General features: G+C 60.0%; 97 protein-coding genes, 4 tRNA genes, 3 rRNA genes and 1 other annotated feature (2 of these 105 running past the window's edge). Of the genes, 54 read left to right on the top strand and 50 right to left on the bottom strand.

The window, feature by feature from the left end:
- The 3 genes in view from rimM to rplS are tightly spaced (at most 52 nt apart) and all read left to right on the top strand, a layout consistent with a single transcriptional unit that may run on beyond the window.
- Positions 1–282 carry the 3' portion of a ribosome maturation factor RimM gene (gene rimM / locus JL05_RS04975; RefSeq protein ID WP_004932489.1) on the top strand. It extends 267 nt beyond the left edge of the window, so 282 of the gene's 549 nt are visible here — the last part of the coding sequence; its start codon lies off the left edge, out of view; its stop codon occupies positions 280–282.
- Between the two features lie 52 nt (positions 283–334).
- Positions 335–1102 carry a tRNA (guanosine(37)-N1)-methyltransferase TrmD gene (gene trmD, locus JL05_RS04980; RefSeq protein WP_033631826.1) on the top strand — a complete coding sequence of 256 codons (768 nt, stop codon included), beginning with the start codon at positions 335–337 and terminating at the stop codon, positions 1100–1102.
- 48 nt (positions 1103–1150) lie between these two features.
- Positions 1151–1507, top strand: coding sequence for a 50S ribosomal protein L19 (gene rplS / locus JL05_RS04985; protein WP_004932484.1), 357 nt, complete (start codon positions 1151–1153; stop codon positions 1505–1507).
- A 144-nt stretch (positions 1508–1651) separates the two neighbouring features.
- Here the strand turns inward: rplS and JL05_RS04990 are convergent, their stop codons facing one another.
- The 4 genes from JL05_RS04990 to JL05_RS05005 form a co-directional block, all read right to left on the bottom strand.
- Entirely contained in the window at positions 1652–1879 is a 228-nt protein-coding gene (locus JL05_RS04990) for an ogr/Delta-like zinc finger family protein (protein WP_016929021.1), read from the bottom strand.
- A gap of 65 nt (positions 1880–1944) precedes the next feature.
- Positions 1945–2457, bottom strand: coding sequence for a lysozyme (locus tag JL05_RS04995; RefSeq protein WP_033631827.1), 513 nt, complete (start codon positions 2455–2457; stop codon positions 1945–1947).
- On the bottom strand, positions 2441–2662 hold the full coding sequence (locus tag JL05_RS05000) for an HP1 family phage holin (RefSeq protein WP_004932472.1): 222 nt from the start codon (positions 2660–2662) through the stop codon (positions 2441–2443). The genes JL05_RS04995 and JL05_RS05000 overlap by 17 nt, the downstream gene beginning before the upstream one ends.
- Before the next feature lie 245 nt (positions 2663–2907).
- Positions 2908–3672, bottom strand: a complete 765-nt coding sequence (locus JL05_RS05005; protein ID WP_004932469.1) for a DUF481 domain-containing protein — start codon at positions 3670–3672, stop codon at positions 2908–2910.
- 495 nt (positions 3673–4167) lie between these two features.
- On the opposite strand from JL05_RS05005, the gene JL05_RS05010 reads away from it, so the two are divergent.
- Together JL05_RS05010 and tyrA are read left to right on the top strand one after the other, a co-directional pair.
- Positions 4168–5244 (top strand): 3-deoxy-7-phosphoheptulonate synthase, encoded by a 1077-nt coding sequence (locus JL05_RS05010; RefSeq protein WP_004932466.1) that lies wholly within the window; start codon positions 4168–4170, stop codon positions 5242–5244.
- 3 nt (positions 5245–5247) lie between these two features.
- Positions 5248–6369 carry a bifunctional chorismate mutase/prephenate dehydrogenase gene (gene tyrA, locus JL05_RS05015; protein ID WP_004932463.1) on the top strand — a complete coding sequence of 374 codons (1122 nt, stop codon included), beginning with the start codon at positions 5248–5250 and terminating at the stop codon, positions 6367–6369.
- A gap of 54 nt (positions 6370–6423) precedes the next feature.
- Here the strand turns inward: tyrA and pheA are convergent, their stop codons facing one another.
- The 4 genes from pheA to bamD form a co-directional block, all read right to left on the bottom strand.
- The gene (gene pheA / locus JL05_RS05020; RefSeq protein WP_033631828.1) at positions 6424–7581 is read right to left on the bottom strand and encodes a bifunctional chorismate mutase/prephenate dehydratase; all 1158 of its coding nucleotides are present in this window, start codon (positions 7579–7581) and stop codon (positions 6424–6426) included.
- A 42-nt stretch (positions 7582–7623) separates the two neighbouring features.
- Positions 7624–7750 (bottom strand) — a sequence feature (Phe leader region).
- Positions 7702–7749 (bottom strand): hypothetical protein, encoded by a 48-nt coding sequence (locus JL05_RS25300; protein WP_101428074.1) that lies wholly within the window; start codon positions 7747–7749, stop codon positions 7702–7704. Its footprint overlaps the feature before it by 48 nt.
- A 122-nt stretch (positions 7751–7872) precedes the next feature.
- Entirely contained in the window at positions 7873–8214 is a 342-nt protein-coding gene (gene raiA / locus JL05_RS05025) for a ribosome-associated translation inhibitor RaiA (protein ID WP_004932457.1), read from the bottom strand.
- Positions 8215–8526: 312 nt separating this feature from the next.
- Positions 8527–9258, bottom strand: coding sequence for an outer membrane protein assembly factor BamD (gene bamD / locus JL05_RS05030; RefSeq protein WP_004932456.1), 732 nt, complete (start codon positions 9256–9258; stop codon positions 8527–8529).
- Between the two features lie 131 nt (positions 9259–9389).
- On the opposite strand from bamD, the gene rluD reads away from it, so the two are divergent.
- The 10 genes from rluD (at position 9390) to JL05_RS05080 (ending at position 19759) form a co-directional block, all read left to right on the top strand.
- Positions 9390–10367 carry a 23S rRNA pseudouridine(1911/1915/1917) synthase RluD gene (rluD, locus tag JL05_RS05035; protein WP_004932452.1) on the top strand — a complete coding sequence of 326 codons (978 nt, stop codon included), beginning with the start codon at positions 9390–9392 and terminating at the stop codon, positions 10365–10367.
- A complete protein-coding gene (gene yfiH, locus JL05_RS05040; protein ID WP_033631829.1) occupies positions 10367–11098 on the top strand; it encodes a purine nucleoside phosphorylase YfiH in 732 nt (243 codons plus the stop codon). Before rluD ends, yfiH begins: the two co-directional genes overlap by 1 nt.
- A gap of 130 nt (positions 11099–11228) precedes the next feature.
- Entirely contained in the window at positions 11229–13802 is a 2574-nt protein-coding gene (gene clpB, locus JL05_RS05045) for an ATP-dependent chaperone ClpB (RefSeq protein WP_033631830.1), read from the top strand.
- Positions 13803–14325: 523 nt separating this feature from the next.
- Positions 14326–15867: ribosomal RNA gene (locus tag JL05_RS05050) — 16S ribosomal RNA — on the top strand.
- 74 nt (positions 15868–15941) lie between these two features.
- Positions 15942–16018, top strand: a tRNA-Ile gene (locus tag JL05_RS05055).
- Between the two features lie 39 nt (positions 16019–16057).
- A tRNA-Ala gene (locus tag JL05_RS05060) sits at positions 16058–16133 on the top strand.
- A gap of 207 nt (positions 16134–16340) precedes the next feature.
- A 23S ribosomal RNA gene (locus JL05_RS05065) occupies positions 16341–19246 on the top strand.
- 99 nt (positions 19247–19345) lie between these two features.
- Positions 19346–19461: ribosomal RNA gene (gene rrf / locus JL05_RS05070) — 5S ribosomal RNA — on the top strand.
- The 16S, 23S and 5S rRNA genes sit together here with 4 tRNA genes alongside, the layout of an rRNA operon.
- 94 nt (positions 19462–19555) lie before the next feature.
- A tRNA-Asp gene (locus tag JL05_RS05075) sits at positions 19556–19632 on the top strand.
- Positions 19633–19683: 51 nt separating this feature from the next.
- A tRNA-Trp gene (locus JL05_RS05080) sits at positions 19684–19759 on the top strand.
- Positions 19760–20028: 269 nt separating this feature from the next.
- Here the strand turns inward: JL05_RS05080 and hdfR are convergent.
- Positions 20029–20856, bottom strand: a complete 828-nt coding sequence (gene hdfR / locus JL05_RS05085; protein WP_033631831.1) for an HTH-type transcriptional regulator HdfR — start codon at positions 20854–20856, stop codon at positions 20029–20031.
- Positions 20857–20975: 119 nt separating this feature from the next.
- On the opposite strand from hdfR, the gene JL05_RS05090 reads away from it, so the two are divergent.
- Positions 20976–21314: a MaoP family protein gene (locus JL05_RS05090; RefSeq protein WP_033631832.1), complete on the top strand. Its 339-nt coding sequence runs from the start codon at positions 20976–20978 to the stop codon at positions 21312–21314.
- 27 nt (positions 21315–21341) lie between these two features.
- On the opposite strand, the gene JL05_RS05095 is transcribed toward JL05_RS05090, so the two are convergent.
- The gene (locus tag JL05_RS05095) at positions 21342–22865 is read right to left on the bottom strand and encodes a YifB family Mg chelatase-like AAA ATPase (protein ID WP_033631833.1); all 1524 of its coding nucleotides are present in this window, start codon (positions 22863–22865) and stop codon (positions 21342–21344) included.
- A 341-nt stretch (positions 22866–23206) separates the two neighbouring features.
- On the opposite strand from JL05_RS05095, the gene JL05_RS05100 reads away from it, so the two are divergent.
- The 10 genes from JL05_RS05100 (at position 23207) to JL05_RS05140 (ending at position 33581) form a co-directional block, all read left to right on the top strand.
- Entirely contained in the window at positions 23207–24439 is a 1233-nt protein-coding gene (locus JL05_RS05100; RefSeq protein WP_033631834.1) for an MFS transporter, read from the top strand.
- Positions 24440–24572: 133 nt separating this feature from the next.
- The gene (gene ilvL / locus JL05_RS24660; protein ID WP_013814970.1) at positions 24573–24671 is read left to right on the top strand and encodes an ilv operon leader peptide; all 99 of its coding nucleotides are present in this window, start codon (positions 24573–24575) and stop codon (positions 24669–24671) included.
- A 142-nt stretch (positions 24672–24813) separates the two neighbouring features.
- Positions 24814–26460: an acetolactate synthase 2 catalytic subunit gene (ilvG, locus tag JL05_RS05105; RefSeq protein ID WP_033631835.1), complete on the top strand. Its 1647-nt coding sequence runs from the start codon at positions 24814–24816 to the stop codon at positions 26458–26460.
- Positions 26457–26714 (top strand): acetolactate synthase 2 small subunit, encoded by a 258-nt coding sequence (ilvM, locus tag JL05_RS05110; RefSeq protein WP_004929955.1) that lies wholly within the window; start codon positions 26457–26459, stop codon positions 26712–26714. The genes ilvG and ilvM overlap by 4 nt, the downstream gene beginning before the upstream one ends.
- 23 nt (positions 26715–26737) lie before the next feature.
- Positions 26738–27664 carry a branched-chain amino acid transaminase gene (locus tag JL05_RS05115; protein WP_004929958.1) on the top strand — a complete coding sequence of 309 codons (927 nt, stop codon included), beginning with the start codon at positions 26738–26740 and terminating at the stop codon, positions 27662–27664.
- Between the two features lie 107 nt (positions 27665–27771).
- Positions 27772–29622 (top strand): dihydroxy-acid dehydratase, encoded by a 1851-nt coding sequence (gene ilvD, locus JL05_RS05120; RefSeq protein ID WP_033631836.1) that lies wholly within the window; start codon positions 27772–27774, stop codon positions 29620–29622.
- A 5-nt stretch (positions 29623–29627) separates the two neighbouring features.
- Positions 29628–31172 (top strand): threonine ammonia-lyase, biosynthetic, encoded by a 1545-nt coding sequence (gene ilvA / locus JL05_RS05125; RefSeq protein ID WP_015379394.1) that lies wholly within the window; start codon positions 29628–29630, stop codon positions 31170–31172.
- 112 nt (positions 31173–31284) lie between these two features.
- Positions 31285–32268: an Ssp4 family T6SS effector gene (ssp4, locus tag JL05_RS05130; protein ID WP_033631837.1), complete on the top strand. Its 984-nt coding sequence runs from the start codon at positions 31285–31287 to the stop codon at positions 32266–32268.
- An 11-nt stretch (positions 32269–32279) separates the two neighbouring features.
- Positions 32280–32858 carry an immunity protein Sip4 gene (ssi4, locus tag JL05_RS05135; RefSeq protein ID WP_033631838.1) on the top strand — a complete coding sequence of 193 codons (579 nt, stop codon included), beginning with the start codon at positions 32280–32282 and terminating at the stop codon, positions 32856–32858.
- 21 nt (positions 32859–32879) lie between these two features.
- Complete coding sequence (locus tag JL05_RS05140) at positions 32880–33581, top strand: DUF2461 domain-containing protein (RefSeq protein ID WP_033631839.1); 702 nt, start codon at positions 32880–32882, stop codon at positions 33579–33581.
- Between the two features lie 8 nt (positions 33582–33589).
- Here the strand turns inward: JL05_RS05140 and ilvY are convergent, their stop codons facing one another.
- Positions 33590–34480 carry an HTH-type transcriptional activator IlvY gene (ilvY, locus tag JL05_RS05145; protein ID WP_004929971.1) on the bottom strand — a complete coding sequence of 297 codons (891 nt, stop codon included), beginning with the start codon at positions 34478–34480 and terminating at the stop codon, positions 33590–33592.
- A gap of 168 nt (positions 34481–34648) precedes the next feature.
- Between ilvY and ilvC the strand changes: the two genes are divergently transcribed.
- Complete coding sequence (ilvC, locus tag JL05_RS05150; RefSeq protein ID WP_004929973.1) at positions 34649–36124, top strand: ketol-acid reductoisomerase; 1476 nt, start codon at positions 34649–34651, stop codon at positions 36122–36124.
- A 46-nt stretch (positions 36125–36170) separates the two neighbouring features.
- Here the strand turns inward: ilvC and JL05_RS05155 are convergent, their stop codons facing one another.
- Both JL05_RS05155 and kdgK read right to left on the bottom strand, forming a co-directional pair.
- Positions 36171–36872 (bottom strand): LuxR family transcriptional regulator, encoded by a 702-nt coding sequence (locus JL05_RS05155; protein ID WP_033631840.1) that lies wholly within the window; start codon positions 36870–36872, stop codon positions 36171–36173.
- A 243-nt stretch (positions 36873–37115) separates the two neighbouring features.
- Positions 37116–38048, bottom strand: a complete 933-nt coding sequence (gene kdgK / locus JL05_RS05160) for a 2-dehydro-3-deoxygluconokinase (protein ID WP_033631841.1) — start codon at positions 38046–38048, stop codon at positions 37116–37118.
- 238 nt (positions 38049–38286) lie between these two features.
- Between kdgK and pdeH the strand changes: the two genes are divergently transcribed.
- Together pdeH and JL05_RS05170 are read left to right on the top strand one after the other, a co-directional pair.
- Positions 38287–39078 carry a cyclic-guanylate-specific phosphodiesterase gene (gene pdeH, locus JL05_RS05165; protein WP_021505226.1) on the top strand — a complete coding sequence of 264 codons (792 nt, stop codon included), beginning with the start codon at positions 38287–38289 and terminating at the stop codon, positions 39076–39078.
- 91 nt (positions 39079–39169) lie between these two features.
- Positions 39170–41209 (top strand): AsmA family protein, encoded by a 2040-nt coding sequence (locus JL05_RS05170; RefSeq protein WP_033631843.1) that lies wholly within the window; start codon positions 39170–39172, stop codon positions 41207–41209.
- On the opposite strand, the gene JL05_RS05175 is transcribed toward JL05_RS05170, so the two are convergent.
- From JL05_RS05175 to yhjD, 3 genes are all read right to left on the bottom strand, one after another.
- Positions 41210–41977 carry a CDP-diacylglycerol diphosphatase gene (locus JL05_RS05175; RefSeq protein WP_015379387.1) on the bottom strand — a complete coding sequence of 256 codons (768 nt, stop codon included), beginning with the start codon at positions 41975–41977 and terminating at the stop codon, positions 41210–41212. It lies immediately after the preceding gene.
- Positions 41978–42078: 101 nt separating this feature from the next.
- Positions 42079–43401 (bottom strand): MFS transporter, encoded by a 1323-nt coding sequence (locus tag JL05_RS05180; RefSeq protein WP_004929985.1) that lies wholly within the window; start codon positions 43399–43401, stop codon positions 42079–42081.
- A gap of 327 nt (positions 43402–43728) precedes the next feature.
- Complete coding sequence (yhjD, locus tag JL05_RS05185) at positions 43729–44748, bottom strand: inner membrane protein YhjD (RefSeq protein ID WP_033631844.1); 1020 nt, start codon at positions 44746–44748, stop codon at positions 43729–43731.
- Positions 44749–45089: 341 nt separating this feature from the next.
- Here yhjD and JL05_RS05190 point away from each other — a divergent pair, with 341 nt between their 5' ends.
- Positions 45090–45956, top strand: coding sequence for a crotonase/enoyl-CoA hydratase family protein (locus JL05_RS05190; protein ID WP_004929989.1), 867 nt, complete (start codon positions 45090–45092; stop codon positions 45954–45956).
- 16 nt (positions 45957–45972) lie between these two features.
- Here JL05_RS05190 and pdeR read toward each other — a convergent pair whose 3' ends face one another.
- Positions 45973–47967 carry a cyclic di-GMP phosphodiesterase gene (gene pdeR, locus JL05_RS05195; RefSeq protein ID WP_004929992.1) on the bottom strand — a complete coding sequence of 665 codons (1995 nt, stop codon included), beginning with the start codon at positions 47965–47967 and terminating at the stop codon, positions 45973–45975.
- Between the two features lie 532 nt (positions 47968–48499).
- Here pdeR and spy point away from each other — a divergent pair.
- Both spy and tnpA read left to right on the top strand, forming a co-directional pair.
- The gene (gene spy, locus JL05_RS05200; protein WP_028128096.1) at positions 48500–48991 is read left to right on the top strand and encodes an ATP-independent periplasmic protein-refolding chaperone Spy; all 492 of its coding nucleotides are present in this window, start codon (positions 48500–48502) and stop codon (positions 48989–48991) included.
- Between the two features lie 174 nt (positions 48992–49165).
- The gene (gene tnpA, locus JL05_RS05205) at positions 49166–49603 is read left to right on the top strand and encodes an IS200/IS605 family transposase (RefSeq protein ID WP_033633558.1); all 438 of its coding nucleotides are present in this window, start codon (positions 49166–49168) and stop codon (positions 49601–49603) included.
- 103 nt (positions 49604–49706) lie between these two features.
- On the opposite strand, the gene JL05_RS05210 is transcribed toward tnpA, so the two are convergent.
- On the bottom strand, positions 49707–50924 hold the full coding sequence (locus tag JL05_RS05210; RefSeq protein WP_033631845.1) for a Tm-1-like ATP-binding domain-containing protein: 1218 nt from the start codon (positions 50922–50924) through the stop codon (positions 49707–49709).
- Between the two features lie 249 nt (positions 50925–51173).
- Between JL05_RS05210 and JL05_RS05215 the strand changes: the two genes are divergently transcribed.
- The 4 genes from JL05_RS05215 (at position 51174) to JL05_RS05230 (ending at position 59857) form a co-directional block, all read left to right on the top strand.
- Complete coding sequence (locus tag JL05_RS05215; RefSeq protein ID WP_048326479.1) at positions 51174–51827, top strand: TetR/AcrR family transcriptional regulator; 654 nt, start codon at positions 51174–51176, stop codon at positions 51825–51827.
- A 477-nt stretch (positions 51828–52304) separates the two neighbouring features.
- Positions 52305–55328, top strand: a complete 3024-nt coding sequence (locus JL05_RS05220; RefSeq protein ID WP_033631847.1) for an autotransporter serine protease — start codon at positions 52305–52307, stop codon at positions 55326–55328.
- A 196-nt stretch (positions 55329–55524) separates the two neighbouring features.
- The gene (locus JL05_RS05225; protein WP_425326477.1) at positions 55525–58551 is read left to right on the top strand and encodes an autotransporter outer membrane beta-barrel domain-containing protein; all 3027 of its coding nucleotides are present in this window, start codon (positions 55525–55527) and stop codon (positions 58549–58551) included.
- A 454-nt stretch (positions 58552–59005) separates the two neighbouring features.
- Positions 59006–59857 (top strand): helix-turn-helix domain-containing protein, encoded by an 852-nt coding sequence (locus tag JL05_RS05230; RefSeq protein ID WP_004931021.1) that lies wholly within the window; start codon positions 59006–59008, stop codon positions 59855–59857.
- Here JL05_RS05230 and JL05_RS05235 read toward each other — a convergent pair.
- The 3 genes from JL05_RS05235 to JL05_RS05245 form a co-directional block, all read right to left on the bottom strand.
- Positions 59847–61631, bottom strand: a complete 1785-nt coding sequence (locus JL05_RS05235; protein ID WP_033631848.1) for an ATP-binding response regulator — start codon at positions 61629–61631, stop codon at positions 59847–59849. The genes JL05_RS05230 and JL05_RS05235 overlap by 11 nt on opposite strands.
- Positions 61628–62122, bottom strand: coding sequence for a putative pterin-binding protein (locus JL05_RS05240; RefSeq protein ID WP_033631849.1), 495 nt, complete (start codon positions 62120–62122; stop codon positions 61628–61630). Before JL05_RS05240 ends, JL05_RS05235 begins: the two co-directional genes overlap by 4 nt.
- Before the next feature lie 162 nt (positions 62123–62284).
- Positions 62285–63634: an aminotransferase-like domain-containing protein gene (locus JL05_RS05245; RefSeq protein WP_033631850.1), complete on the bottom strand. Its 1350-nt coding sequence runs from the start codon at positions 63632–63634 to the stop codon at positions 62285–62287.
- A gap of 139 nt (positions 63635–63773) precedes the next feature.
- Between JL05_RS05245 and JL05_RS05250 the strand changes: the two genes are divergently transcribed.
- From JL05_RS05250 to JL05_RS25820, 4 genes are all read left to right on the top strand, one after another.
- Complete coding sequence (locus JL05_RS05250) at positions 63774–64403, top strand: LysE family translocator (protein WP_033631851.1); 630 nt, start codon at positions 63774–63776, stop codon at positions 64401–64403.
- Positions 64404–64454: 51 nt separating this feature from the next.
- Positions 64455–65288, top strand: a complete 834-nt coding sequence (locus JL05_RS05255) for a PhzF family phenazine biosynthesis protein (RefSeq protein WP_374930571.1) — start codon at positions 64455–64457, stop codon at positions 65286–65288.
- 67 nt (positions 65289–65355) lie between these two features.
- Positions 65356–65727, top strand: coding sequence for a DinB family protein (locus tag JL05_RS05260; protein WP_274518996.1), 372 nt, complete (start codon positions 65356–65358; stop codon positions 65725–65727).
- A complete protein-coding gene (locus tag JL05_RS25820) occupies positions 65724–65873 on the top strand; it encodes a DinB family protein (RefSeq protein WP_274518997.1) in 150 nt (49 codons plus the stop codon). Before JL05_RS05260 ends, JL05_RS25820 begins: the two co-directional genes overlap by 4 nt.
- 77 nt (positions 65874–65950) lie before the next feature.
- On the opposite strand, the gene gorA is transcribed toward JL05_RS25820, so the two are convergent.
- Together gorA and JL05_RS05270 are read right to left on the bottom strand one after the other, a co-directional pair.
- On the bottom strand, positions 65951–67303 hold the full coding sequence (gene gorA, locus JL05_RS05265; protein WP_021505213.1) for a glutathione-disulfide reductase: 1353 nt from the start codon (positions 67301–67303) through the stop codon (positions 65951–65953).
- Between the two features lie 130 nt (positions 67304–67433).
- Positions 67434–68276, bottom strand: coding sequence for a 23S rRNA (adenine(2030)-N(6))-methyltransferase RlmJ (locus JL05_RS05270; RefSeq protein ID WP_004931012.1), 843 nt, complete (start codon positions 68274–68276; stop codon positions 67434–67436).
- Positions 68277–68411: 135 nt separating this feature from the next.
- Between JL05_RS05270 and JL05_RS05275 the strand changes: the two genes are divergently transcribed.
- From JL05_RS05275 to rsmJ, 4 genes are all read left to right on the top strand, one after another.
- Positions 68412–68816 (top strand): ASCH domain-containing protein, encoded by a 405-nt coding sequence (locus JL05_RS05275; protein ID WP_033631853.1) that lies wholly within the window; start codon positions 68412–68414, stop codon positions 68814–68816.
- A 16-nt stretch (positions 68817–68832) separates the two neighbouring features.
- Positions 68833–69294, top strand: coding sequence for an HIT family protein (locus tag JL05_RS05280; RefSeq protein ID WP_033631854.1), 462 nt, complete (start codon positions 68833–68835; stop codon positions 69292–69294).
- 117 nt (positions 69295–69411) lie between these two features.
- On the top strand, positions 69412–71454 hold the full coding sequence (gene prlC / locus JL05_RS05285) for an oligopeptidase A (protein ID WP_033631855.1): 2043 nt from the start codon (positions 69412–69414) through the stop codon (positions 71452–71454).
- Positions 71455–71462: 8 nt separating this feature from the next.
- Positions 71463–72209, top strand: coding sequence for a 16S rRNA (guanine(1516)-N(2))-methyltransferase RsmJ (rsmJ, locus tag JL05_RS05290; protein WP_004931005.1), 747 nt, complete (start codon positions 71463–71465; stop codon positions 72207–72209).
- Positions 72210–72237: 28 nt separating this feature from the next.
- Here rsmJ and JL05_RS05295 read toward each other — a convergent pair whose 3' ends face one another.
- The 10 genes from JL05_RS05295 to JL05_RS05340 all read right to left on the bottom strand — a co-directional run bounded on the left by JL05_RS05295 (position 72238) and on the right by JL05_RS05340 (position 83377).
- Complete coding sequence (locus JL05_RS05295) at positions 72238–72837, bottom strand: KpsF/GutQ family sugar-phosphate isomerase (protein WP_033631856.1); 600 nt, start codon at positions 72835–72837, stop codon at positions 72238–72240.
- A complete protein-coding gene (locus JL05_RS05300) occupies positions 72837–74474 on the bottom strand; it encodes an FGGY-family carbohydrate kinase (protein ID WP_004931001.1) in 1638 nt (545 codons plus the stop codon). Before JL05_RS05300 ends, JL05_RS05295 begins: the two co-directional genes overlap by 1 nt.
- A 13-nt stretch (positions 74475–74487) precedes the next feature.
- The gene (locus tag JL05_RS05305; RefSeq protein WP_033631857.1) at positions 74488–75441 is read right to left on the bottom strand and encodes an ABC transporter permease; all 954 of its coding nucleotides are present in this window, start codon (positions 75439–75441) and stop codon (positions 74488–74490) included.
- 1 nt (position 75442) lies between these two features.
- The gene (locus tag JL05_RS05310) at positions 75443–76432 is read right to left on the bottom strand and encodes an ABC transporter permease (protein ID WP_004930997.1); all 990 of its coding nucleotides are present in this window, start codon (positions 76430–76432) and stop codon (positions 75443–75445) included.
- On the bottom strand, positions 76425–77924 hold the full coding sequence (locus JL05_RS05315) for a sugar ABC transporter ATP-binding protein (RefSeq protein WP_033631858.1): 1500 nt from the start codon (positions 77922–77924) through the stop codon (positions 76425–76427). The genes JL05_RS05310 and JL05_RS05315 overlap by 8 nt, the downstream gene beginning before the upstream one ends.
- Positions 77925–78028: 104 nt before the next feature.
- Positions 78029–79015, bottom strand: coding sequence for an autoinducer 2 ABC transporter substrate-binding protein (locus tag JL05_RS05320; RefSeq protein ID WP_028128102.1), 987 nt, complete (start codon positions 79013–79015; stop codon positions 78029–78031).
- A gap of 329 nt (positions 79016–79344) precedes the next feature.
- Positions 79345–80688, bottom strand: coding sequence for an NADP-specific glutamate dehydrogenase (gene gdhA, locus JL05_RS05325; RefSeq protein WP_016930438.1), 1344 nt, complete (start codon positions 80686–80688; stop codon positions 79345–79347).
- A 199-nt stretch (positions 80689–80887) separates the two neighbouring features.
- Positions 80888–81325, bottom strand: a complete 438-nt coding sequence (gene uspA, locus JL05_RS05330; RefSeq protein ID WP_004930988.1) for a universal stress protein UspA — start codon at positions 81323–81325, stop codon at positions 80888–80890.
- 267 nt (positions 81326–81592) lie between these two features.
- Positions 81593–82501 (bottom strand): LysR family transcriptional regulator, encoded by a 909-nt coding sequence (locus JL05_RS05335; RefSeq protein WP_033631859.1) that lies wholly within the window; start codon positions 82499–82501, stop codon positions 81593–81595.
- A gap of 102 nt (positions 82502–82603) precedes the next feature.
- The gene (locus JL05_RS05340; RefSeq protein ID WP_033631860.1) at positions 82604–83377 is read right to left on the bottom strand and encodes an SDR family oxidoreductase; all 774 of its coding nucleotides are present in this window, start codon (positions 83375–83377) and stop codon (positions 82604–82606) included.
- A gap of 432 nt (positions 83378–83809) precedes the next feature.
- Between JL05_RS05340 and uspB the strand changes: the two genes are divergently transcribed.
- The gene (gene uspB / locus JL05_RS05345) at positions 83810–84145 is read left to right on the top strand and encodes a universal stress protein UspB (RefSeq protein ID WP_004930978.1); all 336 of its coding nucleotides are present in this window, start codon (positions 83810–83812) and stop codon (positions 84143–84145) included.
- A gap of 73 nt (positions 84146–84218) precedes the next feature.
- On the opposite strand, the gene pitA is transcribed toward uspB, so the two are convergent.
- Positions 84219–85721 carry an inorganic phosphate transporter PitA gene (gene pitA, locus JL05_RS05350; RefSeq protein ID WP_015379362.1) on the bottom strand — a complete coding sequence of 501 codons (1503 nt, stop codon included), beginning with the start codon at positions 85719–85721 and terminating at the stop codon, positions 84219–84221.
- 300 nt (positions 85722–86021) lie between these two features.
- Here pitA and JL05_RS05355 point away from each other — a divergent pair, with 300 nt between their 5' ends.
- Complete coding sequence (locus JL05_RS05355; RefSeq protein WP_033631861.1) at positions 86022–87221, top strand: BaiN/RdsA family NAD(P)/FAD-dependent oxidoreductase; 1200 nt, start codon at positions 86022–86024, stop codon at positions 87219–87221.
- A gap of 28 nt (positions 87222–87249) precedes the next feature.
- Here JL05_RS05355 and add read toward each other — a convergent pair whose 3' ends face one another.
- Positions 87250–88242 carry an adenosine deaminase gene (gene add, locus JL05_RS05360; protein ID WP_033631862.1) on the bottom strand — a complete coding sequence of 331 codons (993 nt, stop codon included), beginning with the start codon at positions 88240–88242 and terminating at the stop codon, positions 87250–87252.
- A gap of 9 nt (positions 88243–88251) precedes the next feature.
- Entirely contained in the window at positions 88252–89193 is a 942-nt protein-coding gene (locus JL05_RS05365; RefSeq protein ID WP_033631863.1) for a nucleoside hydrolase, read from the bottom strand.
- A gap of 160 nt (positions 89194–89353) precedes the next feature.
- Between JL05_RS05365 and JL05_RS05370 the strand changes: the two genes are divergently transcribed.
- Complete coding sequence (locus tag JL05_RS05370) at positions 89354–90037, top strand: Crp/Fnr family transcriptional regulator (RefSeq protein WP_021505201.1); 684 nt, start codon at positions 89354–89356, stop codon at positions 90035–90037.
- On the opposite strand, the gene JL05_RS05375 is transcribed toward JL05_RS05370, so the two are convergent.
- The 4 genes from JL05_RS05375 to JL05_RS05390 form a co-directional block, all read right to left on the bottom strand.
- Positions 90034–90453: a VOC family protein gene (locus tag JL05_RS05375; RefSeq protein WP_004930960.1), complete on the bottom strand. Its 420-nt coding sequence runs from the start codon at positions 90451–90453 to the stop codon at positions 90034–90036. The genes JL05_RS05370 and JL05_RS05375 overlap by 4 nt on opposite strands.
- A gap of 126 nt (positions 90454–90579) precedes the next feature.
- Complete coding sequence (locus JL05_RS05380; protein WP_033631864.1) at positions 90580–90996, bottom strand: SRPBCC family protein; 417 nt, start codon at positions 90994–90996, stop codon at positions 90580–90582.
- A 36-nt stretch (positions 90997–91032) separates the two neighbouring features.
- Positions 91033–91830: an SDR family NAD(P)-dependent oxidoreductase gene (locus tag JL05_RS05385; RefSeq protein WP_033633560.1), complete on the bottom strand. Its 798-nt coding sequence runs from the start codon at positions 91828–91830 to the stop codon at positions 91033–91035.
- A 55-nt stretch (positions 91831–91885) separates the two neighbouring features.
- Positions 91886–92896, bottom strand: coding sequence for an aldo/keto reductase (locus JL05_RS05390; protein WP_033631865.1), 1011 nt, complete (start codon positions 92894–92896; stop codon positions 91886–91888).
- A 142-nt stretch (positions 92897–93038) separates the two neighbouring features.
- Here JL05_RS05390 and JL05_RS05395 point away from each other — a divergent pair, with 142 nt between their 5' ends.
- Positions 93039–93938, top strand: coding sequence for a LysR substrate-binding domain-containing protein (locus JL05_RS05395; RefSeq protein ID WP_004930950.1), 900 nt, complete (start codon positions 93039–93041; stop codon positions 93936–93938).
- 33 nt (positions 93939–93971) lie between these two features.
- On the opposite strand, the gene JL05_RS05400 is transcribed toward JL05_RS05395, so the two are convergent.
- The 3 genes from JL05_RS05400 to JL05_RS05410 are packed head-to-tail and all read right to left on the bottom strand — an operon-like array spanning position 93972 to position 100344.
- Complete coding sequence (locus tag JL05_RS05400; protein ID WP_033631866.1) at positions 93972–96161, bottom strand: virulence factor SrfC family protein; 2190 nt, start codon at positions 96159–96161, stop codon at positions 93972–93974.
- On the bottom strand, positions 96158–99103 hold the full coding sequence (locus JL05_RS05405) for a virulence factor SrfB (protein ID WP_033633561.1): 2946 nt from the start codon (positions 99101–99103) through the stop codon (positions 96158–96160). The genes JL05_RS05400 and JL05_RS05405 overlap by 4 nt, the downstream gene beginning before the upstream one ends.
- Entirely contained in the window at positions 99103–100344 is a 1242-nt protein-coding gene (locus JL05_RS05410) for an SrfA family protein (protein ID WP_033631868.1), read from the bottom strand. The genes JL05_RS05405 and JL05_RS05410 overlap by 1 nt, the downstream gene beginning before the upstream one ends.
- A 294-nt stretch (positions 100345–100638) precedes the next feature.
- On the opposite strand from JL05_RS05410, the gene JL05_RS05415 reads away from it, so the two are divergent.
- Positions 100639–101556, top strand: coding sequence for a DMT family transporter (locus JL05_RS05415; protein ID WP_033631869.1), 918 nt, complete (start codon positions 100639–100641; stop codon positions 101554–101556).
- Here the strand turns inward: JL05_RS05415 and pdxR are convergent.
- Positions 101553–103046: a MocR-like pyridoxine biosynthesis transcription factor PdxR gene (pdxR, locus tag JL05_RS05420; RefSeq protein ID WP_033631870.1), complete on the bottom strand. Its 1494-nt coding sequence runs from the start codon at positions 103044–103046 to the stop codon at positions 101553–101555. The genes JL05_RS05415 and pdxR overlap by 4 nt on opposite strands.
- Positions 103047–104108: 1062 nt before the next feature.
- Between pdxR and JL05_RS05425 the strand changes: the two genes are divergently transcribed.
- The 5 genes from JL05_RS05425 (at position 104109) to JL05_RS05445 (ending at position 109687) form a co-directional block, all read left to right on the top strand.
- Positions 104109–104495, top strand: coding sequence for a winged helix-turn-helix domain-containing protein (locus JL05_RS05425; RefSeq protein ID WP_050501227.1), 387 nt, complete (start codon positions 104109–104111; stop codon positions 104493–104495).
- Positions 104496–104613: 118 nt separating this feature from the next.
- Positions 104614–105159, top strand: coding sequence for a fimbrial protein (locus JL05_RS05430; RefSeq protein WP_033631871.1), 546 nt, complete (start codon positions 104614–104616; stop codon positions 105157–105159).
- A gap of 54 nt (positions 105160–105213) precedes the next feature.
- Positions 105214–105918: a fimbrial biogenesis chaperone gene (locus JL05_RS05435; RefSeq protein WP_033631872.1), complete on the top strand. Its 705-nt coding sequence runs from the start codon at positions 105214–105216 to the stop codon at positions 105916–105918.
- A 57-nt stretch (positions 105919–105975) separates the two neighbouring features.
- Positions 105976–108522 carry a fimbria/pilus outer membrane usher protein gene (locus JL05_RS05440; protein ID WP_033631873.1) on the top strand — a complete coding sequence of 849 codons (2547 nt, stop codon included), beginning with the start codon at positions 105976–105978 and terminating at the stop codon, positions 108520–108522.
- Positions 108523–108595: 73 nt separating this feature from the next.
- Positions 108596–109687, top strand: coding sequence for a fimbrial protein (locus JL05_RS05445; RefSeq protein WP_134954135.1), 1092 nt, complete (start codon positions 108596–108598; stop codon positions 109685–109687).
- A gap of 13 nt (positions 109688–109700) precedes the next feature.
- On the opposite strand, the gene JL05_RS05450 is transcribed toward JL05_RS05445, so the two are convergent.
- The 6 genes from JL05_RS05450 to JL05_RS05475 form a co-directional block, all read right to left on the bottom strand.
- Positions 109701–110324 (bottom strand): LuxR C-terminal-related transcriptional regulator, encoded by a 624-nt coding sequence (locus JL05_RS05450; RefSeq protein WP_033631875.1) that lies wholly within the window; start codon positions 110322–110324, stop codon positions 109701–109703.
- Between the two features lie 109 nt (positions 110325–110433).
- A complete protein-coding gene (locus tag JL05_RS05455) occupies positions 110434–110973 on the bottom strand; it encodes a fimbrial protein (protein WP_033631876.1) in 540 nt (179 codons plus the stop codon).
- An 18-nt stretch (positions 110974–110991) separates the two neighbouring features.
- Entirely contained in the window at positions 110992–111996 is a 1005-nt protein-coding gene (locus tag JL05_RS05460) for a fimbrial protein (protein WP_033631878.1), read from the bottom strand.
- Between the two features lie 14 nt (positions 111997–112010).
- Positions 112011–112622, bottom strand: a complete 612-nt coding sequence (locus JL05_RS05465) for a fimbrial protein (RefSeq protein WP_033631879.1) — start codon at positions 112620–112622, stop codon at positions 112011–112013.
- Between the two features lie 11 nt (positions 112623–112633).
- Complete coding sequence (locus tag JL05_RS05470; protein ID WP_021505171.1) at positions 112634–113380, bottom strand: fimbrial biogenesis chaperone; 747 nt, start codon at positions 113378–113380, stop codon at positions 112634–112636.
- 24 nt (positions 113381–113404) lie between these two features.
- On the bottom strand, positions 113405–115343 hold the 3' portion of the coding sequence (locus JL05_RS05475; protein ID WP_050501228.1) for a fimbria/pilus outer membrane usher protein. The gene runs 548 nt beyond the window's last position; only the last 1939 of its 2487 coding nucleotides appear in the window; the start codon falls outside the window, past its right edge — the gene reads right to left on this strand; its stop codon occupies positions 113405–113407.

The raw sequence follows: 115343 nt of genomic DNA on the forward strand, positions 1-115343 counted from the left end.
GAGATTATGGTGGATTCCGATCAACTTCCTCCGTTGGAGGGTGATGATTACTACTGGAAAGACCTGATGGGCTGCCAGGTAGTCACCTCCGCTGGCTACGAGCTGGGTAAAGTCATCGATATGATGGAAACCGGCTCGAACGATGTGATGGTTGTGAAAGCGAACCTGAAAGATGCGTTCGGCATGAAGGAGCGGTTGATTCCGTTTCTTCATGGGCAGGTTATCAAGAAAGTCGATCTCACTGCTCGCGTGATTGAGGCAGATTGGGATCCTGGTTTTTGACCCCCGGATCAAACGGTCGAAGCAAGTGGAATAACGGTAAGGGGATTGGCTTGTGTTCATCGGTATTGTAAGCCTGTTTCCTGAGATGTTCCGCGCTATCACCGATTACGGGGTGACTGGCCGGGCAGTAAAAAATGGCCTGCTGAGCGTGCAGTGTTGGAGTCCTCGCGACTTCACCTACGACCGGCATCGCACCGTGGACGATCGCCCTTACGGCGGCGGCCCGGGAATGCTGATGATGGTGAAACCTTTACGGGAAGCCATTCATGCGGCGAAAGCAGCGGCAGGCGAGGGAGCAAAGGTGATTTATCTGTCACCTCAGGGGCGCAAGCTGGATCAAACCGGCGTGTGCGAACTGGCGGCCAATCAGAAGATGATTCTGGTGTGCGGCCGTTACGAAGGGATAGACGAGCGCGTAATCCAAACCGAAATTGACGAAGAATGGTCAATCGGCGATTACGTTCTCAGCGGCGGGGAACTGCCGGCGATGACCCTGATTGATTCAGTCGCCCGTTTCATACCGGGTGTGCTGGGCCATCAGGCCTCAGCGGAGGAAGACTCCTTCGCCGACGGATTGCTGGACTGCCCGCACTATACCCGCCCCGAGGTGTTGGAAGGGATGGAGGTACCGCCGGTTCTGCTGTCGGGCAACCATGCCGAGATACGTCGCTGGCGCTTAAAGCAGTCGCTGGGCCGAACCTGGCTTAGAAGACCTGAACTTCTAGAAAGCCTAGCTCTGACTGACGAGCAAGCGGTGTTGCTGGCTGAGTTCCAACGGGAACATCAGGCCAGGCAACAGGACTATGAAGGAAACGTCTGACATCAGACGGGACCGATATATCAGTTTACCTAGGGTAAGAGACATATTATGAGCAACATTATTAAGCAACTTGAACAAGAGCAGATGAAACAAGACGTACCTGCATTCCGTCCGGGTGATTCCGTGGAAGTGAAGGTATGGGTCGTTGAAGGTAGCAAAAAACGTCTGCAGGCATTCGAGGGCGTGGTTATCGCTATCCGTAACCGCGGTCTGCACTCTGCATTCACTGTTCGTAAGATTTCCAACGGCGAAGGTGTTGAGCGCGTATTCCAGACTCACTCCCCAGTAATCGACAGCATTACTGTTAAACGTCGTGGTGCCGTTCGTAAAGCTAAACTGTACTACCTGCGTGAGCGTACTGGTAAGGCTGCTCGTATCAAAGAGCGTCTGAACCGCGTTGGCTAACGCTGCATCCAAAAGTTAATAGTTATCAGGGGTTGGCATTATGCCAACCCCTTTTTTTATCTGAAAAATCTATCACGTTGCATTTGCGAGGCCTTAGCTGCCTGGCCGCGACATTAAAAAGCCTCCATCAGCAGGCTTTTGGCATTACAGCGCGGCGGCGCTTTGTTTATGTTGATTCTCCGGCGGGTGCGGCTGCGCCGGGACAATATCATCGCCAGGTTTGACGATCACCCGTGCAACGGACTCGTGCGTGGCGAACGTGCAGCTGCAATTGATGTTGCGGCATTGATGGTAACGCTCTTTGGTCGACTCGCTCAGATAGCGGCTGGAGCGAGTGTGGGCCACGTGACCGCATAGTGGACAGTGCATCATAAGAACCCCCTTGAACAAATTAAGTAAATTGGTGTGGCATCATCCTTTGGCGAGCGAACTCGTCATCATGAGGCAATGCCCTGCAAACACAGTGCGCGTTCCATGGCGCGTCGCTGTTCCAGCCCTTTGTTTTTCTTTCCGTTTACGTAAACCCAGCGTGGCAGCTGATCGCAGGCCTGCCGCCACTGGCGCTGTTGCAGCAGCGCGACCAGCGTAGAGTGGCAGGCTGCGCTGACGCCCACATTGAAGGCGAAGGCGATCGCCGCATCATAGGTTTGTTGCGAGAGCGTATCCGGCAGGCAGGCGGCCATGCCGCGCTCGGTGCGGCGAACATCGTCGACCAAACCCATCGCGGCTTTGTGTTCATCGATCGCTTTACCAGGGATGACGCCAGCGGTGTGCCCAATGCCCTGAGTCCACACCCCGGCGCTGCACTGGTAAGGCGACAGGCGGCAACCTTCGAGATCGGCGATCAGCCTGAGGCCAGCTTCTGAGGTTTGCAGCTCGCCAAATGACGGCAACAGCACGGCGATGGCCAAAACGGCGGCGACGCTGCAGCGCTTAACGGTTGCACTCATCGTAAATTTTCCTCCGCGATGTCGCATTGCGCTCAATGGCCTTCAAGATCTGCAGGCTTTTACGTCGGTAGTACCAGTTCACCAGAAACGTGCCGATGCCTACCGCCGCACCGACTAAAAAGGCAATGTCCTGCGGAGACAGCTTGCCGAGCCAGGCGAGAAACAGCGCCATGGCGTAGGTGATGAATGAGGTTATTTTCTCCATAGCCTTATGCTCGCTTCGTTTACAGAATCTCGGGAGCCGGAGGCATCAATGCGAGACAGCTTGCTATCGATATCCATCATGCTCCTGGCCTGTATGATAATTACTGTATATACATACAGTATTAAGCTATTTGCTAAAATCGTCAATGGGTGAGGTGAATATTTTTAGCAGATTGTGCAAAAGAGGGAGGGGGGCGGCATAAAAAAAGCCCATCGATGATGGGCTTCGAGAAATAATGGGGGAGATTACAGGCCGTAGACCAGCGTGACCGAGGTGGTGGTATCTGTGTTCTTCGGCGCTGAGGCCGGCGGTTTGCTGTTGTAGGTCACGGTGTAAGCCACGCGCAATGAGAAGCGATCGTTGATCGCCACGTTCAACGCGCTTTCCGAGTTCAGCGTGGTTTCTTCGTTCGCCAGCGCGGAAACGCCCTGAATGAACTTGGTGTTGTCGGTCAACTGATAGGAATAGTTGGCCGCACCATAGGCCAGCCCCTTGGTCGAGCGGCCGCCGCCATGGTATTCATCATGGCGCACGCCGGGACCGAATTCCACCCGCAGGTCACTGAGCGGCCCGTTAAGGAGTTGACGGCCGTAGCCGCCGGTCAGCGTGGAGCGTGAGTCGTAACCGTTGAAACGGTCACTCAGCCAGCTGGCCTGACCGAACAGGTAGTTGCGATCTGTCAGGTTATAGCGCGTACGGCCACCGGCCTGGTATTTTTCGGATGAGCGCACGTTGGAGGAGGTGGTGTTGTTGGCCGCCCCCCACAGGCTGTACGCCGCGTCGCTGTTGAACCAGGTCATGTTGGTGTTGGCCAACAGGGTGGAGCTCTGCGAGTTGCCTGACTGGGCGTTGTAGCCCGCCTGCACGTTGCCTTCGAACGGTTTCTTGGCGGTGGCCGGATCGTCCATCGCGGTGAAAAGCGTATTGTCGGCAAGGGCTGAAACACTGGTGAAAGTCGTTAAGCAGCAAATATACAGCGGAAAAGCGCGACGAGCGCGAGAAGAGAGCATCTTGGATCCAGTTGTTAAGGGGAGTTATTGTTGATGACGGTCACATTATATCGGTTCATTTCGGCGACAAAAATAGCCGCCATTAGCTTAAGTTTTTAATTTTTATCCCTCATTTATTCGCTTTTCTTCTACTTAAAATCATCGCTTTTGGCGGCATTTCGTGCTGATCCTGCTTTGCACAGGCGTCGGTGCCGAGATCGGCGGCGTATTTTCGCTGCAAAACCAAGTGTACATATTTATTTACGAGTGCTCATTTTTCTTAGACCGAGTGGCTAATGTGGGGTGACGGGCTTTGTGATTCATTAATTCCATGTATTTATTGTATTTTAACTGGTTTTTACAAGCCTTTTTCAACGGTGATTTAATCAGGGTGATTATGGTAATTTTTTATTTACGGAAAATGGATTGAAAACTTTACATATCGTGATAGGGTAGAGCCCTGAAACGCTCAATGTTCCATTTCAACGCATAACGCCAAACGACAGGAATAGCATCATGCAAAAAGACGCGCTCAATAACGTACACATCAGTGCAGAACAGGTTCTCATCACGCCGGAGGAGCTGAAGAACCAGTTCCCGCTCAGCGCCGACGACGAAAATGAGATCGCCACTGCGCGCAACACTATCGCCAACATTTTGCAGGGGCGCGATCATCGCCTGTTGGTGGTGTGCGGGCCTTGTTCGATCCACGATCCGGACGCGGCGCTGGACTATGCCCGTCGTTTGAAAACCCTGGCGGCTGACTTGAGCGATCAGCTGTATATCGTTATGCGCGTCTACTTTGAAAAACCCAGAACCACTGTCGGCTGGAAAGGTTTGATCAACGATCCATACATGGACGGTTCGTTTGACGTTGAAGCAGGCTTGCATATCGCGCGTCGCCTGTTGCTGGATCTGGTGGGCATGGGCTTGCCGTTGGCTACCGAAGCGTTGGATCCGAACAGCCCGCAGTACCTGGGGGATTTGTTCAGCTGGTCGGCGATCGGTGCGCGCACCACCGAATCGCAGACCCACCGCGAAATGGCCTCCGGCCTGTCGATGCCGGTCGGGTTCAAAAACGGCACCGACGGCAGTTTGGGTACCGCCATCAACGCCATGCGCGCCGCTGCTATGCCGCACCGCTTCGTCGGCATCAACCAGGCAGGCCAGGTTTGCCTGCTGCAGACGCAGGGCAACCCGGATGGGCACGTGATCCTGCGCGGCGGCAAAACTCCGAACTACAGCGCTGAGCACGTTGCGGCCTGTGAAAAACAGATGCTTGAGGCGGGACTCCACCCGTCCTTGATGATAGATTGCAGCCATGGCAACTCGAATAAAGACTATCGCCGTCAGCCGGCGGTGGCCGAGTCCGTGGTGGAGCAGATCAAGGCGGGTAACCGCTCAATCACCGGCATTATGCTGGAGAGCCATCTGCATGAGGGCAATCAGTCTTCCGAACAGCCGCGTGCAGACATGCGTTACGGTGTGTCCGTCACCGACGCCTGCATCAACTGGGAGAGCACGGAAACCCTGTTGCGCCATATGCATCAGGAACTCGGCGCTGCGCTGGCGGCCCGTACGGGAGAAAAGTAAGTTATGGTGGCAGAACTGACCGCGCTGCGCGATCAAATCGATGAGGTGGATAAAGCGCTGCTGGGTCTGCTGGCGAAACGCCTGCATCTGGTAGCGGAAGTGGGCGAAGTCAAAAGCCGTCATGGCCTGCCGGTTTACGTACCGGAGCGCGAAGCCGCGATGCTGGCCTCGCGTCGCCAGGAGGCGGAAAACCTCGGGGTGCCGCCGGATTTGATCGAGGACGTTTTGCGCCGCGTGATGCGCGAATCCTACGTCAGCGAGAACGATAAAGGCTTTAAAACTTTGTGTCCGCAGCTGCGGCCGATCGTCATCATCGGCGGTAACGGCCAGATGGGAAGGCTGTTCAACCGCTTGCTGACGCTGTCGGGTTATCAGGTCAGGGTACTGGATCAGGAAGATTGGCCGCAGGCGGAACAGCTGCTGGCAGACGCCGGCATGGTGATCGTCAGCGTGCCGATCCACGTGACCGAGCAGGTGATAAGCCGCCTGCCGACGCTGCCTGCCGACTGTATTCTGGTGGATTTGGCGTCGGTGAAGAACCGCCCGCTGCATGCGATGTTGGCGGCGCACAGCGGCCCAGTGGTCGGGCTGCACCCGATGTTCGGCCCGGACGTGGGCAGCGTGGCGAAGCAGGTGGTGGTTTACTGCGACGGCCGCCAGCCGGAGGCTTACCAGTGGCTGCTTGAACAGCTGCAGGTGTGGGGCGCTCGGCTGCATCGCATCAGCGCGGTCGAACACGATCAGAACATGGCGTTTATTCAGGCGCTGCGGCACTTCGCCACCTTCGCCTACGGGTTGCATCTGGCGGAAGAGAACGTGCAACTGGAGCAGTTGCTGGCGCTCTCCTCGCCGATCTACCGGCTGGAGCTGGCGATGGTTGGCCGCCTGTTTGCGCAGGATCCGCAGCTGTACGCCGATATCATCATGTCGTCGGAGGAAAACGTGGCGCTGATTAAACGTTACTACCAGCGCTTCGGCGAGGCAATAACGCTGTTGGAGCATGGCGACAAACAGGCGTTTATCGACAGTTTCCGCAAGGTGGAGCACTGGTTCGGCGATTACGCCCAACGCTTCCTGGTGGAGAGCCGCACGCTGTTGCGGCAGGCTAACGACAGCCGGCAGTAAAACGCGGGCGGTAAACGTAAAAGGTTCGGCTTGGCCGAACCTTTTTTTATGGTTTCAGGATGGGTTGACCGGCACCACGGTATCGCTCGGGTAGCAGCCCAGTACCTTCAGCGAGCGGGTGATTGGCGCCAGATCGCGCAGCGCTTTTTGCATCGCGTCGGCGCGCAGGTTGGCCTGCACATCGATATAAAACATCTCTTCCCACGGATTGCCGTTGATCGGGCGTGATTCCAGTTTGGTCATGATGATGCCGTTGTCGCGCAGAACCAGCAGCGCTTCGACCAACGCACCGGATTGTTGGCCGGTCGCCATGATCAGCGTGGTTTTGGCCGGCACCTGTTCAGATACGTCGATCGCTTTGCGCGCCAGGACGATGAAGCGAGTGATGTTCTGCTGCTGGTTGGCGAGGTTGTGTTCCAGCACCTGCAGCCCGTACAACGCGCCGCCAGCCTCACTGCCCAGCGCTGCCACCTTCGGCGAATTCAGCTTGGCGACTTTCTCCATCGCCGCGGCGGTGCTTTCGGTGTACTCGATTTTCCAGTGCGGGAAGCGGTTTAGGAACTGGCTGCACTGTTGGAACGGCTGCGGGTGGCTGTAGACGGTTTCAATCTGGCTAAGATCGCTGTCGCCGGCCACCAGAACGCAATGATCGATCGGGTTGGTTAGTTCGCCGACGATCGACAGGCTGGTGTGTTGCAGCAGATCGTACACCTCGTTAATCGAACCGGAACTGGTATTCTCGATCGGCAAAATTGCGTAGTCCGCCTGGCCGGTTTCCACCTGGGCGAAGATATCCTGAAACTTCTGGCAGCCGCATTCGATCAGCCGATCGAAATGGCGGGCGGCGTATTGGCGTGCCGCCAGATGTGAGTAGGAGCCTTTCGGGCCGAGAAAGGCGATGCGTGCAGAGTGTTGGCTGACGGGGTTGAGCTGGTGCTGCAGCAGTGCCTGCTGGGTCAGGACGGAATCTTCGATAATCAGTTGAAACAGGCGGGTGACGTAGAAGCCGTCCAGATCGTAAGGTTTGGCGGCGGCGATCAGCGCATCCAGCAGATCGCGTTCGCGCTCTTTGTCGCGGATCGGACGATGAGAGTGCAGCTTGGTCTTGCCGACTTCGATCGCCAGCTCACGGCGTTCCGCCAGCAGGGCCAACAGTTTCAAGTCCAGTGCGCTGATGCGCTCGCGCAGCACCAATAACGGGTTGTCAGTCATAATCAGCTTCCGCCTTCAGTTCTTATTCGTTGTAAAACAGCCATAAAAAAAGCCCCCTGTCTCCAGGAGGCCTTGTTGTTCGTCTTCGCATTCTTTCTCACACGACGAAACGCCTCCCAGTCAGGGGAAGGTAAAAAAGAATGCGAAGAAAAACGGTGTGCGTGGCATGGTCTACCTAAGGTTGATGTGAACAGGTTTTAAAGTAACCGCTGGCCTTTAGCCCGTCAACAAAAATACCCGACAAAAAACGCGCCCTCGGGCGCGTTTGATGCGGCAATCGCTGTCGGACGGTTATTCCTGCTCTTGCGTGACTTCCGGCACGATGTCTTTCACGCTGGCGTTGCAGCGGCGCGCTTCGCCTTTGTGCTGCACCTTGTTCAGCTGGCGCTCCAGCTTGGCGATAAGCTCATTAACGGCGGTATACATGTCATCATGTTTGGCACTGGCGACCAGCGGGCCGTTAGGCGTGGTAATGGTAGCATCGGCGACAAACCCTTGCGGTTCTTTGGATAAGACGATATGCGGGTTAATCAGCTGGGTCTGCCATTTTTCCAGTTTGGTGAGACGGTCTTCGACGTGATTGCGGATTGCGGGAGTGATATCCATTTGTTTGCTGGTAATGTTCAATGTCATATAACTTACCTCTCTGTCTTTCCGTCTTGGTGAATCCAGCATACCCCGCTTTTTGTTTAAATGCGTGATGTAAATCACGATTTTTTGTCACTTTTTGCAAAGTTAGTTCAATCTGTGATTCAGCATTTGAATTGGCTATCTAATGCTTGAGAGTTGCCGCCGGATGGCGCATTATCGATGAGTTGACCGGTGAGGAGTACTAGCTAACACCGTGTTTTTACTTGTGTATTTTTCCAGTAAAAACCAGGTCGACGCCAATGAAAACGGCAGCCTTGGCTGCCGTTTGGTTTTTCTGCCTGTGCCGAAGCACGCTTATTGCGGGTTGGCGGCGATCACTTTGGCCACTTTGTCAGCCTGGCCGTTCAGCTGCAGCTGCTTGTAGGCATTTTCCATCAGCGGCAACACGTCGTGCGTCGCTTTGGTATCCGGGAATTCACGCAACATCTGCTCGGCGCGATTAACGACCGCGACGTAAGCACCGCGTTTAGTGTAGTATTCCGCCACCGAAAGCTCATACTTGGCCAAACGGTCTTTCAGATACACCAAACGCTTGTTGGCGTCGGTCGCGTATTGGCTGTTCGGGTATTGCTGAATCAACTGGCTGAAGTCGCGGAACGCAGCGCGAGCGTGCTGAGGATCGCGGTCCGAACGGTCAACCCCGAAGAAGCCCTGCAGCGCGCTGTCATCGAGCGCCATGTCGGTCAGGCCGCGCATGTACATCACGTAATCGATGTTCGGGTGCGTCGGGTTCAGACGCATGAAGCGATCGATGGATGCCTGAGCCATCGGCAAGTCGGCGGCCTTATAGTAGGCGTAAATCAAATCCAGCTGGACCTGCTGGGAATACGGCCCGAAAGGATAGCGGTTATCTAACGCTTCGAGTTGCGTAATCGCGCCCTTGAAGTTACCGTCCTGCAGTTTTTGCTGCGCGGTAGCATAGATTTCCGAAGGTGGGTTGTCGGGAACCGCATCCTTGGATGTGGAGCAACCTGCCAGCGCCAGGCTCAACGTGGCTGCCGCCACCAGATATTTCATACGCGTCATGACGTTTTGATTATCCTCAGGGTGTTATTCCGGGAGACTGTCCGTTAAGCTCCCGACAAAGACCAGGTACAATAGCACATTATATTAAACGGCATCGCCGTGAAAACCCAACGTTAACGAAGAAGCTGCATATGGCACAACAAGTACAACTCACCGCAACGGTGGCCGAATCTCAACTCGGACAACGTTTAGATCAGGCTTTGGCCGAATTGTTCCCTGATTATTCACGATCTCGCATAAAAGAGTGGATCCTGGGCGATCGGGTGAAGGTCAATGGCAAAACGTCAAACAAACCGAAAGAGAAGGTGCTGGGCGGAGAGACCGTCGCCATCGATGCACAGATTGAAGAAGAGGCGCGTTGGGAGCCACAGGACATCGCGCTGGATATCGTCTATGAAGACAGCGACATCCTGGTGATCAACAAACCGCGCGATTTGGTGGTGCACCCTGGCGCCGGTAACCCGGACGGCACGGTGCTCAATGCGCTGCTGCATCACTACCCGGAAATTGCCGACGTGCCGCGCGCCGGCATCGTGCACCGTCTGGACAAAGACACCACCGGCCTGATGGTGGTGGCGAAAACCGTGCCGGCGCAAACCCGGCTGGTGGAAGCGCTGCAGGCGCGTGAGATCACCCGTGAATATGAAGCGGTGGCGATCGGCACCATGACCGCCGGCGGCACGGTAGAAGAGCCTATCGCGCGACATTCCACCAAGCGTACCCATATGGCGGTGCACCCGATGGGTAAACCGGCGGTAACGCACTACCGCATCATGGAACACTTCCGCGCACACACCCGCCTGCGCCTGCGCCTGGAAACCGGCCGTACTCACCAGATCCGCGTGCACATGGCTTACATCAGCCATCCGCTGGTGGGCGATCCGCTGTACGGCGGCCGTCCGCGTCCGCCGAAAGGCGCTTCGGAAGCCTTCATCAACACGCTGCGCGGCTTTGACCGCCAGGCGCTGCACGCCACCATGCTGCGTTTGTATCATCCGATCAGCGGCATCCAGATGGAGTGGCATGCGCCGCTGCCGCAGGACATGGTCGATCTGATCAACGCGCTGAAGGCGGACACCGAAGAATTCAAAGATCAGATGGACTGGTAATGAGCTCGCTCATTCTGCCTGACTGGCCGTTGCCTACCGGCGTTAAGGCCTGCAGCACCACGCGTGGCGGCGGCGTTAGCCTGCCGCCTTATGACTCGCTGAACCTCGGCACCCACGTCGGTGATGAGGCGCAAGCGGTGACACGCAATCGGGAACGTTTGGTTACCGCCGCCGGTTTGCCGCAGATGCCGGTGTGGCTCGAGCAGGTGCACGGCACTCGCGTGGTGACGTTGACAGGGAAAGCGCCCGCCGATCTGCGGGCGGATGCGGTGTACAGCAACGTGCCGGGGCAGGTGTGCGCCGTGATGACGGCGGATTGTCTGCCGGTGCTATTCTGCTCGCAGCACGGTGACGAAGTGGCTGCCGCCCACGCCGGCTGGCGCGGATTGTGCCACGGCGTGCTGGAGCAAACCGTGGCGGCGTTCAGCGCTGCACCGTGCCAAATTAGTGCCTGGTTGGGGCCGGCGATCGGCCCACAGCAGTTTGAGGTCGGGCCGGAGGTGCGCGCCGCTTTCATGGCGGAAGACGCCGAAGCCGCAGCGGCGTTTACCCCGCACGGCGATAAGTTTTTGGCTAATATCTATTTGCTGGCTCGCCAACGCTTGTTGCGTGCGGGCGTGCAGGCCATCTATGGCGGCGACCGCTGTACGGTTAACGAAACGAGTCATTTTTTCTCCTATCGGCGCGATGGAATAACCGGACGTATGGCAAGTTTAATCTGGCTGATATAACCTATTGAATTAGGACGATCCAACGACGCATGGCGTTGTACCGAAAATTTAGCGTCGAGATAACCTTGAAAATTTGAGGGATGACCTCATTTAATCTCCAGTAGCAATTTCGACCCATCTTGGAGGTGTTATGCGTCTGGATCGTCTTACCAACAAATTCCAGCTTGCCCTCGCCGATGCCCAGTCACTAGCCCTTGGGCACGACAACCAGTTTATTGAACCGCTACATCTGATGAGCGCCCTGCTCAATCAGGAAGGGGGCACGGTTCGTCCACTATTAACTTCCGCAGGTATCGATGCCGGGCGCGTGCGCACCGAAATCGAACAGGCGCTGTCCCGTTTACCGCAGGTAGAAGGCACCGGTGGCGACGTTCAACCGTCCCACGAGCTGGTGCGCGTCCTGAACCTGTGCGACAAGCTGGCGCAGAAGCGCGCGGACAAATTCATTTCTTCCGAGCTGTTTGTGCTTGCGGTGCTGGAAGACCGCGGCTCGTTGACCGACTTGTTGAAAGCGGCCGGCGCAACGGCCGACAAAATCAGCAAAGCCATTGAACAAATGAGAGGCGGTGACAGCGTGGAAGACCAAGGCGCCGAAGACCAACGGCAAGCATTGAAGAAATACACCATCGATCTGACCGAACGTGCCGAGCAGGGCAAACTTGACCCGGTGATTGGCCGTGACGAAGAGATCCGCCGCACCATTCAGGTGCTGCAACGCCGCACCAAAAACAACCCGGTACTTATCGGCGAACCCGGCGTGGGTAAAACCGCCATCGTCGAAGGCCTGGCGCAGCGCATCATCAACGGCGAAGTGCCGGAAGGGTTGAAGCACAAGCGCGTATTGTCCCTCGATATGGGCGCGTTGATCGCCGGCGCCAAATATCGCGGCGAGTTTGAAGAGCGTCTGAAAGGCGTGCTCAACGATCTGGCCAAGCAGGAAGGCAGCGTGATCCTGTTTATCGACGAACTGCACACCATGGTCGGCGCCGGTAAGGCGGATGGCGCAATGGATGCGGGCAACATGCTGAAGCCGGCGCTGGCGCGCGGCGAGCTGCACTGCGTCGGTGCCACCACGCTGGATGAGTATCGTCAATATATAGAGAAGGATGCGGCCCTCGAACGTCGTTTCCAGAAAGTGTATGTGGCGGAGCCGAGCGTGGAAGACACTATCGCTATTCTGCGCGGCCTGAAAGAGCGTTACGAACTGCACCACCACGTGCAGATCACCGATCCGGCCATCGTGGCGGCGGCAACGCTTTCGCACCGTTATATCGCCGATCGTCAATTGCCGGACAAGGCTATTGACCTGATCGACGAAGCGGCGTCCAGCATTCGCATGCAGATGGACTCCAAGCCTGAATCGCTCGACAGGCTTGAGCGCCGCATCATTCAGTTGAAGCTGGAACAGCAGGCGCTGAATAAAGAGTCGGACGACGCCAGTAAGAAACGCTTGGAAATGCTCAGCGATGAGCTGGGGCAGAAAGAACGCGAATATTCGGAGCTGGAAGAAGAGTGGAAAGCGGAAAAAGCGTCACTCTCCGGTACTCAGAACATCAAGGCGGAACTCGAGCAGGCCAAAATCACCCTGGAGCAGGCGCGTCGCGTCGGCGATTTGGGGCGGATGTCGGAACTGCAGTACGGCAAGATCCCTGAGCTGGAGAAACAGCTCGCCGCTGCCACGCAGGCCGAAGGCAAGAGCATGAAGCTGCTGCGCAACCGGGTAACCGATGCGGAGATTGCCGAAGTGCTGGCGCGCGCGACCGGGATCCCGGTGGCCAGGATGCTGGAAGGCGAGCGCGACAAGCTGCTGCGCCTGGAGCAAGAGCTGCATTCGCGGGTGATCGGCCAGGACGAAGCGGTCAGCGCGGTCTCTAATGCTATCCGCCGCAGCCGCGCCGGGTTGTCCGATCCTAACCGGCCGATCGGTTCGTTCCTGTTCCTTGGCCCGACCGGGGTGGGGAAAACCGAGCTCTGCAAGGCGCTGGCTTCGTTCCTGTTCGACAGCGACGACGCTATGGTACGTATCGACATGTCCGAGTTTATGGAGAAACACTCCGTTTCGCGTCTGGTCGGCGCGCCTCCGGGCTATGTCGGTTATGAAGAGGGCGGCTACCTGACGGAAGCCGTGCGCCGCCGGCCTTATTCGGTGATCCTGCTGGATGAAGTCGAGAAAGCGCACCCGGACGTGTTCAACATCCTGCTGCAGGTGTTGGATGACGGCCGCCTGACCGATGGCCAGGGCCGTACCGTCGATTTCCGCAATACCGTGGTGATTATGACGTCCAACCTGGGTTCGGATCTGATCCAGGAGCATTTCGGTCAGATGAACTACGCGCAGATGAAAGAGTCGGTGATGGAGATGGTGAGTCACCACTTCCGTCCGGAATTCATCAACCGTATCGATGAAGTGGTGGTGTTCCATCCGCTGGGCGAGAAACACATTGCTGCGATCGCCAAGATTCAGCTGTCGCGTCTGTACAAGCGTTTGGAAGAGCGCGGTTACGAAGTGACCATGACCGAACCGGCCCTGGCACTGTTGAGCAAAACCGGTTACGACCCTGTGTATGGTGCGCGTCCGTTGAAACGTGCTATTCAGCAGGAGATCGAGAACCCGTTGGCGCAGCAAATCCTGTCCGGCAAGCTGATCCCCGGCAAGCTGGTGACGCTGGATGTGGAAAACAACCATATCGTTGCACGCCAATAACGGCAATTAAGCCTATTAAAGATGAAAGGGAGCGGGTGACCGCTCCCTTTTCTTTATCTTCTTCTTTATCTTCGTTTGTCCCTATTTACAGAGGTTGCCGCTATTACTGTGCTAAAACCGGTGTTTTTCGACTAATAAACATCCTAAAAAGGCGTTTTTGGTGATTATTTGAGCGCTTGAAAAGTTTTTTGCAATTAGGGGTTGCGGCTCGCCGAGAACTCCCTATAATGCGCCTCCACTGACCGGGAACAACGACTGACAAGCCGCCGGGTCAGCGAGAAGAAAGCGAAATAAACGCTTGACTCTCCGGGCGAAAAGCGTAGTATACGCAGCCCGCGCCGATGAGTTTCTCGGCGCTGCTCTTTAACAATTTATCAGACAATCTGTGTGGGCACTCCACAAGACGATATCCAGCATCTTCGGATGCAAAAAAATATCAAGTCTTGAAGAGTGACTAACTGAAGTAAAATTCATGCAGTAAATCTTTGAGCATCGCTTCTCGAGTGGAAGCAAATCAAGCTTTTAATTGAAGAGTTTGATCATGGCTCAGATTGAACGCTGGCGGCAGGCTTAACACATGCAAGTCGAGCGGTAGCACAGGGGAGCTTGCTCCCCGGGTGACGAGCGGCGGACGGGTGAGTAATGTCTGGGAAACTGCCTGATGGAGGGGGATAACTACTGGAAACGGTAGCTAATACCGCATAACGTCGCAAGACCAAAGAGGGGGACCTTCGGGCCTCTTGCCATCAGATGTGCCCAGATGGGATTAGCTAGTAGGTGGGGTAATGGCTCACCTAGGCGACGATCCCTAGCTGGTCTGAGAGGATGACCAGCCACACTGGAACTGAGACACGGTCCAGACTCCTACGGGAGGCAGCAGTGGGGAATATTGCACAATGGGCGCAAGCCTGATGCAGCCATGCCGCGTGTGTGAAGAAGGCCTTCGGGTTGTAAAGCACTTTCAGCGAGGAGGAAGGTGGTGAGCTTAATACGCTCATCAATTGACGTTACTCGCAGAAGAAGCACCGGCTAACTCCGTGCCAGCAGCCGCGGTAATACGGAGGGTGCAAGCGTTAATCGGAATTACTGGGCGTAAAGCGCACGCAGGCGGTTTGTTAAGTCAGATGTGAAATCCCCGGGCTCAACCTGGGAACTGCATTTGAAACTGGCAAGCTAGAGTCTCGTAGAGGGGGGTAGAATTCCAGGTGTAGCGGTGAAATGCGTAGAGATCTGGAGGAATACCGGTGGCGAAGGCGGCCCCCTGGACGAAGACTGACGCTCAGGTGCGAAAGCGTGGGGAGCAAACAGGATTAGATACCCTGGTAGTCCACGCTGTAAACGATGTCGATTTGGAGGTTGTGCCCTTGAGGCGTGGCTTCCGGAGCTAACGCGTTAAATCGACCGCCTGGGGAGTACGGCCGCAAGGTTAAAACTCAAATGAATTGACGGGGGCCCGCACAAGCGGTGGAGCATGTGGTTTAATTCGATGCAACGCGAAGAACCTTACCTACTCTTGACATCCAGAGAACTTTCCAGAGATGGATTGGTGCCTTCGGGAACTCTGAGACAGGTGCTGCATGGCTGTCGTCAGCTCGTGTTGTGAAATGTTGGGTTAAGTCCCGCAACGAGCGCAACCCTTATCCTTTGTTGCCAGCGGTTCGGCCGGGAACTCAAAGGAGACTGCCAGTGATAAACTGGAGGAAGGTGGGGATGACGTCAAGTCATCATGGCCCTTACGAGTAGGGCTACACACGTGCTACAATGGCGTATACAAAGAGAAGCGACCTCGCGAGAGCAAGCGGACCTCATAAAGTACGTCGTAGTCCGGATTGGAGTCTGCAACTCGACTCCATGAAGTCGGAATCGCTAGTAATCGTAGATCAGAATGCTACGGTGAATACGTTCCCGGGCCTTGTACACACCGCCCGTCACACCATGGGAGTGGGTTGCAAAAGAAGTAGGTAGCTTAACCTTCGGGAGGGCGCTTACCACTTTGTGATTCATGACTGGGGTGAAGTCGTAACAAGGTAACCGTAGGGGAACCTGCGGTTGGATCACCTCCTTACCTAAAGATATTAGTTCGCGTGGCGTGCTCACACAGATTGTCTGATAGAAAGTAACGAGCAGAAATACCTTTATAGGCTTGTAGCTCAGGTGGTTAGAGCGCACCCCTGATAAGGGTGAGGTCGGTGGTTCAAGTCCACTCAGGCCTACCACTTCTCATGAAGTGGAAAAGGTACTGCGCGTGACTGTATGGGGCTATAGCTCAGCTGGGAGAGCGCCTGCCTTGCACGCAGGAGGTCAGCGGTTCGATCCCGCTTAGCTCCACCATATAGTCCGGTATTTCAATACTTCAGAGTATATTGGCGACAGTATGCTGCGAAGTATTTTGCTCTTTAACAATCTGGAACAAGCTGAAAATTGAAACATGACGGCTGAAATTTATCCCTCCGTAGAAGTGCCGGGATAAAGAGTAACCTGTCATAGAGTCTCTCAAATGTTTGCAGCGCGAACGATGGAAACATCTTCGGGTTGTGAGGTTAAGTGACTAAGCGTACACGGTGGATGCCTAGGCAGTCAGAGGCGATGAAGGGCGTGCTAATCTGCGAAAAGCGTCGGTAAGGTGATATGAACCGTTATAACCGGCGATACCCGAATGGGGAAACCCAGTGTGTTTCGACACATTATCATGTCATGAATACATAGTGGCATGAGGCGAACCGGGGGAACTGAAACATCTAAGTACCCCGAGGAAAAGAAATCAACCGAGATTCCCCCAGTAGCGGCGAGCGAACGGGGAGGAGCCCAGAACCTGAATCGGCTTGTGTGTTAGTGGAAGCGTCTGGAAAGTCGCGCAGCAAAGGGTGATAGCCCCGTACACTAAAATGCACAGGTCGTGAGTTCGATGAGTAGGGCGGGACACGTGACATCCTGTCTGAATATGGGGGGACCATCCTCCAAGGCTAAATACTCCTGACTGACCGATAGTGAACCAGTACCGTGAGGGAAAGGCGAAAAGAACCCCGGCGAGGGGAGTGAAATAGAACCTGAAACCGTGTACGTACAAGCAGTGGGAGCACCTTCGTGGTGTGACTGCGTACCTTTTGTATAATGGGTCAGCGACTTATATTTTGTAGCAAGGTTAACCGTATAGGGGAGCCGTAGGGAAACCGAGTCTTAACTGGGCGACTAGTTGCAAGGTATAGACCCGAAACCCGGTGATCTAGCCATGGGCAGGTTGAAGGTTGGGTAACACTAACTGGAGGACCGAACCGACTAATGTTGAAAAATTAGCGGATGACTTGTGGCTGGGGGTGAAAGGCCAATCAAACCGGGAGATAGCTGGTTCTCCCCGAAAGCTATTTAGGTAGCGCCTCGTGAACTCATCTTCGGGGGTAGAGCACTGTTTCGGCTAGGGGGCCATCCCGGCTTACCAAACCGATGCAAACTCCGAATACCGAAGAATGTTATCACGGGAGACACACGGCGGGTGCTAACGTCCGTCGTGAAGAGGGAAACAACCCAGACCGCCAGCTAAGGTCCCAAAGTCATGGTTAAGTGGGAAACGATGTGGGAAGGCATAGACAGCCAGGATGTTGGCTTAGAAGCAGCCATCATTTAAAGAAAGCGTAATAGCTCACTGGTCGAGTCGGCCTGCGCGGAAGATGTAACGGGCTAAACCATGCACCGAAGCTGCGGCAGCGACGCTTAGCGTTGTTGGGTAGGGGAGCGTTCTGTAAGCCGTTGAAGGTGGCCTGTGAGGGTTGCTGGAGGTATCAGAAGTGCGAATGCTGACATAAGTAACGATAAAGCGGGTGAAAAGCCCGCTCGCCGGAAGACCAAGGGTTCCTGTCCAACGTTAATCGGGGCAGGGTGAGTCGACCCCTAAGGCGAGGCTGAAAAGCGTAGTCGATGGGAAACAGGTTAATATTCCTGTACTTGGTGTTACTGCGAAGGGGGGACGGAGAAGGCTAGGCTAGCCGGGCGACGGTTGTCCCGGTTTAAGCGTGTAGGGGGTGTGACCTGGTAAATCCGGTTGCATGTTAACCCTGAGGCGTGATGACGATGCACTACGGTGCAGAAGTAGTTGATGCCCTGCTTCCAGGAAAATCCTCTAAGCTCCAGGTAACATTAAATCGTACCCCAAACCGACACAGGTGGTCAGGTAGAGAATACCAAGGCGCTTGAGAGAACTCGGGTGAAGGAACTAGGCAAAATGGTGCCGTAACTTCGGGAGAAGGCACGCTGGCATGTAGGTGAAGTCCCTTGCGGATGGAGCTGAAGCCAGTCGAAGATACCAGCTGGCTGCAACTGTTTAATAAAAACACAGCACTGTGCAAACACGAAAGTGGACGTATACGGTGTGACGCCTGCCCGGTGCTGGAAGGTTAATTGATGGGGTCAGCCGCAAGGCGAAGCTCTTGATCGAAGCCCCAGTAAACGGCGGCCGTAACTATAACGGTCCTAAGGTAGCGAAATTCCTTGTCGGGTAAGTTCCGACCTGCACGAATGGCGTAATGATGGCCAGGCTGTCTCCACCCGAGACTCAGTGAAATTGAACTCGCTGTGAAGATGCAGTGTACCCGCGGCAAGACGGAAAGACCCCGTGAACCTTTACTATAGCTTGACACTGAACATTGAGCCTTGATGTGTAGGATAGGTGGGAGGCTTTGAAGCGTGGACGCCAGTCTGCGTGGAGCCATCCTTGAAATACCACCCTTTAATGTTTGATGTTCTAACTCGGCCCCATAATCTGGGGTGAGGACAGTGTCTGGTGGGTAGTTTGACTGGGGCGGTCTCCTCCCAAAGAGTAACGGAGGAGCACGAAGGTTAGCTAATCACGGTCGGACATCGTGAGGTTAGTGCAAAGGCATAAGCTAGCTTGACTGCGAGAGTGACGGCTCGAGCAGGTACGAAAGTAGGTCTTAGTGATCCGGTGGTTCTGAATGGAAGGGCCATCGCTCAACGGATAAAAGGTACTCCGGGGATAACAGGCTGATACCGCCCAAGAGTTCATATCGACGGCGGTGTTTGGCACCTCGATGTCGGCTCATCACATCCTGGGGCTGAAGTAGGTCCCAAGGGTATGGCTGTTCGCCATTTAAAGTGGTACGCGAGCTGGGTTTAGAACGTCGTGAGACAGTTCGGTCCCTATCTGCCGTGGGCGTTGGAAGATTGAGAGGGGTTGCTCCTAGTACGAGAGGACCGGAGTGAACGCACCACTGGTGTTCGGGTTGTCATGCCAATGGCATTGCCCGGTAGCTAAGTGCGGAAAAGATAAGCGCTGAAAGCATCTAAGCGCGAAACTTGCCTCAAGATGAGTCTTCCCTGGGCCTTTAAGGCCCCTGAAGGAACGTTTAAGACTAAGACGTTGATAGGCTGGGTGTGTAAGTGCAGCGATGCATTGAGCTAACCAGTACTAATGATCCGTGAGGCTTAACCTTACAACACCGAAGGTGTTTTTAGAGAGATTTTCAGCGAAGTTCCGAGATTGGTTCTGATGGCGACACGAGAGTGAAGCGGTTGGAATGAAACAGAATTTGCCTGGCGGCAATAGCGCGGTGGTCCCACCTGACCCCATGCCGAACTCAGAAGTGAAACGCCGTAGCGCCGATGGTAGTGTGGGGTCTCCCCATGCGAGAGTAGGACACTGCCAGGCATCAAATAAACGTTATCAGTGTGACGACTGGTAATGCGCAAGTCGCAGAGCGCGATATTGCCGGTATCGAAAGATACAACGTAAAAGAATCGGTGGAGCGGTAGTTCAGTTGGTTAGAATACCTGCCTGTCACGCAGGGGGTCGCGGGTTCGAGCCCCGTCCGTTCCGCCACTTATTTAATTATGCCTGCTTTATTAGCAGGCATAATGTTAAGCGAGATTTAGGGGCGTAGCTCAGTTGGTAGAGCACCGGTCTCCAAAACCGGGTGTCGCGAGTTCGAGTCTCTCCGCCCCTGCCATATTAAGAACCCTTTGCGAAAGCAAAGGGTTTTTTTTTACCTATTATCCCTTTCCTTAGCGCGTTATCGTTTTGGAAAAGAGCGCATCGGCTGCTCTATGCTGATGTTTATCTGATCCGAGTTGCTCCATAACCTTTCGATCTTTACCTCCGCAGAGCTCCTGATTCTCCTGCCATTTTGCATTTTCTTCTCTCAGAAGGCGATGGGCGGCTTTTGGCATGATAGACAGCCAAGACCACGGTGGCGGCGTTTAAGGCCGCCATAGCGCTTTAGGCTGCGGTATTTAAAGGTATTTTAAGTAATTGCCGAATCAAAGGTTGTTGATCGCTATTTTGCAACCAGACGGCATACAGTGGGCGGATAATCGGCGGGATCTCGGTGGCGGCCACCAGCTGTGGGTACTCTTTTTCCCAATGGCTGGGCAGGAAAGCGCATCCGCCCGTGGTTTCCAACAGCTGACGCGTCAGGTGAGCGGAGGTGGTGGTAAGCACCGGTACGTTATCACCTTCCAACATGCGGTTTTCCTGTTGGTGGAAGTCGGCTCCCCATTCCAGCTTGATGTAGGGCATTGGGGTCTGTTTGTCACGATAAGCGGATGAGAACAGGCGTAATGAGAAATTGCTCAGCTGCTGGCTGGCCAATTCATCCATCTTCGGCGGTTCAGTGGTGATCAGTAAATCGAGCTGCCTTTCATGCAGTTGTTTTACCAAAGAGTGCCTTAATGCCACCCTGGCTTCTAGCTGCAGCGCCTCGCGTTGTTGATAGAGTGCTTGCAACCAGGGAGTCAGATAGGCCTCCCACAACGAAGCGGTAGCGCCGATCGATAACTCGGTGTGTTGCAGCGAACGCACGACTTCCTTCTTCGCCAACTGCCAGGTGTTCATCAGGCTCTCGGCATAGGGCAGAAGCCGCTCGCCGGCAGGCGTCAGGCGGATGTTATTGCGATGACGGGTAAATAAATTTGCGCCCAACTGGTTTTCTAGCTGACGGATGCGGAAACTGACCGCGGACTGCGTTAAGTACAAGGATTCTGCGGCTCTGCCAAAGTGACGCGTTCTACTGACCTCCAAAAAGGTTTTCAGTAATTCGGTATCCACACCTATCTCCAAAAAAATTTGTCGTTAAGATTTAAATGTTTTGTTTTACACGCTGTCAAGCCTATCTAATACTCCGCGCCATAAACAGCACGGCCATAAGAGAATTAGGAGCGTGTCAGATGGCGGATAGCTTCACCACGACCAATCGTTTTTTTGATAATAAACATTACCCTCGCGGGTTCTCCCGTCACGGCGATTTCACCATTAAAGAGGCGCAATTGCTAGAGCGCTTCGGCTACGCGTTTAACGAGCTGGACTCGGGCAAACGCCAGCCGGTCACTGAAGAAGAACAGCTGTTCGTCGCAGTGTGCCGCGGTGAGCGCGAAGCGGCTACCGAGCAGGAAAAAGTATGGGCTAAATATCTGGCGCGCACACGTCGCCCGAAGAAATTCCATACTCTGTCCGGCGGTAAACCGCAGGCTGACGCAGTAGAAGATTACAGCGACAGCGAAGACTAAAGACGATGGGGCCTGCGGGCCCCATTTTCATTCCAGACTGCGATGCAGTTGTAACAGCAGACGGTCCATACTGCGATAGCCCAGTGCTTCGCTGAGGTGGTGCCTGTCGAGTTCAGCATCTCCCGCCAAATCCGCCAGCGTGCGCGCCACTTTCAAGATGCGCTGCCAGGCGCGAACCGATAACCCCAGCGTGTTTAATGTTGCTTCCAAAAACTCGGCGTCAGCCGCCTGCAAAACGCAATCTCGTTCCACTTCGCGGTTGCTCAACAGCGCGTTGACTTTACCTGCGCGTTCGAGCTGCCGGGTGCGTGCCTGCTGCACCCTTTTCCGTACTTGTTCGCTGCTTTCTCCATGGGTTTTCCGATGACTGAGCGTACCCGGCGGCAACAACGGTACTTCGATAGACAGATCGAAACGGTCGAGAAAAGGCCCTGACAGCCGGGCCAGATAGCGCAACACCTGCTGCGGTGAGGCGCGATTGTGCAATCCCTGATAATGCCCTGTCGGGCTGGGGTTCATTGCCGCGATCAGTTGCACCCTGGCGGGGAAACAGACCTTGGCGTTGGCACGTGAAATCACGATCTCGCCGGATTCCAACGGCTCACGCAGCGCATCCAGTACCTTACGCTCGAATTCCGGCAGTTCATCCAGAAACAGCACGCCGTTATGCGCCATCGAGATCTCGCCCGGTCGCGGCAGTGAGCCGCCGCCGACCAATGCCGCCATCGAGGCGCTGTGGTGCGGTGCGCGGAACGGCCTCTGACGCCATGGTAGAGCGGCGGGAATGTGATGCTGCAAGCTGGCGACTGCCAGGCTTTCCAACGCCTCAGCCTCCGTCAGCGGCGGCAGCAAGCCCGTGAGACGGCTGGCCAGCATGGTTTTACCGGTGCCCGGTGGTCCAATCAACAGCAGGTTATGCCCGCCGGCGGCGGCGATCTCTAATGCCCGCTTGGCCTGTTCCTGGCCGATGATGTCGCGCAGGTCGGCGTTTTCGCACGCGTTGTCCGCGTCGGGGGGCGTGGCCGCCACCGGCAGTTCGCCTTGGCCGAGCAGAAAAGCGCAGACTTCCAGCAGGTGTTGGGCGGTATGGGAGTGCGACTGCGCGATCAGGCCGACTTCGGCGGCGTTGTCCGTCGACAGGATCAATTGTCGCCTGGCGTCAGCCGCCGCCAGCGCCGCCGGGATGGCACCTCTGACCGCGCGCAGTGCGCCAGACAGCGCGAGCTCGCCAAGAAACTCGTAGCGTGCCAACGGTGCGAGGGGCAATTGCTCGGAGGCGGCGAGGATCGCCAGCGCTATCGGCAGATCGTAACGCCCGCCTTCTTTCGGCAGATCGGCGGGCGCCAAATTGACAGTGATGCGCCGGGCGGGAAAGGTGAAACCGCTGTTGATCAGGGCGCTGCGCACCCGATCGCGCGCCTCTTTTACCGTGGTTTCCGGCAGGCCGACCAGCGTCAGGCCGGGCAGGCCATTGCTGATATGCACCTCCACCGTCACGGAAGGGGCCTGAACGCCGATGATGGCGCGGCTATAGATTAACGCCAGTGACATATCGCTCTCCTTGCTGAGGACGACATGATGCGTGATTCATTCTGGCATTGCGCGGCGTTATTAGTGGTTTTTCTAGGGGTTTCGCAGCGTAATTGCTCATTTTCATCGAAGTAAATGAGATTGTGCGAGCCGCCTCGCATCCTGCGGCAATACCCATTAACAATTCGCTGAAGGCTGCAACACATTAGCGGCCCATACACATTGCAATCATAGGGTTAACGGGTGTATTTAACAATTGATTAAAAGAAAAATCACTTCTTTAACAAGCCCCGACCGCCGCCGCATTCTGCCCGGCAGCCGCTAAACCTCCTGACTTCGTACTCTACGGTAGGGATAACACTATGTTTGGTTGGACCCCGCTGCAACGCAACGCGGCAATCGCCAGCTTTTCAAGCTGGACGCTCGACGCTTTCGATTTTTTCGTGCTGGTATTCTTACTCAGCGACATCGCGCAGTCCTTTCACGTCGGTCTGGAACAAGTCACGTTGGCGATTCTGCTCACGCTGGCGGTGCGCCCGATTGGCGCGCTGATCTTCGGGCGTGCGGCGGAAAAATATGGCCGCAAGCCGATCCTGATGTTGAATATCGTCTTTTTCTCGGTGTTTGAGCTGCTCTCTGCCGCCGCGCCCTCGCTGACGGTCTTCTTGCTGTTGCGGGTGTTGTACGGTGTTGCGATGGGCGGCATTTGGGGCGTGGCGTCATCGTTGGCGATGGAAACCATACCGGACCGCTCACGCGGCCTGATGTCGGGTATTTTCCAGGCCGGCTATCCGTTTGGTTATCTGCTGGCGGCGGTGGTGTACGGCCTGCTGTTCGAAACGGTCGGCTGGCGCGGTATGTTCGTCATCGGCGCGGCGCCGATCCTGCTGCTGCCGTTTATTTATTATTGCGTGCAGGAGTCGCCGGTATGGCTGGCGGCGCGTGAACGCAAAGAGAGCACCGCCTTGCTGCCGGTGTTGAAGAGCCACTGGAAGCTGTGCTGCTATCTGGTGCTGCTGATGGCGGCGTTCAATTTCTTCTCCCACGGTACGCAGGATCTGTATCCGGTGTTTCTGAAAGTTCAGCACGGTTTCGACCCTAAAACCGTCAGTATCATCGCCATTAGCTACAATATCGCGTCAATTATCGGTGGTGTTTTCTTCGGTTCGTTGTCAGAAAAGTTCGGCCGAAAAAAAGCGATCATCATTGCCGCGCTGTTGGCGCTGCCGGTGATCCCGCTGTGGGCGTTTTCCAGCGGTTCGCTGATGTTGGGGATCGGCGCTTTCCTGATGCAGTTCATGGTTCAGGGCGCCTGGGGCGTGGTGCCGACCTATCTGACCGAGTTGGTGCCGGCCAACACCCGCGCGGTGCTGCCGGGGTTCGTGTACCAGCTGGGTAACCTGATCGCCTCGGTCAACGCCACGCTGCAAGCCACCATCGCCGAGCATCATGGGCATAATTACGGTCTGGCGATGGCGATCGTCGCCGGTACGGTGGCGGTGGCGATCGCCCTGTTGGTGTTCTTCGGCAAGGATACGCGCGGCCAGGCGATCACCGACGCGGTAGAAAATCCGGGTATGCGCGCCAACGTGTGAAAGAGGGGCGATTCGCGTGAGGTATGACCAGATTGCGCCGAATAATAACGCAAAAAAAGTGTTGTCATGTCGCGCGCGGCTGTGGTACCTCTGTAAGCATTAGTTCTGAATGAGCACAGTGAACAAACCCATTATGAAAGCCTTTGCCCAAGTGATTAGCCTAGTCGTGATTAGCGTGGTGGTGATTATTATCCCACCGTGCGGGGCTGCACTTGGACGAAGAAAGGCTTAGCAAACAAGCCGGAATCGCAAGAGAACCCCCGCACCGTCAGGTCCGGGGGTTTTTTATTGGCAAGAGAAAAGTGGAGCAAGGGGCAGAGCATGAAAAGCAGAACAAAATCCTGCAGTTGTCGAAGAAAGGCGGGGAAATAACTATGAATGGCGCTCAGTGGGTAGTTCAAGCGTTGCGTGCGCAGGGTGTGGATACCGTATTCGGCTATCCGGGCGGGGCAATCATGCCGGTGTACGATGCGTTGTATGACGGCGGCGTGGAACACCTGCTGTGCCGCCATGAACAGGGTGCCGCCATGGCCGCCATCGGCTACGCCCGCGCCACCGGCAAAGTCGGCGTTTGCATCGCCACTTCCGGCCCCGGCGCCACCAACCTGATCACCGGCCTGGCTGATGCGCTGCTCGATTCCGTTCCTGTTGTCGCCATCACCGGCCAGGTGGGTTCTGCGCTGATCGGCACCGATGCCTTTCAGGAGATCGATGTTCTCGGCCTGTCTCTGGCCTGCACCAAGCACAGCTTCCTGGTGGAGTCGCTGGACGCCTTGCCGGGCATCATGGCGGAAGCGTTCGCCATCGCCGCAGGCGGCCGCCCCGGCCCGGTGCTGATCGATATCCCGAAAGACATCCAGCTGGCGCAGGGGGACTTGCACCCGCATCTGATGCCGGTTGACGAAGCGCCGGCGTTCCCGGCGGCGGCGTTGGCCGAGGCGGCCGCGCTGCTGGCGCAGGCGCACAAACCGATGCTGTACGTCGGCGGCGGCGTGGGCATGGCGCAGGCGGTGCCGGCGCTGCGTGAATTTATCGCGGTGACCCGCATGCCGAACGTCGCCACCCTGAAGGGGCTGGGCGCGCCGGACGCGCAAGACCCGCTGTATCTCGGCATGTTGGGCATGCATGGCGCCAAGGCCGCCAACCTGGCGGTGCAGGAGTGCGATCTGCTGATCGCCGTCGGCGCGCGTTTCGATGATCGCGTGACCGGCAAACTGAACGCCTTCGCGCCGTACGCCAAAGTGATCCACATGGATATCGACCCGGCGGAAATGAGCAAGCTGCGCCAGGCGCATGTGGCCCTGCAGGGCGATCTGAAAGCATTGCTGCCGGCGTTGCAGCGCCCGCTGGACATCGCCGCCTGGCAGCAGCAGGTGACGGCGCTGAAAGCCGAGCACGCCTGCCGCTACGATCACCCCGGCCAGCCGATCTACGCGCCGCTGTTCTTGCGCCAGCTGTCTGACCGCAAGCCGGCCAACAGCGTAGTGACCACCGACGTCGGTCAGCACCAGATGTGGAGCGCGCAGCACATGACGTTCGAGCGTCCGGAGAATTTCATCACCTCCAGCGGCCTCGGCACCATGGGATTCGGCGTGCCGGCCGCGGTAGGCGCTCAGATTGCCCGCCCGCAAGATACGGTGATCTGCGTCTCGGGCGATGGCTCCTTCATGATGAACGTGCAGGAACTGGGCACCATCAAGCGCAAGCAGCTGCCGCTTAAGATCGTGCTGCTGGACAACCAGCGCCTCGGGATGGTGCGTCAATGGCAGCAGCTGTTCTTCGACGGCCGCTACAGCGAAACCAACCTGTCCGATAACCCCGACTTCCTGATGTTGGCCGCCGCCTTCGGCATTCCCGGCCAGCGCATCAGCCGCAAGGATCAGGTGGAGGGCGCCCTCGAGGCGCTGTTCAACACCGAAGGCCCTTATCTGCTGCAGGTCTCTATCGACGAACTCGAAAACGTCTGGCCGCTGGTGCCGCCGGGCGCCGGCAACGAAACCATGTTGGAGGAAATATCATGATGCAGCATCAACTCTCGATCCAGGCGCGTTTTCGCCCCGAAATGTTAGAGCGCGTATTGCGGGTCGTGCGTCATCGCGGCTTTCAGGTTTGTGCTATGAATATGGTTTCCCCGGCCAACGCCGACAGCATCAATATCGAATTGACCGTTGCCAGCCCGCGCCCGGTTGCCTTGTTGTCATCTCAATTAAGTAAACTGATGGACGTCTCCTGCGTCGAGATCCAGCAGCCAACATCACAACAAATACGCGCCTGAGGCGCCGAGAAGGATAAATAACAATGACTAAGAAAGCCGATTACATTTGGTTCAATGGTGAGATGGTTCCTTGGGCCGAGGCCAAAGTGCACGTGATGTCGCACGCGTTGCATTACGGCACGTCGGTATTTGAAGGGGTGCGCTGCTACGACTCGCACTTGGGGCCGGTGGTGTTTCGCCATCGCGAGCATATGCAGCGCCTGCATGACTCGGCGAAAATCTACCGCATGCCGGTTTCGCAAAGCGTCGACGAACTGATGGAAGCCTGTCGCGCCACGCTGCGCAAGAACAATCTGGTCAGCGCCTACATTCGCCCGCTGGTGTTCGTCGGCGATGTCGGCATGGGCGTCAACCCGCCGGCCGGTTATAAAACGGACGTGATTATCGCGGCGTTTCCTTGGGGCGCTTACCTGGGTGAAGAGGCGCTGGAGCAAGGCATCGATGCGATGGTCTCCTCCTGGCACCGCGCCGCGCCGAACACCATCCCGACCGCGGCCAAAGCCGGCGGCAACTATCTTTCCTCTCTGCTGGTGGGCAGCGAAGCGCGCCGCCACGGCTATCAGGAAGGCATCGCGCTTGACGTGCACGGCTACATTTCCGAAGGGGCGGGCGAGAACCTGTTCCAGGTGAAAGACGGCGTGATTTACACCCCGCCGTTCACCTCGTCGGCGCTGCCGGGCATCACCCGCGACGCGATCATCAAGCTGGCGAAAGACATGGGCTTCGAAGTGCGTGAGCAGGTGCTGTCGCGCGAATCGCTGTACCTGGCCGATGAGGTGTTCATGTCCGGCACCGCGGCGGAGATCACGCCGGTGCGAAGCGTGGACGGCATTCAGGTCGGTATCGGTAAACGTGGCCCGGTGACCAAACAGATCCAACAGGCGTTCTTCGGCCTGTTCACCGGCAAGACCGAAGACAAGTACGGTTGGCTGGATCCGGTAAACCCGTAACGACAAGGCTCGCCGCGCAGCGTGGCGGACGACAAGACAGACAAGATAAGAAATATCCAGGCGGTTCGTTCGCCGCCTGCCATAAATACATTTGGAGTGAAAAGAGCATGCCTAAGTACCGTTCCGCCACCACCACCCACGGCCGCAATATGGCGGGTGCCCGCGCATTGTGGCGCGCGACCGGGATGACCGACGCCGATTTCGGCAAGCCGATCATCGCCGTGGTCAACTCCTTTACCCAGTTCGTGCCTGGTCATGTGCATCTGCGCGATCTGGGCAAATTGGTCGCCGAACAGATCGAAGCCTCCGGCGGCGTGGCCAAAGAGTTCAACACCATCGCGGTGGATGACGGCATCGCCATGGGCCACGGCGGCATGCTCTATTCCCTGCCGTCGCGCGAGCTGATCGCCGACTCGGTCGAATACATGGTGAACGCCCACTGCGCCGATGCGATGGTGTGCATCTCCAACTGCGACAAGATCACCCCGGGCATGCTGATGGCGGCGTTGCGCCTGAACATTCCGGTGATCTTCGTCTCCGGCGGTCCGATGGAAGCCGGCAAGACCAAACTCTCCAACCAGATCATCAAGCTGGATCTGGTGGACGCGATGATCCAGGGCGCGAACCCGAACGTCAGCGACGCCGACAGCGAGCAGATCGAACGTTCCGCCTGCCCGACCTGCGGCTCTTGCTCCGGCATGTTCACCGCCAACTCGATGAACTGCCTGACCGAAGCGCTGGGCCTGTCGCAGCCGGGCAACGGTTCGCTGCTGGCCACCCACGCCGATCGCAAAGAGCTGTTCCTCAACGCCGGCAAGCGCATCGTCGAGCTGACCAAACGCTATTACGAGCAGGACGACGAGAGCGCGCTGCCGCGCAATATCGCCAACAAGGCGGCATTTGAAAACGCCATGACGCTGGACATCGCCATGGGCGGCTCGACCAATACCGTGCTGCACCTGCTGGCTTCGGCGCAGGAAGGCGAGGTGGACTTCACCATGGAGGACATCGATCGCCTGTCGCGCAAAGTGCCGCACCTGTGCAAGGTGGCGCCGAGCACGCAGAAATATCACATGGAAGACGTGCACCGCGCCGGTGGGGTGATCGGCATCCTCGGCGAGCTGGATCGCGCCGGCTTGCTGAACCGCGAGGTGAACAACGTGCTGGGGCTGACCCTGCCGCAGACGCTGGAAGCCTACGACGTGATGCTGACCCGCGACGAAAGCGTCAAGAAAATGTACTCCGCCGGACCGGCCGGTATCCGCACCACGCAGGCATTCTCTCAGGACTGCCGTTGGGATTCGCTGGACACCGACCGCAAGGAAGGCTGCATCCGCACCCGCGAGCACGCCTACAGTCAGGACGGCGGATTGGCGGTGCTGTACGGCAACCTGGCGGAAAACGGCTGCATCGTCAAAACCGCCGGCGTGGATAAAGAAATCCTCACCTTCCGCGGCCCGGCCAAAGTCTATGAAAGCCAGGATGAGGCGGTAGACGCCATCCTCGGCGGCAAAGTGGTGGCGGGCGACGTGGTCGTTATCCGTTACGAAGGGCCGAAAGGCGGCCCGGGCATGCAGGAAATGCTTTATCCAACCACTTACCTGAAATCGATGGGGCTGGGCAAGGCGTGTGCGCTGATCACCGACGGGCGTTTCTCCGGCGGCACCTCCGGGTTGTCCATTGGCCACGCCTCGCCGGAGGCGGCCAGCGGCGGCCTGATCGCCCTGGTGCAGGACGGCGACATGATCGCAATCGACATTCCTCATCGCGGCATCCAGCTGGATGTCAGCGAGCAGGAGCTGGCGGCGCGGCATGAGGCGGAACTGGCGCGTGGCGACGCGGCCTGGACGCCGAAAAATCGTGAGCGTCAGGTGTCCTTCGCGCTGCGCGCCTACGCCTCGTTGGCCACCAGCGCCGATAAAGGCGCGGTGCGCGACAAGAGCAAACTGGGGGGATAAGCAGCATGGCGGTCTCTCAACCCCTACCCAGCGCCCCCTGCGGCGCGGAATATCTGCGAGCGGTACTGCGCTCGCCGGTTTACGAGGTGGCGCAAGTCACCCCGTTGCAGGCCATGAGCAAAATCTCTTCGCGCCTCGGCAACACCATTTTGGTGAAGCGCGAAGATCGCCAACCGGTGCACAGCTTCAAGCTGCGCGGGGCCTATGCGATGATCGCCGGGCTGGACGAAGAGCAGAAGGCGCGCGGCGTCGTGACGGCTTCGGCCGGCAACCACGCGCAGGGCGTCGCCTTCTCCGGTAAACGGCTGGGGATCAAAACGCTGATCGTGATGCCGGTGTCCACTGCGGACATCAAGGTGGATGCGGTGCGCGGTTTCGGCGGCGAAGTGTTGCTGCACGGCGCCAATTTCGACGAGGCCAAGGCGAAGGCGATTGAACTTTCCCAACAGCAGGGCATGACCTTCGTGCCGCCGTTCGATCACCCGACGGTGATCGCCGGGCAGGGCACGCTGGCGATGGAGCTGCTGCAGCAAGACGCGCATCTGGATCGGGTTTTCGTGCCGGTCGGCGGCGGCGGCCTGGCCGCCGGGGTGGCGGTGCTGATCAAACAGCTGATGCCGCAGATCAAAGTGATCGGCGTCGAGGCGGAAGACTCCGCCTGTCTGCGCGCTGCGCTGGATGCCGGCCATCCGGTGGATCTGGCGCGCGTCGGGCTGTTCGCCGAAGGCGTGGCGGTGAAACGCATCGGCGACGAAACGTTCCGCCTGTGCCGTGAGTATCTGGACGACGTGATCACCGTGGACAGCGACGCCATCTGCGCGGCGGTCAAAGATCTGTTCGAGGACGTGCGTGCCATCGCCGAACCTTCCGGCGCGCTGGCGCTGGCGGGGCTGAAAAAGTACGTCCAGCAGCACAACATTCAGGGCGAGCGTCTGGCGCACGTGCTGTCCGGCGCCAACCTCAACTTCCACGGGCTGCGTTACGTTTCCGAGCGCTGCGAACTGGGCGAACAGCGCGAAGCGCTGCTGGCGGTGACCATTCCGGAACAGCAGGGCAGCTTCCTCAAGTTCTGCCAGCTGCTGGGCGGGCGCTCGGTGACCGAATTCAACTACCGCTACGCCGATGCCGACAACGCCTGCATTTTCGTCGGCGTGCGGCTGACGCGCGGCCACGCCGAACGGCGGGAGATCATCGACGAACTCAACGCCGACGGTTACCAGGTGGTGGATCTGTCGGACGACGAGATGGCTAAACTGCACGTGCGCTACATGGTGGGCGGGCGTCCGTCGAAGCCGCTGCGCGAGAGGCTGTACAGCTTTGAGTTTCCGGAGTCGCCGGGCGCGCTGCTGAAGTTCCTGCAAACGCTGGGCACACACTGGAACATCTCGCTGTTCCACTATCGCAGTCACGGCACCGACTTCGGCCGGGTGCTGGCGGCCTTCGAACTGGCGCAAAGCGAGCCGGAATTCGAGCGGCACCTGCAGGCGCTGGGCTACGATTGCCACGACGAAACCGACAACCCGGCGTTCCGCTTCTTTTTGCAGGGGTGAGCCGGATTGATAAGCAACCGTGACGCGTTAGTCAGTTTATAGGTTGCATGGTTGTGATTTTGTCGTGCATTTTTATACTGCCAAGACTTCTGACGTATAGGGATGCACGACAATGAAAACCGCTTTTTCTACGCCGTTCGGTTCTCCCGAAGACGATTTGACCAACGCCGAATTTGCCCGCTTGTTGGGCAATGCCGGGGTACAAGAGTTCTATCGCGATATTAATCTGCAAGCCTTGCAGGACTCGCTGGACTGTAGCCTCGCGTTTCATGGCGTGGGAATTATTTTTTCCGACGGGCAAAACTCATTTTTAGTCCGCCCGACGCAGCACACCGGTTATTCGAACGCTTCGCAGGTCACCCACGTGGTCATCAGCAAAACGGTGGCTCATACCTCGCGCGTTGCCGCGACCAATACGCTGTCGGAAGCGTTGAGCAAACCCAGCGTCAGCAAAGAGTTGGCCTCGGCCGCGCTGTCGTGCGGAACGCTGCTGGTATCGGTATTTTTACTGGCGTCGGGCAGCGTCGCCGTGCCGTTCACCGGCGGCACCAGCTCTGCGGTGGCTTATCTGGGCTATGCCGGCATGGCCGCCAGCGCGCTGCAGTGCGGCAATGGGCTATACCGCGTCAACAAGCTTTATGACGGGAAAGGCGATGAATTGGCGCAGCTCGACTCTGAGCAGTGGTATATCGCCACCAGCACCGTACTCGATGTGATCTCGCTGGCCAGCGCGGGGGCCGCCCTGAAGGAAGCGACGATGACCTACCGCGCCATGCGCCGCATTTCGGCGCGCAAGGCGACGGAATGGCTGAAAAGCATGCCCCGCAGCGAAAGGAAGCGGCTGACCGAAAACATCATTCGGGCGGAAAACCCGGGGATTTCCAATAACGTCTTGAAAGAGATGGTGAAGAACGGCTTATACCCGAAGCGCTATCCGACGGAAGCGATCCAAAACGGGCTGCGTCAGCAACTGCATTCGGCGCTCAATAACTCATTGACGTTCGTGGGCAGCGGCATCAGCGGCACCCTGTCTGCGCCGGTGAATGTGAAAACCACCGGGCAGTATTTTGTGGGCATTATGCAGAAATTGCCGTAGATGGTGAGGTAATGGCGGACTGGATGATTAAACGCCTGATTGTGCAGGGCCGGGAGATGGAAAGCCAAATCGCGGCGCGCGATCGCGCGCTTTTCGCAGGCGTGGATGCGCAGCTTGAGCAGCATTTCCTGACGCCGGGCCAGCGGCTGTCACCGCCGGGCGTCGGCAATGTCATGTTGCTGATGGTATGCCTGACGCTGGGGCTGGCGGGCGTGATGGGCCTGGCCACGGACGTGGCGGCCGCCTGGAGCGGCAAGACTTCCGCCGCCGTTCTCATGGGCAGCGGCGCGATCGTGGCGGTGTGGATGACGCTGATCCTGTTCCAACTGGTGCAGGGGAAAAACAGCGGGGTGGTATTGCTGCAATATTACCTTGGCATGCTTGGTCTGTGTTGCCTTGGCGCCGCGGCGGCGTGGGCGGCGGGCATGACCGGCATCGCCACCGTCGCCATGTTGCTGGGGGGCGCGGTGGGTGGTGCGCTATTCAGCAATCGGGCGGCGTTCTACCTGTATGTCGCTTATTTCCGCACGCGTCGGCGCGTGTTTATCAAACGCCGTTGGCAGAGGGAAGATCTGCGCAACACCCGATAAACCGTCAGAACGGAAAAACTTATGACGCAACCTTTCTCCGGCTTTAGCCAGCAGGGCCTGAATTTCCTGCAGCAGGTGCGGATCGAGAACGATAAGGCGTGGTTCGACGGCAACCGCGACATCTACGATCGCGAGCTGCTGGCGCCGTTTCGCGCGCTGGTGGAGCAGTTGGCTCCCGGCATGCTGGCGATCGATCCGCAGTTTGAGACTCGCCCGGCGATCGGCAAAACGCTGTCGCGCATTCATCGCGATACGCGCTTTTCTCACGACAAGTCGCGCTACCGCAGCCGCATGTGGCTGACGTTCAAGCGCCCGAGCAAAGACTGGAAAGATGCGCCGGTCTATTTTTTTGAACTGGGGCCGGACATGTTGCGCTATGGGCTCGGCTACTACAGCGCCAACAAGCCGACCATGGATCTGTTCCGCCATACGCTGAGGCAGCGGCCGCAGCCTTTCCTGGAGGTGGCGGCCTGCTGCCGGCCGCCGTTCGTGCTGGTGGGCGAAAGCTACAAGCGCCCGCTGGTGAAGGAGCAGGCGGCGGAGATCGCCACCTGGTACAACCGCAAGTCGTTTGCGGTGATGGTGACGGACAGCGAAGTGGAAAAGCTGTTCAACGCCGATCTGGCGCCGCTGCTGGCCGGGGCGTTTTTGCAGCTTGAGCCGCTCTACCACTGGCTGATGCAGGTAGAGACGATGAAGCAGATCGATCCGGCGGATCTGTAAACCTCGCGTCAGCGGGGATGCAGCAACCGCCAAAAGGCGTCGATCAGCGGATCGCTGAGGCGCTTTTTCTGGACGCAGACCCCTAGCTCGAAGGGTTCGACCATCGAGATGTTATCCAGCTGCGAGATGCGGTTGCGCACCGGCTCCGGGCTGTTGTCTACCACCACGCTCGGGATCAGCGCGATGCCGCAGCCCAGAGCGACCATCGACACGATGGCCTCGTGGCCGCCGACGGTGGCGTAAATCAGCGGATTGCTGATGCGGTGGCGGCGGAACCACAGCTCGATGCGTTTTCGCGAAGGGCCGTGCTCCGGCAGGATGAACGGGATCTCGGCCCAGTCGGGCTTGTCGGCAAACGCCTGGCTGCGTACCGCGCAGGGCAGCGCCGGTGCGATCAGCACCAGCGGGATTTCACCGATTTTGGTGAACGCCACGCTGGCGGGCAGCGTTTCCGGCCGGCCGGCGATGCCGAGATCGGCCTCGTTGGATTGCACCTTGTCGACCGCGTCGGCGGCGTCGCCGGTGGTCAGCTTAATTTCTACCAGCGGGTGCTGCGCGCGGAAGCGATCGAGGATCGGCGGCAGGTGGCTGTACGCCGCGGTCACCGAGCAGAACAGCCGCAGTTCGCCGCTCAGCGAAGGGCCGTGCTGGCCGAGCGAGTGCTTCAGCTGCTGATATTGCAGCAGCGTTTGCTGGGCGAATTCTTTCAGCTGTTCGCCGGCGTCGGTGAGCTGCACGGTGCGGTTATCGCGCAGGAACAGCGGCTGCCCGAGGATCTCTTCCAGCCGCTGGATCTGGCGGGAGAGCGTCGACGGGCTGACGTGCATCGCCTTGGCGGTGCGCCCGAAGTGATGGCTTTCGGCCAGATGCAGGAACAGCTTTAAATCACGTAAATCCATATCGATACGCTCGCAGTGAGAGTGTTGCAAAAATTGCAATATCACGTTCTCAATATATCAATTTAAGCAACGCATTTCCTGTTATACATTGAGTTTAACGAATCTCCGCACAGACAGGGCGGGGAATGAAAATAACAATGCAAGACAACATCAAACCGGAGTACCACCATGGCTAACTATTTCAACACATTGAACCTGCGTCAGCAGCTGGCGCAATTGGGTAAATGCCGCTTTATGGCGCGCGACGAATTTGCTGACGAAGCCGGCTACCTGAAAGGTAAAAAAGTGGTGATTGTCGGCTGTGGCGCCCAGGGCCTGAACCAGGGGCTGAACATGCGCGACTCCGGCCTGGATGTCGCCTATGCCCTGCGCAAAGAAGCGATCGACGAAAAGCGCGCTTCCTGGCGCAAGGCGACCGAAAACGGTTTTAAGGTCGGCACCTATGAAGATTTGATCCCGCAGGCGGATCTGGTGGTTAACCTGACCCCGGACAAGCAGCACTCTTCCGTGGTGCGTGCGGTGCAGCCGCTGATGAAAGACGGCGCGGCGCTGGGGTATTCCCACGGCTTCAACATCGTTGAAGTGGGCGAGCAGGTGCGCAAAGACATCACCGTGGTGATGGTCGCGCCGAAGTGCCCGGGCACCGAAGTGCGCGAAGAGTACAAGCGCGGCTTCGGCGTGCCGACCCTGATTGCGGTTCACCCGGAAAACGATCCGAAAGGCGAAGGCATGGCGATCGCCAAAGCCTGGGCGGCGGCGACCGGCGGCCACCGCGCCGGCGTGCTGGAATCCTCCTTCGTCGCTGAAGTGAAATCTGACCTGATGGGTGAGCAGACCATTCTGTGCGGCATGCTGCAGGCGGGTTCGCTGCTGTGCTTCGACAAGCTGGTTGCTGAAGGCGCCGATCCGGCTTACGCCGAGAAACTGATTCAGTTCGGCTGGGAAACCATCACCGAAGCGCTGAAGCAGGGGGGCATCACCCTGATGATGGATCGCCTGTCCAACCCGGCCAAGCTGCGTGCCTATGCGCTGTCCGAACAGCTGAAAACCATCATGGCGCCGCTGTTCCAGAAGCACATGGACGACATCATTTCCGGCGCCTTCTCCAGCGGCATGATGGCCGACTGGGCGGAAGACGACGTGAAACTGCTGACCTGGCGCGAAGAGACCGGCAAAACCGCGTTCGAGAATGCGCCGCAGTTTGAAGGCAAGATCAGCGAGCAAGAGTACTTCGATCATGGCGTGCTGATGGTGGCGATGGTGAAAGCGGGCGTTGAGCTGGCGTTCGAAACCATGGTCGATGCCGGCATCATTGAAGAGTCGGCTTACTACGAGTCGCTGCACGAGCTGCCGTTGATCGCCAACACCATTGCGCGTAAGCGTCTGTATGAAATGAACGTGGTCATCTCCGATACCGCGGAGTACGGCAACTACCTGTTCGCCAACGCAGCGGTGCCGTTGCTGAAGGACTTCATGACCACCCTGCAGGCGGGCGATTTGGGCAAAGCCGTGGCGGGTACGGCGGTGGACAACGCGCAGCTGCGCGACGTGAACGAAGCGGTGCGCAGCCACCCAATCGAAACCGTCGGCCGCAAGCTGCGTGGCTACATGACCGACATGAAACGTATCGCCGTTGCGGGCTGATTTTCCGCAAGATAAAAAACAAAAGCCGGCTGCAATGCCGGCTTTTTTATGCCTGCGGCGGCGCGATCAGTTGCCGTTCAAGGCCGCGCCGGATCGCGTGTTTGGCGTTGGCGACCCCCAGCTTACGCACCGCATTGCCGATGTGAAACTTCACCGTGCCGGTTTTGATCCCCAGGATCAGCGCGATCTCATTATAGGTTTTGCCCTGGCTGGCCCAATAGAGAATTTCCCCTTCGCGCGGCGAGAGCCGATCCTTTCGGCCAGCCTCGGCGCTGGCCAACGCAAACGCGTGCTGGTGGGTATCGACCAAGACCATCTGCAGGCTGGCCCTTTCTTCCTCCATTAGCTGCCGCAGTTCGGCGTCATCGGCCGCCGTCGCGCTGATCGACAAGATCGCCAGATTGTTGTCGTGATCGTGCAAAACAAAGCTGCAACCGTGCACGATGTCGTACTCCCGCGCCTGGCTGAAGATCTTCCGGTAATGCCGATCCTCGGTGGTGAGGGCGGTGTCGTGCCACATAAAGGGCGCACAGCGGTTATGGGCGGCGCGCACGACGGGATCGATGCGCTGATAGCGATTGGCACTGTAGATGTCCAGCCATTCTTGCGGATAGCTCGATACCAGCAGATGGCGGTCGGGATGGTGTTTATTGAAGGTCAGGTAAGCGTATTTGAATTGGCTGAAGGCCTGTAGCCGGCCATCAAGATGCAGTCTTGCGGCGACGGCGTTGGCGAATGTGACGGCCATCGGTAACCTCCCTGTCGTTCGGCGGCTCAGCCCGACCTGCACCAAAGTCCAGCTAGTCAGTGCGGCGGATTGAAATTTATACTCGGCTAATAAATTCAAAAAGACGGCAATGCCAAGACCCGAGCTTAGCAGCTCTGGGCGGAAATAAGCCAACGCCAGGGAAATTCTTTCAATCATCCTCTGATCAATGCTTCTGGGATCCATTGCGTGGGCGGCGGGGTGACTTCGCCGCCGCCTTATTGATTATGCGGGCATCATTGCTGCGGGAATGATGGCGCCGCGATGTTGGATCACCGTCGCAGCAAGCTGGTGGCCGCGCTGCGCCGCCTGCTGGGCACCGCCGCCGTTCAGGCGCACCGCCAGGTAGCCGGCGCTGAAAGAGTCGCCCGCCGCGGTGGTATCCACCACGCGCTCCGGCGGCAGCGCGATCGCCGGCACCTCAAGCCGCTCCCCCTCCACATTGAACACTAGACAGGCATCCGCGCCGCGTTTGATAACGATCTCGCCGACGCCGAGCGCCTGCGTGCGCGTCACTATCTGTTCAACCGGCTGCGCTCCCCACAGCAATTCTTCGTCATCCAGCGTCAAAAAGGCGATGTCGGTGCAGGCCAGCACCTCGCGGTAGGCCTGCTGCGTTTCCTCACGGCTTGGCCACAGGCGCGGGCGGTAGTTGTTGTCGAAGATCACCTTGCCGCCGTTGGCGCGACAGCGGCGCAGCAACGCCAGCAGCTTCGTGCGGTCGGCAGGCGCGAGGATCGCCAGGCTAATGCCGCTGAGGTACAGGTAATCGAACTGCGCCAGCCGCGCGCACAGTGCGTCGGCCTGCGGTCCAGCAAGCCAATAGCGGGCGGCGGCGTCATTGCGCCAATAGTAGAAAGTACGTTCGCCGGCGGCGTCGGTTTCGATCACGTACAGGCCCGGCAGCTTGTTGTCGAATTGCTGAATCAACCCGGTCTCGATCTTCTCCTGCCGCCAGGCTTGCAGCATCTCGCCGCTGAAGCTGTCGGTGCCGAGCGCAGTGACGTAATGCACCTGCAACGTCTGTTTCGGCATTTGGCGGGCGAGGTAGACGGCGGTGTTGAGGGTATCGCCGCCAAAGCCGCGCGTCAGCTGTGCGCCCTGCTGCGACAGCTCGATCATGCATTCGCCGATCACGGCGAGGTTTCGGATAGTCATCGTCAATAAGCCCTGGCTAAAGAAGAAGCAACAGCCACCAGTCTCCACGCAAGGCGGTAAGAGAGTCAATAAATTAAAACAGTGTTTTAATTTTTTATGATCGCGATCGGCCAACGCCAACAGGGTGAAGAGGAAAGCATGCGGCAATTCGTGCTTAAAGTTTTACGCGGCGTGGCCGATAAGTTGGGTAAAGAAACAGCGGCAGCGCTCTCACTTCCCCGCCACGGCGATAGTACCGATGATAACCAATCTGATCTCGGGTCTGCTGGCGCCCTGTTTTGCCCTCTATGCCTGCGCCAAATCGCGGCGCTACTGGCGGCAATGCCGGCGCTTGTATACCTTCCAGCCGATTTATCGCACCAGCGGCGCGCTGTTGGCGGTGGAACTGCTGACGGCGGTATATCACCCGAATGAGCCGGACAAGCGGCAATCCCCGGAACACTATTTTGCCTCGCTCGGCGTCGCCCAGCGTTTGCGGGTGGTTCAGGAACAGCTGGCGCTGTTGCAGCGCTGGCAGGCGTTGTTCACCCGCCATGCGGTGATGGTGTCGGTCAATATCGACGGCATCGCGCTGCAAGCATTACAGCGTCATAGCGCCTTGCAACGGCAGATCGCCGAGATGCCCTATCTGCGCTTCGAGCTGGTGGAGCACGCCGCAACGGCATCAAGCCGCCCGCTGCAGCAGATTGTCGGCGGCGAGCGGCTGTGGCTGGACGATTTCGGCAGCGGGCTGGCCAACTTCTCCGCCGTCGGCGCCTGGCGCTATCAATACATCAAGGTGGCGCGCGAATTGTTCACCTTGCTCAAACAGTCGGAAGAGGGCGTCCAGCTGCTCGGCACCCTGATCAAAATGATGAACCAGCACAGCGACGGGGTGATCGTCGAAGGCGTGGAAACCGAGCAGGAGTGGCGGCTGGTGCAGCGCTCCGGCGCGTTGGCCGCCCAGGGCTACTACCTTTCCCGTCCGGCGTGCTTTGAAACGCTGCACAGCGTGCCGACGCTGTTCGCCGCGCCCGGCGCGCCGGCGTGAACTCCGGCCTATCCTCAGCTAGGCTTAAACGGGGCTGCTAACTCCTTTTCCTTTCATTCGGCAGCCCGATTTATGCGCTGAGGGAGCCGCTATGACAAGAACAGGAAAGGTTTTCCGCTGGCTGGGCGGCATTGTGCTGCTGCTGATCGTCGCGCTGGCGATCTTCATCGCGACCTTCGACTGGAATCGACTCAAGCCCGCCATCAACGACAAAGTGTCGGCCGAACTGCGGCGACCGTTTGCCATTCGCGGCGATCTGGGCGTCGACTGGTCGCGCAATCCGGATGAGGGCGGTTGGCGCGCCTGGGTGCCCTGGCCGCATATTCACGCCGAAGACGTGTGGCTGGGTAATCCGAAAAACATGCCCGGCGACAGCATGGTGACGCTGCAGCGCGTCGACGCCAGCATCGCGCCGCTGGCGCTGCTGGGTAAAGAGCTGCTGATCCCGCGCATCTGGCTCAAGCGGCCGAATGCGTCGTTGCAACGTCTGGCCAACGGCGATAACAACTGGACGTTTGACCTGGCCGCCGACCAGGATCCCAAGCAGCCGCCTTCCGACTGGTCGTTCACCGTTCACGACATCGTGTTCGACAAGGGGCAGATCGCCTTTAAAGACGCCACGCTGAAGGCGGATTTTCGCGCCGTCATCGATCCGCTCGGCAAACCGTTGCCGTTCAGTGAAGTGACCGGCAAACAGGGCGGCGACAAGGCCGCCACCCCCGATTACGTTTTCGGCTGGCAGGTGAAAGGCAAATATAACGGCGAGCCGTTGAGCGGCAGCGGCAAGATTGGCGGCATGCTGTCGCTGCAGAGCGCCGATTTGCCCTTCCCGCTGCAGGCCGACGTGCGCTCCGGCAGCACCCGGGTGGTGGTCGCGGGCACCTTGTCCGATCCGCTGAACCTCGGCGGCCTGGACGTGCAGTTGAAGTTTTCCGGTGAAAGCCTGAGCAACCTCTATGGCCTGACCGGCGTGTTGTTGCCGAATACCCCGCCGTATGCGACCGATGGCCATCTGACCGCCCGACTGCATCAGCCGGGCGGCGCGGTGTTTGAATACCAGAAATTCGACGGAAAAATCGGCGATAGCGACATTCACGGCAGCTTGAAGTACGTTGCCGGTAAACCGCGGCCCACGCTGAGCGGCGCGGTGAACTCCCGGCAGCTGAGGTTGGCGGATCTGGCGCCGCTGATCGGCGCGGACTCCAACGCCGCCAAAGCCGGGCGCGGCGAAAAGAGCCGTCAGCCGGCGGATAAGGTGCTGCCGGTCGAACAGTTCGATACGCAAAGCTGGAGCAAGATGGATGCGGACGTGAAGTTTGCCGCCGCGCGCATTGAACGCGGCAGCGATTTGCCGCTGAGCGATCTGGCCACGCACCTGAAGCTGAACAATGGCGAACTGCGCCTGGATCCGCTGCGCTTCGGCATGGCGGGCGGCAGCCTGAACGCTGTCGTGCGCCTCGACGGCGGCAAAAAACCGATGCGCGGGCAGGTGGATATGCATGCACGCAAACTTCAGCTTAAACAGCTGTTGCCGAACGTGGAGGCGATGAAGCGCAGCCTCGGGCAGATGAATGGCGACGCCAGGCTGACGGGCAGCGGCAATTCGGTGGCCGAACTGCTGGCGACCAGCAATGGCGACCTGCGCCTGCTGATCAATAACGGGGTGATCAGCCGTAGCCTGATGGAGATCCTCGGTCTGAACGTCGGTAACTATCTGGTGGCGCAGCTGTTCGGTGACGACGTGGTGGGCATCAACTGCGCGGCGGCGGACGTCGGCATCCGCAGCGGCGTCGCCGCGCCGCGACTGTTTGTGTTCGACACCGAAAACGCGGTGATCAACATCACCGGCAACACCAACCTCGCCACCGAACGGCTGGATTTGTCCATCGATCCGGAAAGCAAGGGCATGCGCGTGCTGACCCTGCGATCGCCGCTGTACGTGAAAGGCACCTTCAAGCACCCGGACGCCGGGGTCAAAGCCGGGCCGCTGATCGCGCGCGGCGCGGCGGCGGTGGCGTTAGGGGCGGTGCTGACGCCGGCGGCGGCGCTGCTGGCACTGGTCTCGCCCAGTGAAGGCGGCGAGGAGAACCCGTGCGGGCAGATCCTGCGGGAGATGAAAGGCAAAAAATAATCAGGCGCGCGGCGGCGGCGTGAGCAGCCGGCAGTCGTGATCCTGGATCTCTTCCGCCGAGGCCAGGGTGAACGGCAGCAGGCTGCGCTCGGTTGCCAGCAGCAGGAAATCGCCGTCCGGCAGCGCGGTCATCGCCAGGCCGAAGCTGCCCATGCGCCCGTCGGCGCGCGGCAGGCCGGAGGCCAGCAGGCGGAAGGCGCCCTGTTGTTCCAGTTCAGCGGCGGTCACCCGCCGCCCCAGATAGTCATGCCCCAACAGGCCGCCGGGCAGCGGTTGCCATTGCTTGATGAAATGGGGGCCGATTTGCGCCAGCCGCTGTTTTACCGCCGGCAGCAGGCAGGAGATATGAATGTGCAGCTGGTTTTGCGTGCGGCCATATTCCGAATTGATCGCCAGGGAAATATCGCCGTCGTCGATCGGTTTGCCATAGCGTTCCGCCATCACGTGGCGCGCGCGCCAGGCCTGGGCGAAGAAATTCGGCGTGGCGGCGTCCAGCACCGCCGGGCTTTCGATACCGGTGATTTTGGCGCTGGGCATCAGCAGGTATTGCAGCGGTCCGTTGCGATCTTTAAACACCACGAAACCGGCCTGCACATCCACCTGCGCGCAGGGCGCCGGGTTGTCGTGCGCCTGCTGATTGGGCAGACATTGCTGGCTGACGATGCGCCACAGCGCATCGGGATGGTCGGGTTTCAACCCGTAAAAGAGCGCGATGGCGATAGCCGCCAGCAGCGCCACGCAGACAAATACCCCACGACGCAGAGACATCGGCCGATCCTGTTACCGAGAGAAACATTCAGCATAGCCCGGTTTTATGACAGGAAACGAACACCGCGTGCGGCCCCCCGCAGTGAGGGGGCCGTAGGGGATCACAGCGACTGATGGCGGGTTTCTTTCATCAGCAGCAGGGCCAGCAGCGTCAGCCCGGCCATCGCCGCCAGGTACATGCCGACGTAGAATAGCCCGTAGTGGGCCGCCAGCCAGGTGGCGATATAAGGCGCCACGGACGCGCCGAGGATCGACGCGACGTTGTAGGAGAACGAGGCGCCGGTATAGCGAACTTCGGTAGGGAACAGCTCCGGCAGCAGCGCGCCCATCGGGCCAAAGGTCAGCCCCATGATGCTCAGGCCGCACAGCAGGAAGCCCATAACCAGCGCCTGGTTGCCGGAACCCAGCAGGGTCGGGAACAGGAACGCGAAGCCGATCATCAGCAGGGTAATGGCGATCATGGTCTTGCGGCGGCCGAACGCGTCCGCCAGCAGACCGGCGATCGGCACCATCACGCCGAAACCGATCACCGCCACCATCAGCATCCACAGGAAGCTGTTGCGGGAGTAACCGAGCCCGAGCGGCTGCGGCGCGGTGCCGTAGGTCATCGAATATACCGTCATCAGATAAAACAGCGTGTAGGTCGCCAGCATGATGAAGGTGCCGAGGATGGTGGCTTTCAGATGCTTGCTCAGCAGCGTGCCGAGCGGCACTTTTACCTGTTTGCCGGCCTTGGCCACTTTGGCGAACACCGGCGTTTCATGCAGTGATACCCGCACGTACAGGCCAATCAGCACCAATGCGGCGGAGAGGATGAACGGCACGCGCCAGCCCCATTCCATAAATTGCTGGTCGCTCAGCAGCCATGAGAGCAGCAGGAAGGTGCCGTTGGCGAAGAAGAAACCGATAGGCGCCCCCAACTGGGGGAAAGAGCCGTACAGCGCGCGCTTTTTGGCCGGCGCGTTCTCCGTCGCCAGCAAGGCGGCGCCGCCCCATTCGCCGCCCAGCCCCAGCCCCTGCCCAAAGCGCGCCAGCGCCAGCAGGATAGGGGCAAAGATGCCGATGGTTTCATAGCTCGGCAGCAGGCCGATCAGCACGGTGGAAATCCCCATGGTCAGCAGCGAGGCGACCAGCGTCACCTTGCGCCCGACGCGATCGCCGAAGTGGCCGAACAGCGCAGAGCCGATAGGGCGCGCGACAAAGGCGACGGCGAAGGTGGCCAGCGACTGCAGCGTCGCGGTGGTCGGGTCGCCCTGCGGGAAGAAGATGTGCGGGAACACGATCACCGCGGCGGTGGCGTAGATGTAAAAGTCGAAGAACTCGATGGCGGTGCCGACCAGCGAGGCGACGATGACTTTCCCGCGAGAATTCACCGGTGTGGACGCGTCGTCGGCGTCGAGTGGGGGTGCGATGGTGGCTTGCATATCTATTTCTTATTGTTGGGGGGTAAAAATCCATCTTAGTGACAGCATTCCGCCTTTTCAACGCGGGAACTCTGGGCAGCGCCGCCGCTAACCGGTTAAAAAGACTAATGTTTTACCTGGCTTCTTTTCTGTAGCGTTAAACGTTGAGAAATGGGGTTCATGCAGAGGGAATGGCTGTAAAAACGGGAAAGAAAAGTGATTGGGTAGTTTGTTATGCTGGTTTTTCGAATACCATGCCGCATGATTTAGAGGGATTGACTGGTTTTATGTTTATTAACCAGAGGAAAGTGCCGGCGCGTGCGATAACACCGGCACGATTGCATGGCTTCAGCGTGTCGGCGGCTCGCGTTCAGGCAAGGCTTTGTCGCCTTGGTAGTCGGCCGTTGCGATCCAGGCGGCGCAAAACAGCGTCAGGCGGGCGAAGAAGTAGAAGAACGCCATCAGCCCGATCACCGAGCCGAAGGCCGCGCCGGAAGGCGATTTCGCCACCTGCGGCAGCGTCATCGTCATCACGAACTTGATCACCTCAAAGCCGATAGCCGCAAGCAAGGTGCCGCGCAGCAGCGCTTTTTTCTTCGGTTTGTGGCGCGGCAGCATCCAGAAAATCCACAGGAACAGCAGATAGTTGGCGAAAATCGAGATCGACAGTGCGATCGTCGTCAGCGCCGGCCGCAGCCATTCGATGCCGTCCAGCCCCAGCGCGTTGACGATCGCCGCCTGCGCCGACCCGGCGACCGAGGTCAGCGACAGCGTGATAATCAGCGCGACCACCAGGCCGGTCAGCGAGATGAAATCGCGGGTGTACTTGAAATAGATTTTCTCCTGATCCTGCGGATTGCGCTCCCAGACGTCACGTGACTGCGCGCGGATCGCTTCGCGCAGGTTGCCCATCCAACTGATGCCGGAATAGAGCGCCAGCGCCAGGCCGGTCAACCCCACGGTGGTGCGCTGCTGAATGGCGGTATTGACGGTGTTCTTCAGCGTGCTGGCCAGCGTCGGATCGCTGATGCTGCCGACGATCCGGTTGATCAAGCGGGCCAGCAGATCCGGGTTGGAAGCCAGCACGAAACCGGCGGCGGCGAACGACACCATCAGGATCGGGATCAGCGAGAGGAATGAAAAGTAGGTGATGGCGGCGCCGAACTGGCTGCCCAGCCGATCGTTAAAACGTTCGGCGGCGCGCAGCAGGTGCGCCACGCTCGGCCAGGCTTTGATGCGTTCAATCAGACGTGAAAAACCGCTGATGCGGCGGTCGAGCGTCTCATGGCCGGTCTTGATGGCGATAAGCGGCTTCGGTGGCGTGTCTTGTGCGGGCTCGCGGCGTTCCTGGTCTGGTCCTGTAGGCATTACTTCACGATTTCCTTAACGTTAAACGGCATGTATCAGCGTTGATTATAGCCAAAGCCCTGCGGCGTTTTGAGCGCCGGGGCGGCAAACGGTCAATTTCCGAGCTTAACGCGTTAGCGCCCTGCATGAAATGCCGGGGATGGCGCGATAGGTAAAATTCCTATGGAAACCCCGTGGCGCCTCGGTTTTTTTCACTTCTCTACCTCCAATTTTTATCTGTTTCGTCGGCGAGAAAGCGTTTACTCATGATGTGGCGTCGCGCTTTACCGCTCGCCGCTCCGCTGCAGCCGTAGGGGCTGGAACGGTCTTATCCGTCATCAACAGAAAAACTGGAAGGTCTTATGAAATTGCTTAATCACCCCACCTGTCGTCCGTTTACCGAAGCGGGCAATCTGTCGCAGATCTCCGCCTACTATGAAGAGGGGCGGCACATCATGTGGATGCTGCTGCGCGCTGCGCCACGCCCCTGCTTCAACCAGGCGTTGATTGAAGACATCATGACGCTGGCGCAGGCGGCGAAGGAGTCTTCGCTGCGGTTCGACTTCTGGGTCACCGGCTCGCTGGTGCCGAACATGTTCAACGTCGGTGGCGATCTGCAGTTCTTCGCCGAAGCGATCAAAAACCGCAAGCGCGAGGCGATGATGGCCTACGCGCGCGCCTGCATCGACTGCGTGCATGCGGCGGCGCGCGGTTTCGACACCGGCGCGGTCAGCATTGCGATGGTTGAAGGCAGCGCGCTGGGCGGCGGTTTTGAAGCGGCGCTGGCGCACCATTTCGTATTGGCGCAAAACAATGCGCGCATGGGGTTCCCGGAGATTGCGTTCAACCTGTTTCCCGGCATGGGGGGTTACTCGCTGGTGGCGCGCAAGGCGGGCATGCGCTTGGCCGAGGAGCTGATTTGGGGCGGCGAGTCGCACACCGCAGAGTGGTTCGAGAGTCGCGGGCTGGTAGACCAGCTGTTTCAGCCCGGCGATGCTTACCTGGCGACGCGCACCTTCATCGATACCATCCGGCCGAAGCTCAACGGCATGCGCGCCATGCTGCGGGCGCGTCAGCGCGTGTTGCAGCTGACGCGTTCCGAGCTGATGGACATTACCGAAGATTGGGTGCACTCGGCCTTTACCATTGAGGAAAAAGACCGTGCCTACATCGAGCGGCTGGTGATGTTGCAGGATCGCCATACCCTGAACCTGCGTCGTGCCGGCTAACGTTAACGCGCCCGCCTCATGCGGAGGGTGAGCGCGGGCGATAGGACTGCAGCCAATGCTCCAGCTGTTCCGGGAGCATTGGCCGCGCGAACAGAAAGCCCTGTTTTTCGTCCACGCCGACTTCGTCGAGGAAGTGGTTTTCGCTCTCGGTCTCCACTCCTTCGGCGATCACGCGGAAGGCCAACGCCTCCGCCGCCGCGACGATCGCGCGTACCAGCGATTGCGATACCGGATTGAAATTCACCCCGCGCACGAAGCTTTTATCCAGCTTGATGGCGTCCAGAGGAATACGTGCCAGCTGCGCCAGCGACGAATAGCCGGTGCCAAAGTCGTCGAGATGCACCTGCGCGCCCAGTTCGCGCAGCCGGGTGATCAGCGCGCGCGCGCGATTCTCGTCTTCAATCAGGCTGCTTTCGGTCAACTCGAAGTCCAGCAGACAGGGGGCCATGCGGTGACGGTGCAGCACCCCGAGCAGGTCGTTGACGATGCTGTCATCGGCCAGCTGACGGGCAGAGAGGTTGACCGCCACCCGCAGATTCAATCCCTGCTCTTGCCACTGCGCCGCCTGCCCGGCGGCGGTTTGCAGCACCCATTGGCCCAGCGGGCCGATCAGGCCGGACTCCTCGGCGTAGGAGATGAACTGCAGCGGTGGGATCAGGCCGCGCTCCGGCGAATCCCAGCGCACCAGCGCTTCCACGCTGTGCACTTCACCGCTGTGCGCGTCGATTTTAGGCTGGTAATACAGCACCAGCTGATTTTGCTCCAACCCTTTGCGCAGATTGGTGTCCAGCCACATGTACTCGGCGACGCGTTTGTTCATCTCCGGCGAGAAGACGGTATAGGTGCGTTTTCCGTGCTCCTTGGCGACGTACATGGCGGTATCGGCGCTGCGGATCAGGCTGTCGAGATCGTTGCCGTGCTCCGGGCACAGCGCGATGCCGATCGAACAGCCGGTATACACCTCAATCAGGCCGATGCGAAAAGGGGTCTTCAGCCTGTCGATAATGCGCTGCGCCAGCGTTTGCAGGCGCTCGCGATCGCTTTGTGGCGCCAGCACCAAGAATTCGTCGCCGCCGAGGCGGGCGAGCACTTGATCCGGGCTCAGGCAGCCGAGGATCGCCAGCGCGACCTCGACCAGCAGCCGATCGCCGAACATATGGCCGTAGGCGTCGTTGACCTTTTTGAAGTTGTCGAGATCGAGGTACACCAGGCCGAAACTCTCTTCGCCGCGCGTGGCGATGGCGTGATTGATCTTGTCTTGTATGGCGTTACGGTTCGGCAGGCCGGTGATGAGATCGGTGTTGGCCAGCACCCGTAGCCGCTCTTGCGCGCGGCGTTCTTCGGTGATGTCGGTACCGGAGCAGATCAGAAAGACTTCGTTTTTTCCGCTGCCGCTGTGCACGAATTTGTTGCGAAACAGGAACAGCCGTTCACCCTTGACCGTCTTTACCCAGCGTTCCACCTCATAGGACGAACCGTTGCGGAAGAAGCCGGCGATGTTGCGCCGCGAAGCGGCGGCTTCTTCCGGGCTCATAAACAGTTGGAAAACGTTTTTGCCGATCACCTCGTGTTCGTGCAGCCCGGTGTACTCCTCGCTCAGCCGGTTGAAGCGCTGGATGCGGCCGTGCTGATCGACGATCACGATCACCGAGTTGGCTTCGGACACCACCTGCTCGGCGAAGGAGAGGCCATGCACCAGGTCGCGCGCCACGGATTGGGTGTCGCTGAAGGCGGAAGCGGTGCCCGCCCATTCGAGGTTGTTGACGCGGCGCCCGACCAGATGCAGATGCAGCGGTTCACCGGCTAGCGTAATGGTCAGCTCAAGGCTGGCGGTCACGCCGGTCAGACGGCGGATTTTCGCCGCTTCCATGGCGCTGAGCGCCACCGCGACATGAGCTTTGCCCTTAATAGCGGACAGCTCCAGGGCATTGCTGTCAAACGCCAGCCGCCAGTGGGGGCTTTGGGTGCCGAAGTGAGCGCTAAGAAGCTCAGGGCCTTGGTCTGCGGGCATGACGATTCCTCAAAAGAGCACGGGCGGGCGGGCGGCACAGCGCCGGGCAGCCTGTTGGCCCGAAAGCGATCGCCGTACGCATCTGTGCATCATATAACAGGTTTTCACAGGCGGGGCGGGTGATGGAAACTATTATATAAGCAATGATTAGTTTTGCGGTGTAAACGTCGCCCGGCGGCCGCTTGCCTTAAAGTGTAGGAGAACATCGGATCGTGTGATGCTTAGTGATTTCCCCTGCTATCGGAAAACGGTTGATACAAGGTTGCCGTGCAGGTGAGTAAATTATAGCGGTGAGGGGAAAGCGGAAAAATAACTCCACCGGGGGGATTTTTGCCGAGAAATTGAAATTTCCATCAAATAAACGCCATCTTCATAGTTTTCTCATAATTGGTGAATAAATCCGATCCGGGTTTTAAAAAGTTTACACACCCTCGCATTACTTGAAATTTATCAGCCTATTATTATCTCCGACAACGAATGAGCCTGTTAACGTACAGCGCTCCTGATGAAGAAAATTTTTAAGGAAATGATTATGCGTAAATTGACGGCTTTATTTATTGCTTCCACGCTGGCCCTGGGTTCTGCTTCCGCGGCGTTCGCCGCCGATACGGCGACGGCCCCGGCGGCGGATGCGGCGCCGATGAAAATGATGCATCACAAGGGTGAAGGCAAAGGCGGCCCGTTCGCCGGGCTGAACCTGACCGAGCAGCAGCGCCAGCAGATGCGCGATATCATGAAAGAGTCGCACCAGAAGCGCGGGCCGGGCATGAAAGAGGAGCGCCAGGCGTTGCACAATCTGGTCGCTTCCGACAGCTTTGACGAAGCGAAGGCGAAGGCGCAAATTGACGCGATCGGCAAAGCGCAATCCGAACGCATGCTGGCACGCGCCAAAGCGGAAAATAAAATGTATAACCTGCTGACGCCTGAGCAGAAAAAACAATACAATGAGAATTATCAGAAACGCGAGCAAAAGATGATGGACCACATGAATAAAATGAAGGAGCAGATGCCCGCCGGTCAGTAATATCCGCTCGCGGTGAATAATAAAGGGCCAGGCTATTTGTCTGGCCCTTTTTATTGTAAGCCTTAAACCACCTCCTAAGGAGGTGGTGATTGAACCTGTGAGGCTCTAGCCTGAAGGAAACCCATGCCGGAATATTCCAGCTTACTCACCACAAGTAAGAAGGAAATCACCAACATGGGTTTATACAGGAGTTCATCACATGTGTTCTGGCGTTGCAAATACCACCTGGTTTGGACGCCAAAGTATCGATTTAAAATCCTCCGCGACAAGGTGGGCAAAGAGCTCTACCGAACAATTTATATCCTCTGCAACATGAAGGACTGTGAAGTTCTTGAGCTAAATATTCAGCCAGATCATGTGCATCTGGTCGTGATAGTCCCCCCGAAGCTATCGATTTCGACGTTGATGGGCGTCCTGAAAGGACGCAGTGCAATCCGGCTTTACAATCGTTTCCCACATATACGAAAGAAGTTGTGGGGCAATCATTTTTGGGCAAGGGGATACTTTGTCGATACGGTAGGGGTAAACGAAGAAATTATCAGGCGATACGTGAAGTATCAGGATAAGAAGGACCAAGAGATCGAACAGCAGATGGAGCTGTTGCAGGATTAACTCGAAAATGGCCCCCTTTTAGGGGGCGTCGTGTAAAGCCACCTCCTCAGGAGGTGGTCTTTTACTTGGCGTTATCACCGGCAGGTTCTGCAGTGAGTGATAATCATTCCCCGCCGACAATGCGCCGGAACTGTTCGGCAACGGCCTGTGCAAAGCGCGGGTCGTTAATATGATAAGGCGTTTTTATCAGCCGGCGTTTGTCGGTGGCGTATACCGTTTCTTCCAGCGCTTGCGTAAAGGCGGCCAGCGCCGCCGGATCCCAGAACGGTTGGCCGGGCGCATCCAAAGCCGATACGCCGCCCGCCGGGATAACGAAACGCACTTCGCCCGCGCAGGCGTTGATTTTTTCGCCCATCCAGCGCCCCATTAACGCATTCTCCCGAGCGCTGGTGCGCACCAGCGTCACTTGCGGGTTGTGATGGTGACGCAGACGGTTGGCATAGCGAGCCGGCACCGTATTCGGCGCGCCGAAGTTGATCATGTCTATCGCGCCGCAGGAGAGCACGCACGGGATGCCGGTACGCGCGATGGCACCGAAACGATCCGTATTGCAGGGCAGCACACCGCCAAACAGGTAATCGGCCACTTCGGTAGTGGTTAAATCGATGGCGCCGTGCAGTTGGCGATTATCGATCAGTTTTTCCAACGATCTGCCGCCGCTGCCGGTCGCATGAAACGTCAGACAATCCCATTGTGTTCCCAGTTCGGCAATCAACGCCTGAACGCAGGGCGTGGTGACGCCAAACGTCGTCAGGCCGATCGCGGGTTTGTTGTCGTGATAGTCGACGGCGGCGAAGTGCACTGCGCCGGCTATCTGGCGCGCTGCGTTGCTCAGCACCCGTCGCGAGATGCGGTTCAGGCCGGCGAGATCGGTGACCGAATACAGCATGTTGATATCGCTGGCGCCAACATAGGCGGAAACGTCTCCCGCCGCCATGCTCGAGACCATCACTTTCGGCAGGCCGATCGGCAGCTGCTGCATGGCCGGCGTGATGATGGCGGTGCCGCCGGAGCCGCCCAGGCCAAGCAAGGCGGCGATATCGCGGCGCGTCAGGATAAAACGTTCGAAAGCGGTCGCCATGGCGGCGATCGCCTGGCCGCGACTGGCGCAGAAGACCGCGTCGGCGCCCGCCGGATGGTGGCGTGCGACGTCCTCTGGACCGATATCGGCCGGGGAGTCAAACGGCAAGCGACGAGTGGAAAGATCGACGGTTCGCGTGGGTAAATTCAGGGCAGCGATCAGCCGCCGTACATACTCCAGCTCTTGTCCTTTCGTATCTGCTGTGGTAGCAATATAGACAAAATTTGAAGTGTCTTTCATGTATCTTCCTGGGGTTTTTCTAATTTTTATTTATAAATCATTTTGTTATGTTTTTTAGGGTGCCCTGGTGTTGGCGTTTAAATTAAATTGATTAATGTATTTATATAATGAGACGGCAGTATCATTTTTGCAAGGGCAGCTCAGTGCAAAATGGGACTCCTGTCTCATTTTTGAGCTTTTCAACGTGGCCGGCGTTTTGCCGGCAGCCAGTCGACAGAGGCGCATCCTCTGTTGCGCAAGCGTGTGCAGATGCATGAGGTTTATGTGCCGATAGATGCCTTTCCCACCCCGTTTGATCCTTCACTGACTTCCACCCGGGCAAAAACCTACCGTTTGTTGCTGGCCAGCGCGATGACGCTGTATGACGAAGGGGCGTTTCCTTCGATCACCGAACTGGCGGCGCATGCGCAGGTATCGCGTGCGACGGCCTACCGCTATTTTCCGACCCAGAGTGCGCTGATTAGCGCCGTGGTGGCGGAAAGCCTGGGGCCTATTCTGGAATGGCGCCCGCAAGACGATGACGCCCTGAAACGCATCCAGCAGTTGCTGACTTTCGCCTATCCTCAGATGGAGCGGCACGAGGGAGCATTGCGCGCGGCGCTGCAGCTCTCTTTGCAACAGTGGGCGCACGCGACGCCGGGCGAGAAATTCGTGCGCGGCAACCGCAAGCGTCTGTTGGCGCTGGCGGTGGAACCGCTGCAGGGCAAACTGCCGCCGGACTCTCTGCAGAGAGTGATTCATGCTTTCTCGCTGATTTACGGCTCGGAGGTGTTTCTGGTGCTGAAAGATATCTGGGGGCTGGAGCTTGAGAGCATTCAGGACGTCACGCAATGGATGGCCAAAGCCATTCTGCGTCAGGCGGAAGAGGACGCGACGAACTGCAAAAAAACATCAGCAGGATAATCCAATTTTTGCCGATGGCCGAGTGAAAAACCAGCATAATTCACTGAGTGAATATTGGCAAAATTTATAATTAAAAGTGATAAAAGACGCCTGTTAAGCACTTTTCAGGCGATCTCCCCTTCGATTTTGTCTGATTTATATCTTTATTTATCAATTTGTTAAATTTGACTCTCTCGCTTGCAAACGCCGCTTAGACATCGTGCAATATCATTGTCCTTTCTTATCGCTTCTCGCCTGATTCACCCCTGAAACATTCTCTCCTCCCGTTGAACTGCCGGATGACACATTAAGCGCACTTGAGATTGTTGTGCTTTATTTATTTGGTGTTACCAAACTGTTACACAAAAAATCTTATAAAACATTTGCAAACAACAACGGACGGTATCTGGGATGGAGAAGAAACGTAGAGGAGTCAAATCCGCTCGGGCGGCCTTCGGCTGGCCTGAAATCGGAGTTCATCGCGCACAATGGAGCGCGATGCTGATCTGCCTGACGGCGATTGGCGGGGCGCAGGCCTCCAGCTATATAGAGAACGGCCAGGCGGGCGATCCGGCCAGCTGGCGCAGCAGTGAGTTCAATGCGGAATGGGGGCTGGGGGCGATCCACGCCGACCAGGCCTACGCCGCCGGTTATACCGGAAAAGGCATCAAACTTGGCATTTTCGATCAGCCGGTTTACGCCAAGCACCCGGAGTTCGCCGGTGAGAATAAGGTGATCAATCTGGTTACCGAAGGCATCCGTGAATACACCGATCCCTATATTCCGGTGAAAAAAGGCGACGCTTTCCGCTATGACGGCACGCCGAGCGTGGATTCCGATGGCACGCTCGGTTCGCACGGCACCCACGTGGGCGGCATCGCCGCCGGCAGCCGAGACGGCGGCGCCATGCACGGCGTGGCGTTCAACGCGCAGATCATCAGCGCGGAGAACGGCGATCCCGGCCCGGAGGACGGCATCATCCTCGGCAACGACGGCGCGGTGTATAAGGCTGGTTGGGATGCGCTGGTGGCCAGCGGCGCGCGCATCATCAACAACAGCTGGGGCATCGGCATTACAGATAAATTCGCCAAGGGCGGTAAGAACCCGGCTTATCCGCATTTCACCGTTGACGATGCGCAAAAGCAGTTCGATCAGATTAAACAGATCCTCGGCACCAACCCCGGGGGCGCCTATCAGGGCGCGATCGACGCGGCCCGCAGCGGCGTGGTCACCATCTTCGCCGCCGGTAACGATTACAACCTGAACAATCCGGACGCCATGGCCGGCCTGGCCTATTTTGTGCCGGAGATTGCGCCGAACTGGCTGTCGGTCGCCAGCTTGCAGGATCCGACCAATACCGGCGATTACAGCATCAGCACCTTCTCTTCTCGCTGCGGTTATACCGCCAGCTTCTGCGTCTCGGCGCCGGGCACCCGGGTATACAGCTCGGTAATCGAAGGCACCAGCCTAGAGAATCTGACAACCGGCTACGCCAAATACAGCGGCACCTCGATGGCGGCGCCGCACGTGGCCGGCAGCGTCGCGGTGCTGATGGAGCGTTTCCCGTATCTGAGTGGCGCGCAGGTGGCGGAAGTGCTGAAAACCACTGCCACCGATATGGGCGCGCCGGGCATCGACGCGCTCTACGGTTGGGGGATGATCAACCTGGGCAAGGCCATCAACGGCCCGGGCATGTTGGTGACTGCCGAAGATATTCCTGCGGAGTTCCGTATTCCGGATCCGACGGGCGTGGCCTACGGCCCGACCCAGTTTGTGGTGGATCTGCCGGGCGTCGGCGCGGTGCTGGACAAGGGTAAACCGACCGAGCGCGTCTGCAGCGATGTGCTGTGCGGCCTGGATTTCTGGAGCAACGACATCTCCGGCCATGGCGGCCTGACCAAACAGGGCATCGGCACGTTGGTACTGACCGGTAACAACACCTATGCCGGCCCGACGCTGGTTAATCAGGGGCGGCTGGCGATCAACGGCTCGGTCACGTCGGATGTCAGCGTGCAGAACGGCGGCATCGTCGGCGGCAGCGGCACGGTCGGTTCGCTGACCGCCCGCCGTGGCGGCACCGTGGCGCCGGGCAACTCGATCGGTACCCTGAACGTGGCCGGCAACGTCAGCTTCGAGCCGGGTTCGCGCTATGCGGTGGAAGTGGGGCCGAACGGCCAGAGCGATCGGATCCAGAGCAGCGGAGCGGCGACGATTGGCGGCGGCGAGGTGGCGGTCACGCTGGAGAACAGCAGCAACCTGCTGACGCAAAGCGAGGTGCGCAGCCTGCTGGGCCAGCAGTACACCATCCTGAGCGCGCAGCAGGGGGTGAGCGGGCAGTTTGACGCGGTGGCACCGAACTACCTGTTCCTCGGCACCGGGCTGAGCTACCAGCCGAATGGGGTAACGCTGAGCGTCGGGCGCAACGGCACAAGCTTCGCCAGCGTGGCGCAGACGGCGAACGAGCGGGCGGTGGCGGCGGCGGCGGATGCGCTGGCGGCGGGCAACCCGGTGTACGAGAGCCTGCTCAGCAGCGGCTCGGCGGGCGAGGCGCGGCAGGCGTTCCGCCAGCTGTCGGGGCAAATCCATGCGGACATCGCGTCGGCGCTGGTGAACGACAGCCGCTACCTGCGTGAGGCGCTGAACGGGCGTCTGCGTCAGGCGGAAGGGCTGGCGAGCTCGTCGGCCATCAAGGCGGACGAGGACGGCGCCTGGGCGCAACTGCTGGGGGCGTGGGACCATGCATCGGGCGACGCCAACGCCACCGGCTATCAGGCCTCGACCTACGGGGTGCTGGTGGGGCTGGACTCGGCGGCGGCGGCCGACTGGCGGCTGGGGGTGGCGACCGGCTACACCCGCACCTCGCTGCACGGCGGGTACGGGTCGAAGGCGGACAGCGACAACTACCACCTGGCGGCGTACGGCGACAAGCAGTTTGGCGCGCTGGCGCTGCGCGGCGGGGCGGGCTACACCTGGCACCGCATCGACACCAAACGGTCGGTGAACTACGGGATGCAGTCGGACCGCGACACGGCGAAGTACAGCGCGCGCACCGAGCAGCTGTTCGCGGAAGCGGGTTACAGCGTGAAGGGTGAGTGGCTGAACCTGGAGCCGTTCGTCAACCTGGCGTACGTGAACTTTGAAAACAACGGCATCGCGGAAAGCGGCGGCGCAGCGGCGCTGCGCGGCGACAAGCAGCATACCGACGCGACGGTGTCGACGCTGGGAGTGCGTGCGGACACTGAGTGGCAGGTGAGCCCAGGCACGACGGTGGCGCTGCGCAGCGAGCTGGGGTGGCAACACCAGTACGGCGGGCTGGAGCGTGGCACCGGGCTGCGGTTCAACGGCGGCAACGCGCCGTTCGTGGTGGACAGCGTGCCGGTGTCGCGCGACGGGATGGTGCTGAAGGCGGGGGCGGAAGTGGCGGTGAACGAGAACGCCACGCTGTCGCTGGGCTACGGCGGGCTGCTGTCGCAGAACCACCAGGACAACAGCGTCAACGCCGGCTTCACCTGGCGCTTCTAAGCAACATCGACTCAATCCTTGTACGGGAACCGTCTGCGGGCGGTTCCTTTTTCACATCCTGCTAATGAGAACCCGGCGCACCTGGGGCGTCGGCCAATAACAAGCAAAAGGTAAGGAAATGACAACAACAATGGGTTTTGATAGCAAAGGAAACGCTCGTCGCTCGCCATGGCGGCTGAACGCGCTGGTCTGCTGCATGGCGCTGGCGGGGTATGCGCAGGCGGCGCCGCACGAGGTGAATGGCCAAGCCGGCGATCCGGCCAGCTGGCGCAGCGCCGAATTCAACGCCAACTGGGGGCTGGGGGCGATCCACGCCGATGAGGCCTACGCCGCCGGCTACACCGGCAAAGGGCAAAAGGTGGGCATTTTCGATACCCCGGTCAACCGCCATCCCGAGTTCGCCGGCGACGGCAAACTGATCAACGTCGTTACCGAAGGCTACCGCGCCTATACCGATCCGCACCGGCCGGGGATTAACGCCGGCGATCGCTTTTACTTCGACGGCACCTTCCACTTCTACAGCGGCTCGCAGGGCATGCTGAGCAATCACGGGGTGCACGTCGCGGGCATCAGCGCGGCGAACCGCGACGGCGTCGGCATGCACGGCGTGGCCTTCGATTCGCAGGTGATCAGCGTCGATAACGACAACGACGGCCCGGCCTACGGCGAATTCCTTGGCCTGGACGGCGCCGTCACCAATGCCGGCTGGCAGGCGATGATCAAGAGCGGCGTGCGGGTGATCAACAACAGCTGGGGCGTCAGTATTCCCGATTTCCTGTCCGACGGCGGCCGCGATCCCAACGCGCTGCACTTTGAGCTGAAGGATGCGCAGGAACAGTTCGATCAGGTCAAACCGCTGCTCGGCAGCCTGGCTGGCGCAGGTTATCAGGGCGCTATCGACGCCGCGCGCAAGAATATTCTGGTGTTGTTCGCCGCGGGTAACGACGGCAACTACAACCAGCCGGATGTGATCAGCGGGCTGGCCTATTTCGTGCCGGACATCGCGCCGAACTGGCTGTCGGTCGCCAGCGTGGCGCAGGATGCGACATCGACCAACAGCGTGCCTTACACCATCAGCAGCTTCTCTTCCCGTTGCGGCTATACCGCCAGCTTCTGCGTCTCGTCGCCGGGCAGCAAAATCTACAGCACCGTGGCCAACGGTTCCGATCCGGCCAACCTGGTGTCGGACTACGGCAATAAAAACGGCACCTCGATGGCGACACCGCACGTCACCGGCGCGGTGGCGGTGTTGCTGCAGCGCTTCCCGTACATGAGCTCGGCGCAGATTGCCGACGTGCTGAAAACCACTGCCACCGATATGGGCGCGCCGGGCATCGACGCGCTCTACGGTTGGGGGATGATCAACCTGGGCAAGGCCATCAACGGCCCGGGCATGTTGGTGACTGCCGAAGATATTCCTGCGGAGTTCCGTATTCCGGATCCGACGGGCGTGGCCTACGGCCCGACCCAGTTTGTGGTGGATCTGCCGGGCGTCGGCGCGGTGCTGGACAAGGGTAAACCGACCGAGCGCGTCTGCAGCGATGTGCTGTGCGGCCTGGATTTCTGGAGCAACGACATCTCCGGCCATGGCGGCCTGACCAAACAGGGCATCGGCACGTTGGTACTGACCGGTAACAACACCTATGCCGGCCCGACGCTGGTCAATCAGGGGCGGCTGGCGATCAACGGCTCGGTCACCTCGGATGTCAGCGTGCAGAACGGCGGCATCGTCGGCGGCAGCGGTACGGTCGGTTCGCTGACCGCCCGCCGTGGCGGCACCGTGGCGCCGGGCAACTCGATCGGCACCCTGAACGTGGCCGGCAACGTCAGCTTCGAGCCGGGTTCGCGCTACACGGTGGAAGTGGGGCCGAACGGCCAGAGCGATCGGATCCAGAGCGGCGGAGCGGCGACGATCGGCGGCGGCGAGGTGGCGGTGACGCTGGAGAACAGCGCCAACCTGCTGACGCAAAGCGAGGTGCGCAGCCTGCTGGGCCAGCAGTACACCATCCTGAGCGCGCAGCAGGGGGTCAGCGGGCAGTTTGACGCGGTGGCGCCGAACTACCTGTTCCTCGGCACCGGGCTGAGCTACCAGCCGACCGGGGTAACGCTGAGCGTCGGGCGCAACGGCACGAGCTTCGCCAGCGTGGCGCAGACGCCGAACGAGCGGGCGGTGGCGGCGGCGGCGGATGCGCTGGCGGCGGGCAACCCGGTGTACGAGAGCCTGCTCAACAGCGGCACGGCGGGCGAGGCGCGGCAGGCGTTCCGTCAGCTGTCGGGGCAAATCCATGCGGACATCGCGTCGGCGCTGGTGAACGACAGCCGCTACCTGCGTGAGGCGCTGAACGGGCGTCTGCGTCAGGCGGAAGGGCTGGCGAGCTCGTCGGCCATCAAGGCGGACGAGGACGGCGCCTGGGCGCAGCTGCTGGGAGCGTGGGACCATGCGTCGGGCGACGCCAACGCCACCGGCTATCAGGCCTCGACCTACGGGGTGCTGGTGGGGCTGGACTCGGCGGCGGCGGCCGACTGGCGGCTGGGGGTGGCGACCGGCTACACCCGCACCTCGCTGCACGGCGGGTACGGGTCGAAGGCGGACAGCGACAACTACCACCTGGCGGCGTACGGCGACAAGCAGTTTGGCGCGCTGGCGCTGCGGGGCGGGGCGGGCTACACCTGGCACCGCATCGACACCAAGCGGTCGGTGAACTACGGGATGCAGTCGGACCGCGACACGGCGAAGTACAGCGCGCGCACCGAGCAGCTGTTCGCGGAAGCGGGCTACAGCGTGAAGGGCGAGTGGCTGAACCTGGAGCCGTTCGTCAACCTGGCGTACGTGAACTTTGAAAACAACGGCATTGCGGAAAGCGGCGGCGCAGCGGCGCTGCGCGGCGACAAGCAGCACACCGACGCGACGGTGTCGACGCTGGGAGTGCGCGCGGACACTGAGTGGCAGGTGAGCCCGGGCACGACGGTGGCGCTGCGCAGCGAGCTGGGGTGGCAACACCAGTACGGCGGGCTGGAGCGTGGCACCGGGCTGCGGTTCAACGGCGGCAACGCGCCGTTCGTGGTGGACAGCGTGCCGGTGTCGCGCGACGGCATGGTGCTGAAGGCGGGGGCGGAAGTGGCGGTGAACGAGAACGCCTCGCTGTCGCTGGGCTACGGCGGGCTGCTGTCGCAGAACCATCAGGACAACAGCGTCAACGCCGGTTTCACCTGGCGCTTCTAAGCCAAGCGGTCATTACAGGGTCAACGGAGCCGGCATGCCGGCTCCGTTTTTATTTGCGGCTGCGGGGTGAGTCCGTATGATGGCGCGGCGCCAGGGCAATAAAAAACCGGGACCCTGACGGATCCCGGCTTAAAAGTGGGTAAAACAGATTAGCGCTAAAGGCTCAAGCCCCGTTTTGCTTATGCAGTCCAAGCGATGTGAGCATCGTCTCAGTAGCGGCAACGGAACAAATTTTCCCTGGTGTTACTATGGTTATTATTAAAAATCGTGCTGGTGTTATTTTTTATAGTGTATTGCTGTATGTCTCTTTTGATACCATGTTTGACGATACAACATGGTATGTCAAGCAACGTTTTTAACGCATAATTGCATGGGATGCTAGTTTTAGGTGTGGCTTTTTCAGCAGAAATAATCAAAACGACTGATAAATCAGTAAAAAAAATCGAAGGAACAAATGGATAACAATCATCAAAAATTCGATTCACAGTCGATTGCCAATCGGGTCAGGGAGCTGTTTTTACATTACGGGATTGGAAAACGTCAGCATGCCCGCGAACTCAGCCGCATCTTGGATCTGAGTTTTTCACATGCGCACCGCAAATTGAAAGGGCAAAGCCCCTGGACGCTGGAACAGATCAACAGCGTCGCGGCCGCGTTGGGAGAAACGCCGGCGGCGATCGCCGATTTGAGCGCCGAACACGAGACGACCGAGCCAAACATGGCGCGTGATGCCATCTTTTTCGTGGCGGGAGTGGCGATCCCTTGCGTCGGGCACATTGGCGACGAACTTTCTGCCGGGCGGCCGGCGGAATTTGTGGCGCTGCGTGTGGAGGGGCAATGGCATATCTATCGCGCCGATGAGGCGCCGGCAGGTCTGCGTTACGGCGTCGAACTGATAGAAATCCGGCCCGGCTACGGCGATGACGAGCGGTTGAGCATCGCGGTATTGGACGATTCGCATCAGGCGGCCGATGAGCTGGCCAAGTACCTCGGCGGCTGCGGTTTCAACGCAGTGGCGTTTTACGATGTCGACAGCTTCTGCCAAGCGTTGCAGCAAAGCCTGTTCGACGGTTACGTGGTGGACTGGCTGATCGGTGAGGAAACGGCGGATCGCTGTATCGCCACCATCCGCGCCTCCGACAACCCGGACGCGCCGGTACTGGTGCTGACCGGCGAACTGGGCACCGACCGACGCGAGTCGGAGATCGCTCAGGCGATGCGCGAGTACGATGTGCTCGGCCCTTATGAAAAACCGGTGCGGCTCCATGTGATCGAAGCCGCACTGCAACGCTGTTTTAATCTTTAGCGGGGAACACCTCGGCCAGTGCGCTCGACAGCGCATCCAGCCGAACCGGTTTCATCAGGTAGTTATCGAACAGGGCGCGCTGATCCGCCGTCAGCTGCTCCGGCGTATAGGCGCTGATGCCGATGATTGGCACATGGCGGTTGGGGCCGCGACGATTGCGCAGCTGCCTGGCCAGGGCGGCGCCGTCGATGCCCGGCATCTGCAGATCCAGCAACAGCGCGTCGTAAGGGCGTCTGAGCAGCTTCTGCAACGCGCGCTCCGGCGAGTCGCACAGTTCGTGCTGGTAGCCCAGTTTGTCCAGCAACGCCGCAAAGGCGTCACCCACCGACTTGTTGTCATCCACCACCAGCACCTGCTGCGGCTTTTGCTGCAGGGGGGCATTGGCGGCGGCGGGCTCGTCGGCGCGCTCTTCTTCACTGATCTGCACCGGAATGCTGACGATAAAGGTGCTGCCTTTCTTGATTTCGCTGTACACCGTGATGGTGCCGTTGAGCAGCGTCACCAGGCCGTGCACGATCGCCAGCCCCATCCCCACGCCGGCATACTGTTTGGTATGCGACTGATCCAACTGGGTAAAGGGTTTGAAGATCTGATCGAGCTGGTCTTTTTCGATACCGATGCCGGTGTCGGTCACTTCGATGATCAACGAATTGCCGCCCGGCTGGCGGCGCAGGCAGCTGTGCAGCGTAATGCTGCCGCTTTCGGTGTATTTGTAGGCGTTGGTCAGCAGGTTAACGATAATCTGCCGGATGCGCAGCGGATCGGAGTGCACCAACAGGTGGCTGCACTCCACTTCGCAGCTCAGTTTGACCTGCTCTTTGCGGGTCAGGGTGGCGATTTCGTTGGCGGTTTCCGCGATCAGCTTCTGCGCGTCGAACGGCACGATGCGCAATTCCATCATGCCGCTGTCGAGGTGCGCGTAGTCGGTCAGATCCTTCATCTGGCTTTCGATTTGCTGCGCGGCGGTCTCCAGCCGCTGGAAAGTGTCCGCATGCTCCGTCGACACCCGGGTGTTCACCAGCACGTCGATGGCCGACATTACGCTCTGCAATGAGGTGCGCAGCTCGTGGCCGATGGCGCCGAGGAAGGCGTTTTTGGTGCGTGTCGCTTTCTCCGCCTCAATGGCCTTGGCCTGCTGGCGAATGGTCAGCCGCTGCTGACGGAACACGATCAGGGTGATGGCGATCAGCGCGATCACCGAGAACATGACAATCACCAGCCCATAGAAAATGATGTGCCGTTTCTCGATGTAGTCCTCATAGGCGGCGGTGCGCTGCTTCACCTCGGCGTGGTCGGTCAGGTTGGCCATTTCGATGGCGTAAGGCTTGATGGCCTTCATGGCCGCAAAAACCTGGCTGAAGTCGATTTTCGGGTTATCCAGCAGTTTATCGATGCGATCCATCTGCAGGCGCATCTGCTTGACCACTTCCGGGTAGCCCGGCTCGGCGTACAGCGGTTGCGTGGATTCGGAGACGGTTTCCAGCACGTAAAAGCGCGAATAGAGGATTTCGAATCGCAGCCGCAGGTTGTCGCTGTCCACCTGCGGCGCATGGCTCTGCTGCTCGACGAACGTGTCGAACTCCGCCAGCTTGATGGAGAACTTGGCGATCGACCAGGAGTAATTCTCCTGCGTGCCGGCGATGGCATACAGCCCTTTCTTCGACAGGGTGGCGCTGTAGTAATAGAGCGTGACGGTCGAAGCCACTAAAAACAGCGCGGCAAAGATGGCCGGGATCGCCAGCCTGCTGCCGTTCTTAAAGGTCGTCAGCTTCATTTGATCACGATCCTGTCGACTTGCCAGATAAAGCGTGAATTGTACAACGGCGAGTTCAGTTCAGGCCCGGCGGCGTCGCGCGGGTAAACCAGGAACAGCGGGCCGAAGTTTCTGAGCTTCAGCATTTCCCCGTCCATCTTGTAGGCCAGGATCATGTTGTATTTCTTGACGTCGGACAGCGGCACGTCGATGTAATAATCGTTCAGCGCATAGAAAGTCAGCGTCTCGCCCTTAGCGCCGACGCGCTCCAGGATATCGGCCACCGAAATCCCTTCAAATTTTCTCTGCGGCGTCCAGGAGGTGGAGGTGGTGATGCTGCGCACCGGCATCGCCAACAGCTGCTTATCGGTGAACAGATAGCTTTTTTTGACCGGGTCGGTCACGTTGTCGATCTTGCCCGCCACTTCCAGGGTAAAGCTGAGCGCGCTGCTCTGGGCGATAATCAGGGCCACGCAGGCCATCGCAAGGGTTTTGCATAGTTTGAACAGCATCGGCGTTCTCCAGAGGCGCGGGGAGGTTTGTATCAGTCCCGCTAATTTATCAGGCAGAATAATGGCAGAAAAAGCAGGCGGGTGCGAAGGGAATAGTAAACCGCACAAAAAGAACAGTCCTGGGCCGGTCGGCCTGTACGCGTAACCTTTCTCTTCCGTTTGTCAGCCGTTTCGATGCGCTTTCAACAGCTGCGCCAGCTGCGTCAGGCCTGCCGTTAGCTCGTCCGGCGAGGGGGAACCCAGGCACAGGCGAATGCCCGTCGCACGTTCGTCGCGGTCTACCATCACGGTGTCCGGCGGCGTCACCTTTACGTTGGCCAATGCGGCGGCGGCGGCCACAGACTCGGCGGTTTCGCGCGGCATCGGCAGCCAGACATGATAAGCGTCGGGATGCGATACGCATTCGTCGGCATCAAATATCGAGGTGGCCAGATGCACTCTTTGCTGAGCCTCATGACGCAACGCTTGCGGTATCGTCTCGATCGCGCCGCTGGCCAGCCACTCCTCCACCACAGCGCAAGACAGTGGCGAAGGCGCGAAAGGAAGATCTTGCAAGGCTTCTTCCGCCGCAGTTTGCATGCCGGGCGGCAGAGTCAGCATGCCGATCCGCAATCCCGGGCCGAGCGTTTTCGACAGGCCATTGACATGGAACACCCGCTCGGGCGCCAGAGCCGCGAGCGCAGGCGCCGCTGAATGCCCCAGCGCATACACGCCATCCTCGATGATCCAGACATTCGCCCGCCGGCATATCTCGACGATAGCCTGCCTGCGCTCGGCGCTCATGGTGGCGGTTGTCGGATTATGCAGCGTCGGCGTCAGATAGACCGCGGTATGGCCGGAGGAGACACGCTCGAGCGCACTCGCCAGCGCCTGCGGCACTATGCCTTGCGCATCGATCTCCACGCCGATCAGGCGATGGCCTTTACGTCGGGCCAGCGCGATCGCGCCGGGGTAGGTGAGTCTCTCCGTCAGTATCGTGCCGCGTGGCCCGCAGGCCAGGTCAAACGCCAGCGAAATCGCCTGACGGGCATTGCTGGTCAGCGCCAGGTGCGACGGATCGATCGTGACGCCGGCGTTTTCCAGCCAGCGGGTCAACAAACGCCGGTGCTCCAGATGCCCGGTCGGAGGGGAATAGAAGTTCAGATGGTCCGCATCCATTTTCCGCGCAATGCCGGCCAGCGTGCGCGCCAGCAAACGATCGGTAAGCATCGCCGGCGGCGCATTGGACGAGAGATCGATTTCGCGTTTTTCACGGGCGCGGCGAATCGCCACGAACATCCCGCGGCCTTTCACGCTGCGCACCAACCCACGCCGCTCCAGGATGGCATAGGCTTTGGTCACCGTGCCCAGACCGATCGCCAATTGCCAGGCGAGCGTACGGTGGGCCGGCAAACGATCGCCCCCTTGCAGTTTGCCCTCGATAATGTCGTCAGCCAACGCCAACACCAGCCGTTCGACGGTAGTGGCTTCCACATTGGCCAGGCGGGGCTGCCAGGGGGATTGAAGCCGCATATTCGCTCTCCGGAGAAAGAATATAGTGTCACGTGACACTATTTAAATAGGCGAAAAGTGTAACACATACTATGTTGGTGAGGAGTCCCGGCGTTTTCAACTACGGCTCGGCCGTAAGGCGGGTCAGCGGAGTTTTTCCATGATGGTCAGTCAGCTTGCGTTGGTTTACGGCGCCTATCTCCTCGCAACTGCCAGCCCCGGCCCCAGCAACATGGCGATCATGGGCGTGGCGATGCGTGACGGCCGCAGGCCCGCATTGGTGCTGGCCGCCGGGGTGGTGACCGGATCGCTGTGCTGGGCGATGTTGGCCGCGACCGGCCTTTCCGCCGTGCTGGCCACGTATGCACAGGCGCTGTGGGCCATCAAAATCGTCGGCGGCGTGTATATGCTGTATCTGGCGCTGCGCGCCGGCCGATCCGCATTACGGGCGTCTCCCATCTCGACAGGCATAGCGGCAGGGGATAGCGCGCGATCTTATCAGAGGTTGTATCGGCAGGGCGTGCTGATGCATCTCGGCAATCCCAAGGCCATCATGTCCTGGATGGCGATCATGTCGCTGGGATTGCGGCAAGGCGCGCCTGAGCAGGTTTTACCGGCAATTATTGGCGGTTGCGCGCTGCTCGGCGTGACGATTTTCGGGGGGTATGCCCTGCTGTTCTCAACGTCGCCGATGATCGCGTTTTACACCCGGGTGAGGCGCTGGATTGAAGGAACGCTTGCGCTGCTGTTCGCTTTGGCGGGCCTGGAGCTGTTGATATCGCGGGGGTAATGAACGCCCGGCGTTAACCTGAGGAGAGAAGCGATGGTTTTTGGCATGCAGATGGTGGATGTCTTTGGAGCCGGGCCGCTCGCCGGCAATCCGTTGGCGGTGATTACGGGCGCCGGAGCGTTGTCTACGGAGGATATGCAGCGCTTGACACGTTGGTTCAACCTGTCGGAAACGGCCTTTTTGCTGCCGCCGACGCACCCCCAGGCGGATTACCGGGTGCGAATATTCACGCTGGATCGTGAAATGCCGTTTGCCGGGCACCCGACGCTCGGCAGTTGTCATGCCTGGCTCACTGCGGGCGGTACGCCGCGTAATGATGCGGAGATCATCCAGGAGTGCGGGGCGGGCTTGGTGAGCATTCGCCGCGAGGCCGGACGGCTGTGTTTTGCCGCGCCGCCGTTGATTCGCTCCGGGGCGCCGTCAGAAGCGGCGTTGGCCGACGCGCTGCGGTTTTTGGGGATCGCGCCTGAGGAGGCGCTCGATGCCGCCTGGATCGATAACGGTCCGGGGTGGCTGGGGATCCGGCTGGCCAGCGCCGAGCGGGTGCTTTCCCTGACGCCGGCGAGAAGCTGGCCGCGCAGAGTGGACATTGGCGTCGTCGGCCCACATGCCGATGGTGACGCAGCCTTCGAGGTGCGCGCTTTTTTGAGCGATCACCTTGGCGCTATCGTCGAAGATCCGGTCACCGGCAGCCTCAATGCCTCCCTGGCTCAGTGGCTGTTTGCAAGCGGCGTGGTCAGCGGCGGCTATATCGCCGCTCAGGGGCGCTGCCGTGGGCGCAACGGGCGCGTGCATGTCACCCGCGACGAGAGCGGCCGGATTTGGGTGGGCGGCAACACGCGCACTCAGGTTGAAGGTCGGCTGCATGGGATTGGCACGGCGTAGCACGCGCCGCCGCACCCGCGTGCGGCTGAACGGAATATCGATTTTCATCCGATAAGGAGTGAACAGTATGTCTGCAACGGCCATCGATACCTTGAAAATGCTGGTGCGTTACAAAGCGTGGGCGAACGCCTTGACCTTTGACTGCGTGGCGGCCTTGCCGGAGGGCGAAGCGCTGCGGCCGCGCCCGACCCGTTTCGGCAATATGGTGCATACCTTGAATCACGTGTACGTGGTGGACGATATCTTCAGGCACCATCTGCAAGGCCGCAAGCATGGTTACCTCGCGCGCAACACCGAGCAAACGCCTGCGCTTGACTCTCTGCGGTGTGCGGTGGAGGAAATGGACCGCTGGTATATCGAACAGGTGGACAACTGGTCGCCCGAGGCGCTGGCGCAGGTGGTGCATTTCGAGTTCGTCGGCGGGGGGAAGGCCGCATGACGCGCCAGGAAATCGTGCTGCATGTCGTCAACCACGCGACCTATCATCGCGGTTTTGTCGGCGATATGCTCTATCAGGTGCCCTTTGCTGCACCGGCGAACGATTTGCCGGTGTTTCTGCGCGATCATTACCGCCGGGCGCCGTGAGGCGAGCGAGATAAATAAAAAAGCCAGACGCTTTCGCGCCTGGCCTGTTACGCGCCGGAATCCGGCGAGGTTGCGCCTCAGCGCATGGTGACGAACTCTTCCGCCGCGGTCGGGTGGATCGCCACGGTGTTGTCGAAGTCCTTCTTGGTGGCGCCCATCTTCACCGCCACCGCGAAGCCCTGCAGGATTTCATCCATGCCGAAGCCGATGCCGTGCAGGCCGACGATTTTCTCTTCTTTACCCGCGCACACCAGCTTCATGCGGCACGGCTGGCGGTGCTGCGTCACGGCGCTGTACATGGCGGTGAAGGAGGATTTGTACACCTTCACGTTGTCCGCGCCGAACTTCTCGATGGCTTCCGGCTCGGTCAGGCCGACGGTGCCGATCGGCGGGTGGCTGAACACCACGGTGGCGATGTTGCTGTAGTCCAGGTGTTCGTCCGGCTTGTTGTTGAACAGGCGCTCGGACAGGCGGCGGCCGGCGGCCACGGCGACCGGGGTCAGCTCTACCGCGCCGGTGTTGTCACCCACCGCGTAGATGCCTTTGACGTTGGTGTTCTGGAACTTATCGACGTCGATGTAGCCTTTCTCATTGGTTTTCACCCCGGTAACGCCGAGGTTCAGGTTGTCGGTCGCCGGTTCGCGGCCGATGGCCCAGATCAGGCAGTCGACGGTGAATGCTTTGCCGTTTTCCAGCTGCAGCGTCAGGCTGCCGTCGGCGTTCTTGACGATCGCTTTCGGCACCGATTCGGTGTGCAGGCTCGGCCCTTCGGTGTTCATTACTTCCACCAGGGTTTCGACGATCATCGGATCGAAGCTGCGCAGCGGCGCGTGCTTGCGCACGAACAGGTGCGTTTCGGCGCCCAGCGCGTTCAGCACGCCGGCGATTTCCACGGCGATATAGCCGGCGCCCACCACGGCGACGCGTTTCGGCATGGCGTCCAGCTCAAAGAAGCCGTCGGAGTCGATGCCGTATTCCGCACCCGGAATAGCCGGATGGCTCGGGCGGCCGCCGGTGGCGATCAGGATGTGGTCGGCGGTGATGGTCTCGCCGTTCACTTCCACGGTGTGCGCATCCACGAAGCGCGCGAAGCCTTTGATCACGTCGACCTTGTTCTTGCCCAGCACGTTATCGTAGGAGTTGTGGATGCGATCGATATAGGCGGTGCGGTTGGCGACCAGCTTTTTCCAGTCGAAGGCGTTGACGGTGGTGTCGAAGCCGTAATCCGGGCCGTACTGATGGATGGCCTCGGCGATCTGCGCCGCGTGCCACATGACTTTTTTCGGTACACAACCCACGTTTACACAGGTGCCGCCCAGCTCTTTGGCTTCAATCAGCGCACACTTTTGGCCGTACATGGCTGCCCGGTTGATCGATGCGATACCGCCGCTGCCGCCGCCAATTGCTAGATAATCGTAATGTTTCGTCATCTGGGATTTCCATGAGTTGTGAATTTGAAGAGGGTAAGAGTTTAACGCCTGACCGGGGTTTGTCGCAAAGATTGCGTCGATGGCTGCGATAGGTGGACGCAGGGCGCGGCAAACCGCGCCCTGATGGGGTTTATTCCGGTACCACCCAGTTCACCAGATGGTGACCGATGCCCGACGGCACCAGCACCTTGTGCAGCCACGGCAGCACGTTCTTCATCTGCTGTTCCAGCTTCCACGGCGGGTTGATGACGATCATGCCGGAGGCGGTCATGCCGCGCTGATCGCTGTCGGGTTTCACCGCCAGTTCGATCTGCAGAATGCGGCGAATGCCGGTGGCTTCCAGATCGCGCAGCATGCGTTTGATCTGCTGGCGCATCACCACCGGGTACCACAGCGCGTAAGTGCCGGTGGCGAAACGCTTGTAGCCTTCCTGAATGCCTTTGACCACGTCCTGGTAATCGGTCTTCATTTCATACGGCGGGTCCATCAGGATCAGACCACGGCGCGACAGGGGCGGCAGCTGGGATTTCAGCTGCTGATAACCGTCGGCACGCTGCACTTTGGCGCGTTCGTCTTTCTGGAACTCGCTGCGCAGCAGCGGGTAGTCGCTCGGGTGCAGCTCGGTCAGGTGGATTTTGTCCTGCGGGCGCAGCAGCTGGCGGGCGATCAGCGGCGAGCCGGGATAATAGCGCAGCGTGCCGGAACGGTTGAAGTTGTGCACCACGCTCATGTAGGCCGCCAGCTCTTCCGGCAGATCGTCGCGTTGCCACAGCAAACCGATGCCTTCCAGGTATTCGCCGGTGCGCTCGGCGTGTTCGCCGCTGAGCTGATAACGGCCCGCGCCCGAGTGGGTATCCAGATACAGGAACGGCTTCTCTTTTTCCTTCAGCGACTCGATGATCAGGCTCTGAACGGTGTGCTTGAGCACGTCGGCGTGGTTGCCGGCGTGGAAACTGTGGCGATAACTTAACATGACGGGTGGCGGTTCCTTGTGCTCCGCAGACGGAGCATTCAATGCAATAAGGCTTATAATCTGCACAGTATAAACTGTCTGGCCGGGAAAAACCGGACTCCGTTGCCGCAGACGTTAACAGAAAGGGACAGGACGATGAGCAAACAGGCGATTTTGGCGAATTACCCCGACGCGGCGCGCTGGGCGTTCGGCGACGGCCCCGCGTTAGCCGACGAACTGCTGGGATTGGTGCTGAGCGGGGATAAAACCGCCACCTGCAGTTCCTATGCGAGCTATCGTCGGGAACAAACCCCGCGGATCGGCGATTACAGCATCGTTCTTGATGGCCGCGGCGAACCGGCCTGCGTGATCAGAACCCTGGCGCTGCGCCTGGTGCGCTACGATCGGGTGACCGCCGAGATGGCTGCCAAAGAGGGCGAAGGCGACAAAAGCCTGGCGTTTTGGCGCGAGGGGCATCAGGCGTTCTTTACCCGCGAGGGGAGCTTTGCGCCGGACATGTGGCTGGTGTTCGAAGAGTTCGAACGGGTTGAAACGCTGTGAATCACAAGGAGAAAGGATGAGCTGCATTTTTTGCGACATCGTGGCGGGCAAGGCGCCATGCCATAAAATCTGGGAAGACGACGACCATCTGGCGTTCCTGTCCATCTTTCCCAACACCGACGGTTTCAGCGTGGTGATCCCCAAGGCGCACCACCCGAGCTACGCCTTTGACCTGCCGGACGAGGTGCTGAGCGCGTTGATGCTGGCGACCAAGCGGGTGGCGAAGCAGCTGGATCGCGCGTTCGACGACGTCGGCCGCTGCGGCATGGTGTTCGAGGGCTACGGCGTCGACCATGTGCATGCCAAACTGATCCCGCTGCACGGCACCGCATCGCTGGAACAGTGGCGGCCGATCGAATCGACCTCGCCGAAGTTTTTCGAACGTTATGAGGGCTATATCTCCTCCCACGATGCGGCGCGCGCCGACGACCAACAGCTGGCGGCGCTGGCCGCCCGCATCCGCCAAAGCGCCATTTAAGGCACGAACGATCAACGCCGGGCATTGATTTTCCTGCTGTCTGGCTCCATGTTAGAGATTCATACGCATTTTAAGGCTCGCCCGTGCGGCGGGCCCAACGCTAATCAGGACTGCCCTATGACAAATCCGTTGCTGACCCCGTTTTCCCTGCCGCCTTTCTCGGCGATCCGCCCTGAAGATATCGTGCCAGCGGTGCAATCCGCGCTGGCGGACTGCCGCGCCGCGGTAGAGCGCGTGGTCGCGCAGCCGGGGCCGTTCACCTGGGACAATCTGTGTCAGCCGCTGGCGGAGTCGGACGATCGCCTGTCGCGCATCTGGTCGCCGATCGGGCACCTGAACTCGGTGAAAAACAGCCCGGAGCTGCGCACCGCCTATGAGCAGGCGTTGCCGCTGCTGTCCGAGTACGGCACCTGGGTCGGCCAGCACGAAGGGCTGTACCAGGCCTACCGCAGCCTGAAAGAGGGCGCGGCGTTCGAGGCGCTGAGCGTGCCGCAGCGCAAGGCGGTGGACAACGCGCTGCGCGATTTCGAACTGTCGGGCATCGGCCTGTCGGCGGATAAACAGCAGCGCTACGGCGAGATCGTCGCGCGCCTGTCCGAACTGGGTTCCACCTACAGCAATAACGTGCTCGACGCCACCATGGGCTGGAGCAAACTGATTACCGACGAAGCGGAACTGAGCGGCCTGCCGGAAAGCGCCCTGGCACAGGCGCAGGCGATGGCGCAGGCCAAAGAGCAGGACGGCTGGTTGCTGACGCTGGACATGCCGAGCTACCTGCCGGTGCTGACCTACGCCGACAACCGCGCGCTGCGCGAAGAGATGTACCGCGCCTTCGCCACCCGCGCCTCCGATCAGGGGCCGAACGCCGGCAAATGGGACAATAGCGAAGTGATGGCGGAAACGCTGGCGCTGCGTCATGAGCTTGCTCAGCTGCTGGGCTTCGATACCTACGCCGACAAGTCGCTGGCGACCAAGATGGCGGAAAGCCCGGAGCAGGTGATCGGCTTCCTGAGCGATCTGGCCAAGCGCGCCCGCCCGCAGGCCGAGCAGGAGCTGGCGCAGCTGCGCGCCTTCGCCAAACAGCACTATGGCGTGGACGAGCTCGAAGCCTGGGACATCACCTATTACGGCGAAAAACAGAAACAGCATCTGTTCTCCATCAGCGACGAGCAGCTGCGCCCGTACTTCCCGGAGCAGCGGGTGGTGGAAGGGCTGTTCGAAGTGGTGAAACGCATCTACGGCATCACAGCCAAAGAGCGTAAAGACGTCGAGACCTGGCATCCGGACGTGCGCTTCTTCGATCTGTTCGACGCCGACGGCGAGCTGCGCGGCAGTTTCTACCTCGATCTGTACGCCCGCGAAAACAAACGCGGCGGCGCCTGGATGGACGACTGTGTCGGCAGCCTGCGCAAGGCCGACGGCACGTTGCAAAAACCGGTCGCTTACCTGACCTGCAACTTCAACCGCCCGCTGGGCGATCAGCCGGCGCTGTTCACCCATAACGAAGTGACCACGCTGTTCCACGAATTCGGCCACGGTCTGCATCACATGCTGACGCAGATCGATACCGCCGGCGTCTCCGGCATCAACGGGGTGCCGTGGGATGCAGTCGAGCTGCCGAGCCAGTTTATGGAAAACTGGTGCTGGGAGCCGGAAGCGCTGGCGTTTATCTCCGGCCACTATCAGAGCGGCGAGCCGCTGCCGAAGGAAATGCTCGACAAGCTGCTGGCGGCCAAGAATTACCAGGCGGCGCTGTTTATCCTGCGCCAGCTGGAGTTCGGCCTGTTCGATTTCCGCATGCACTTCGAATACAGCCCGGAGAAAGGGGCGCAGATCCTGCCGACGCTGGCGGAAGTGAAGAAAATGGTGGCGGTGGTGCCTTCGCCGAGCTGGGGCCGTTTCCCGCACGCCTTCAGCCACATCTTCGCCGGCGGCTACGCGGCAGGTTACTACAGCTACCTGTGGGCGGAAGTGCTGTCGGCCGACGCCTACTCGCGCTTCGAAGAAGAGGGGATTTTCAACGCCGAGACCGGCAAATCCTTCCTCGACAACATCCTGTCGCGCGGCGGTTCGGAAGAGCCGATGGCGCTGTTCAAACGCTTCCGTGGCCGCGAGCCGCAGCTGGATGCTATGCTGCGCCATTACGGCATTAAAGGATAACCCGACACGTGAGCGTGTGTTTATTGTGTGAAGCAGGCGCCGATCCCGGCGCCTTGTCTGTTTTGGCGCAGCGCTGGCGGCTGGCGTCTGACGACGACGCGCCGATGGCGCTGGTATTGACTCCGCAGCGGCTGGAGCTGCGCAAGCGCGACGAGCCGAAGCTGGGCGGGATCTACGTCGATTTCGTCTCCGGCGCCATGGCGCACCGGCGCCGCTTTGGCGGCGGCCGCGGCGAGGCGGTGGCCAAGGCGGTCGGCATCAAGGGCAGTTACCTGCCGGACGTGGTGGACGCCACCGCCGGGCTGGGGCGAGACGCCTTTGTGCTGGCGGCGTTGGGCTGCCGGGTGCGGATGCTGGAACGCAATCCGGTGGTGGCGGCGTTGCTGGACGACGGCCTGCAGCGCGGCTATCAGGATGCGGAAATCGGCCCGTGGCTGCGCGAGCGCCTGACGCTGCTGCACGCCTCCAGCCTGACGGCGCTGGCGGATCTCAGCCCGCGTCCTGAGGTGGTGTATCTCGATCCGATGTTCCCGCACAAGCAGAAAAGCGCGCTGGTGAAGAAAGAGATGCGGGTGTTTCAATCGCTGGTGGGCAGCGATGATGACGCCGACGGCCTGCTGGAACCGGCGCGCCGTTTGGCCACCAAGCGCGTGGTGGTGAAACGCCCGGACTACGCGCCGCCGCTGGCCGACGTGCCGGCGCACGCCGCCACGCTGACCAAAAGCCACCGTTTCGATATCTACATGCCGCTGTAATGTCTGCCGGGCCCGCCGTGTCGGGCCCTCAATTTTCCTCTCGCAAACTTTTCCCCACGCCGCCGCCCGGATGCACCGCCAGCAAGGCGCTCTTGTCGTAACCGCTGCGCGCCATCAGGCAGGCGCAGGCGGCGTCGAAGATCGCCAACACCAGCACAATTGAGGTGGTGGCCAGCATGTTCAGCGGATCTATCTCCTTCTGCACCCCGGTAGCGATCGTCAGCTGCGCCGCCTGCGCGATGGTGGAATGCGGGTTTTCCGTCACCGCGATCAGCGTCACCCCCTTGGCCTGCAGCGTCGGCAGCAGGCGGGTCAGCTCGTCGGAATTGCCGCCGCGCGAGATCAGGATCAGCAGATCGTCGGCGCGCAGGAAGCCCAGATCGCCGTGCGCCGCGCCGGTGGCGTCGAGATAGACCGCCGGCCGCTCCACGCAGGCCAGCATGTGGGCTATCTTGCGCGCCGCAATCCCCGAGGTGCCGACGCCGGTGACGGCGATTTTACCGCGGCAGTCGGCCAGCAGCGCCAGCAGCCGCTGCCAGGTGTGCGCGTCGAGGCGTTCGCCCAGCTGCGCCAGCTCCTGGCTGTAGGTTTGCCAGCCCTGTACGGCCTGCCGCCACTCCTGCTGCATCACGCCTCCTCCTGCATCAACCGGCGGTATTTCATGTGGTCGTTGTACAGCTCGTGGAACACCCGGTATTTACGGTCGTAATAGCTTTTTATCTGGTTGGTCTGCGGCGTCACCGTCTTGCCGATGCGGCTCATGGCGCTCATCGCCTCCGGCAAGGTGTCGAACACGCCGGCCGCCACGGTGCCCATCATCGCGCCGCCCAGCAGCATCGCCTCGCTCTCCTCCGGCAGCAGCATGGCGCAGCCGGTGGCGTTGGCGTGTTCCTGCACGAAGATCGGGTTCTTGGTGCCGCCGCCGCTGGCCATGATGGTGTCGATGCTGTAGCCGCTGTGGTTCATGGTTTCGATGATGTGGCGAGTGCCGAGCGCGATGGCCTGAATGGTGGCCAGGTAGTGCAGCGCCATGTCTTCCGGCGTGCGCGACAGCTTCAGCCCGGTCAGGATACCGGTCAGCGTCGGGTTGGCACGCGGCGAGCGGTTGCCGTGGAAGTACGGCAGCATGTGAATGTCCTGCGTCAGGAAGGCGATGTTCTCCGGCTCGCCGGCCATGCGGCGCAGAATGGCGTTCAGCACCTCATAGATGGTCTGGCCCTGGGTTTTCGCCTGCGCCAGCAGCTCCTGATAGCACGGATGCGACTGGATGACGTGGTCGATCAGCGCGCCGGTGGCGGACTGGCCGCCCTCGTTCAGCCAGTATTCCGGCAGGATCGCCGAGTAATACGGCCCCCAGACGCCGCCGATAAAGCGCGCGGTACGCGACATCGCCATATGGCCGGTGGAGGTGCCGCCGATCAGCGCGACGCGGCGATTGAAGTCGGCCACCTCGCCGGAGACGCCGGTGGCGCCCAGCGTGCCGAGGGTGCCGGCGTGGGCGTCGATGATTGACACGCTCACCGCCGTGCCGGCGATCAGTCCCATCTCGCTGGCGGCGCGCTGAGTCAGGCCGTGGCCCAGCGGCTCACCCATCATTTTGACGTCGCTGCCGATCTTGGCCGCGTCATGTTCCAGCACGTCTTCCAGCCCGATCTGCTGGAAGTAGCTCTTGTCCCAACGCTGCTCGTGGCCGAGATAGGTCCACTTGCACACCGTCGAGCACAGCGAACGGGTGGCGTCCTGGGTGGCGCGCCAGGTGAGAAAGTCCGGCAGATCGAACAGGTAGCCGGCGTTGGCCCAGGTGGTGGGCATGTGTTGCTTCAGCCACAGCAGTTTCGGCGTCTGCATCTCCGGCGAAATGATGCCGCCGACGAAGTCCAGCACCCGGTGTTTGGTGGCGTTGATGCGCTCGGCCTGGGCGATCGCCCGGTGATCCATCCACACGATGATGTTCTGTTCGGTACGGCCGGAGGGGCTGACGGTCAGCGGCTTGCCCTCTTTATCCAGCACCACCAGCGAACAGGTGGCGTCGAAGCCCAACCCCTTGACCTGGATCGGGTTGATGTCGGCCTGGTTGACCGCGTCGCGCACCGCATTGCACACCGCCTGCCAGATGTTATCCGACGACTGCTCGACGAAATCTGCCTTCGGCCGGTACAGATCGATGGCCCGGCTGGCCTGGCCGACCATGCGCCCATTGAGATCGAATACGCCTGCGCGCGCGCTTCCGGTGCCCACATCTACGCCAATAAAATAGCTCGCCATTATCTGTTTTCTCCTAAGCTTTTCGATTCTGTAACGCGATAAACAGGATCAGCACGCCGCCCCACAGGGCCATGGTCAGGTAGCTGCTGACCCCCAGCAAATTGAGGCCGCTTTCCAACATTTGCAGCACGATCAGCGCCAGCACCAGCCCCAGAATGCGGCCGAAACCGCCGTCCGGGTTGATGCCGCCCAGCACCGAGGCCAGAATGGTCACCAGCAGATAAGATTCGCCGTAGCCGGCCTTGGCCGAGTTGAACTTGGCCATCATCAGCAGCGCGGCGCCCCAGCCGAGCAGCGCCGACAGGATGTACACCGCGATCTGCACCCGCGCGGTGTTCACGCCGCTAAAGCGGGTGGCCTGCTCGTTGGAGCCGATCAGGTACAGGCTGCGGCCCAGCGTGGTGTGCTCCAGCAGCAGCCACAGACCGATCGCCACCAGCAGGAACAGGATCAGCGCCACCGGCACGCCGAGCACTGCGCCGTTGCCGAGAAATTGAATCGCCGCCGGGAAGCCGGAGATCACCGCGCCGTTGGACAGCAGGATGTTCAGGCCGGTGATCAGCGTCATGGTGCCGAGCGAGGCGAGGATCGGCGAAACGCCGATCCAGGCTACCAGCGCGCCGTTCAGCGCGCCGATCGCCACCGCCACCAACAGGCCGGCCAACAGCGCCAGCGCCAGGAACAGCGGCTGGTCGGGATGGCTGACGATGATCGCCGCCATCACCAGCGAACAGGCGTTGGCGCCGGCGATGATCGACAGGTTGATGCCGCCGGTCAGCATGGTGATGCCCATGCCGAGCGCCAGCAGGCCGAGGATCGGCAGCTGCGAGGCGATCGACTGGAAGTTGCCGAGGCTGAAGAAGCGCGATCCGAGCAGCCCGGCGAACAGCAGCGCCACCGCGATGATGATCGCGCCCTGCAGGCGAATGAGCCGATCGTTTGGGATCAACCGAGTTAACTGCGTCATGTCAGATCTCCTTGAGCAGCTTGCGTTTTTCGTTCCAGGCGGTGGTGCTGATGCTGATCAAAATGATCGCGCCGCTGAATACCTGGTGCCAATAGGCCGAGACGCTGAGCAGCGTCAGCCCGTTTTGCAGGAAGGCCAGCAGCACCACGCCGAGCAGGGTGCCGGTCAACGATCCGCGGCCGCCGCTCATGCTGGTGCCGCCCAGCACCACCGCCGCCAACACCGTCAGCTCGAAACCGAGCAGCGAGTTGGGCGCCACCGACTGGGTGATTTGCGCCTGCACCACCGCCGCGACGCCGGCCAGAATGCCCATATAGCCGTAGACGCAAAAATGCAGCCGCAGCAGATTCAGCCCCAGGCGCGACGCCGCGTCGCGATTGCCGCCCATGGCGTAGATCTGGCGCCCCAGCCGGGTGCGGTTCATCAGCACGCCGGTGACGACGATGGTCGCCAGCAGGCACAGCAGCGGCAGCGTCAGGCCGTAGTCGTAGCCGTCGGCGCCCTGGAACGAGAACCAGTTGATGCCGTTCATGAACCAGTCAGGGAAGCCGTACAGCCAGGTGCCGTTGGTGGCGTATACCAGCAGGCCGTAGAACAGGTTAAGGGTGGCGATGGTGATGATGATCGCTGGCACCTTGAGCCAATACACCAGGAAACCGTTCACCAGCCCGAGCAGCAGGCCGACGCCGATCGCCAGGGCGAACGCCAACGGGAAGCTGCCGCCGTGCTGGATCACCCAACTGGCCATCACGTATTGGGCGATGGCGGTGATCGCCGGGAACGAAATGTCGATGCCGCCGGCGATCAGCACCACGAACAGCCCGCAGGCCAGAATGCCGAGAATGGCGTAGCTGGTGGCGACGTCGGTCAGGTTACCGAGCGTCAGAAACTCATCGGTGCCGGCGCTCAGGCCGATCGCCAGCAGCAGCACCAGCAGGCCGAGATAAAACTCGTGCCGCCCGGCCAGGCGGGCCAATAATGACTTATCCATTCACCACCTCGGCGATCTGTTGTTCGGTACTCTGGTGCGGCGCGAATTCGGCGATCAGCTCGCCCTTGCGCATCACCATCACCCGATGGCTGTTGTAATAGGCTTCCGGGATCTCGTCGCAGATCATCAGCACCGCCATGCCCAGCTGCGCCAGATCGCGGGCGATCTGGTAGATCCCCTCTTTGTTGGCGATGTCCACGCCGACGGTAGGCGAGTCGAGGATCAGGATCTTCGGCTGAGTCGCTACCCATTTGGCGATGGCGATGCGCTGGGCGTTGCCGCCGGACAGGGTCTTCACCGGCAATGCGCTGTCGGACACCTTGATGTTCAAATCGCGGATCAGCCGGTTGACCAGCTCGGTCGCCTTGGCGTGATCCAACAATCCAAGCGAGGTATGCAGCCGATCGAAGACGGTGACGATGGTGTTGTCGTAGATCGATTGCTCCATGATCAATCCCTGCGTCAGACGATCCTCCGACACATAGCCGATGCCGTGGCGCACCGCTTCGCGGTTGTTGTGCAGCTGCACCGCTTGGCCCTCGATGCGGATCTCGCCGCTGTCCGGCCGCGTCATGCCGAACAGGCTGAGGCACAGTTCGGTGCGGCCGGCGCCGAGCAGGCCGACGATCGAGACGATCTCGCCGCCGCGCAGCGCCAGATTGACGTTGCGGTATTTCTCGCCGCGGCTGAGGTTGCGCACCTCGAGCAGCGGCGCCTGTTCGGCCGGCGGCAGCGGCGGTAGCGGGCTGTAGTGGAAGCGTTGGCCGGTCATCAGGAACGCCAGTTCATGGCTGTCCAGTTCGCTGGCCGGCCAGGTGCCCACCAGCTTGCCGTCGCGCATCACGCTGATGCGATCGGCGACTTCCATCACTTCATCCAATCGGTGGCTGACGAACACCACGCAGATGCCGGCTGCTTTCAATTCGTTGACCACCCGCAGCAGGCCGTCGACCTCCTGGCGGGTCAGCGAGGCGGTCGGTTCGTCCATGATAACCAACCGCGCTTCGGCGGCGATGGCGCGGCAAATCGCCACCAGCTGCCGATCGGCGATCGACAGTTTTTCCACCTTTTTATCGGGATCGATGCGCACGCCGACCCGCGCCATGGCGTCCAGCGCCGTCTGGCGCATCAATCGCTTGCGCACCCAGAAGCGGCCGCCGGGCAGGTAACGGTGGATGGCGATGTTTTCCGCCACCGTCAGGTTAGGGAACAGCGACAGGTCCTGGTAGATCACCTGTATGCCGTAATAACCGGACAGCTGCGGCGTCAGGGCGTGGAAGAGTTTGCCTTCCAGCGAAATGTTGGCGCCTTTTTCCGGCTGATAGACGCCGGAGATGATTTTAATAATGGTGCTTTTGCCGCAGCCGTTTTGCCCGGCCAGGCAGTGCACTTCGCCAATATTGAGCGTCAGGTTGATCTGGTCTAATGCCAGCACGCCTGGGAATCGCTTGCTGATATTCTCCAGGGTGATAAATGCGGGGGAGGCTGTCATAACGTTAACCTGTGCTTGCGTAGCGGCCGAAGCCCTGGGCGCAGCAGGCTGCGCCCCTACGAGGGTTTAACTACTTTCCCGGTGTAGCGAAATTACGCGAAAAATCAGAATCCGAGCGATTTGGCGTTGTCTTTGGTCACTTCCAGAATCTTATTAAACCGAATCACTTTGTGTTCCATATCGACGTCGGCCTTGCCGAGGCCCTCGATCGACAGGTCTTTGTTCACGTCCTTGCCCTGCAGCAGCTGATCGGCCACCGTCACCAGCGCATAACCGGCGTCTTTCGGATCCCACAGCAGCGCTTTCTTGATGTCGCCGCGCATCAGGTAAGGGGCGGCCTGCGCCGGCATGGCGATGCCCACCACCGCAATTTTGTCCTTGGCGCGCTTCTTGGCCACCGCCTGGCCGGCGCCGATCGGGCCGAGCGAGCCGAAGCCGATGATGCCTTTCATCTGCGGATAGGTTTTCATCAGATCCAGCGTGGTGGCGTAGGATTTGTCGATGCTTTCCGCCACCGGCAAGCGCGAGGTGACTTCAAACATGTCCGGGTATTTTTCTTTCTGATACTTGATGGCGGAATCGGCCCAGGCGTTGTGCAGCGGCACGGTCAGCGAGCCGACGTAGATCGCGTAGCCGCCTTTGCCGCCCATGTCTTTCGCCAGCTCATCGACGTTGGCCTGCGCGTATTTCTCGCTGTCGATGGTCTCGATGTCCCATTGGCCGATCTGCTGGTCCGGGGATTCATGGGTCAGCACCACGATGCCTTTGTCACGCGCTTTTTTCAGCACCGGCTCCAGCACTTTGGCGTCGTTCGGCACCACGATGATGGCGTTGACGTTCTTGGCGATCAGATCCTCAATCACCTTGACCTGTGCGGCCGGATCCGGCGTAGAAGGGCCGGTCTGGTAGGCGTTGACGTCGAGTTTTTTCGCCGCTTCGTTGACGCCCACTTCCATGCGGTTGAACCACGGAATGCCGGTCACTTTGGCGACCACGGCAATCTCATATTTATCAGCGGCGAACACAGGTGTTGTCGATAACATGCACGCAGAAACCACACATGCATTTAATAATGCGAGGTTAAATTTCATTAGCTGTACCTTTTTTTATCTGTAGGGGTGGCGGTTTTTCCACCGCTGCAGATTACAAAGGAATGGAAGAGGGGGCGTAGCCGAAGTTAACGAAATGTGATCTGCGCATATTTAAGTAAAATATTAGCGGTTTTAGTGTTAAATAAATGTTTAATTATTTGTCGGTGGTAAATTTACTACCAACTAATAGGTTGTAAATAACTTTTTATTAACTTTTAATTAACTTTTGTGCATCATTTTGATGGCTTGGACGCGGAAAAAAATGCCGGCGCAGAGGCCGGCATTGAAGCATTTAATCGATGTGTGAACAAGATCACCTTTGCGCCCGATTACAGCACGCCCTGCGCCAGCATCGCCTCCGCAACCTTGACGAAACCGGCGATATTCGCGCCGTGTACATAGTGGGTTTGCTTGCCCTCGCCGCCGTATTCCACGCAGGCATGGTGAATATCCGCCATGATATGTTGTAAACGTACATCCACTTTTTCCGCCCGCCAGCCGATGCGCGCGGCGTTTTGCGCCATCTCCAGCCCCGAGGTGGCCACGCCGCCGGCGTTGGCCGCCTTGCCGGGCGCGAACAGCACCCCGGCGTCGAGGAAGGCGTCGGTGGCCTGGATGGTGGTCGGCATGTTGGCGCCTTCCGCCACCGCTTTCACCCCGTTGCGGATCAGCGTCTGCGCCGCCTCGAGATCCAGCTCGTTCTGGGTGGCGCACGGCAGGGCGATATCCACCGGCACGCTCCACGGCTGCTGGCCCGCCAGATACGTCAGACCGCGCTCACGGGCATAGTCCGCCACCCGGCCGTAACGCTGGTTCTTGATCTCCGCCAGGTGCGCCAGCTTCTCGGTGGTGAAACCGTCTTCGTCCACCAGGGTGCCGCCGGAATCCGATACGGTGATCACGCGCGCGTCCAGCTCCAGCGCTTTCTCGATGGTGTACTGCGCCACGTTGCCGGAGCCGGATACCGCCACCCGCATGCCCTCAAAGCCCAGGCCGTGGCGCTGCAGCATGGCGTCGGTAAAGTACACCAGGCCGTAGCCGGTCGCCTCGGGGCGGATCAGGCTGCCGCCGAAGGAGAGGCCCTTGCCGGTAAACACGCAGGCGGTGTTGTTGGACAGTTTTTTCATCATGCCGGCCATAAAGCCGACTTCACGGCCGCCGACGCCGATGTCGCCGGCCGGCACGTCGGTGTCCGGGCCCAAGTGGCGATACAGCTCGGTCATCAACGCCTGGCAGAAACGCATGATCTCGCCCTGGCTTTTGCCCTTCGGATCGAAATCGGAGCCGCCTTTGCCGCCGCCCATCGGCAGGGTGGTCAGCGCATTCTTGAAGGTCTGCTCAAAGCCGAGGAACTTCAGGATCGACAGGTTTACCGACGGGTGGAAGCGCATGCCGCCCTTATAGGGGCCGATGGCCGAGTTGAACTGCACGCGGAAGGCGCGGTTGACCTGCACCTGGCCGCGATCGTCCACCCAGCTGACGCGGAACTGAATAATACGCTCGGGCTCCACCAGGCGCTCCAGCAGCGCCTGTTCGCGATAGCGCGGGTTGCGCTCGATAAATGGCCACAGCGAGGTGAACACTTCGCGCACCGCCTGCAGATATTCCGGCTGGTGAGGGTTATGGCGTTGTAACGAGGACAGGAAAGACTCTACCGATACGGCATATTCCATGGATAACTCCTTTTCGCATTAAATTTCCCCCGCTATTTCTTATAAATATGGGTATAGGCGATGCTCGGGGGAGGATGTTGTGTCTTTAGCGACTATATCATCGGAGGGCGGTTGATTATCAAGCGATTAATCGGCGTGGCGGCATGAAAAACGCCCGCAGGGCGCGGGCGTTGGTCAGTTAAGTTAGCAAACGCTTACTTTATTCGTCTTCTTCATCGCGCAGCGGCACGATCAGCATATCGATGTGCACGGTATTGATCAGCTGGCGCGCGGAAGACATCAGCTTGCTCCAGAAGTCCTGATGGTGGCCGCACAGCACCAGGTCCATATCGTATTTCTTGATGGCGTCCACCAGCACCTGCGCCAGATCGCCGCTGCCGCTCAGGGTCTCGGTGATCGGGTAGCCGGCGTTTTGCGACAGCTCGGTCAGCGCCTGATGGGTTTCTTCAGAGATGCGTTTTTGCATGTCGCCGAGATTGACGTCGATAAGGCCGGTATAGAGGTCGGAATAGTTGACATCGACGTGGATCAGAGAAACTTTGGCGTTATACGGCCGCGCCATAGAGACGGCTTTTTCTACCAGGATCTTGCTTTCCGGGGATAGGTCTACCGCGATCAATATGTGTTTGTAAGCCATAAGAATACTCCTTCCATAAACATGCCGATTAAAAAGGGTTAGCAGGCGTTCCGTGTACCCGCCTGGCGCTGTTGGTTCCATAGTATCATTCGGATAACGCAATGATATGTTGGGGCGATCACACTGCGCCGCATCGAAAATCTCTGCGCACGATACCTTTCGTTGTACACCCGCGCGGCGTAAAAGCCTATGGGTTATGCGGGTTTTAACGGTCTGACCGCTTGAATTATAAGCGTTATTAAACAAAGTATAGCGCTAAATGTGCAATCAGCGCTCCAGATGCGGCTGCAGCAGGCTTTCAAACCACTCATGAAACACCGCCAGGCGCCTTGAGCGCTGGCGGCGATGGGGATAGATCAGGGCGATCGGCATGGAGGTGGCGCGGTAACCGGGCAGGACTTCCACCAGTTCACCGGCGTCGAGCAGGTGTTGTACGTCGTAGCGCGGGATTTGCATCAGCCCCAGCCCGGCGCGGCAGCAGGCGATATAGCTTTCGGCGTTGTTGACCACCACCCGGCTGGGCAGTTCGAGCCGTTGCGTATGGCCGTCGCCGGTCAGGTATTCCCAGGGGGATTCGCGGCCGGTTCTGGGCGAGGCGTAGCCGATGCTCCAGTGCCCCTCGGCAAGATCGCCGGGGTGGAGCGGATGACCGAATTCGCTCAGGTAGGCGGGGCTGGCGCAGTTGATCAGCGCGATATGGCCGAGCGGCCGCATCACCAGGCTGCTGTCGTGCAGATCGCCGACGCGCACCGCGCAGTCGACCCCCTCCTGCACCAGATCGATGGCGCGATCGGCGGAGCCGAGCATCAGCTGCAGGTGAGGATGGCGCCGCAGCAAGCCGGGCAGCGCCGGAGCGATCAGCCGGCGGGCGATGCGGCTCGGCACGTCGACGCTGAGCCGCCCGGAGGCCTGCCGTTGGCTGGCCTGAAATGACTGATCGATGTCTTCCACTTCGGCCAGCAGCGGGCGCAGCCGCTCGAGCAGCTGTTCGCCGTCGGCGGTCAGCCGCACCTGCCGCGTGGTGCGGTGCAACAGGCGCACGCCTAGTTGCGTTTCCAATTGCTGTACGGCGGCGGAGACCGAGGCGCGCGGCACCTCCAGCGCATGGGCCGCCCGGATAAAGCTGCCCATTTCCGCCACCTGTACGAATACGCGGTATTGATTGAATCTGTCCATCTCGTTGACCTGCTGTTCCTTGGCGCCGTTCCCGACAGAAAGTGTAGCCGCATGGCGCGGTTGCGCGCGAGCAGGTGCGGGGGCCTCTCCGCCCCCGTCGAACTATTTGGTGGTGTAGCCGCCGTTGATCAGGATGGTTTGGCCGGTTACCCACCAGCCGTCGCTGACCAGATGGCGGATGAACGGCACCACGTCTTCGATATCGGTCAGGCCGGTTTTGCTGAACGGCGACAGCGCCGCCGCCGTTTTGTGGTAGGCCACGGCGTCCGCACCCTCTGCCGGGTAGAAGAACGGGGTGTCCATCGGGCCGGGGCCGACTGCCGTCACGGAGATGCCGCGTTCGCCGAACTCCTTGGCGGCGGCGCGGGTGAAGTGCTCCACCGGCGCCTTGGTGCCGGCGTAAGCGGCGTAGAACGGCGTGAAGGCGCCGAGCAGCGAGGTGACCAGCGTGCAGATTTTACCGTTGTCGTTAAGGTGCTTGCCCGCCTCTTTCAGGAAGAAGAACGCGGTTTTGGCGTTGACCGCCGTCATCTCGTCGTACTCGGCTTCGCTGATGTCGATCATCGGCTTTTTCAACACCTTGCCGACGGTATTGATGGCGATATCCGGCTTGCCGACGGCGGCTACCGCATCGGCGAACAGCTTCTCGACCGCGCCCGCGGTGGTGAGATCGGCCTGCAGCGCGACACCTTGCGCGCCGGTGGCCTGAATGGCGGCGACGGTTTTTTCCGCTTCGGTTTTGGAGGCGGCGCTGTTGTAGTGGATCACCACCGCTTTGGCGCCTTGTTCAGCCAAATCGCGTGCGATCAGCCCGCCGAGGTTTTTGGCGCCGCCGGCGATGAGGACGGTTTTTCCCTTGATTGAATGGTTTGCCATAACAGTTTCCTTGGATGAGCGTAACGGAAACCTGAGTCTAGCCAGCGTGGGGGGAAAGATCAGCGGCGTGGCGCGGGATAGACTATCCAGAAAAGCGACATAATCGAAACGGACGGTTATCGCTTATAACGCCCCAGCAGGTGACTTTTCGCTACAGGGCGATAAATTTTATCCACTGCTCAGGCCAGTTTGCGTTCCATTAACCTACAATGATGGATATGGGTCTCACCATTTCTCCTCTGAGTAGAACCATGCCGTGCAAATCTCTCTGTGCGGCGCGGCAACGTCTTTGGAGGCGGTGGGTTATGGGCGTGGCCCGTGCAGGCAAAAAAGGGGATGAGAGCGGTAAGCTCCAGCAGAGTATCGGGTAATGAGGTAGGGCGGTTGGACCCGGCGGATGGCCGCGGATAACAACGCCTTGAGGGGGTAATCATGATCAGTACCGTCGCGCTGTTTTGGGCCTTATGTGTGGTGTGTGTGGTAAACATGGTGCGGTATTACTCTTCTCTGCGCGCGTTGCTGGTGGTATTGCGCGGCTGTGACCCGTTGCTGTACCAATACGTCGACGGCGGCGGCTTCTTCACCGCCCACGGCCAACCCAGCAAGCAACTGAGGCTGGTGCGCTATATCTTCGCGCAGCGCTATGTCGAACACCACGATCCGGAGTTTATTCGCCGCTGTGAGCGGGTGCGCGGGCAGTTTATGCTGACCTCGGCCCTGTGCGGCCTGGTGGTCATCTGCCTGATAGCGATGATGATTTGGTATTAATGCCTTGCTGTTTCCCTTGATGCAGGCAAAAAAAAGGCGGCCCTGCGGCCGCCTTCCTCATGATGCTTATCGCTTAGATCAGCTTCAACGCAATCCAATACAGCGCACCGGAAAGCAGAATCGAGATTGGCAGGGTCAGTACCCAGGCCAACAGGATGTTCTTCACGGTTTTGCTCTGCACGCCGCCACCGTCCACGATCATCGTCCCGGCAACCGCCGAAGAGAGGACGTGGGTGGTGGAGACCGGCATGCCGGTATAGCTCGCCACGCCGATCGACAGCGCCGCGGTCATCTGGGCCGATACGCCCTGGGCGTAGGTCATGCCTTTCTTGCCGATCTTCTCGCCGATGGTGGTGGCCACGCGTTTCCAGCCCACCATGGTACCGAGCGACAGCGCCAGCGCGACGGCGACGATGATCCACATCGGCGCGTACTCGACGGTCTGCAGCAGATCCTGACGCAGGTTCTTCAGGAAGCGCTGGTCGGCGGATGAGGTTTCCGGCAGCTTGGCGACTTTATCCGCCGTGTCGGTCACGCACATCAGCAGGCGGCGCAGGTGGCTGCGCTGGTCAACCGTCAGCTGATCGTAGCTTTGCAGGTTGGTCAGCATGCCCTGAGCCAGCTCGATCGCCGGCATGGCGCGCGAACTGTCGCAGTGGAACTCGGCCGGTTTGCCAGACGCCGCTTCGTCATCCGGGCTTGGCACCAGCGGCGTCAGCGACACCGCATGCGACAGCGCGTCGCCGTGCTGCTGGTAATATTGCTGCAGGTGGGTCACGGCGTCACGCGTACGGGTGATGTCATAACCGGTTGCATTCATATTGACCACGAAGCCGGCCGGCGCAACGCCGATCAACACCAGCATGATAAGGCCGATGCCTTTCTGGCCGTCGTTGGCGCCGTGCGAGAAGCTGACGCCAATCGCCGACAGGATCAGCGCGATACGGGTCCAGAACGGCGGCTTGCGTTTGCCGTCGACCTTTTCACGTTCCGCAGGGGTCATGTGGATACGCTGGCGTTTCTTGGTGCCACTCCAATAGCGGCGCAAGGCGAACACCATCACTCCCGCCACCATCATGCCGACCAGCGGCGAGAACAGCAGAGAAAGGAAAATGCCAATCATTTTCGGGACGTTAAGCGCATCCACCACCGAAGTGTGGGTCATCAGGGCGTTGGTTAAACCGACACCGATGATTGCGCCTATCAGCGTATGGGAACTGGAGGCCGGCAGACCGAAATACCAGGTGCCGAGGTTCCAGATGATTGCCGCCAACAGCATGGAGAAGACCATGGCTAATCCGTGTGCTGAACTGACGTTCAACAACAGATCGGTAGGCAGCAAGTGGACGATGGCGTAAGCAACACTCAAACCGCCGAGCATTACGCCAAGAAAGTTGAACAAACCTGCCATCACGACCGCAAGTTGCGAGCGCATGGCGCGGGTATAAATAACTGTAGCGACCGCATTGGCCGTATCATGAAAACCGTTGATGGCTTCATAAAACAACACGAACAACAATGCGAGAATTAACATCAGGCCGGTATGGAAATCCAGGCCAGCGAACAAATGCAGCATAAGCGTTACGCCAGTTTGTGGACATGAACGCCGCGCATTATCAGTGACAACCGGGGCCGGGGAAAAGGAAAATATGACGTTTTTTTGATTTGGACATGACGAAACGATGACGCGCCTATAACAAAAATATTGAATATCAACGCGTTATTCTCCTCTGACCTCTGTAATATTTTCTTACTGTGGCGTTGGCGGCGCCGGGGCTTTACAATCTGCCGCCGTGAATTTGGCGGTGACCGGCGGCGAAACGGCGTAATATGGCGCTCTTTTGTCGCGATTGTGGTTTTGATAAGTGAGGCTCAGGTGGAACAGTTTGATGTCGTAGTGATTGGGGCGGGTGCCGCCGGCATGTTTTGCGCCGCGCAGGCGGGGCAACTCGGTTGCCGCGTGTTGCTGCTCGACAACGGCAAAAAACCGGGCCGCAAGATCCTGATGTCCGGCGGTGGGCGCTGCAACTTTACCAACATGTACGCCGAACCGGCGGCCTATCTGTCGAACAACCCGCACTTCTGCAAGTCGGCGCTGGCGCGCTACACCCAGTGGGACTTCATCGATCTGATCAACCGCTACGGCATCGCCTACCATGAAAAAACGCTGGGGCAGCTGTTCTGCGACGATTCGGCGCAGCAGGTGGTGGATCTGCTGGTCAAAGAGTGCGAGCTGGGCCAGGTGACGATGCGCCTGCGCAGCGAAGTGCTGGGCGTGGAGAAAACCGAGAACGGCTACCAGCTGGCGCTCAATGGCGAAAAAGTAAGTGCTCGCTCACTTGTGGTGGCCAGCGGCGGATTATCCATGCCGGGGTTGGGCGCCTCGCCGTTCGGTTACAAACTGGCGGAGCAGTTCGGCCTCAAAGTGCTGCCGACGCGCGCCGGGCTGGTGCCTTTTACCCTGCATAAGCCGCTGCTGGAGCATGTGCAGACGCTATCCGGCGTGTCGGTGCCGGCGGTGATCACCGCCGAGAACGGCGTCAGCTTCCGCGAAAGCATCCTGTTTACCCACCGTGGCCTCTCCGGGCCGGCGGTATTGCAGCTGTCCAGCTACTGGCAACCGGGTGAGTATGTGAGCGTTAACTTACTTCCTGGGCTGGATCTGGCGGGCTTCCTGGATAACCAACGCCAAGAGCACCCGAACCAAAGCCTGAAAAACACCCTGGCGCTGCATTTGCCGAAGCGGCTGGTGGAGTGCTTGCAGACCCTGGGACAACTGCCGGAGGCGACGCTGAAGCAGCTGAATGCGCCGCAACAAGCGGCGCTGGTTGATCTGTTGCAGAACTGGCGAGTGCAGCCGAACGGCACCGAAGGCTACCGCACGGCGGAAGTGACGCTCGGCGGCGTCGACACCAACGAACTTTCTTCCAAGACGATGGAGGCCCACAAGGTGCCGGGGCTCTATTTCATCGGCGAAGTGGTGGACGTGACCGGGTGGCTGGGTGGCTACAACTTCCAGTGGGCCTGGAGTTCGGCCTGGGCCTGCGCCCAGGCGCTGGCGGCGCAGGGGCGTTAAAACCCGCGCAGCCTTGACACGTGCCGGGTCACGTTGGCCCGGCCTTGAGCTGATTCATTAATTTCATTTTAGTGTTGCCGTCGAGAAAACTCGCCTCCAGCGCCTGTCGGTTGCTGCGGTTAAAATCGTCATCCTGCCAGCCGAAGGCGTCATGCAACAGCTGGTACTCCTTGTTCAGCGTGGTGTCGGCGACGGTGCGCGCATCGGTATTCACGTTCAGCCGCACTCCCATCCTTTTCAGCCGATCTATCGGATGATCGTCGATGCTGTCGAACAGATTGCAGACGAGATTGCAGCTGGGGCAGATCTCGAGCAGGACGCCGGTGGCTATCAGACGCTCGATAAGGGCAGCATCCTCGATGCTCCTGACGCCGTGGCCGATGCGCGACACCTGTAGCCGCTCCAGCGTTTCCCGTACGCTGTCGGCGCCCTTCGCCTCGCCGGCGTGGGCGATGACGTTGCCGCCGGCTTCGCGCACCGCCCGAAAGGCCGCTACGTGATTGGCCAGCGGGTAACGCGCTTCATCGGCGGCCAAATCCAGCGCCGCCACGCCGCTTCCCTGATAATCGATAACCAGTTTCGCCGTTTGCAGGCTGGCGGCCGCGTCGAAATGTCGCAGCGTGCACAGGATCAGCCCGGCGGCGATGCCGTAAGCCCGTGATGCGTGATGCATGGCCGCCAGCACCGTCTCGACCACCGTTTCGCCGGTTAATCCCAGCCGGGTATGCAGCAGCGGCGCGAAGCGCAGCTCGGCATAGATGACATTATCCGCCGCCAACTGCGCGAATAAGTCCCCGACGGCCAGCGTTATCGCCTGGCGTGTCTGTAATAGATCTATTTGCGGCGCTATCTTGCTTAAAAAGTTCCCCAGATCGGCGCATCGCTTCGGCGCGATAAATTGCCGATTAAATGCCGCTCTGGTTATTTGCGGGTCGACCTTTTTGACATAGTGGTAGCTTAAACAGGTATCCAAATGGACGTGTAATTCCACTTTCTTCAATTTTCTTGGATCGAATTTCATACGGGCCACTTATTTCATTAACGGCTGAGATAACAACGAGAACAGCTTTTCTTTAAACAGGCCGGGTTTGATGCGGGTGATCACGCGCGCATTGGCCGGTTCGCCGGTCAGGTGGGTGGAATCGATGACGTAATGGTCGTAAGAGCTTTCACTTTTATATTCAACCCAGGAATACGCCTCCAGACTGGTTTCGACGATGTCCGGGTAGAGCGCCACCGCCATGGTGGTCGGATCGGGCAAATCAAAGCCTTTACGTTCGGTGCGCATGGCGTTGAACGCCATCAGCGTGCGATTGCAGCGCACGGCAAAGCGCCCCAGTTCGCCGAGATTATTCAATCGCTCTATATCGCGTTCGTTGATAAATGCTTCCCCCATGCCGATCTCCCAGCCAACGAGGGTGAGCGGCAGCCCGGCAGTGAGCACCAGATGCGCGGCCTCGGCATCGGCGTAAAAATTAAATTCGGCCAGCGGGGTGATATTGCCGGGCATCAGCCCGGAACCGCCCATCACATAAACCCTCTTCACTTTTTCGGCCAGCGTGGGCGCTTTCAGCACCGCCATCGCGAGATTGGTCAACGGCCCGAGGGTGACGATTTCCAGCTCGCCATTGAGCCGTGCGGCGCAGTCGATGATGGCGTCCACGGCATGAACGGGTTCGGCGCTCTGGCGCGGATCGGGCAAGGCCATGTCGCCCATGCCGTCTTCGCCGTGAATATGGTGCGAATGATAACGCGTTCGCAAAAGCGGTTTCGCCATGCCGGCATAAACCGGGGGCGCATAGGTTCCCGCTTTTTCCACGCAGATAAGTGCATTTTTGACGCACTGTTCAAGCGGGCAGTTTCCCGCGACGGTGGTGATCGCTTCCACCTTCACGTCGGGTGCGCGCAACGCCATCAGCAGCGCGACGGCATCGTCGGAAGCGGTATCGGTGTCTATCAGAATATGTCGCATGGCCATCTCCTCGGGTGGGCTATGCGGAGAAAGTACCCAGACGACCTAAGGCAAAAAAGGTCAGATGTCCTTTTTCGTTCTGAAGCGCGTCGGCTATGCTGAACGCAGTCGAAAGCGAGGATGTAAGACGTTTAAGGATGAGCCCTGGGAGTGAATCGCCTTGAAAACGGTCGGTGACAGCAAGCTAAAAGAAGCTTTTATCGACGCTCACGATCTGCGAACGGCGCTTTCGCCCACGCTGCTCGCCGCACTGCGCCTGGTCAGCGTCGAAGCCGGCGAATACCTGGTGACGCAAAGCGATCGTTTGACCCACCTGTTTTTTCTCGTACAGGGAAAATTGCAGGTTGAGAATTTTGATGTGAATGGCGCGCACATTGTCTTTTCCTTCGAAACGGATTTCTCGGTGATTGGCGATCTGGAACTGTTTTCCCAGGCGCAGCGCACGCTGTTCAGCACCGTGCAGGCGGTGACCGACGCGCTGCTCCTCGCGGCACCGATAGAGGCCATCAACAATCACGCCCTGAGCGACCCGGCGTTCCTCACCTTTATCTGCCGGCAATTGAGCAATAAGCTGCTGAATGCCTCTTTGCTGCATGCGAACGGCGTTTTTACGGCGGAGTATAAACTGCGAAAATTTTTATTATTCAAGATAAAGAACGAAGGGGAATTGATTGAGCTGGAAAACCGGGAGGCGCTGGCGGCGAGATTGGGCATCTCCGTCAGACAGCTGAGCCGCGCGCTGGCGCAGCTCGCGGCGGACGGCATCATTCAATTCAAAAACAAATCACTGCGGGTGACGGATCGCCAACGGCTGTCCGACATCAACGGGAGCGCCAGGATCTAGCCGATCGCCGGCCCCTTCAATTCCACGCGATTGCCGTCCGGATCGCTGAAATAAATGGACGGGCCGTCGCCTTCAGCGCCATAGCGCGATTCGGCGGGATCAACGCCGATCCCCTGCGATCGCAGATAGGCCAACAGCTCGTCCTCGTTGAAAGGATCGATGCGCAGGCAGATGTGATCGACATTTTGCCGGTGAGGATCGGGCGCCGTGCCGCCTTTTTTCCCCAACACGCCGTTAATATCCACCAGATCGATCATGGCCGCTCCGGCGCGCAGGTGCATCAGCCCCAAATCCGGCCGCTGTTTGGCGATATCACAGCCGACGATCCGGGTATAAAAATGCAGGCTTTTCTGCATATCGCGCACGCGCAGCACCACATGGTCGATAGTCTTCAGGCTGAAAGGGCGCACGGCCATCTCCTCAAACGGAAGTCTCCTTTACAGCATAAACGGCGCTGGCGGATTTATCCTGCTCCAGAGCTAAAGCAAAAAAACGGCCGATGGTTTTCACCATCGGCCGTAAGCGTGCGGAGTGTTCACGCATTAGCGCGGGAAGTTGCCGCTCAGCGCATCCAGGCCATCCTGGTAGATGCCATGGAACAGGGCGACGGCTTCGTCGTCGCTGATATTGACCGGCGTGAAGCTGCCCGACCATTCCACGCGCGCCACGTTGGCGTCGTCGGTGGCGTGTACCGACAGGGTGGACAGGTAATTCACCACCGGGAACGGCGCCTGCATGATGGAGTAGCTGTAGCTGCGTTGACGGTTGTCGAACGCTTCCAGCCGCTCGATAACGGTGCCGCCGTCAGCGGTCGTCAAAGTGCGCACGCGGCCGCCTTCAGAAACGACGCTTTTCGGAATGAACGGCAGCCAGTCAGGCAGGGCGTCGAAACCGCCGATCAGTTGCCATACGGTGTCGGCGGATGCCGGGATGTTCATAGATACGGATGTAGTAGCCATTTTCTTTCTCTCTTGATATCGGTTTAGGGTACGGAATTACATTGCCAGGGTGTCGACGACGCCGCCGTCGACGCGCAGCGCCGCGCCGGTAGTGGCCGAAGACAGCGGGGACGCAAGGTAAACGGCCAAGTTGGCCACTTCATCGACGTCCGCCGCGCGTTGAATGATGGAGCTTGGGCGTTCGGTTTTAACGAACTCGTCGGCCTGATCGCGCGCGCTGCGCCCGGATTTGGCCGCCGCTTCCGCCAGCATCTCCTGCAGGCCTTCGGTAAAGGTTGGCCCTGGCAGGATGGCGTTGACCGTCACGCCGGTGCCGGCGAGGCGTTTCGCCAGGCCGTGAGATACCGCCAGGTTGGCGCTTTTGGTCACGCCGTAGTTGATCATATCCGCCGGGATGGCGACGCCGGATTCGGACGACACGAAAATAATGCGTCCCCAGCCCTGTTCGGTCATGCTCTGCGCGTAGTGGCGAGCCAGACGCACGCCCGAGAGGACGTTGACGTTATAGAAGTGCATCCACTCGCTGTCGGGCACGGTAAAGAAGTCTTTATCGTTGAAAATACCGAGGTTGTTGACCAGCACGTCGGCTTTCGGTTCCGCGGCGAACAGGGTTGCAGCCCCTTGTTCGGTGCCGAGATCGGCGACCACGCCGCGTACCTGCGCGCCGGGCACGTTGGCGCTGATATCGGCGATGGCGTTATCGACCCCGACTTTCTGACGGCCGACGATCACCACCGTGGCGCCCGTTTTGGCAAGCCCGCGCGCGATGCCGAGACCGATGCCGGAGGTGGAGCCGCTGACGACGGCGACTTTGCCTGAAAGATCCAGTTTCATCATGTATATCACTCTGTAATGTGGGTAATGGGGCCGGGGGCCGGCCCCATAAAACTTAACGAATCGGCAGCGGCGCGTTGTCGGCCACCAGTTTCTGGCGGCGCATCTCCGCCCAGAACTCAGCCGGGATCGCTGCATCCAGCGCAGCCAGATCTTCGGCCATGCGGCCAGGACGGCTCGAACCGGGGATCACGGCGGCGACGGCCGGGTTAGCCAGCGCAAACTGCAGCGCAGCGGCTTTGACGTCTACCTGGAAGCGAGCGGCGATCTCTTTGATTTTCGCGACTTGCTGGCGAATAGCCGGGGACGCTTTCTGATATTCGAAATGTTCGCCGCCGGCCAGTACGCCGGAGCTGTATGGGCCGCCGACGACGATATCGACATTCTGTTCCAGCGCTTCCGGCATCAGGCGTTGCAGGGCGCGTTCGTGATCCAGCAGGCTGTAGCGGCCGGCCAGCAGGAAGGCATCCGGTTTCGGCTCATCAAGCGCCAGCGTCAGTTCGCAAGGCTCGACGCGGTTGACCCCGAGGCCCCAGGCTTTGATCACGCCTTCGTCACGCAGGCGGGACAGTGCGCGGAAGGCGCCGGTACGGGCGATATTGAACTGTTCCAGCCAGCTGTCGCCGTAGAAATCCTGAGCGACGTCGTGGATCCAGACGATATCCAGACGGTCGGTTTTAAGACGCTTCAGGCTGTGTTCAATGGAGCGAAGCGTGCCGTCTTCCGAGTAGTCGTTCAGGATCTTGTTTTTCAAACCGTGTTCGAACAGGCCGCCTTTCTCACCCAGATCGCGGGCGGCGGGATCTTCCATTTCGTCCAGCATGATGCGGCCCACTTTGGTGCTCAGCACGAACTCATCGCGTGGGTACTGAGAGAGCGCTTCGCCCATGCGAATTTCCGACAGGCCGGAACCGTAAAGCGGTGCGGTGTCGAAGTAGCGGATGCCCAAGTCCCAGGCGCTGGTTACGGTAGCCAGCGCTTCTTCTTCTGGAATGGCGCGGAACATATTGCCGAGCGGCGCGCCGCCCAAACCGATCTTGCCGGGTAAAATATTTTTGATGCTCATGGTGAATCCTCAATACGTTATCTTTTCAGGGAAACTAGTGGGGCTCATACAGCGTCTGCCCCGTCACGAGGCTAAAGATAACTTGGCAAGTTGTGACTTGATAGGACATAATTTGTCTAAGTTAAGTCCTTTGAGGTCTCACATGATCGATTTACGTCAGTTGAAATACTTTGTGGCGGTGGCGGAAGAAGAGCACGTCGGCCGCGCCGCCGAACGGCTGCACATTTCCCAGTCACCGCTGAGCCGGCAGATTTCCCAACTTGAGGAACGTCTGGGTTTGATGCTGTTCGAGCGCAATCAGCAGCGCATCCGCCTGACCGCCGACGGCCAGACGTTTCTGGCAGAAACCCGCGCGCTGTTGACGCACGCCACCCGGCTCGAGTCGCTTGGGCGCCGTCTGGGGCGCGGGGAAGACGGCGGGCTGTGCATTGGCTATATCGAAAATGCGATGCACTCCGGCGTATTGTCGAACGCATTGCGGTCGCTGCGGGTTTCCCGGCCGGATGTGCACATCGTGCTTTACAGCCAGCCTTCTTTCATACAGCTGGAAGGGCTGCGGCAGCGCAGCCTGGACGTGGCGCTGGTCAATACGGTGCCGGATCGCGCGGATCCGGATTTTGAATATACGCAGGTGCTGGACGATCGCATGCTGTTGGCCTTGCCGCAGGCCCATCCGCTGGCGGAGCGGGAGACGCTGCTGCCGGCGGATCTCACCGATCAGGCCTGGATTTCGGTGCTGCACAAGGAGGATGCCCATTCGCGCGACGACTTCGTGGCGGCCTGCGTGAAGGCCGGGTTCGATCCGGATATCCGGCTGGAGGCGGGCGAGCCGCTGACCGCGCTGGGGCTGGTCGCCGCCGGGTTGGGGATGACGTTGATCCAGCACAGCCTGCGGCATAACGCGCCGCAAGGCGTAGTGCTGCGCGAACTGCCCTGGATGCAATACACCACGCAGCTGTGGGCCGTGTGGCACAAGGCCAACCTGCGCCCGCTGGTCACCCATTTCCGCGAAGTGATGTCGGCCGGGCCGGCCTGCCACTGACTGCGCGGCGGTGTCCGGCCCGGATGGCGTCCGCTATGACACAGCGCGCAGGGCGGCGACGATCGCCGCCAGTGCGGCGCGTTGCTCGTCTGCCAGCGCGGGCTGCGCCTGCGCGGCATTTTCCGCCAGCAGGGTCTGCAGGCCGATCAGCCAGTCATAGATATAAAATGCGGTATTTTTGGTTGGCGTCGGCGCCAGCCGGGTGAGCCGCTGCTGGCCGCTCCAGTCCACCGCCGGCTGCGGCGGTGGGGTAAAGATCGGTTGGCCGGGATTGACGCGGCTCTCGGGGCGCGTTGCCGCATCGCGCCGCTGGAAGCCGAGCCAGGCGACGAAGTCGCCCAACAGCGCCAGCGCCTGGCTGATCTGCCGATCTTCCCCCTGTTCCGGCAGGCCGCCGGCGCACAGCGCGCGCTCCAGCTCATCATCGAGCCGCTGGCGGCAGGCGGCGCCGATCAACGCATCAACCAGCAGTTCGAGATGCGGTTTGTCGACGCCGAGCAGATCCAGCAACCGGCGGCTGTCCGGCAGGCTGCGCAGATGGTTGATCCAATCCGCGAATATCCGCGCGGCAAAGGGTGACGTGGGGGGCTCGCCGGGCGCCGGGGTTTCCGGTGCGCCGAACAGATCGATGTCGAGCCCGAACGGCGCAGGCGTCGCCGGGGTCGGCGCGGCGTGCTGCTGTTGCTGGTAAAGCTGGCGCAGCGTATCGCGCTGGGGCAACAATCGTTCCAGCAGTTCGCCGTGGCGGCCGGCCTGCGCCTGCAGCGCGCGCAGCAGCTGTTGGGCGCGTTGCTGAGTCGCGTATGGATCGGCGGCGGTGAGCCAGTTGCCGAGCAGGCTTTCCGTCAGCTCGCGCTGCAACTCTTCGCGCAGCTCGAGCAGGCGCGCTTGCTTGTGGGCCGGGCGCGCCTGTGCGGCCAGGTAGTTCACCATGCGGCGGCAATCCTGCTCATCCAGCGCCAGCAGTGTGGCCCAGCTGTCACCGGGTTCGCCGACCTGGCGCTGAACGGCGTCGTCAGGGCGCGGTTTGCCTTCCTGGCGTGGGTCGAACGGCGTGATCGCCCAGATTAAACCGGGTTTGTGGCGCTGGCGCAGCGCCGGGGTTTCCCCCTGGGTGTGGTCTACCCAACCGGCGAGCGCCTGGCCGATGCGCGCGGCGTCCTGCGGCGTGGCGGCGGCATCGGCCACCAGCAGCAGGTTGGCGTGCAGGCCGTCCGCGCAGCGGGCCAGCAAATGGGCGCGTTTCGCCTGTTGCAGCCGCTGCGTCGGTTCCGCCTGCGGGCGGGCGCAGCTGCCGGGCAGGTCGATCAGCGCCACGTCGGCGGGCAGGCCCGCCTGCGCGGTTTGCGGCAGAACGGTGGTGACTTCGGCGGTCAACCAGACCAGATCGCTCAGCGCGATCTCCCGTTCACCGCCGTGTTCGGCCATCACGACGATTGCCGTGTCTTCCGGTGCGGCGCTCGCAGTCAGCAGCGTCAAGGCGCGGCGCGGAGCGTGAACCTGCCGGCTGTCACCGAGGGCATGCAGCGCGTGCGCCAGCTGGCGATAATGCGTCGTCAGCGTCGGTTCCTCTCCCCACAGCGGCGCAAACAGGCGCGCGCGATCGTCGATGCTCAGCTGCGGCGCCAGCGCCACGGCCTGCGGCCAGAAATGCCTGTCCAGCGTCTGTTGCCCCTTGTCGCCGTGGCGGCGTTGGCTATCCCACAGCGCCAGCACATCGCCGTCGCTGAGGCCGTCGGGGGCGATGGCTTGGCGGTGGCGCGCCAACGTTTGCAGATGGCCGGCGATCGCGCGGGCGTCCCAGTCCAGCCGGAAGCCGCCCATCGCGGCGGCATCGAGCGTGATGGCCAGCCACTGCGCTTCATTGAGCAGGGCGAGGGCGATCGGATACTCGGCGGGCCCCGCCTCGGCCGCCGTGCAGTAGCGCACCGCAAGCGAAAGGTCCGCGTTGAAGCGTTTCGCGCCGGGCGCCAGCGCCGCCAGCAGATGGGCCTTGGCGGCGGCGTTGTGGCCATACAAACCGATGGCGACCTGCGCAGGGCATGCGTTTTCCAACCGTGCGGCGCGGTTATGGCAACGGCGCAGGCGCAGCGTCAGGCGATCCGCCTCCTGTTCCAAACGGGCGGACTGCCGGCGTGCGGCGTCCACCCAGTCGATCGCCTGCAATATGCCGGCGCTGAGCGCGTTATTCGGGGCCGCTGGGGCGAAGGTTTGTGTGTTCATCGTGGGTAAATGCTCCCGCTGTCTATCCAGTAGTGGGTCGCACCGGAGGCGCTGGCAGCCAGGGTATTGAGTTTCAGTTGCAGGTGGTGCGCCGGGACGGGGCTGCCGTCGGCCAGCAGCGCCTGCGCGATCTTGACGCTCTCGGCGCCCTGTTCGGCGCTGGCGGTGATGGCCAGCCGCAGGCTGATCACCGCATCGCCGGCCAGTTTGCGCGCCAGTTGGGCGTCATTGATGGTCAGCGTATAGAGCGGCGAGGCCGGCCAGCGTTCGTTGTCCAACTGGCGGAACCCCAGGCGCAGCGGACCGCGCAGCTGGAAGCTGCCGGCGGGATCGAGCGCGAAATCGGCGCGATCCAGATCGATGTCGCGGTAATAGACGTTATCGTCCGCCAGCATGTTGTTACCGTCCAGCATGCCCAGATAACGAATGGTGGAGTAGGGTTGGAAATCCCCGACGTTGAAGTAAAAGCTCTCCAGCCGCAGGTCGATCGCCAGCAGGCACAGCATGGCGCCCACGGCGGCGGTGGATTTTGGGTTGTCGATGCGGCCGCGTTTGTTGAACGGGTACCAGCTGCGGGTGTGGTAGCCCTCAAGCGGCAGAATGCGGCTGGCGGGCAGCGGCTGCAGATGGCGCAGCAGCGCCTGCACGCCGGGGAAACGCGCCGGGCGGCCGGTCAATAGCAGCACGTCGCAGGTATACAGCGCCACCACCTCGGCCAGCAGGCGCAGGCAGCGGCCGATGCCGATGCGATCGGACAAGAAGGCGGCGTGCAGATCGGCCAGGCGGATCACCAGCGGGGTGTGCAGGATATCGAAGGCGTTGCTGTCGGCTTCGCGCTGCACTTCGCCGTTGATAAACGCCAGCACCTGCGGCGTCGGCGGCTGCGGCAGCAGATCGCCCAGGCTGGCGGCGATTTCCGCCCGGTTGTCCAGCGGGTCGTATTCTTCATAGGCGCCGAGCAGCGCGCGTCCGGCGGGCATGAAGATCTGCAGCGCGGCCTGCTGACGCAGGGTGGAAAGCCCGTCCATGCGCCCTTCGTTGCCGAACAGCCTGTCCATCAGCGCCGGGGCGGCGCTCACGCCGGCGGTTTCGAATGCCTGCTGCACGGCGGGCAGGATAAACTGCTGGATGGCGTCCAGCAGGATATCGTCGCCGGCGACTTTAAAGCCCTCGCGGAACAGCAGGCGCGGGTTGATTTTGATGTTGTTGCCCACGCCGTCGTCGAGCGAATAGTGCGTGATCGCCAGATCCGTGGTGCCCCCGCCGATGTCGATGGAGGCGATACGCAGCGTTTTTCCCGCCTGCTCACCCGGCGCCAACGGCCGGTCGGGCCGGGCCATGGCGGCGAAAAAGGCGTCGGTGCGGCCGGCGAAGTTCACCTGGGTTTCGTTGTACAGATAGACCATCTGACCGCAGGTGGCCTCGTCCCACTCCATCTGTACCTGCGGCGCCGGGAAGCGGGCGTGCGCGCCGTCGAACGGCGCATCCTGCGGGTGCCAGCCGAGGGCCTTCCACACCAGCCCGATCGCCTCCTGCATGCGGCGGCGGAAAATCTCGCGCTCCGGTTTCGGCATCGCCGAAGGCAGCGTCAGAATGATGGTGCGCAAACGGCGCGGCGCGGCGGCGTTCGGCATGCGGCTGCGCTGGGCGATGCTGTTGATCTGCATCAGCGCCTGCGCCAGCAGCTCGCTCAGCATCAATGTCATCACCGCGCTGCGGCTGTAATGGGCGGCGAACACCGGCAGCCGTTGCGCCGTCGGCAGGGCGGACAGCGGCACGCCTTCGTCGTTGATCAGGGTGGTCAACGGCGCGGCGGCGGCCATCGGCTCGTGCCGCTCGTTGAAGCGCCAGCCGGGCGCATAGCGCTCCTCGTCCCACAGGTAGCGGCGCGGGCTGGAAATGCCGGTGGTGCCTTCATGGCCCGTTCGCCGCTGCGCCAGCTGCGCGGCTTCGCGGCCGACGCGGGTGATGGACGGCCACTGGAAGGCGTCGTCGCGCCCGCTCTGGAACGACAGATGCGGCTTGCCGAAGCTGGCCTGAGAAAACTCCACCCGGCTCTCGAACAGCTCGTTGTAGACGCGGTGCGGTTCAGACAGCGAACGCAGCTGCAGCTCGTAGGTTTGCTTCAGGCCGTTGCTCTCTTCCGGGTGGTCTTCGACCAGCACGCCGCAGGTGTGCGAGTTGCCGACGTCCAGCACCAGATCGACGTCGATCGCCGGTTGCTGCAGCGTCGCCGCCACCATTTTTATCTGCGGCACCGCCAGCTGGTGGCCGAGCATGTGCAACAGGTTGAGGTAGTGCGCCTGATACTCGAAGGTTTTCAGCCCGGCGTTGATCTCCACTTCGGCGCGCTGCTCCCGCTCGGCGGCGCGCTGGCTGAACGCCTCGCGCAGCCAGCCGTCCACCCAGGTCAGATCGAGAAATTCGCCCAGCTCGTGGTTGCGGTGCGCCAGCGCGAAGCTCAGATCGGCGCCGAGATCGCTTTCGCCCGGCGCCAGCGCCTCCTGGCCGGGCGCGGCGGCGCGAGTGTCGAAGGCCAGCACCACGCGCAGCAGGTTGCCGTCCTGATCCGGTTCATCCAGCTGCACCACCTGCAGGCGCGCCCAGTTGTCCGGGCCCGACAAAAACAGGCCCGCCGGGGTGTGGCGCAAGAAGGGCAGCGGCAGCCAGAGCTTATCCAGCAGGCGCAGCGACTGCTGCAGCGGGTAGCTGAACTCCGGCCGCACCACTTCGGCGGCCTGGTCGCCCACGGCCGGCAACTGGTATTTGCCGCTCTCGGCCTCCCATTGCAGGCGCAGCAGCGGGCCGCTGGCGGTCTTGCGCACGAATTTGCCGGGAAACTCGGCGTCCAGCCGCGGGGTCAAGGCAAAGTCCAGAAACTGAATGCCGCTGTCCTGGATCAGCGTAATGCCGTGTTTGTAGTCCGTAAGGGGTGCCAGCATCATTTACTCTCGCGCTTGAACGTCATGGGATAGGTGGTGTCCGCATCGTAGCGGCCGGTGCACTCTGCCGCGCCGGTTTCGCCCTGGCGGCAGACGATCTCCGGGATCTGGTAGCGGCTGCCGTCGCTGCAGCGCGCCTTGGTGCGGCTGTTGATCACCAGATTGCCGGACTGCATCAGCCCGGCTTCAACCGCCACCCGGCAGCTGACGCCGTCGCCGTAGGCGATGACAGCGCTGCCCTTGCCGCCGTTCAGACGGTATTGCAGGCCGGGGCGCTTGCCGGTAATCGGGTCTTTCAGCGCTACCGTGGCGCGCCATTTGCCGTTAAGGAAACGGGTGGAACCGGCCTTCACCGCCTCGGGCGGCAGCACCAGCGCATTTTTGTCCAGCGGTTGCGGGATGGCCGGCGCCGGGGGCGGCGGCATCAGCGTCGCGTGCGCCAGCGGCAAGCGCAGCTTGGGCAACGGCGCGGCGGTTTTTTTCGGCGGCGCCGGATGCCGTACCTCAGCCGGCATCGCCGGTTGCGGCGGCGGTGAGCGGTGCAGCCAGGCGGCCAGCGCCGCACTGCCAAGCAACAGAACGGGCAACAGCCAGAGAGCGTGGCGCCGGCGAGCGGCAGGGGATTCGACGAACGCCGCCGGGGCGGGCGCCGGTTCGGGCTCGGCGGCCGGGGCTGGTTTTACCGGTTCGACAACGACCGGTTTGCGCGGAGCGGCAGCGATCGGCGCCGGTTTTTCCACTTCGACTTTCATCTCTGCGTCGATCGGGCGCAGGCAGGCCAACGGATCGTTCGGGCTCTGCGCCTGCGGCTTGATAAAGCCCCAGAAGGTCAGCACCGGTCGATCGTCCACCAGGTAAACGTGGTTGGGGTCGGGTATGTGCATCGCTTTGGCCAGCAGCGCGCCGAACAGGCGATGGCTGGGGTGATCGGTCGCCAGGGCCTGTTCCGTCAGGCTGCGGAAGGTCGTCAGGCTGTGTTCCAGGTGCCGTACCGCCTGCGCGCGCTGGGCATCGCTCGCCGCCAGCCAGGAGGTGACTTTGCCGGGAAAGGGCGCATACCAGTCGATGCGGGTGCCGCTTTCGTTCGGCTGGGGGATCGCCAGACAGTCGGCGGCCTGCTGCTGCCGGCGAAGGCGCAGGGTTTCCCGCAGCTGCTGCGCGCAGGCGTAGACCGGTTGCCCGTTCTCGCCTAAAGCCAGCACATCATCCAAACTGCCACTGCGTAAGAAGGGTTTCACCACGGCGCCGCACCTTGTCCTGTTCTGCAAAAACGCATAAAAGTCCATGATACCCCGCAGGCAGGGCCGCCAAACGGCCAAGGACAGCCCGAAAAACGCCCTTCTTTGGCGTTAGCGGCGCGCTTTGCTAACCGGCACAGTGAAAATCTCGCTATCTGGACCTGTCTGTGAACCGTTTTATCTGAAAAATAGAACGCAGCCCCGGCAAGCGACGCCGGGCAACGATGTTCTCTTTCACTATGACATCGCCTCGCGGGTTGCCGATTTCGGTATGCCTCAGGCGTGCGGAGCGTTCACATGACGGACAGTCAGTCTGCAAAAACTCTCGTTGTTACCCCTGCACATCCCGCCGCCGGGCATTCGGCCCAGGGCTGGATGAACGGTTTTCTTGGCATGATGATCTTCAGCGGCTCGTTGCCCGCCACCCGGGTGGCGGTGCTGGAGCTCGATCCGCTGTTTCTGACGGCGGTCAGGGCGGCGATCGCCGCTTTGCTGGCCCTGTGCGCGCTGCTGATCACCCGGCAGGCGCGGCCGACGCGGGCGGATTTGCCGCCGCTGCTGTTTGTGGCGCTTGGCGTAGTCATCGGTTTTCCGCTGCTGACGGCGCTGGCGCTGCAGCACACCACGTCGGCGCATTCGCTGGTGTATATCGGCCTGCTGCCGCTGGCGACCGCCGGTTTTGGCGTTTTGCGCGGCGGAGAGCGGCCCAAGCCCGCTTTTTGGGCTTTTTCAGGCGTCGGCGCCGTGCTGGTGGGCGCTTTCGCGTTGAGCCAGGGGAGCGGCGGCGCCTGGCAAGGGGATGCGCTGATGGTCGGGGCGGTGTTGCTGTGCGGCCTGGGCTATGCCGAAGGGGCGGTGCTGTCGCGCCGGATCGGCGGCTGGCAGGCGATCTCCTGGGCGCTGGTGGTGGCGTTGCCGTTGACGCTGGCGGCCACCTGGCTGGTGGCACCGGCCGCCTGGCCCGTGGTCAGCGGCGCTGCCTGGCTGTCGCTGGTTTACGTCTCGGTGTTCAGCATGTGGATTGGGTTTATTTTCTGGTATCGCGGCCTGGCGCAGGGCGGCATCGCCGCCGTCGGGCAGCTGCAGCTGCTGCAGCCGTTCTTCGGCCTGGCGCTGGCGGGCTGGCTGCTGCATGAGACCGTCCAGCCGATGATGATCGCCGTGATGGCCGGCGTGGTGGTTTGCGTGTTCGGCGCCAAGCGCTTTTCCCGCTAGGCGCCGCTGCCGGCGCAAGCCAGGATCACCTGTCCGAGCCGTTCCACCGCCTGTTGCACCTGGCGGTCGGCGTAACCGCCCAACCCCAGCACCAGGCCCGGCTCACCGTGGCCGGGCGCATACATCGGCGACACCGCCCGCAGCGCCAACCCGGCTTCGTTGGCCTGCAGGGCGATCCGCACGTCGTCGAGATCTTTTCTCAGCCACAGCACCATGTGCATGCCCTGATCGCAGGGCTGCACTACCGCCAGTTCAGCGGGAATATGCGTGTTGATCGCCGCGATCAGCACCCGACGCTTCTCGGCGTAGACGCCGCGCATTTTGCGGATATGCCGGTCGAGATACCCTTCGGTGATAAAGGCGGCCAGCACGTGTTGATCCGCGCTGGGTGGATGGCGATCCATCAGGATCCTGGCGCCGCAAAAGGCGTCGACCAGCGGCGGCGGCACGATGGCGTAACCCAGCCGCAGCGACGGGAACAACACCTTGCTGAAGGTGCCGAGATAGAGCGTCCGCTCGGGCGCCAGCCCCTGCAGCGAAGGGAACGGGTGGCCGGCGTAGCGCATCTCGCTGTCGTAATCGTCTTCCACGATCCAAGCCTGCCGCTCTCTGGCCCAGGCCAGCAGGGCGCTTCTTTTCGCCATGCTCATCGGCATGCCCAGCGGATACTGATGCGACGGCGTGACAAAGGCGGCGCGGGCGTCGGCGGCCAGGCGCACACCGGCGGCGACGTCGATGCCGTCGTCGGCGACGGGCACCCTAATCATGCGCCGATCGCGGAACAGGCTATCGAAAATGGCGGTAATGCCGGCGTAGGCAGGATCTTCGACCCAGGCGCTGTCGCCGGCGTCCAACAGGATCTGCGCGGCCAAATACAGTCCCTGTTGGGTGCCGGAGGTGATGAGGATTTGCTGCGGCGTGCAGTTTACCGAGCGGGAACGGCGCACATAGTCGCAGATGGCTTCGCGCAGCGGCAGCGCGCCCAGCGGATCGCCGTAGCCCGACGGCGCGCCGGGGCCGCGGGCGCGGATGCGGTTGCCGAGCCGCCGCCAGATATCGTCGGGCGCGGTATCGCCGATTGGCACTGACACAGTGAACGGCACCGGCGGCAGCGCCCGCGCCTGCGTGGCAAAGCGCGCCAGATGCTGCGCCTGTGAAGAAAGCGGAACCGCTACCGCTGAACTCGCCTGCGCCGTGGCGTGCGGCGTGCGGCGCGGCGCCTGATAGTGGGCGACCCGGGTGCCGGAGCCGGGCTGCGGTTCGAGAAAGCCTTCCGCCGTCAGCTGAGCAAAGGCTTCCAATACCGTGCCGCGCGCCAGATCCAGCGCCGCCGACAGCCGGCGCGTCGAAGGCAGCAGATCGCCCGCTTTCAGATCGCCTTTGTGGATGGCCCGGCGCAGGGCCTGCGCCAGTTGGTGGCTTAGCTGCCCCGCCTGGCGGTCAATCTCGCCGAGGGCTGGGACGTCAACGACTTTGGCTGTTCTGGGCATGGATTCCGGCTCGCTTTGCAGTGCGAAAATGAGTATTCAGCGTAAACCACTCTTACTGTGTTCGCTAATGCGCCGTACCAGATTGAAAAAAGGAGCGCGAATCCGCGTTGTCGTGTTTGGGGGATGGCCGCGAGAACATTTTACCCGGTATTGTATGCGCTTCATTATTTTAGCGCTATTACCAGGCTTCTATAACGGGGTTACATAATGCAATGTTGCTTATCGGCGAATTTGAAATAAACCTCATCACCAAAATGTTTGGTGATGGCTTTCAGGCGTCAATCAGAGGCATGCTATATCTGTTGTGAATTGATTGATGGCGTGTGGGGCTAATGGTGAAGGTAGCATGCATTGTTACACTGCGTAGTGGAATGCCTAAGGTTGCGCAACTCTGCGGCTGTACACGCGTTTCGCGAAATTTCCCCAAGCTAAAATCGGCGATTTGGTATCTCGGATATATTTTTTATTAAAATCAACTAATCCCATTAGTCTTATATTCTGTTTGTTCTATTTTCTTTCTAATTTAAATTTACAAAAACCTATTTTATGTTTTTTTGTAGTTTTTTATTTTAAATTTAAAGATAATTTCAATATATAAAACTTTTTTCTTCGGGGTTTGTGTATCATGTCTCTGCGTTATCTGAATGGCTTTTTCTATCATAAATATTAATTCCATGATGAGAGGGTTGCCTTTTTAAGGACGGAAGGAAAACAGTCTGAGGCAGTGTTTTGGTGGGAGGTACGATGAAGATATAAATAGCAGGCTATGCTTTTCGTGTTTTTGGAATTTATATCTGATTTTTTTTGAAATGCGGGATTTAAGACTCATGATTAAAATCTAATGATAATCATGATTTATTGCACTGTGTGAAGATGACGGCAGTGGAATATATCGGTTGTCAGGCGCTTCTTGAGACTAACTTCTCATGGTTCTCGTAATATTGAATGGCAACTGATCAATTTTAAGGGATTGCCCAAGACTTTTCTGAATTTATAATGACATAAAGACATTATGAATTTAAATGATGCAGTTTTATTTTTTTATTCTTTCAGGGAATCTTAATGATGGAACGCCATCTCTTCGGTTTTATTATAGATCACGACATTCAACTGGACATCGCCAACAAGCGATTGGTGAGAATCAATTCTCTGGCGCCGGAAAAATGGGTGCACTTTAGCGCGGTGACATTAAATGATGCCATGGTGAGCTTACTGGTTTTTTTATTACAACACCATGGCGACGGTCGGAAATTCACCAAAGCGGAAATATTGCAACAGGTGTGGGATGACAACAGTTACTCGTCATCCAGCCAAAAACTCTGGCAAACCATTAAAGAGCTCAGATTAAGGCTCGATGTGATAGGTTTGCCGCATGACTTCATCGTTAATGTGAAGGGGGCGGGGTATACCCTTAATAACCCAGTCGTTACGCCTTTATTCTACGAGTGATTGTATTTAAAAGCGTAAAATAAAAGCGCGCATATCAATATTATCGTTCCTGCTTGGCGTTATTCATGGAAATAAAAGGTAATAGAATGCGTTATTGATAAAATAATCAGGAGTCTATATGAAAAAGTCCTCCGCAATAGTGTTTACCTTACTCGGCCTGTCTGGCTTGGTCGGCCAGGCGCAAGCGGCCAGCAACGGGACGATTAACTTTAGCGGCGCCGTTTCCGCGATGACTTGCGATGTGAGAGTCAACGGGCAGGCAGCCGATGGCAACATCACGCTGCCTGTCGTCACTCAGGATCAACTGAGCGTGATGAGTTGGACCGCCGGCCGCACGGCGTTTGAGCTGAAACTGAATAACTGCCAGGGCTCCCTGAAAACGGTGGCCGCTTACTTTGAGGCCGGCCCAGGGGTGGACTCCAGCGGGCGTCTGCATAACCTCACCGGCTCGGCGAAGAATGTCGCGCTGCAATTGCGTGAAGGTTCGGGATCATTCAATCCGATCGTGGCCGGCAGCCCAAGTCAAATAACGAATGCTACCTATCACACTATCGCTTCTACCGGTATGGCCACGTTACCGTATACGGTTGAATATTATGCCATGGGCGCAGCAAGCGCCGGTTCGGTAGTGAGTAATGTGGTGTATTCCCTGCAGTACAAATAACCATTTTACAGGGGGCTCCCCCCTGTATTTATCAAAATTACTGGAGTGATGATTATGAGCAATAAAGCTCGCTTTTTTTCGTGCGCGTTTTTTTTGGCCGTGCTTGCCTCTTTTCCCATGATGGCTTCCGCCAGCGTAGTGATTAACGGTACGCGGGTTATTTACTCTTCGTCAGATAAAGAAACTACGGTGAGATTAAATAATGTGGGCAAATCGCCGGTATTAATTCAAAGCTGGATTGATGACGGCGATCCGAATAAAAAACCAGAAAATATCAATGTGCCTTTTATTTTGACGCCGCCGATTAACCGCATTGATGCAGGCAAGGGGCAGACATTGCGTCTGAGTTACACCGGTGCACCGTTGCCGGCGGATAAAGAGAGCGTTTACTGGCTTAACGTGCTGGAGATCCCGGCCAAAAAGCAGCTTAAAGGCGATGAAAGCCTGCTGCAAATGGCCTTCCGTTCGCGCATCAAGTTGTTTTTCCGTCCGGATGGACTGAGCGGTGACGCCAATGAGGCGGCAAAGCAGTTGAGCTGGTCCGTGACGCCGGGCGGCGTCAAGGCGACTAACCCGACGCCGTATTTTGTGTCGCTGGTCAGCCTTGCTGCCAACGGCAAGGAAACTGAGGGGCAAATGATCGCGCCGCGATCCGCGTTGGAATTTAAAGGCGTCAGCGCTGCAGCGGGAAAATCGTTAAGCGTCGAATTCGTCAATGACTACGGCGCCGTCAATAAATTCATTGCTTTGGTTAAGTAAGCGCGAGCGAAGTCATTAATGGGGCGAATATCGGCCGGGCGTGACGGGGAAAATAACATGAGCGGATATTTTAGCTTTGCGCGCGCGGGCCGCCATGGCGCGTGGCGTTTAACGCCGGCGGCGCTGTGCGTGCTCGGCGCATTAAGCGGCTCAGCCTGGGCCGAAAACGTCGAATTCGATCCGTCATTTCTGAATATGGGTAATCGCGAGCATGTCGATTTGTCACGCTTTGCACGCGGGGCGGCGGGGTTGATCGGAAAACATCGGGTGGCGCTGTATATCAATGAAGAAGCCACAACCAATAGAGAAATTGAATTCAAAACGCGCGCCGATGGCAGCCTGTATCCCTGCCTGACGTCGGACATCGTCAAGGCGATCGCGTTTAACGAGGCCGCGTTGCCGAAAGCGGCGCTGGCGCCACTGGCGCAGGGAGAGGCATGCTTCGATCTGCCGCGGCAAATCCCCGACGCGCAGATGAACTTTGATAGCGGCGAGCAGCGGCTGGATATTGTGATACCGCAGATTTATATGCGTAAAACCGCGCGCGGCAGCGTTGATCCGGCACAGTGGGACAGCGGCGTCGCGGCTCTGTTTCTGAATTACAACCTGAACGGCTATACCAGCTCGTCGCGCGGCGTGGACTACCAATCTTTTTACGCCGGTTTGTCCGGCGGCGCCAACCTGGGCGCTTGGTATCTGCGGCATAACGGCACGTATAGCTGGATGCAAAACGGCACTTCGCAATACGACAGCATCAACACCTTCCTGCAGCGCGATATTCCGCTGCTGAAGGGCAGAGGTGTGATCGGCCAGGCGAACACCACCGGTCAACTGTTCGATACGCTGGCGTTTAACGGCGTGCAGCTGGCCAGCGATGAGCGCATGCTGCCGGAATCGCAGCGCGGCTATGCGCCGGAAATCCGCGGCATCGCCAGAAGCAACGCCCAGGTGACCGTGCGGCAAGGTGGGCAGATCATTTATCAAACCACGGTAACGCCGGGGGCATTCCTGATCGACGATCTGTATCCCACCGGCTACGGCGGCGATCTGGAGGTTACGGTGCGCGAAGCCGATGGCGCGCAGAGTGTCTTCACCGTGCCCTATGCGGCGGTCACTCAGCTGCTGCGACCGGGGGCCGATCGTTATGAAGCGGTGCTTGGCAAGGCCGACAGTGACAGCCTGCGGGAAAAGCCCTGGCTGTATCAGGCGACCTACCAGCGTGGTTTATCCAATGCGCTCACTGCCTACGGTGGCCTGCAGGCCGCGGCCGATTATCGGGCCGTACAATTAGGGACGGCCGTCGGCACGTCGTTGGGTGCGGTGGGGATCGACGTGACCCAAAGCGACAGCCGCCTGAGCCGCGAGCGACGGCAAAGCGGGCAGAGCTATCGGCTCAGCTACAGCAAAACCGTCAACGAAACCAACAGCAGTCTTTCGCTGGCCGCCTATCGGTTTTCCACCTCAGGCTATATGGATTTCATGACCGCCATGCAGACGCGTGAGCGCATGGCTCCGGGTGAGGGGGATAACGCCGTTCCGCGTGCCAAGAATCGTCTGACCTTCTCTGTTGCCCAAGGGCTGGCGTCGGGATGGGGGCAACTTTATGTCAGCGGCTCGCTGCAGGATTATTGGAACGGGTACGGGCGTGATAAGCAGTATCAGTTGGGCTACAGCAACGGCTATCGGTCGGTCGCCTATGGCCTGAGCGCGGCGCGCAGCAAGACGAGTAACGGCAAGGCGCAAAATAGCTTTTTGCTGAATATCAGCCTGCCATTGGGGCGGCGCGACAAGGCGGGCGCGCCGCAGCTGCGCCTGGGCCTGGCGCATGACAGCAACGGGGCGAGGAGCCAGCAGGCGATGATTTCCGGCAATCTCGGCGCTGCCAATCAGTTCAGCTATGGCCTGAGTGCGATGAACGCCAACCGCAATGGCGGCAGCGGCTCGTTGAACGCTCAGTATCGCAGCCAGAGGGCGCTGCTCAGCGGCGCTTACAGCGCGGGCAAAGGCTATCGCAGCGGCTCCGCCGGGCTCAGCGGCACCGTAGTGGGGCATGCCGGCGGCGTATCGTTCAGTTCTTACGGTTCGGAAACGTTCGCTCTGGTGGAAGCGAAAGGCGCCGAAGGCGCCGGAGTTTCCACCTACCCGGGCGTCGCTGTCGATGCGCGCGGTTATGCGTTGGTGCCTTATTTAACCCCCTACCAGCTGAATGAAATTAGCCTGGATCCCAAAGGCGCAGCGTCCGACGTCGAGCTGGAAGAGACGACGCGCAAGGTCGCGCCTTATTCTGGCGCGTTGGTGAAAGTGAAATATAACGCCCGTAAAGGCATGCCGGTATTGATCGACACCGGGTCTGCGGGCGTGCCGGCGCCTTTCGGCGCCGAAGTGCTCGACGAAAGCGGCGCCGTGGTTGGCGCCGTGGGGCAGGGCGGGCTGGTTTATGCGCGCGTCGCTCAGGACAGAGGCGGTTTGCGGGTGCGCTGGGGGGCGGATCGCAATGCGCAGTGCGACTTGAATTATGTGCTGATGCCGCAGCAGAAAGGCGGTCGGCCGGTGTTGCAGCGCTTTAGCGCGCCGTGTCGCAGCGGCGTTGGCGCAGAACGATGAGATCTATTTTTGGCTTGAGAACGCCGCCGGGCACGGCTGCAGCGGCGCGTTTCAACGCGCGGGAGAGAATGAGATGACACAAAAAAACCGCCAGGTTATTTGGCGCGGCATCGCCTTGTTGGCGCTGTTGCTGGCTCAATCGGCGTGGGCCGACTGTTATTACAGCGATAAGTCGAGTATCAAGAACGATCTGACGGTCAATGCGCCTTTGGTGACCGGTAATATCAGTATTGGCGCAGATGTGCCGGTTGGCTCAGTGATCTATACGCAAAACTTTAATCCCTCATTCGGCACAGTATGGGTTAAATGCGATACGCCGCAGACGTTCGTCTCGCTGGTGATGGATTATGAAACGCCTCCGTACCCGTTATCGGGGTGGAGCTCGGCGAAATTCGGCAAAGTGTATGAAACCGGCTTGCCGGGGGTGGGCGTATTTATCGATAATCACTCGTTGGATACTTTCACGCTGCCGTATATTTCCAACGGTACGTTAGTGAAAGAGGATAATGGCTGGGCGAATAACTTGTTCAAGTATCGTATCCGCTTAATCAAGACTGGCGACGTGCAACCCGGTACCGTCACCGGCGCCGCTCTGCCCTGCCTGATGACGCGGGTGGGACCGACCGCAGCCCCCTTTACGGCGATGCGGCTGTGCTTTACCGGCGCTATCAACGTGGAAGCGAAAACCTGCACCACGCCCGATGTTTTCGTCGCCATGGGGAAATATGACATGGGGCGACATTTCACCGGAAAAGGCAGCGTAACCGAATGGAAAGACGCCTCGATCCGCCTGCTGGATTGCCCGAGGTTTTACGGCACGGCCGAGGCCCAGTATTCGGATGACGGTACTGGCAGCATTAGCGGCGCGACCGGCAACAGTCTGACGCTTTCGTTGACGCCCAACACGTCGGTGATCGATGACATCAATGGCGTCATGGGCGTGAAAGAAGGCAGCGGCAGCGCCGGCGGCGTAGGCATTCAGTTGGGATATGGAGCCTCTTTACCTCAGAGCGTACAGTTCTCGCGGGCAATCACCGTGCCGCTTTCCCCTGCCACGCCCACGTCTTTCAGCATTCCGTTGCAGGCCCGCTATATCCAAACCGAGCCTACCGTCACGCCGGGTGCTGCCGACGCAACAGTGACCTTTAACATCAATTATTATTGAGTGGGCGGGCTGGTCAACTCAGCCCGCGCTGATTCAGCAGCACTTTATTCAACTCGCTGTTTTTACGCACGTTCAGCTTGCGCATCGCCGAGCGCTTATGGGCGCTGATGGTTTTCTGGCTGCGCTGCAGCAGGCCGGCGATGCTGCAGGCGGACATGCCGCTGCTCATCAACCCCAACACCTTTTTTTCGCAGTGGCTGAGCGCGGCGATGCGGCAGGCCTGGCATTTCCACATGCCGGCGGCGTGCAGCGCCATCCACGGATGCTGGATAAATTTCTCCAGCGCCATCTGCAACTTGAGGCGGATGGCGTAGGCCGAATCGCGCCGATGGATGCTGAACAGCGACGGCAGGTTTTTCACCTGTTGCTGGGTCGTGTCGTCGAGGATCAGCAGAGTCAGCTGCCGCTGGCGCGGGATGCCGTAGGGGCTCTGGTAACAGCAGGCGCAGCCCCAGCGCTCTTCCGGCGTGCGGAACACGATTTCGATGTTATCCAACGCCTGCAGCGCCAGCGGCGAGAACTGCGGGTACAGGCGCTGGCATTCGTTCAGGGAGTGCAGATAATCCTGCAGCAGCAGACGCAGCCCCTGCTGGTAGAAGTTATCGCTGTCGAACAGCGTGAAGCGAATATCTGGCATGGGTGGCTCCTTAAAAGGCCGCGGCACCGCGCCGGAGCGAACGGTGACGGCCCATTGCCGGCGATAGCGCGCCGGGCGTTTTCCTGATTTCCCTGGGGCGGTGCGGGGCTTATTGGTACGCCAGCACAAAATTGGCGACGGACGTGAATTCGCCTTCGGTAATGCTTTGGTTCTGAATCGCGCTCGGCCGCCCTTGTACGTAGGCGGTGAAGTTCAGGTTGTTGGGGCCGTTTTGTAACGCGACGGCGCTGGTGGCCTTATTCAGAGAGATGCCCGCACCCTGATGATCGAACAGGGCGATGGCGGCGCCGTTCGCGCCGTTGTTGATCGCCAGCTTGCCCGGCAGCTCTCCGTCTTCGGCGCCGCTGAAGGTCACGCTGACGGATTTGAACACCGTGGTCTTGCAGTCGGTCAGCTTGATGCTGAATGGCACCGGCGTGGTGTGGCCGTAGCGGTACAGGGTTTTGACGATCACCGTGCCCATCTCCACCAGCTGATCGGCGGACTGCGGTTCGATATTGCACGGGCGGCTCACCACGGTGCCGTGGAACTGCACCGGCGCGCCGATAAGCTCGGTGTTCGCCGCCGCCGGCATGGCGGCAAACCAGCAGGGCGCGCAGCTCAGCAGCGCTAAAGCGCGTAGACGCATTTTCCGTTCCTCCCTCGGTTACTGGAATGCCGCCACGATGGTGGCCGATGCATTGAATTCCCCTTCGCCGATCTCTGCGCCGCCGTTGGCGAACGGCGCCGCCACCAGGTTCCAGGAGCCGCCGTTGCCGATGTTCGGCACCGGGTAAAACTCATTCGGGATAACCAACTGGCCTTTATGCGTCAGCCGGATGCCGAGATCGTTCTTGTCGGTTTTGAATACCTCGTTGCTGAAGGAGGCCGCCGTGCCCGACACCGCCAGCTTGATATTCAGCGTGCCGTCCTCGAAGCTGCCGCCCTCGCACTGGAAGCGCACCGGAATGCTTTGCGGGTAGTTCGAGCCGTTGAGATCGCTGCCGCCGATCTCGCCGAACTCCACGTTGATCAACTGGCCTTCGTTCACCACGCATTTATCGGGCACGTAGAGGATTGCGGACTGGATAAACACCTGCGCCATCGGGTTGGGGCCGAAACCGCCGTCGGTCGAGCCGAGGCGGCCGTACATCTCGATGATCTGCCGATCGTTAATCTCAACGCCGTTAATGATTTTCTTGCGCACCCGGAAGGTGATCTTGCCTTTGGAGCCGCTGCCGTAGTTGTTGACCTGCAAGTACGGCGGCTGGCAGCGGTGTTGGCTCAGCAGATTCGATTCGTTGTAAAAAGGCACGGTGACGTAGGCGTTCTTGTTGCCGGCAATCCACACCTCGGCTTTTAAATCCAAAAAGTCATTCAGTTTTAAATAGCCGTTGCCGTAGTCGGAGGGAGGCAACGCCGAATCCGACTTGTAAAAGTGCGGGCTGGTGGGGATAGGGGTATCGCAATACACCTTGCCGGTATAGGTGCCGCCCAGATCATAGGGAAACAGTTTGGTGAACCCCACCTGGTTGGTGATGTTGCTTTCATTCAGATCGATATAGAACTGTTTCGGCCCGCCGTCCGGCGTGACATAGCCGTTGGCCCAGGCGGCGGGGGCCGCCAGCGCGATCGCCAGCGGCAGGCAGAGTTTGGTCAGTTGAGTTTTCATTGCGTTCTCGAGCCTCACAGGTAAATCACCTGAATGTGCGCCACGGCGGCGAACCCGGCTGCCATCACCGCCCGCTGGGTGGATTCCACGCTGGCGCTGAACCACAGGGTGTTGCTGCCGGGCTGCAGAACGTAGGGGCGGCCGCGCTGATTCAGCTCCAGCGCCTGGCCCTGCTGGTCTTGCAGCCGCAGGCCGATGCCCTGTACGCCGCCGTTCAGCTTCAGCAGCGACGGGTTGTCGACGTCGCTTTCGCCGAGAAACACCAGCGTGGCGGCCTGCTCACCCTGCAGGTAGAGGCGGCCGGCATCGCCGTTGCGCGGGCCGGCCGGGTTATCCGCCAGCGCGCGCGCGCCCAGCAGGCAATTGCGGAACGAGAGACGAAAACGCACCGGCGCGCTGCGATCGCCGGCGTTGCGGAAGTCGCGTGCGCTGACGTCGCCCAGATCGACGGACTGATCCCGGCTGTCCGGCGTCAGGCTGCAGGGAGAGCTGAGCAGACCGCCGTGAAAGCTGACGGTGCCGGTGGTGCCTTCGATCACGCCCAGCGGCGTTGCCGCCAGCGCGCCGCCGCCGCACAGCAGTGCGCCGAGCAGCAGAGGGCGCAGTCGATCGGTGAATTCAGCCATGCTGGACCTCCTTATTTTTTCTCGGGCACGGCGGTGCAAACGCCGCCATTGCAGACGAAGCGAAGCTCCGGATGGCCGCCGTAGTCGTTGATGTAGGTGATGACGAAGCTGTTCATGCCGGTGTCGTGCAGCTTGAGGCTTTCGCTGGATTTCGGCTTCAGCATCAGCGGCTGAAAACCGCCGATCGCGCCGCCGCCCTGTTTTTGCGTCTGCCGCGTCATGCCGGTCAGGGTGATGTAAAACGGCGTCGGGTTGTCGACGGTGATGGCGCCGCCGCTTTTACGGAACACCAGCTTTTCCTGCCACACTTCACCCTTGGGCGCGACAATCGCCTTCGGCCGGTAAAACAGCTTGATCTGCGTCTGCAGCGCCAGCTGCATCACGTTGGTTTTGGTGCTTTTCGGCGGGATCTCGCGCAGGTTGAAGTAGAACACCGACTCGCGATCCTGCGGCAGGCGATCCGCTTCCGGCGTCTTGGTGATGCGCACCACGCTGCGCTCGCTCGGCTCCACGCGCTGCAACGGCGGCAGCACCACCAGCGGCGAGGTGATTTTCTGATGCTGCTCGTTCTCCAGCCAGGACTGCGCCAGGAAAGGCAGCTCTTTGTTTTCGTTGACGATATTCAGGCTGATCGATTTGGCGTCGCTCACATAGACGGCGCGCGTGCGATCCAGCGATATCGCCGCGTCGGCGGTGGGCAGTACGGCGCTCAGGGCCAGGCCGGCGGCGGTCAGTAGCGTTATCGGGTGTTTGTTCATGTCATTATTTCTCAGCGTTACGGATTACAGGGTGGCGCACGGCAGCAGCAGCTGGTCCAGCGGCTTGGCGGCGCCCGGGATCACGATGCGGCAGCGGCGTTGGCCTTCCCAGGCGACATCCAGTTTTTCCTCCGGCTGTACGCCGGTCAGATAGACCGAGCCGCCGTCGTTGACCACCGCGACCTCGCGGCCTTTCTCGCTCAGCACCGCGGCGCCGAACGGCGGTTCGCTGCCGTCCGCGAGGCGAATGGTGGCCAGCAGCTTGCTGCCTTTCACCACCTCGAAGTGGCGGTAGCCGATGGCGCCTTCGGTCAGCGTGCCTTGCACCACGGCGCGAGTGGCCTCGACGTCGTCCGCCAGCTTGTTGACGTCGATACGGGTGTCGGTGTTGTAGTAGCTGGTGATGTCGGAAATCACCGCCAGCCCGAAACGGTTGCTGTAGGCGCGGCCGTTGTTGATCGGCACGCCGGCGATGCCGTCGGTGTCGAGCATCATGCGGCTGCCGCCGTTGCTCGAGTTCTGATGCGCCGCGATGCCGTGCCGGGTCGCGGTGAGACCGCCGCGGAACGAGCCGCCGATCGACGAGTAGCTGTCCTGCTGGTAAGAGGCGCTGGCGTTCAGCGAGCCGAACGAGGCGTTGTGGGTGTAGTACCCGCGCGCCAGCGATTTGCCGGACTGGTTAAAGCCGCCGCTGACCTGCCAGGTATTGTCCGGATCGCTGTAGTCGTTGTACGACGCGGTCTGCGTGACGTCGCCGTTGTTGGTTTGCAGCGCATAGCCGACGCGCCGACGATCGCCGATCGGTACGGTGAAGTTGAGCATCACGCTGTCGTCGGTGCGGCCCTGGTAATAGGTGCGGTAAGCCGACAGCGAGGCGGTGATGTTGCTGATATCGCCGATGCTGAACAACTTGCTGGTCGACAGCCCGTAACGATCCTGGGTTCGCGCGTCCCAATAGGTCTGGTGCGAGTAAGTCAGATAGGTGGTGATCGCCCTGGCGCTGTCTTCCGCCATAAAGGTTTTACTGGCGGTGATGGTATACAGCTCTTTCTGACGGCCGTTGTAATTCTTGTCGTAATCGCCGTAGCGCTCCTGCAGATACTGCGACATGTTCATGAATTTGCGTTGCGAGAAGCGGTAGCCGGCGAAGGTGATCTGGCTGTTCAGCTCGTCGAAGCGTTTGGCGTAGTTGAGCTTGAACGACATGCCGCTGGCGGTCGGCTCGCCGGGCAGGCGAGCGATCGACTGGGTGACGTCCAGCGACATGGCGCCGAACACGTTCAGATCGCGGCCGAGGCCGAGCGCCCAGGCGTTATAGTCGCCGCCGAGCAGCGCGCCACCATACAGCGACCAGGCGTTGCTCAGCCCCCAGGAGAAGTCGCTGGCGGAAAACAGCGGCCCCTGGGTGCGGTGGTCGTAGGCCGAGGTTTTGCCGAGCGCCACGTTGTAGCGCACGTAGCCCGGGCGGGTCAGGTACGGAATGGTGGCGGTATCCACCTGGAAGGTCGAAACGGTGCCGTCCTGCTCTTCCACCTTGACGTCCAGCTTGCCGCGCACCGAGCTGTTGAGATCCTGGATGGCGAACGGCCCGGCGGGCACGGTGGTTTCGTACAGCGTGCGGCCTTCCTGCGAGACGGTGATCTTGGCGTTGCTCTTGGCGATGCCGCGCACTTCCGGCGCGTAGCCCTGCAGGTTAGGCGGCAGCATGCGCTCGTCGCTGGCCAGGTTGAGGCCGGTGAAGCGATAGGCGTCGAACACCCCGGAGTCGAGATAGATCTCACCCAACGTCAGCTTGGCGGCCTGCATCGGCAGCGCGCGGTAGGCGTAGATCTGGTTCCAGTCGAAACCGGTGCTGCGATCGCCGGCCTGCTGATTGTAATTGGCCTGGTAGTCCGCGCGCAGGCGCCAGGGGCCCAGGTTGGCGCCCAGCGTGCCGTAGCTGCTCAGGTTCTGGGCGGTGTTG

The sequence above is a fragment of the Serratia nematodiphila DZ0503SBS1 genome (assembly GCF_000738675.1).
GTDB lineage: Bacteria > Pseudomonadota > Gammaproteobacteria > Enterobacterales > Enterobacteriaceae > Serratia > Serratia nematodiphila.

Excerpts from the sequence above, each read along its gene's own strand:
- rplS (WP_004932484.1), top strand. The coding sequence starts at position 1,151 with ATGAGCAACATTATTAAGCAACTTGAACAAGAGCAGATGAAACAAGAC.
- JL05_RS04990 (WP_016929021.1), bottom strand. The coding sequence starts at position 1,879 with ATGATGCACTGTCCACTATGCGGTCACGTGGCCCACACTCGCTCCAGC.
- JL05_RS04995 (WP_033631827.1), bottom strand. The coding sequence starts at position 2,457 with ATGAGTGCAACCGTTAAGCGCTGCAGCGTCGCCGCCGTTTTGGCCATC.
- JL05_RS05000 (WP_004932472.1), bottom strand. The coding sequence starts at position 2,662 with ATGGAGAAAATAACCTCATTCATCACCTACGCCATGGCGCTGTTTCTC.
- JL05_RS05005 (WP_004932469.1), bottom strand. The coding sequence starts at position 3,672 with ATGCTCTCTTCTCGCGCTCGTCGCGCTTTTCCGCTGTATATTTGCTGC.
- JL05_RS05010 (WP_004932466.1), top strand. The coding sequence starts at position 4,168 with ATGCAAAAAGACGCGCTCAATAACGTACACATCAGTGCAGAACAGGTT.
- tyrA (WP_004932463.1), top strand. The coding sequence starts at position 5,248 with ATGGTGGCAGAACTGACCGCGCTGCGCGATCAAATCGATGAGGTGGAT.
- pheA (WP_033631828.1), bottom strand. The coding sequence starts at position 7,581 with ATGACTGACAACCCGTTATTGGTGCTGCGCGAGCGCATCAGCGCACTG.
- raiA (WP_004932457.1), bottom strand. The coding sequence starts at position 8,214 with ATGACATTGAACATTACCAGCAAACAAATGGATATCACTCCCGCAATC.
- bamD (WP_004932456.1), bottom strand. The coding sequence starts at position 9,258 with ATGACGCGTATGAAATATCTGGTGGCGGCAGCCACGTTGAGCCTGGCG.
- rluD (WP_004932452.1), top strand. The coding sequence starts at position 9,390 with ATGGCACAACAAGTACAACTCACCGCAACGGTGGCCGAATCTCAACTC.
- yfiH (WP_033631829.1), top strand. The coding sequence starts at position 10,367 with ATGAGCTCGCTCATTCTGCCTGACTGGCCGTTGCCTACCGGCGTTAAG.
- clpB (WP_033631830.1), top strand. The coding sequence starts at position 11,229 with ATGCGTCTGGATCGTCTTACCAACAAATTCCAGCTTGCCCTCGCCGAT.
- JL05_RS05090 (WP_033631832.1), top strand. The coding sequence starts at position 20,976 with ATGGCGGATAGCTTCACCACGACCAATCGTTTTTTTGATAATAAACAT.
- JL05_RS05095 (WP_033631833.1), bottom strand. The coding sequence starts at position 22,865 with ATGTCACTGGCGTTAATCTATAGCCGCGCCATCATCGGCGTTCAGGCC.
- JL05_RS05100 (WP_033631834.1), top strand. The coding sequence starts at position 23,207 with ATGTTTGGTTGGACCCCGCTGCAACGCAACGCGGCAATCGCCAGCTTT.
- ilvL (WP_013814970.1), top strand. The coding sequence starts at position 24,573 with ATGAAAGCCTTTGCCCAAGTGATTAGCCTAGTCGTGATTAGCGTGGTG.
- ilvG (WP_033631835.1), top strand. The coding sequence starts at position 24,814 with ATGAATGGCGCTCAGTGGGTAGTTCAAGCGTTGCGTGCGCAGGGTGTG.
- ilvM (WP_004929955.1), top strand. The coding sequence starts at position 26,457 with ATGATGCAGCATCAACTCTCGATCCAGGCGCGTTTTCGCCCCGAAATG.
- JL05_RS05115 (WP_004929958.1), top strand. The coding sequence starts at position 26,738 with ATGACTAAGAAAGCCGATTACATTTGGTTCAATGGTGAGATGGTTCCT.
- ilvD (WP_033631836.1), top strand. The coding sequence starts at position 27,772 with ATGCCTAAGTACCGTTCCGCCACCACCACCCACGGCCGCAATATGGCG.
- ilvA (WP_015379394.1), top strand. The coding sequence starts at position 29,628 with ATGGCGGTCTCTCAACCCCTACCCAGCGCCCCCTGCGGCGCGGAATAT.
- ssp4 (WP_033631837.1), top strand. The coding sequence starts at position 31,285 with ATGAAAACCGCTTTTTCTACGCCGTTCGGTTCTCCCGAAGACGATTTG.
- ssi4 (WP_033631838.1), top strand. The coding sequence starts at position 32,280 with ATGGCGGACTGGATGATTAAACGCCTGATTGTGCAGGGCCGGGAGATG.
- JL05_RS05140 (WP_033631839.1), top strand. The coding sequence starts at position 32,880 with ATGACGCAACCTTTCTCCGGCTTTAGCCAGCAGGGCCTGAATTTCCTG.
- ilvY (WP_004929971.1), bottom strand. The coding sequence starts at position 34,480 with ATGGATTTACGTGATTTAAAGCTGTTCCTGCATCTGGCCGAAAGCCAT.
- ilvC (WP_004929973.1), top strand. The coding sequence starts at position 34,649 with ATGGCTAACTATTTCAACACATTGAACCTGCGTCAGCAGCTGGCGCAA.
- JL05_RS05155 (WP_033631840.1), bottom strand. The coding sequence starts at position 36,872 with ATGGCCGTCACATTCGCCAACGCCGTCGCCGCAAGACTGCATCTTGAT.
- kdgK (WP_033631841.1), bottom strand. The coding sequence starts at position 38,048 with ATGACTATCCGAAACCTCGCCGTGATCGGCGAATGCATGATCGAGCTG.
- pdeH (WP_021505226.1), top strand. The coding sequence starts at position 38,287 with ATGATAACCAATCTGATCTCGGGTCTGCTGGCGCCCTGTTTTGCCCTC.
- JL05_RS05170 (WP_033631843.1), top strand. The coding sequence starts at position 39,170 with ATGACAAGAACAGGAAAGGTTTTCCGCTGGCTGGGCGGCATTGTGCTG.
- JL05_RS05175 (WP_015379387.1), bottom strand. The coding sequence starts at position 41,977 with ATGTCTCTGCGTCGTGGGGTATTTGTCTGCGTGGCGCTGCTGGCGGCT.
- JL05_RS05180 (WP_004929985.1), bottom strand. The coding sequence starts at position 43,401 with ATGCAAGCCACCATCGCACCCCCACTCGACGCCGACGACGCGTCCACA.
- yhjD (WP_033631844.1), bottom strand. The coding sequence starts at position 44,748 with ATGCCTACAGGACCAGACCAGGAACGCCGCGAGCCCGCACAAGACACG.
- JL05_RS05190 (WP_004929989.1), top strand. The coding sequence starts at position 45,090 with ATGAAATTGCTTAATCACCCCACCTGTCGTCCGTTTACCGAAGCGGGC.
- pdeR (WP_004929992.1), bottom strand. The coding sequence starts at position 47,967 with ATGCCCGCAGACCAAGGCCCTGAGCTTCTTAGCGCTCACTTCGGCACC.
- spy (WP_028128096.1), top strand. The coding sequence starts at position 48,500 with ATGCGTAAATTGACGGCTTTATTTATTGCTTCCACGCTGGCCCTGGGT.
- tnpA (WP_033633558.1), top strand. The coding sequence starts at position 49,166 with ATGGGTTTATACAGGAGTTCATCACATGTGTTCTGGCGTTGCAAATAC.
- JL05_RS05210 (WP_033631845.1), bottom strand. The coding sequence starts at position 50,924 with ATGAAAGACACTTCAAATTTTGTCTATATTGCTACCACAGCAGATACG.
- JL05_RS05215 (WP_048326479.1), top strand. The coding sequence starts at position 51,174 with ATGCATGAGGTTTATGTGCCGATAGATGCCTTTCCCACCCCGTTTGAT.
- JL05_RS05220 (WP_033631847.1), top strand. The coding sequence starts at position 52,305 with ATGCTGATCTGCCTGACGGCGATTGGCGGGGCGCAGGCCTCCAGCTAT.
- JL05_RS05225 (WP_425326477.1), top strand. The coding sequence starts at position 55,525 with ATGGCGCTGGCGGGGTATGCGCAGGCGGCGCCGCACGAGGTGAATGGC.
- JL05_RS05230 (WP_004931021.1), top strand. The coding sequence starts at position 59,006 with ATGGATAACAATCATCAAAAATTCGATTCACAGTCGATTGCCAATCGG.
- JL05_RS05235 (WP_033631848.1), bottom strand. The coding sequence starts at position 61,631 with ATGAAGCTGACGACCTTTAAGAACGGCAGCAGGCTGGCGATCCCGGCC.
- JL05_RS05240 (WP_033631849.1), bottom strand. The coding sequence starts at position 62,122 with ATGCTGTTCAAACTATGCAAAACCCTTGCGATGGCCTGCGTGGCCCTG.
- JL05_RS05245 (WP_033631850.1), bottom strand. The coding sequence starts at position 63,634 with ATGCGGCTTCAATCCCCCTGGCAGCCCCGCCTGGCCAATGTGGAAGCC.
- JL05_RS05250 (WP_033631851.1), top strand. The coding sequence starts at position 63,774 with ATGATGGTCAGTCAGCTTGCGTTGGTTTACGGCGCCTATCTCCTCGCA.
- JL05_RS05255 (WP_374930571.1), top strand. The coding sequence starts at position 64,455 with ATGGTGGATGTCTTTGGAGCCGGGCCGCTCGCCGGCAATCCGTTGGCG.
- JL05_RS05260 (WP_274518996.1), top strand. The coding sequence starts at position 65,356 with ATGTCTGCAACGGCCATCGATACCTTGAAAATGCTGGTGCGTTACAAA.
- JL05_RS25820 (WP_274518997.1), top strand. The coding sequence starts at position 65,724 with ATGACGCGCCAGGAAATCGTGCTGCATGTCGTCAACCACGCGACCTAT.
- gorA (WP_021505213.1), bottom strand. The coding sequence starts at position 67,303 with ATGACGAAACATTACGATTATCTAGCAATTGGCGGCGGCAGCGGCGGT.
- JL05_RS05270 (WP_004931012.1), bottom strand. The coding sequence starts at position 68,276 with ATGTTAAGTTATCGCCACAGTTTCCACGCCGGCAACCACGCCGACGTG.
- JL05_RS05275 (WP_033631853.1), top strand. The coding sequence starts at position 68,412 with ATGAGCAAACAGGCGATTTTGGCGAATTACCCCGACGCGGCGCGCTGG.
- JL05_RS05280 (WP_033631854.1), top strand. The coding sequence starts at position 68,833 with ATGAGCTGCATTTTTTGCGACATCGTGGCGGGCAAGGCGCCATGCCAT.
- prlC (WP_033631855.1), top strand. The coding sequence starts at position 69,412 with ATGACAAATCCGTTGCTGACCCCGTTTTCCCTGCCGCCTTTCTCGGCG.
- JL05_RS05295 (WP_033631856.1), bottom strand. The coding sequence starts at position 72,837 with ATGCAGCAGGAGTGGCGGCAGGCCGTACAGGGCTGGCAAACCTACAGC.
- JL05_RS05300 (WP_004931001.1), bottom strand. The coding sequence starts at position 74,474 with ATGGCGAGCTATTTTATTGGCGTAGATGTGGGCACCGGAAGCGCGCGC.
- JL05_RS05305 (WP_033631857.1), bottom strand. The coding sequence starts at position 75,441 with ATGACGCAGTTAACTCGGTTGATCCCAAACGATCGGCTCATTCGCCTG.
- JL05_RS05310 (WP_004930997.1), bottom strand. The coding sequence starts at position 76,432 with ATGGATAAGTCATTATTGGCCCGCCTGGCCGGGCGGCACGAGTTTTAT.
- JL05_RS05315 (WP_033631858.1), bottom strand. The coding sequence starts at position 77,924 with ATGACAGCCTCCCCCGCATTTATCACCCTGGAGAATATCAGCAAGCGA.
- JL05_RS05320 (WP_028128102.1), bottom strand. The coding sequence starts at position 79,015 with ATGAAATTTAACCTCGCATTATTAAATGCATGTGTGGTTTCTGCGTGC.
- gdhA (WP_016930438.1), bottom strand. The coding sequence starts at position 80,688 with ATGGAATATGCCGTATCGGTAGAGTCTTTCCTGTCCTCGTTACAACGC.
- uspA (WP_004930988.1), bottom strand. The coding sequence starts at position 81,325 with ATGGCTTACAAACACATATTGATCGCGGTAGACCTATCCCCGGAAAGC.
- JL05_RS05335 (WP_033631859.1), bottom strand. The coding sequence starts at position 82,501 with ATGGACAGATTCAATCAATACCGCGTATTCGTACAGGTGGCGGAAATG.
- JL05_RS05340 (WP_033631860.1), bottom strand. The coding sequence starts at position 83,377 with ATGGCAAACCATTCAATCAAGGGAAAAACCGTCCTCATCGCCGGCGGC.
- uspB (WP_004930978.1), top strand. The coding sequence starts at position 83,810 with ATGATCAGTACCGTCGCGCTGTTTTGGGCCTTATGTGTGGTGTGTGTG.
- pitA (WP_015379362.1), bottom strand. The coding sequence starts at position 85,721 with ATGCTGCATTTGTTCGCTGGCCTGGATTTCCATACCGGCCTGATGTTA.
- add (WP_033631862.1), bottom strand. The coding sequence starts at position 88,242 with ATGAAATTCGATCCAAGAAAATTGAAGAAAGTGGAATTACACGTCCAT.
- JL05_RS05365 (WP_033631863.1), bottom strand. The coding sequence starts at position 89,193 with ATGCGACATATTCTGATAGACACCGATACCGCTTCCGACGATGCCGTC.
- JL05_RS05375 (WP_004930960.1), bottom strand. The coding sequence starts at position 90,453 with ATGGCCGTGCGCCCTTTCAGCCTGAAGACTATCGACCATGTGGTGCTG.
- JL05_RS05380 (WP_033631864.1), bottom strand. The coding sequence starts at position 90,996 with ATGGCTACTACATCCGTATCTATGAACATCCCGGCATCCGCCGACACC.
- JL05_RS05385 (WP_033633560.1), bottom strand. The coding sequence starts at position 91,830 with ATGAAACTGGATCTTTCAGGCAAAGTCGCCGTCGTCAGCGGCTCCACC.
- JL05_RS05390 (WP_033631865.1), bottom strand. The coding sequence starts at position 92,896 with ATGAGCATCAAAAATATTTTACCCGGCAAGATCGGTTTGGGCGGCGCG.
- JL05_RS05395 (WP_004930950.1), top strand. The coding sequence starts at position 93,039 with ATGATCGATTTACGTCAGTTGAAATACTTTGTGGCGGTGGCGGAAGAA.
- JL05_RS05400 (WP_033631866.1), bottom strand. The coding sequence starts at position 96,161 with ATGAACACACAAACCTTCGCCCCAGCGGCCCCGAATAACGCGCTCAGC.
- JL05_RS05405 (WP_033633561.1), bottom strand. The coding sequence starts at position 99,103 with ATGCTGGCACCCCTTACGGACTACAAACACGGCATTACGCTGATCCAG.
- JL05_RS05415 (WP_033631869.1), top strand. The coding sequence starts at position 100,639 with ATGACGGACAGTCAGTCTGCAAAAACTCTCGTTGTTACCCCTGCACAT.
- pdxR (WP_033631870.1), bottom strand. The coding sequence starts at position 103,046 with ATGCCCAGAACAGCCAAAGTCGTTGACGTCCCAGCCCTCGGCGAGATT.
- JL05_RS05425 (WP_050501227.1), top strand. The coding sequence starts at position 104,109 with ATGATGGAACGCCATCTCTTCGGTTTTATTATAGATCACGACATTCAA.
- JL05_RS05430 (WP_033631871.1), top strand. The coding sequence starts at position 104,614 with ATGAAAAAGTCCTCCGCAATAGTGTTTACCTTACTCGGCCTGTCTGGC.
- JL05_RS05435 (WP_033631872.1), top strand. The coding sequence starts at position 105,214 with ATGAGCAATAAAGCTCGCTTTTTTTCGTGCGCGTTTTTTTTGGCCGTG.
- JL05_RS05440 (WP_033631873.1), top strand. The coding sequence starts at position 105,976 with ATGAGCGGATATTTTAGCTTTGCGCGCGCGGGCCGCCATGGCGCGTGG.
- JL05_RS05445 (WP_134954135.1), top strand. The coding sequence starts at position 108,596 with ATGACACAAAAAAACCGCCAGGTTATTTGGCGCGGCATCGCCTTGTTG.
- JL05_RS05450 (WP_033631875.1), bottom strand. The coding sequence starts at position 110,324 with ATGCCAGATATTCGCTTCACGCTGTTCGACAGCGATAACTTCTACCAG.
- JL05_RS05455 (WP_033631876.1), bottom strand. The coding sequence starts at position 110,973 with ATGCGTCTACGCGCTTTAGCGCTGCTGAGCTGCGCGCCCTGCTGGTTT.
- JL05_RS05460 (WP_033631878.1), bottom strand. The coding sequence starts at position 111,996 with ATGAAAACTCAACTGACCAAACTCTGCCTGCCGCTGGCGATCGCGCTG.
- JL05_RS05465 (WP_033631879.1), bottom strand. The coding sequence starts at position 112,622 with ATGGCTGAATTCACCGATCGACTGCGCCCTCTGCTGCTCGGCGCACTG.
- JL05_RS05470 (WP_021505171.1), bottom strand. The coding sequence starts at position 113,380 with ATGAACAAACACCCGATAACGCTACTGACCGCCGCCGGCCTGGCCCTG.